112 protein-coding genes and 1 pseudogene (2 of these 113 running past the window's edge) are annotated in these 110,589 nt (G+C 64.3%); 44 read left to right on the forward strand and 69 right to left on the reverse strand.

What is annotated here, in order from left to right; translation table 11 throughout:
• The 9 genes from BTN82_RS13640 to BTN82_RS13680 form a co-directional block, all read left to right on the forward strand.
• On the forward strand, positions 1–1,176 hold the 3' portion of the coding sequence (locus tag BTN82_RS13640; protein WP_075119637.1) for an MBL fold metallo-hydrolase. The gene continues 213 nt to the left of window position 1, outside the view; only the last 1,176 of its 1,389 coding nucleotides appear in the window; the start codon falls outside the window, past its left edge; it ends in the stop codon at positions 1,174–1,176.
• Positions 1,173–1,958 (forward strand): hypothetical protein, encoded by a 786-nt coding sequence (locus BTN82_RS13645; RefSeq protein WP_075119638.1) that lies wholly within the window; start codon positions 1,173–1,175, stop codon positions 1,956–1,958. Before BTN82_RS13640 ends, BTN82_RS13645 begins: the two co-directional genes overlap by 4 nt.
• Positions 1,955–4,771, forward strand: coding sequence for an ABC transporter ATP-binding protein (locus BTN82_RS13650; protein WP_075119639.1), 2,817 nt, complete (start codon positions 1,955–1,957; stop codon positions 4,769–4,771). The genes BTN82_RS13645 and BTN82_RS13650 overlap by 4 nt, the downstream gene beginning before the upstream one ends.
• Positions 4,772–4,794: 23 nt before the next feature.
• On the forward strand, positions 4,795–5,589 hold the full coding sequence (locus BTN82_RS13655; RefSeq protein WP_075119640.1) for a hypothetical protein: 795 nt from the start codon (positions 4,795–4,797) through the stop codon (positions 5,587–5,589).
• Positions 5,586–6,146, forward strand: a complete 561-nt coding sequence (locus tag BTN82_RS13660; RefSeq protein ID WP_075119641.1) for a hypothetical protein — start codon at positions 5,586–5,588, stop codon at positions 6,144–6,146. The genes BTN82_RS13655 and BTN82_RS13660 overlap by 4 nt, the downstream gene beginning before the upstream one ends.
• A gap of 61 nt (positions 6,147–6,207) precedes the next feature.
• Positions 6,208–6,819 carry a class I SAM-dependent methyltransferase gene (locus BTN82_RS13665; RefSeq protein WP_075119642.1) on the forward strand — a complete coding sequence of 204 codons (612 nt, stop codon included), beginning with the start codon at positions 6,208–6,210 and terminating at the stop codon, positions 6,817–6,819.
• Positions 6,820–6,870: 51 nt separating this feature from the next.
• Positions 6,871–7,317, forward strand: coding sequence for a hypothetical protein (locus tag BTN82_RS13670; protein WP_075119643.1), 447 nt, complete (start codon positions 6,871–6,873; stop codon positions 7,315–7,317).
• 64 nt (positions 7,318–7,381) lie between these two features.
• On the forward strand, positions 7,382–7,957 hold the full coding sequence (locus BTN82_RS13675; RefSeq protein ID WP_075119644.1) for a c-type cytochrome: 576 nt from the start codon (positions 7,382–7,384) through the stop codon (positions 7,955–7,957).
• Positions 7,948–9,252 (forward strand): FAD-dependent oxidoreductase, encoded by a 1,305-nt coding sequence (locus BTN82_RS13680; protein ID WP_081375466.1) that lies wholly within the window; start codon positions 7,948–7,950, stop codon positions 9,250–9,252. The genes BTN82_RS13675 and BTN82_RS13680 overlap by 10 nt, the downstream gene beginning before the upstream one ends.
• Here the strand turns inward: BTN82_RS13680 and BTN82_RS13685 are convergent.
• The 7 genes from BTN82_RS13685 to BTN82_RS13715 all read right to left on the reverse strand — a co-directional run bounded on the left by BTN82_RS13685 (position 9,249) and on the right by BTN82_RS13715 (position 15,055).
• Positions 9,249–9,686: a YqaA family protein gene (locus tag BTN82_RS13685; RefSeq protein WP_075119646.1), complete on the reverse strand. Its 438-nt coding sequence runs from the start codon at positions 9,684–9,686 to the stop codon at positions 9,249–9,251. The genes BTN82_RS13680 and BTN82_RS13685 overlap by 4 nt on opposite strands.
• Positions 9,683–10,132: a DUF411 domain-containing protein gene (locus BTN82_RS13690; RefSeq protein ID WP_075119647.1), complete on the reverse strand. Its 450-nt coding sequence runs from the start codon at positions 10,130–10,132 to the stop codon at positions 9,683–9,685. Before BTN82_RS13690 ends, BTN82_RS13685 begins: the two co-directional genes overlap by 4 nt.
• Positions 10,133–10,361: 229 nt before the next feature.
• Positions 10,362–11,276 (reverse strand): copper homeostasis membrane protein CopD, encoded by a 915-nt coding sequence (gene copD / locus BTN82_RS13695; RefSeq protein ID WP_075119648.1) that lies wholly within the window; start codon positions 11,274–11,276, stop codon positions 10,362–10,364.
• A 3-nt stretch (positions 11,277–11,279) separates the two neighbouring features.
• Positions 11,280–11,663: a copper homeostasis periplasmic binding protein CopC gene (gene copC, locus BTN82_RS13700; RefSeq protein ID WP_075119649.1), complete on the reverse strand. Its 384-nt coding sequence runs from the start codon at positions 11,661–11,663 to the stop codon at positions 11,280–11,282.
• 56 nt (positions 11,664–11,719) lie between these two features.
• Positions 11,720–12,643: a copper resistance protein B gene (locus tag BTN82_RS13705; RefSeq protein ID WP_075119650.1), complete on the reverse strand. Its 924-nt coding sequence runs from the start codon at positions 12,641–12,643 to the stop codon at positions 11,720–11,722.
• Positions 12,640–14,466, reverse strand: coding sequence for a copper resistance system multicopper oxidase (locus tag BTN82_RS13710; RefSeq protein ID WP_075119651.1), 1,827 nt, complete (start codon positions 14,464–14,466; stop codon positions 12,640–12,642). Before BTN82_RS13710 ends, BTN82_RS13705 begins: the two co-directional genes overlap by 4 nt.
• A gap of 133 nt (positions 14,467–14,599) precedes the next feature.
• The gene (locus BTN82_RS13715; RefSeq protein WP_075119652.1) at positions 14,600–15,055 is read right to left on the reverse strand and encodes an SRPBCC family protein; all 456 of its coding nucleotides are present in this window, start codon (positions 15,053–15,055) and stop codon (positions 14,600–14,602) included.
• A gap of 509 nt (positions 15,056–15,564) precedes the next feature.
• Here BTN82_RS13715 and BTN82_RS13720 point away from each other — a divergent pair.
• Positions 15,565–16,095, forward strand: coding sequence for a hypothetical protein (locus BTN82_RS13720; protein ID WP_075119653.1), 531 nt, complete (start codon positions 15,565–15,567; stop codon positions 16,093–16,095).
• A gap of 59 nt (positions 16,096–16,154) precedes the next feature.
• On the opposite strand, the gene BTN82_RS13725 is transcribed toward BTN82_RS13720, so the two are convergent.
• On the reverse strand, positions 16,155–17,150 hold the full coding sequence (locus BTN82_RS13725) for an aldo/keto reductase (RefSeq protein ID WP_075119654.1): 996 nt from the start codon (positions 17,148–17,150) through the stop codon (positions 16,155–16,157).
• A gap of 119 nt (positions 17,151–17,269) precedes the next feature.
• Between BTN82_RS13725 and BTN82_RS13730 the strand changes: the two genes are divergently transcribed.
• A complete protein-coding gene (locus tag BTN82_RS13730; protein ID WP_075119655.1) occupies positions 17,270–18,187 on the forward strand; it encodes a LysR family transcriptional regulator in 918 nt (305 codons plus the stop codon).
• A 364-nt stretch (positions 18,188–18,551) separates the two neighbouring features.
• Here BTN82_RS13730 and BTN82_RS31540 read toward each other — a convergent pair whose 3' ends face one another.
• Positions 18,552–18,680: a hypothetical protein gene (locus BTN82_RS31540; RefSeq protein ID WP_261792967.1), complete on the reverse strand. Its 129-nt coding sequence runs from the start codon at positions 18,678–18,680 to the stop codon at positions 18,552–18,554.
• Between the two features lie 168 nt (positions 18,681–18,848).
• On the opposite strand from BTN82_RS31540, the gene BTN82_RS13735 reads away from it, so the two are divergent.
• Complete coding sequence (locus tag BTN82_RS13735) at positions 18,849–19,037, forward strand: hypothetical protein (RefSeq protein ID WP_075119656.1); 189 nt, start codon at positions 18,849–18,851, stop codon at positions 19,035–19,037.
• Between the two features lie 19 nt (positions 19,038–19,056).
• Here BTN82_RS13735 and BTN82_RS13740 read toward each other — a convergent pair whose 3' ends face one another.
• Complete coding sequence (locus tag BTN82_RS13740; RefSeq protein ID WP_075119657.1) at positions 19,057–19,437, reverse strand: fe2+ zn2+ uptake regulation protein; 381 nt, start codon at positions 19,435–19,437, stop codon at positions 19,057–19,059.
• A gap of 300 nt (positions 19,438–19,737) precedes the next feature.
• Here BTN82_RS13740 and BTN82_RS13745 point away from each other — a divergent pair, with 300 nt between their 5' ends.
• Complete coding sequence (locus tag BTN82_RS13745) at positions 19,738–22,113, forward strand: acylase (protein WP_075119658.1); 2,376 nt, start codon at positions 19,738–19,740, stop codon at positions 22,111–22,113.
• Between the two features lie 52 nt (positions 22,114–22,165).
• On the opposite strand, the gene BTN82_RS13750 is transcribed toward BTN82_RS13745, so the two are convergent.
• Positions 22,166–23,167 (reverse strand): FecR family protein, encoded by a 1,002-nt coding sequence (locus BTN82_RS13750; RefSeq protein WP_075119659.1) that lies wholly within the window; start codon positions 23,165–23,167, stop codon positions 22,166–22,168.
• A gap of 152 nt (positions 23,168–23,319) precedes the next feature.
• On the opposite strand from BTN82_RS13750, the gene BTN82_RS13755 reads away from it, so the two are divergent.
• Together BTN82_RS13755 and BTN82_RS13760 are read left to right on the forward strand one after the other, a co-directional pair.
• Positions 23,320–23,589 (forward strand): PepSY domain-containing protein, encoded by a 270-nt coding sequence (locus tag BTN82_RS13755; RefSeq protein ID WP_075119660.1) that lies wholly within the window; start codon positions 23,320–23,322, stop codon positions 23,587–23,589.
• 227 nt (positions 23,590–23,816) lie between these two features.
• On the forward strand, positions 23,817–24,854 hold the full coding sequence (locus BTN82_RS13760; protein ID WP_075119661.1) for an Ldh family oxidoreductase: 1,038 nt from the start codon (positions 23,817–23,819) through the stop codon (positions 24,852–24,854).
• Between the two features lie 86 nt (positions 24,855–24,940).
• Here BTN82_RS13760 and BTN82_RS13765 read toward each other — a convergent pair whose 3' ends face one another.
• Complete coding sequence (locus BTN82_RS13765; RefSeq protein WP_075119662.1) at positions 24,941–25,261, reverse strand: YqjD family protein; 321 nt, start codon at positions 25,259–25,261, stop codon at positions 24,941–24,943.
• Positions 25,262–25,417: 156 nt separating this feature from the next.
• On the opposite strand from BTN82_RS13765, the gene BTN82_RS13770 reads away from it, so the two are divergent.
• Positions 25,418–25,672: a hypothetical protein gene (locus BTN82_RS13770; protein ID WP_075119663.1), complete on the forward strand. Its 255-nt coding sequence runs from the start codon at positions 25,418–25,420 to the stop codon at positions 25,670–25,672.
• On the opposite strand, the gene BTN82_RS13775 is transcribed toward BTN82_RS13770, so the two are convergent.
• Positions 25,644–26,579: a LysR family transcriptional regulator gene (locus BTN82_RS13775; protein WP_075119664.1), complete on the reverse strand. Its 936-nt coding sequence runs from the start codon at positions 26,577–26,579 to the stop codon at positions 25,644–25,646. The two genes, BTN82_RS13770 and BTN82_RS13775, sit on opposite strands and share 29 nt — an antisense overlap.
• A gap of 85 nt (positions 26,580–26,664) precedes the next feature.
• On the opposite strand from BTN82_RS13775, the gene BTN82_RS13780 reads away from it, so the two are divergent.
• Positions 26,665–27,585, forward strand: coding sequence for a carbon-nitrogen hydrolase family protein (locus tag BTN82_RS13780; RefSeq protein WP_075119665.1), 921 nt, complete (start codon positions 26,665–26,667; stop codon positions 27,583–27,585).
• Here BTN82_RS13780 and BTN82_RS13785 read toward each other — a convergent pair.
• The 4 genes from BTN82_RS13785 to BTN82_RS13795 all read right to left on the reverse strand — a co-directional run bounded on the left by BTN82_RS13785 (position 27,578) and on the right by BTN82_RS13795 (position 30,595).
• Positions 27,578–28,123: a GNAT family N-acetyltransferase gene (locus BTN82_RS13785; RefSeq protein ID WP_075119666.1), complete on the reverse strand. Its 546-nt coding sequence runs from the start codon at positions 28,121–28,123 to the stop codon at positions 27,578–27,580. The genes BTN82_RS13780 and BTN82_RS13785 overlap by 8 nt on opposite strands.
• A gap of 28 nt (positions 28,124–28,151) precedes the next feature.
• Positions 28,152–28,280 carry a hypothetical protein gene (locus tag BTN82_RS31545; protein WP_261792969.1) on the reverse strand — a complete coding sequence of 43 codons (129 nt, stop codon included), beginning with the start codon at positions 28,278–28,280 and terminating at the stop codon, positions 28,152–28,154.
• A gap of 30 nt (positions 28,281–28,310) precedes the next feature.
• On the reverse strand, positions 28,311–29,564 hold the full coding sequence (locus tag BTN82_RS13790) for a ferric reductase-like transmembrane domain-containing protein (RefSeq protein WP_075119667.1): 1,254 nt from the start codon (positions 29,562–29,564) through the stop codon (positions 28,311–28,313).
• Positions 29,565–29,698: 134 nt separating this feature from the next.
• Positions 29,699–30,595: a LysR family transcriptional regulator gene (locus BTN82_RS13795; protein ID WP_075119668.1), complete on the reverse strand. Its 897-nt coding sequence runs from the start codon at positions 30,593–30,595 to the stop codon at positions 29,699–29,701.
• 201 nt (positions 30,596–30,796) lie between these two features.
• On the opposite strand from BTN82_RS13795, the gene glsB reads away from it, so the two are divergent.
• On the forward strand, positions 30,797–31,705 hold the full coding sequence (gene glsB, locus BTN82_RS13800) for a glutaminase B (protein ID WP_075119669.1): 909 nt from the start codon (positions 30,797–30,799) through the stop codon (positions 31,703–31,705).
• Between the two features lie 131 nt (positions 31,706–31,836).
• On the opposite strand, the gene BTN82_RS13805 is transcribed toward glsB, so the two are convergent.
• From BTN82_RS13805 to BTN82_RS13815, 3 genes are all read right to left on the reverse strand, one after another.
• Positions 31,837–32,310, reverse strand: a complete 474-nt coding sequence (locus BTN82_RS13805; protein ID WP_075119670.1) for an LEA type 2 family protein — start codon at positions 32,308–32,310, stop codon at positions 31,837–31,839.
• A gap of 158 nt (positions 32,311–32,468) precedes the next feature.
• A complete protein-coding gene (locus tag BTN82_RS13810) occupies positions 32,469–33,902 on the reverse strand; it encodes a nucleobase:cation symporter-2 family protein (protein ID WP_075119671.1) in 1,434 nt (477 codons plus the stop codon).
• 686 nt (positions 33,903–34,588) lie between these two features.
• Positions 34,589–35,491: a LysR family transcriptional regulator gene (locus BTN82_RS13815; RefSeq protein WP_075119672.1), complete on the reverse strand. Its 903-nt coding sequence runs from the start codon at positions 35,489–35,491 to the stop codon at positions 34,589–34,591.
• Between the two features lie 102 nt (positions 35,492–35,593).
• On the opposite strand from BTN82_RS13815, the gene BTN82_RS13820 reads away from it, so the two are divergent.
• The 8 genes from BTN82_RS13820 to chrA all read left to right on the forward strand — a co-directional run bounded on the left by BTN82_RS13820 (position 35,594) and on the right by chrA (position 42,688).
• The gene (locus BTN82_RS13820; protein WP_075119673.1) at positions 35,594–36,688 is read left to right on the forward strand and encodes an extracellular solute-binding protein; all 1,095 of its coding nucleotides are present in this window, start codon (positions 35,594–35,596) and stop codon (positions 36,686–36,688) included.
• A 10-nt stretch (positions 36,689–36,698) separates the two neighbouring features.
• Complete coding sequence (gene speB / locus BTN82_RS13825) at positions 36,699–37,658, forward strand: agmatinase (RefSeq protein ID WP_075119674.1); 960 nt, start codon at positions 36,699–36,701, stop codon at positions 37,656–37,658.
• A 220-nt stretch (positions 37,659–37,878) separates the two neighbouring features.
• Positions 37,879–38,595, forward strand: a complete 717-nt coding sequence (locus BTN82_RS13830; protein ID WP_075119675.1) for a helix-turn-helix transcriptional regulator — start codon at positions 37,879–37,881, stop codon at positions 38,593–38,595.
• A gap of 54 nt (positions 38,596–38,649) precedes the next feature.
• Positions 38,650–38,991: a nuclear transport factor 2 family protein gene (locus BTN82_RS13835; RefSeq protein ID WP_075119676.1), complete on the forward strand. Its 342-nt coding sequence runs from the start codon at positions 38,650–38,652 to the stop codon at positions 38,989–38,991.
• A gap of 174 nt (positions 38,992–39,165) precedes the next feature.
• Complete coding sequence (gene zapE, locus BTN82_RS13840) at positions 39,166–40,278, forward strand: cell division protein ZapE (RefSeq protein WP_075119677.1); 1,113 nt, start codon at positions 39,166–39,168, stop codon at positions 40,276–40,278.
• Positions 40,279–40,311: 33 nt separating this feature from the next.
• Positions 40,312–40,899, forward strand: coding sequence for a DinB family protein (locus BTN82_RS13845; protein ID WP_075119678.1), 588 nt, complete (start codon positions 40,312–40,314; stop codon positions 40,897–40,899).
• Between the two features lie 91 nt (positions 40,900–40,990).
• Complete coding sequence (locus tag BTN82_RS13850; protein WP_075119679.1) at positions 40,991–41,482, forward strand: GNAT family N-acetyltransferase; 492 nt, start codon at positions 40,991–40,993, stop codon at positions 41,480–41,482.
• 15 nt (positions 41,483–41,497) lie between these two features.
• Positions 41,498–42,688: a chromate efflux transporter gene (gene chrA, locus BTN82_RS13855; protein ID WP_075119680.1), complete on the forward strand. Its 1,191-nt coding sequence runs from the start codon at positions 41,498–41,500 to the stop codon at positions 42,686–42,688.
• Positions 42,689–42,699: 11 nt separating this feature from the next.
• Here the strand turns inward: chrA and BTN82_RS13860 are convergent, their stop codons facing one another.
• The 7 genes from BTN82_RS13860 to BTN82_RS31340 form a co-directional block, all read right to left on the reverse strand.
• Positions 42,700–44,118 (reverse strand): heavy metal sensor histidine kinase, encoded by a 1,419-nt coding sequence (locus tag BTN82_RS13860; protein ID WP_075119681.1) that lies wholly within the window; start codon positions 44,116–44,118, stop codon positions 42,700–42,702.
• Positions 44,115–44,789 carry a heavy metal response regulator transcription factor gene (locus tag BTN82_RS13865; RefSeq protein ID WP_075119682.1) on the reverse strand — a complete coding sequence of 225 codons (675 nt, stop codon included), beginning with the start codon at positions 44,787–44,789 and terminating at the stop codon, positions 44,115–44,117. The genes BTN82_RS13860 and BTN82_RS13865 overlap by 4 nt, the downstream gene beginning before the upstream one ends.
• Positions 44,790–45,345: 556 nt before the next feature.
• The gene (locus BTN82_RS13870) at positions 45,346–45,567 is read right to left on the reverse strand and encodes a hypothetical protein (RefSeq protein ID WP_075119683.1); all 222 of its coding nucleotides are present in this window, start codon (positions 45,565–45,567) and stop codon (positions 45,346–45,348) included.
• A 202-nt stretch (positions 45,568–45,769) separates the two neighbouring features.
• Positions 45,770–46,198: a hypothetical protein gene (locus tag BTN82_RS13875; protein ID WP_075119684.1), complete on the reverse strand. Its 429-nt coding sequence runs from the start codon at positions 46,196–46,198 to the stop codon at positions 45,770–45,772.
• Positions 46,199–46,388: 190 nt separating this feature from the next.
• Entirely contained in the window at positions 46,389–48,635 is a 2,247-nt protein-coding gene (locus BTN82_RS13880; protein ID WP_075119685.1) for a TonB-dependent siderophore receptor, read from the reverse strand.
• A 173-nt stretch (positions 48,636–48,808) separates the two neighbouring features.
• Positions 48,809–50,560 carry a phosphoethanolamine transferase CptA gene (locus BTN82_RS13885; protein ID WP_075119686.1) on the reverse strand — a complete coding sequence of 584 codons (1,752 nt, stop codon included), beginning with the start codon at positions 50,558–50,560 and terminating at the stop codon, positions 48,809–48,811.
• A 283-nt stretch (positions 50,561–50,843) separates the two neighbouring features.
• Positions 50,844–51,017 (reverse strand): DUF6026 family protein, encoded by a 174-nt coding sequence (locus tag BTN82_RS31340; RefSeq protein ID WP_186828392.1) that lies wholly within the window; start codon positions 51,015–51,017, stop codon positions 50,844–50,846.
• A gap of 235 nt (positions 51,018–51,252) precedes the next feature.
• On the opposite strand from BTN82_RS31340, the gene gnd reads away from it, so the two are divergent.
• Genes gnd through BTN82_RS13900 form a run of 3 tightly spaced genes read left to right on the forward strand, consistent with a single transcriptional unit; the run spans position 51,253 to position 54,592 of the window.
• On the forward strand, positions 51,253–52,257 hold the full coding sequence (gene gnd / locus BTN82_RS13890) for a phosphogluconate dehydrogenase (NAD(+)-dependent, decarboxylating) (RefSeq protein WP_261792974.1): 1,005 nt from the start codon (positions 51,253–51,255) through the stop codon (positions 52,255–52,257).
• Positions 52,254–53,774 carry a glucose-6-phosphate dehydrogenase gene (gene zwf / locus BTN82_RS13895; protein ID WP_075119688.1) on the forward strand — a complete coding sequence of 507 codons (1,521 nt, stop codon included), beginning with the start codon at positions 52,254–52,256 and terminating at the stop codon, positions 53,772–53,774. Before gnd ends, zwf begins: the two co-directional genes overlap by 4 nt.
• Positions 53,756–54,592 (forward strand): HAD family hydrolase, encoded by an 837-nt coding sequence (locus BTN82_RS13900; RefSeq protein ID WP_410002808.1) that lies wholly within the window; start codon positions 53,756–53,758, stop codon positions 54,590–54,592. The genes zwf and BTN82_RS13900 overlap by 19 nt, the downstream gene beginning before the upstream one ends.
• Before the next feature lie 113 nt (positions 54,593–54,705).
• Here BTN82_RS13900 and nhaB read toward each other — a convergent pair whose 3' ends face one another.
• From nhaB to paaF, 16 genes are all read right to left on the reverse strand, one after another.
• Positions 54,706–56,208 (reverse strand): sodium/proton antiporter NhaB, encoded by a 1,503-nt coding sequence (gene nhaB, locus BTN82_RS13905; RefSeq protein WP_075119690.1) that lies wholly within the window; start codon positions 56,206–56,208, stop codon positions 54,706–54,708.
• A 329-nt stretch (positions 56,209–56,537) separates the two neighbouring features.
• Positions 56,538–58,592 carry a phenylacetic acid degradation bifunctional protein PaaZ gene (gene paaZ / locus BTN82_RS13910; RefSeq protein ID WP_075119691.1) on the reverse strand — a complete coding sequence of 685 codons (2,055 nt, stop codon included), beginning with the start codon at positions 58,590–58,592 and terminating at the stop codon, positions 56,538–56,540.
• Positions 58,593–58,649: 57 nt separating this feature from the next.
• The gene (locus BTN82_RS13915) at positions 58,650–59,903 is read right to left on the reverse strand and encodes an OprD family porin (protein WP_075119692.1); all 1,254 of its coding nucleotides are present in this window, start codon (positions 59,901–59,903) and stop codon (positions 58,650–58,652) included.
• A gap of 33 nt (positions 59,904–59,936) precedes the next feature.
• Complete coding sequence (locus BTN82_RS13920; protein ID WP_075119693.1) at positions 59,937–61,583, reverse strand: cation acetate symporter; 1,647 nt, start codon at positions 61,581–61,583, stop codon at positions 59,937–59,939.
• Entirely contained in the window at positions 61,580–61,888 is a 309-nt protein-coding gene (locus BTN82_RS13925) for a DUF485 domain-containing protein (protein ID WP_075119694.1), read from the reverse strand. Before BTN82_RS13925 ends, BTN82_RS13920 begins: the two co-directional genes overlap by 4 nt.
• 164 nt (positions 61,889–62,052) lie before the next feature.
• A complete protein-coding gene (paaE, locus tag BTN82_RS13930; protein ID WP_075119695.1) occupies positions 62,053–63,129 on the reverse strand; it encodes a 1,2-phenylacetyl-CoA epoxidase subunit PaaE in 1,077 nt (358 codons plus the stop codon).
• Between the two features lie 24 nt (positions 63,130–63,153).
• On the reverse strand, positions 63,154–63,687 hold the full coding sequence (paaD, locus tag BTN82_RS13935) for a 1,2-phenylacetyl-CoA epoxidase subunit PaaD (RefSeq protein ID WP_075119696.1): 534 nt from the start codon (positions 63,685–63,687) through the stop codon (positions 63,154–63,156).
• Positions 63,674–64,435 (reverse strand): 1,2-phenylacetyl-CoA epoxidase subunit PaaC, encoded by a 762-nt coding sequence (paaC, locus tag BTN82_RS13940; RefSeq protein WP_075119697.1) that lies wholly within the window; start codon positions 64,433–64,435, stop codon positions 63,674–63,676. Before paaC ends, paaD begins: the two co-directional genes overlap by 14 nt.
• Positions 64,436–64,443: 8 nt before the next feature.
• The gene (paaB, locus tag BTN82_RS13945; RefSeq protein WP_007926505.1) at positions 64,444–64,725 is read right to left on the reverse strand and encodes a 1,2-phenylacetyl-CoA epoxidase subunit PaaB; all 282 of its coding nucleotides are present in this window, start codon (positions 64,723–64,725) and stop codon (positions 64,444–64,446) included.
• Between the two features lie 66 nt (positions 64,726–64,791).
• Positions 64,792–65,781 (reverse strand): 1,2-phenylacetyl-CoA epoxidase subunit PaaA, encoded by a 990-nt coding sequence (gene paaA, locus BTN82_RS13950; RefSeq protein WP_075119698.1) that lies wholly within the window; start codon positions 65,779–65,781, stop codon positions 64,792–64,794.
• Positions 65,782–65,958: 177 nt separating this feature from the next.
• Positions 65,959–67,281: a phenylacetate--CoA ligase PaaK gene (paaK, locus tag BTN82_RS13955; RefSeq protein ID WP_075119699.1), complete on the reverse strand. Its 1,323-nt coding sequence runs from the start codon at positions 67,279–67,281 to the stop codon at positions 65,959–65,961.
• A 246-nt stretch (positions 67,282–67,527) separates the two neighbouring features.
• Entirely contained in the window at positions 67,528–68,733 is a 1,206-nt protein-coding gene (gene pcaF, locus BTN82_RS13960; protein WP_075119700.1) for a 3-oxoadipyl-CoA thiolase, read from the reverse strand.
• Positions 68,726–69,175, reverse strand: a complete 450-nt coding sequence (gene paaI / locus BTN82_RS13965; RefSeq protein WP_075119701.1) for a hydroxyphenylacetyl-CoA thioesterase PaaI — start codon at positions 69,173–69,175, stop codon at positions 68,726–68,728. The genes pcaF and paaI overlap by 8 nt, the downstream gene beginning before the upstream one ends.
• Positions 69,168–70,685, reverse strand: coding sequence for a 3-hydroxyacyl-CoA dehydrogenase PaaH (gene paaH, locus BTN82_RS13970; RefSeq protein WP_075119702.1), 1,518 nt, complete (start codon positions 70,683–70,685; stop codon positions 69,168–69,170). The genes paaI and paaH overlap by 8 nt, the downstream gene beginning before the upstream one ends.
• 2 nt (positions 70,686–70,687) lie before the next feature.
• Positions 70,688–71,479: a 2-(1,2-epoxy-1,2-dihydrophenyl)acetyl-CoA isomerase PaaG gene (gene paaG, locus BTN82_RS13975; protein ID WP_075119703.1), complete on the reverse strand. Its 792-nt coding sequence runs from the start codon at positions 71,477–71,479 to the stop codon at positions 70,688–70,690.
• Between the two features lie 50 nt (positions 71,480–71,529).
• On the reverse strand, positions 71,530–72,303 hold the full coding sequence (gene paaF, locus BTN82_RS13980) for a 2,3-dehydroadipyl-CoA hydratase PaaF (RefSeq protein ID WP_075119704.1): 774 nt from the start codon (positions 72,301–72,303) through the stop codon (positions 71,530–71,532).
• A gap of 366 nt (positions 72,304–72,669) precedes the next feature.
• Between paaF and paaY the strand changes: the two genes are divergently transcribed.
• Together paaY and paaX are read left to right on the forward strand one after the other, a co-directional pair.
• Entirely contained in the window at positions 72,670–73,266 is a 597-nt protein-coding gene (gene paaY, locus BTN82_RS13985; RefSeq protein WP_075119705.1) for a phenylacetic acid degradation protein PaaY, read from the forward strand.
• Between the two features lie 84 nt (positions 73,267–73,350).
• Positions 73,351–74,274, forward strand: a complete 924-nt coding sequence (gene paaX, locus BTN82_RS13990) for a phenylacetic acid degradation operon negative regulatory protein PaaX (protein ID WP_075119706.1) — start codon at positions 73,351–73,353, stop codon at positions 74,272–74,274.
• A gap of 249 nt (positions 74,275–74,523) precedes the next feature.
• On the opposite strand, the gene BTN82_RS13995 is transcribed toward paaX, so the two are convergent.
• Positions 74,524–74,790 (reverse strand): hypothetical protein, encoded by a 267-nt coding sequence (locus BTN82_RS13995; RefSeq protein ID WP_075119707.1) that lies wholly within the window; start codon positions 74,788–74,790, stop codon positions 74,524–74,526.
• Between the two features lie 353 nt (positions 74,791–75,143).
• Here BTN82_RS13995 and BTN82_RS14000 point away from each other — a divergent pair, with 353 nt between their 5' ends.
• Positions 75,144–76,469, forward strand: coding sequence for a sigma-54 dependent transcriptional regulator (locus BTN82_RS14000; protein WP_075119708.1), 1,326 nt, complete (start codon positions 75,144–75,146; stop codon positions 76,467–76,469).
• 61 nt (positions 76,470–76,530) lie between these two features.
• On the opposite strand, the gene BTN82_RS14005 is transcribed toward BTN82_RS14000, so the two are convergent.
• The 9 genes from BTN82_RS14005 to BTN82_RS14045 form a co-directional block, all read right to left on the reverse strand.
• Complete coding sequence (locus tag BTN82_RS14005; protein ID WP_075119877.1) at positions 76,531–77,829, reverse strand: transporter; 1,299 nt, start codon at positions 77,827–77,829, stop codon at positions 76,531–76,533.
• 51 nt (positions 77,830–77,880) lie between these two features.
• Positions 77,881–78,627: a hypothetical protein gene (locus BTN82_RS14010; RefSeq protein ID WP_075119709.1), complete on the reverse strand. Its 747-nt coding sequence runs from the start codon at positions 78,625–78,627 to the stop codon at positions 77,881–77,883.
• A 42-nt stretch (positions 78,628–78,669) separates the two neighbouring features.
• The gene (locus BTN82_RS14015) at positions 78,670–79,350 is read right to left on the reverse strand and encodes a C39 family peptidase (protein WP_075119710.1); all 681 of its coding nucleotides are present in this window, start codon (positions 79,348–79,350) and stop codon (positions 78,670–78,672) included.
• A gap of 63 nt (positions 79,351–79,413) precedes the next feature.
• Complete coding sequence (locus BTN82_RS14020; protein WP_075119711.1) at positions 79,414–80,445, reverse strand: heme utilization protein; 1,032 nt, start codon at positions 80,443–80,445, stop codon at positions 79,414–79,416.
• Between the two features lie 62 nt (positions 80,446–80,507).
• Positions 80,508–81,086 carry an adhesin gene (locus tag BTN82_RS14025; protein WP_075119712.1) on the reverse strand — a complete coding sequence of 193 codons (579 nt, stop codon included), beginning with the start codon at positions 81,084–81,086 and terminating at the stop codon, positions 80,508–80,510.
• 1 nt (position 81,087) lies between these two features.
• Complete coding sequence (locus BTN82_RS14030; RefSeq protein ID WP_075119713.1) at positions 81,088–81,540, reverse strand: hypothetical protein; 453 nt, start codon at positions 81,538–81,540, stop codon at positions 81,088–81,090.
• Positions 81,541–81,892: 352 nt separating this feature from the next.
• On the reverse strand, positions 81,893–82,417 hold the full coding sequence (locus BTN82_RS14035; protein ID WP_075119714.1) for an AAA family ATPase: 525 nt from the start codon (positions 82,415–82,417) through the stop codon (positions 81,893–81,895).
• On the reverse strand, positions 82,414–82,980 hold the full coding sequence (gene pnuC, locus BTN82_RS14040; RefSeq protein WP_075119715.1) for a nicotinamide riboside transporter PnuC: 567 nt from the start codon (positions 82,978–82,980) through the stop codon (positions 82,414–82,416). The genes BTN82_RS14035 and pnuC overlap by 4 nt, the downstream gene beginning before the upstream one ends.
• Positions 82,981–83,085: 105 nt before the next feature.
• Positions 83,086–84,720, reverse strand: coding sequence for a methyl-accepting chemotaxis protein (locus BTN82_RS14045; protein WP_075119716.1), 1,635 nt, complete (start codon positions 84,718–84,720; stop codon positions 83,086–83,088).
• Between the two features lie 283 nt (positions 84,721–85,003).
• Between BTN82_RS14045 and BTN82_RS14050 the strand changes: the two genes are divergently transcribed.
• Positions 85,004–85,834 (forward strand): undecaprenyl-diphosphate phosphatase, encoded by an 831-nt coding sequence (locus BTN82_RS14050; RefSeq protein ID WP_075119878.1) that lies wholly within the window; start codon positions 85,004–85,006, stop codon positions 85,832–85,834.
• Complete coding sequence (locus tag BTN82_RS14055; protein WP_075119717.1) at positions 85,834–86,253, forward strand: DUF1294 domain-containing protein; 420 nt, start codon at positions 85,834–85,836, stop codon at positions 86,251–86,253. Before BTN82_RS14050 ends, BTN82_RS14055 begins: the two co-directional genes overlap by 1 nt.
• A 15-nt stretch (positions 86,254–86,268) precedes the next feature.
• Here BTN82_RS14055 and BTN82_RS14060 read toward each other — a convergent pair whose 3' ends face one another.
• Both BTN82_RS14060 and BTN82_RS14065 read right to left on the reverse strand, forming a co-directional pair.
• Positions 86,269–86,613: an MmcQ/YjbR family DNA-binding protein gene (locus BTN82_RS14060; RefSeq protein WP_075119718.1), complete on the reverse strand. Its 345-nt coding sequence runs from the start codon at positions 86,611–86,613 to the stop codon at positions 86,269–86,271.
• 23 nt (positions 86,614–86,636) lie between these two features.
• A complete protein-coding gene (locus tag BTN82_RS14065) occupies positions 86,637–87,545 on the reverse strand; it encodes a LysR substrate-binding domain-containing protein (protein ID WP_075119719.1) in 909 nt (302 codons plus the stop codon).
• Between the two features lie 127 nt (positions 87,546–87,672).
• Between BTN82_RS14065 and BTN82_RS14070 the strand changes: the two genes are divergently transcribed.
• Positions 87,673–88,284: an FMN-dependent NADH-azoreductase gene (locus BTN82_RS14070; protein ID WP_075119720.1), complete on the forward strand. Its 612-nt coding sequence runs from the start codon at positions 87,673–87,675 to the stop codon at positions 88,282–88,284.
• 228 nt (positions 88,285–88,512) lie between these two features.
• Complete coding sequence (locus tag BTN82_RS14075; RefSeq protein WP_075119721.1) at positions 88,513–89,550, forward strand: alpha/beta hydrolase family protein; 1,038 nt, start codon at positions 88,513–88,515, stop codon at positions 89,548–89,550.
• Position 89,551: 1 nt separating this feature from the next.
• Here the strand turns inward: BTN82_RS14075 and BTN82_RS14080 are convergent, their stop codons facing one another.
• The 3 genes from BTN82_RS14080 to BTN82_RS14090 form a co-directional block, all read right to left on the reverse strand.
• Positions 89,552–90,739, reverse strand: a complete 1,188-nt coding sequence (locus BTN82_RS14080; protein WP_075119722.1) for an MFS transporter — start codon at positions 90,737–90,739, stop codon at positions 89,552–89,554.
• A gap of 251 nt (positions 90,740–90,990) precedes the next feature.
• Complete coding sequence (locus BTN82_RS14085; protein WP_075119723.1) at positions 90,991–92,577, reverse strand: ABC-F family ATPase; 1,587 nt, start codon at positions 92,575–92,577, stop codon at positions 90,991–90,993.
• 286 nt (positions 92,578–92,863) lie between these two features.
• Positions 92,864–93,751 (reverse strand): LysR family transcriptional regulator, encoded by an 888-nt coding sequence (locus BTN82_RS14090; protein ID WP_075119724.1) that lies wholly within the window; start codon positions 93,749–93,751, stop codon positions 92,864–92,866.
• Between the two features lie 95 nt (positions 93,752–93,846).
• Here BTN82_RS14090 and BTN82_RS14095 point away from each other — a divergent pair, with 95 nt between their 5' ends.
• The 4 genes from BTN82_RS14095 to BTN82_RS14110 all read left to right on the forward strand — a co-directional run bounded on the left by BTN82_RS14095 (position 93,847) and on the right by BTN82_RS14110 (position 97,876).
• Positions 93,847–94,821 carry an NAD-dependent epimerase/dehydratase family protein gene (locus BTN82_RS14095; protein ID WP_075119725.1) on the forward strand — a complete coding sequence of 325 codons (975 nt, stop codon included), beginning with the start codon at positions 93,847–93,849 and terminating at the stop codon, positions 94,819–94,821.
• A 290-nt stretch (positions 94,822–95,111) separates the two neighbouring features.
• Positions 95,112–96,011 carry a lipid A hydroxylase LpxO gene (lpxO, locus tag BTN82_RS14100; RefSeq protein ID WP_075119726.1) on the forward strand — a complete coding sequence of 300 codons (900 nt, stop codon included), beginning with the start codon at positions 95,112–95,114 and terminating at the stop codon, positions 96,009–96,011.
• Positions 96,012–96,292: 281 nt separating this feature from the next.
• On the forward strand, positions 96,293–96,658 hold the full coding sequence (locus tag BTN82_RS14105) for a hypothetical protein (protein WP_075119727.1): 366 nt from the start codon (positions 96,293–96,295) through the stop codon (positions 96,656–96,658).
• A gap of 66 nt (positions 96,659–96,724) precedes the next feature.
• The gene (locus BTN82_RS14110) at positions 96,725–97,876 is read left to right on the forward strand and encodes a PQQ-dependent sugar dehydrogenase (protein WP_075119728.1); all 1,152 of its coding nucleotides are present in this window, start codon (positions 96,725–96,727) and stop codon (positions 97,874–97,876) included.
• A gap of 105 nt (positions 97,877–97,981) precedes the next feature.
• On the opposite strand, the gene BTN82_RS14115 is transcribed toward BTN82_RS14110, so the two are convergent.
• A complete protein-coding gene (locus BTN82_RS14115) occupies positions 97,982–99,085 on the reverse strand; it encodes a GNAT family N-acetyltransferase/peptidase C39 family protein (RefSeq protein WP_075119729.1) in 1,104 nt (367 codons plus the stop codon).
• 92 nt (positions 99,086–99,177) lie between these two features.
• Here BTN82_RS14115 and BTN82_RS14120 point away from each other — a divergent pair, with 92 nt between their 5' ends.
• Both BTN82_RS14120 and BTN82_RS14125 read left to right on the forward strand, forming a co-directional pair.
• Positions 99,178–100,764, forward strand: a complete 1,587-nt coding sequence (locus BTN82_RS14120) for a RimK family protein (RefSeq protein ID WP_075119730.1) — start codon at positions 99,178–99,180, stop codon at positions 100,762–100,764.
• Positions 100,765–100,771: 7 nt separating this feature from the next.
• Positions 100,772–101,710, forward strand: a complete 939-nt coding sequence (locus tag BTN82_RS14125) for a magnesium transporter CorA family protein (RefSeq protein ID WP_075119731.1) — start codon at positions 100,772–100,774, stop codon at positions 101,708–101,710.
• A 4-nt stretch (positions 101,711–101,714) separates the two neighbouring features.
• Here BTN82_RS14125 and map read toward each other — a convergent pair whose 3' ends face one another.
• From map to BTN82_RS14140, 3 genes are all read right to left on the reverse strand, one after another.
• On the reverse strand, positions 101,715–102,479 hold the full coding sequence (gene map, locus BTN82_RS14130) for a type I methionyl aminopeptidase (RefSeq protein ID WP_075119732.1): 765 nt from the start codon (positions 102,477–102,479) through the stop codon (positions 101,715–101,717).
• The gene (locus BTN82_RS14135) at positions 102,476–102,679 is read right to left on the reverse strand and encodes a ParD-like family protein (RefSeq protein ID WP_075119733.1); all 204 of its coding nucleotides are present in this window, start codon (positions 102,677–102,679) and stop codon (positions 102,476–102,478) included. The genes map and BTN82_RS14135 overlap by 4 nt, the downstream gene beginning before the upstream one ends.
• Before the next feature lie 80 nt (positions 102,680–102,759).
• Positions 102,760–103,095: a DUF2834 domain-containing protein gene (locus BTN82_RS14140; protein ID WP_075119734.1), complete on the reverse strand. Its 336-nt coding sequence runs from the start codon at positions 103,093–103,095 to the stop codon at positions 102,760–102,762.
• Between the two features lie 270 nt (positions 103,096–103,365).
• On the opposite strand from BTN82_RS14140, the pseudogene ilvA reads away from it, so the two are divergent.
• Positions 103,366–104,373 (forward strand): annotated as a pseudogene (ilvA, locus tag BTN82_RS14145) (threonine ammonia-lyase, biosynthetic); the annotation flags it as partial.
• Between the two features lie 382 nt (positions 104,374–104,755).
• Here ilvA and eco read toward each other — a convergent pair.
• The gene (gene eco / locus BTN82_RS14150) at positions 104,756–105,238 is read right to left on the reverse strand and encodes a serine protease inhibitor ecotin (RefSeq protein WP_075119736.1); all 483 of its coding nucleotides are present in this window, start codon (positions 105,236–105,238) and stop codon (positions 104,756–104,758) included.
• Positions 105,239–105,883: 645 nt separating this feature from the next.
• Between eco and BTN82_RS14155 the strand changes: the two genes are divergently transcribed.
• On the forward strand, positions 105,884–106,153 hold the full coding sequence (locus tag BTN82_RS14155) for a DUF1652 domain-containing protein (RefSeq protein ID WP_075119737.1): 270 nt from the start codon (positions 105,884–105,886) through the stop codon (positions 106,151–106,153).
• Positions 106,154–106,213: 60 nt separating this feature from the next.
• Here BTN82_RS14155 and BTN82_RS14160 read toward each other — a convergent pair whose 3' ends face one another.
• The 6 genes from BTN82_RS14160 to BTN82_RS14185 form a co-directional block, all read right to left on the reverse strand.
• Positions 106,214–106,474 (reverse strand): DUF2790 domain-containing protein, encoded by a 261-nt coding sequence (locus tag BTN82_RS14160; protein ID WP_075119738.1) that lies wholly within the window; start codon positions 106,472–106,474, stop codon positions 106,214–106,216.
• A gap of 293 nt (positions 106,475–106,767) precedes the next feature.
• A complete protein-coding gene (locus BTN82_RS14165) occupies positions 106,768–108,321 on the reverse strand; it encodes a phospholipase effector Tle1 domain-containing protein (protein WP_075119739.1) in 1,554 nt (517 codons plus the stop codon).
• A 245-nt stretch (positions 108,322–108,566) separates the two neighbouring features.
• Complete coding sequence (locus BTN82_RS14170) at positions 108,567–109,067, reverse strand: DUF3304 domain-containing protein (RefSeq protein WP_081375473.1); 501 nt, start codon at positions 109,065–109,067, stop codon at positions 108,567–108,569.
• 106 nt (positions 109,068–109,173) lie between these two features.
• Positions 109,174–109,665: a DUF3304 domain-containing protein gene (locus tag BTN82_RS14175; RefSeq protein WP_075119741.1), complete on the reverse strand. Its 492-nt coding sequence runs from the start codon at positions 109,663–109,665 to the stop codon at positions 109,174–109,176.
• 114 nt (positions 109,666–109,779) lie between these two features.
• The gene (locus tag BTN82_RS14180) at positions 109,780–110,286 is read right to left on the reverse strand and encodes a DUF3304 domain-containing protein (RefSeq protein ID WP_075119742.1); all 507 of its coding nucleotides are present in this window, start codon (positions 110,284–110,286) and stop codon (positions 109,780–109,782) included.
• Between the two features lie 91 nt (positions 110,287–110,377).
• A protein-coding gene (locus BTN82_RS14185; protein ID WP_075119743.1) for a DUF3304 domain-containing protein crosses the window boundary here: on the reverse strand, positions 110,378–110,589 show its 3' portion. It continues 268 nt past the right edge of the window; 212 of the gene's 480 nt are visible here — the last part of the coding sequence; its start codon lies beyond the right edge, outside the window; it ends in the stop codon at positions 110,378–110,380.

The following is a 110,589-nucleotide window of genomic DNA, read 5'->3' on the forward strand; positions in this document are numbered from 1 at the left end:
CTGCGCCAGCTGTCGTCGGACTATGGGCATCTGCTCAAACACCAGGTGGTGTACGTCCCGGAACTGTTTCCGGGGGCGGCCGAAGCCATTGTCCGTGCCTGCGGTTACCAAGTGCGCCGGATCGATACCCAGGCCGAGTTCACCATCGGCTCGCTGAGCCTGCGTTTCTATATGCCGCGCACCGACGTGCTGTTCTGGGACAGCCGGGTGGCCTCGCTGCATGTCGAGCGACAGAGGGGCGAGGCGTTGTTCATCCAGTCCGATACACGCATCGCCGATGCCTATTTTGCCGACGTCAACAGCGGGGCCGTCACCTGGCCGCAAGTCATGGTGATGACCAACAATTTCCAGGGCAGCGGGGCGCAAGGGCCGATTGGCCTGGACAATCTGTTGCCGGTGCCCGACCAGCGTTATACGCGGGTGCCCGGTTTGCGCCTGCTGGACGAGATCGTGCACAAACCGATGCGCCGGCTGAATCAGGTGCCGACGCTGATTCTCGCGGGCAATGGTTATCGCGACCCCTTCGGCAAGATGCACCAGCCCTGGTCGAACCTTGAACTGGCAGAGATCTGCAGCGAATTGTCATTGCTGCGCACGGTGCACTCGCTGGCGCCTGGCGAAAGCTTCGACGTGGCGACCGCACAGCCCGGCGAACCGGCGGGCTGGATCAGCACGTCCTGCGAGGTCGACACGCGCCCGGCGCAAGGGCAGGGCCGCCGGACGTCGCTCGATACACAGCAGATCAAGGCCTACCTCGATGAAATGGCCAGGACCTGGCTGATCACCCGCTACGGCCAGGTACTGATGACCCAGGGCGAGTACCTGGGCCGCCCCGTAGGGCCGTGCCGCGTGGCGTTGCAATTGACCCGCGAAGACGGGGCCAGCCAGCAGTGGTTGCTGGACGTGTCCAGGGTCGAGTTCGTCGAAGTCCCGGACGAAGGCGTGGGGGCGATCAAGCGTTATCCCTATGGCATTCGTGTCGAGCATGGGGATTTCTGCCGGCTGCTGCTCGGCGAGCTGCAAATCTGGGAGCTGCTCAACCTGTCGGCGTCGCAATGGTATGTCTGCGATCGCTATGACAGTCCGCTGGCGTTCTGGCTCGAGTACTACAACGAGCAGGTGGACTATGGGCGCGCCCTGCACAGTTATGAACGTTCCCTGGCGATTGCGCCATGACCGGACGGGCAGCCTTTGAACATGTACATCTGGAGCTTCTCAGCGATGCCCAGGTGCAGCTTCGGCGACAGGCGCTTGCGCAAGTGCTGGGCGAGCGCTACCAGATTCTGCAGGTGCTGGGCCAGTCGGTGAAATCCCTGGTTTGCGCAGGCCGGTGCGCAGTTTCCGGCAAGCAGGTGGTGATCAAGCGATATTTCGACGAGGCCGCCTATGCCGCCGAAGTCAGTGGCTACCTGCTGTTCCGTTCGGGGCCGGTCGCTACTGTGCAGTATCAGGATGCGCAGCATCAGGTGCTGGTGCTGGAGCATCTCCAGGGTCGTTTGCCCATCCCGGCCGACCTGCCTGATGTGATCGCGGCCTACGCCGCGATGCATGCCGTGGCGCTGGCGAACATCCAGTTGGCCGTGGGCCATCGCAGTACGCCTGATTTCCTTGATCCTTGCCTGTCGTCCCTCTGCCGTTTCCCTTCATTCGACTTGCAGGGCATCAGCGTCGGCGATGGCAAGCCGGAGCATCTGCTCGTCACTGCGGATGGTGTGCGCATCATCGATCTGGAGACCCATTCGCTGCGGCGCAGCGTGTGGTTCGACATTCTGTCCCTGAGCCGTTTCATGGACGCGGGCATGGACTTTTCCTGGCATCTGGGGAAATGGCTGGCGCACTACTGCGCGTGCCGGGGCATCCCCGTCCACTATTACGACCTGCAGAAAATCCGTGACTGCCTGCAGCGTGTACGGGCCCTGGAGCCCGGCAAGGTGTATTGCGAGGAGACCATGCCGTGAAGTGGATGTACTGTTTTACCCCGGCATTGCGCTATCGGACGGCTGCTCGTGGCGAAGAACGAGCTTTTGCCGACGGCTTTTTCGGCCTGGCCTTCAGTCTGTCGCCCTGGGCGGTCGGAGCCTATGTGCTGGTGTCGTTGTTGCAGTACAGCGTGCCGTTGTTGTTCATTTATAAGCTCGGCACCCTGGTCGCGGCCCCGGGCAGTGCCGAGGTTTCCCTGGCGGATATCGCTCTCCTGGCCTTTCTCGCGATCAGCGGATTCTTGCTGGTGGTGAGCGAGCTCAACCTGGAGCGCTACCTCTCCTTGAGGCTGTGCCGCGAGTTCGAGCGCCTGTTGGCGCGCAAGATGCAGCACCGGGTAGAGGTATCGCTGCTGGAGCGCGTGGTCTCGCGGGATTTCAGCGTGATTCTCGATGGTATCGGTGCCAGCGTGAATCTGTTGGCGATTCCGGTTTTCCTGCTGCTTTCGGTCCTGCTGGCGTTACTGGCCTTTGGCACGGCGGGGCTCTGGGCCGTTGCGGTGATTGGCGCATTCCTGCCGCTTTCCTATCTGCTGTCCAGGCTCTCGGACCGCAATTACGAACGGATCATGGAGGCCGCGGCGCGGCGCATCGAACAATGTTCGGTTTGGCTGCGCGAGGGGCCGTGGCTCAAACAGTTCGCTGACCAGGCGGCTTTGCAAGGCATCGAGCGGACGCTGGCTGGAGAGCGTTTCCTGCGCAACCTGGATACGTTGTTGCGGGGCGCTGACAGCTATATCGTCGGTTTCGGCCGCTTGATTCCCTTTGTCTTGCTGGGGTTGCTAGGCACTTCGGAATCGGCCATGGCCTGGGATGGGGCGATTTTCTGGCTGAGCATCCCGCTGTTGGCGGCGGTGCTCGCGCTGCCTCGCTCGTATGTGAGTTACAAGGCCGTAGGCCGTTCTCTGGAAGCGCTCAATGGCGTGTATCAGAGCTCCTGCGGGCATCCGGCGGGGCAATCGGTCGCTGTGGATCAGGAGCGCGCTGTGATCGAGTTCGATATCGACTGGCCAATCTGGCCCGCGGCGCTGGTCGAGCTGATTCCTGGCTTGCCGGACACTTCGCGTGAAGAACTGCAGGCGTTGTTGGGCGCATTCCGGCTGATACCCGAGCTGGGGCAAGATCCGCAACAAGTGTTGCAACTGCCCATCGAGCTGGACGCAAGCAATATTTCCGCCGGCCAGCGCTTGCGCTTGCAACTGCTGCGTGGGGTATTTCTGGCTCGTGCCCAGGACAAGACGCTGAGCATCGACCATGACTTCTCGGCGCTGGATGCCGCAGCCGCGCTGGCGGTGAAAGAAGCCTTGGGACGTTTGTCCTGGGTGAGCTTCAGCTCGGCGGCCGCTAGGGCGATAGAGCAGCGAGAGGGCGCGCCGGCGGTGCTTGGCGAGGGGGCGAGCGCCATGACGAAAGACGGTGCCACGGTCCAGGCCCGCTTCAGCCTTGGCGAACTGTCCAGCTATTGCTGGTGGGGCGTGCTGATGATGTTGGTGCCGGCGTTGATGATGAGTTACTCGGCCAACCTGACGTTGCCCGAAGCAGGGTTCTCCCCCTGGCAGGTCCTGTTATATGCCCTGTGCGGAGTAGGGGCGGGAATCGTCGCCGGGTTGTGTATCGAGAGTCTGTTACGCCGTCGGTTTTCCCGGTTGTTCATCGAAGGGTTGCGGGATATCCGGATTACCCGCCTGGTCGATGGGTTGCAGGTGGCTTCTCGCGATATCACCACGACATTCGAGCGGATCGCCTGGTACACCCATGACATCGCCTGGATCATCGCGTTGTTGCTGTGCAATGGCGTGGCCTTGTGGATGGGCTTCGGCGCGTTCGGTATTGCCGTGGCGCTGCTGTTCAGCGGCGTGCTTGCGGTGTTGTACCGGCTTTCGATCAACGAGCTGTACCGGACCCGGGTGGAAAGCGTCAAGGGCTTTGACTCCCTGTTGCGCTCGGCCCATGTGGCGTTCTCCATTTCCCGTGCTGGCGGCGCCGGTTTCGAAGGCTTGGGAGACTGGCTGGCGCTTACCCAGCGCGGCGCGATAGCCGACGGCCTGAAGCATTTTTATACCAGCCGCCTGCGCAGCGTGATCACTCGTACCGTCACGGCGGCCAGTTGTACCTTGCTCAGCGATCTGGTGATCGTCCTGGTGGTCTTGTTGGGCAGCCTCTACCGCACCAGCGATTCGGCGTTTGTCCTGGCGGTCACGGCCTTGCTGCTGGTGCGCTCCGATCTGGCGAATGTGTTTTTGGCTATCACCGGTTTCAAGTCGCAGTCGGTGTCGGTGGAACGCCTGCAACTTTTTGCCCGGCGCAAAAGTACGGTAGCCGTTGCGCTCGCCGGGCAAAGCCTGCAGATCGCGCCCTTTGTCGCCCAGCGTGCCTACCGAGGCCTGAGCCTGGAGCGGGGCCGGTTGTATTCGCTGTCGGGGCACTCCGGTTCCGGCAAGAGCGAGTACCTCAAAGGCGTGGCCGGCATCACCGACGTGGCCACCGAGGATACCGGCGCGCAGCAGGCCAAGGCGCCGATTCGCTATTACCTCGATGGCAACACCCTGGCGCTGCTCGCCGGCGAGCCGCAGGCCAGCGACTGGCTGCAACGCTGGCTGAACGATTTACCGGGCGACAGCCATCATCTGCTGTTGCTGGATGAGCCGTTCAGCGCGTTGCGCGCCGAGCAATTGGCCGAGCGGGTGCAAGCGTTGCACCACTATGTCGAGCGTTCGGGCAATACCCTGGTACTGGTGGATCATCGTTGCCGGCTGGAGCATGACATCGAACTCGGCGAGCTGGCGTGCTGATGGCCCGATGCAAGGAAGTACTCATGGATGAGCCGATCCTGTACCTGGGCGACCGGGGTTTTCTCAAGCGTTACGCCAGCCCCTATTCAGCGCAGCAGGTCGAAGAGATCGCGCGCGGGGTGCTGGCCAGCTCCGGGCTGGGCCTGGCCAGCGGCGACTGGCCCACGGCCAGGGCTGTCAGCAGCGCCCTGGGCGATGGGCCGCGAGCACGGCATCTCTATCATTCGCGATTTCTGCTGCGGGTGACCGAGCGGGCAACGGGGCAGGCCGTCGGTGTCCGGCAGATCCAGGCCAACCCGGCGTTCTACTACGATGCCCCCGGCTATGACTTCGCCGTCGATGTGCAGCAGATCGCCGAAGATATCCAGATCATCCGCTGCTGCCAGCCCGGTCGGGTGACCCTGGGGGGCGACTGGCTGGATATCCTGCTCGCGCAACGTGAATACGCCTTGCTTGATGTGATCCTGCGGCAGATGGAAGCGGCCATCCCGGCGGCCTCGCGGATTCTCCTGGGGTTTCACCTCAGTGCCGGCTTCTTGCAACTGCTCAGAGAGCGCTCGTTCAGCGGCGCCGCGGTGCCGGTCAACCTGCTGAACATGCAATGCACCACATACAGTGACTACCTGCGCCGAATCCAGGCCCATTCCCGGCTTTATGCCGTGCATTGCCTGGCGGGTGGCGATATCCCCCTGGAGCCCGCGCTGGACTATGCCTTCCACCACATCCAGGTGGACGCTTGTATCGTCGGCGCCACCCAGCCACGGCACATCGAGGCCCTGGCGGCCTGTGAGGCCGGTTTCAGGAGTTCGACCCGATGAACGTGATTCTCATGCGCCGTGCCCGGCACCTCGACGAAGGCTTGTTGCAGAGCCATCTGCAGACATTGCAACGGGCCCACGGCGACTTGCTGTTGCTGTCCGGCCGATCCGCCTGTTATGCCCCGGTCTTGGCGTTGGCCGCCAGCCTGGACATCCAGGCCCTGGTCCTCGAGCAGGAGTTCTACGATCCACAGCAGGTCTATGGCACACGCAAGATGGACTGGCTGTTCGATCCCTATGCTTCCCGTGATGGCAGCCCGAGCCTCAACACCCTCTACCACGCCTTCGCCATTGAGCTGGAGGCCATTCTCAGCCGTCACCCCGAGAGGACGCTGCTGATCTATCTCGACCAGTTACTGCTGGAAATCGCCCATGGCGTGCTCGCCGGGCTGCCCTTGCAGGCGTTGCAGGGTTTCTCGCTGTACCTCGAGGAACTGAGTATCGCGATCCTCGCCAGGGTTCCGTTCAAGGGCGGGTTCCAGACGTTGCTGCTGAAGTCGAATGTCACGCCGGCGCAGGCGTTCGTCGGCAGGCCCGGATTGAAACTAGTGAGGTGACGCCACAACCCTGTCGGCGTGACTGCCGCACCTACCCTGAGTGAAGAGAAAAGGAGTGCTCATGGACCCGCAACGCAAGGACTATCTGGCGACAGAAGCGGTTTACACCGACGAATCGCTACGCATCGGCGGCGAGTACGTCATGCATGAATGGGAACGGCCGTTGATCCGCAAGATGGTCGAGGACCTCAAGCTTACGCACGACGACCAGCTGCTGGAAATCGGCTTCGGCATGGGGATCTCGGCCAGCATCCTGCAGGCGTTCGGCCCTGCGTCCCACACCATTGTCGAGCCTCACCCGCAGGTGCTTGCCCAGGCCGAGCGCTGGAAAGGGGCGCGGGCGAACATTCAACTGCACCCCGGCTACTGGCAGCAGCTGACTGGCGACGCGCGTTATTCGGCGATCTTCTTCGATCCGTTCGCCGACGACATGGCGGCGGTCGACGACGAGAACCTCGAGTTCCTGAAGTTCGCCGCGCAGTCGTTGCTTGTCGAGGGCGGGCGCCTGGCGCTGTTCTGCATCCGTCCGTTGCTGCCGCTGGAGTACCAGCGCGTGATGTTCGAACACTATCGCCGGGTGGAAATCAGCTCGGTGCCGGTGGCCCCACGGGACACCGCCGACCCGACGGCGGATCTTGACGGACGAATGATTTCCGTCGTGTTGCACAAATAAGAAAAGCGTCAACTAAAAAAATAATCCATCAGCAACATAACGGTGATAGCGATGAACAACCTGACAGCGCGTCTGGGCCTGGTCGGCCTCCTGTGGTTTTCCGGCAACCAGGCATGGGCCCAGGCTCCGGCAACCGCGGCCGAGAGCACCGACAGCAAGGCCATGACCATCATCTTCGAGCCGCCCAAGGGCGAGGAAGAGGCATTCCTGAAGACCTTCGTCACCTCCCAGGCCGCCTATATGCAGGCGTATGCCGGCAAATCGAAGGAAGGGGTCAAGGTGATCAACCTGATTCCTACCGAACTTGGCGAGCCGCTGATCCACCTGATGATCTATCGCGATCCGGCGGCCTTCGAGCGGGCCAAGCAGATATTCGCCTCGCGCGAGGCCATGAGCGGCTACATCGACGGTCATGTGAAAGCCTATGGCGGCTATCACATTCCCAAGGAGTACCTGCGCCACACCAAGGTGTACATGAGCAACGTACTCTCCGAGTAATCGATGGATGAACCGGCCGCCGCATGCGGGGCGGCCGATACAAGGTACAGAGAGAGTCCAGGCTATGCGCGTGGTTATCGGGCCGTTGTTGATCGGCCTATTTTTTGCGGTTCCCAGTCTGCAAGCCGGCAGTCTAGGCGAGCCTTTCATGTTGAGTAACGGTTGCATCAATTGCCACGGTTTCGAGGGGCAGCGCACGCCGGGGGCGATTCCTTCGCTGTCCGGACAGTCGCAGGCCTACTTGTACAAGACGCTGCTGGCCTATCGCGACGGCACGCTCAAGGGCACCATCATGAACCGGGCGATGGAGGGCTACGACGACCAGACGCTGAAGCAGTTCGCCGCGTATTACAGTCGCCTGCCCAAAGGCGCGCTGGAGCCTGGCTCGTCCCGGGCGCACAAGCAGGGTGAGCGACTGTACGCGCAGCACTGCTCCAGCTGTCACGAACAGCAGGCGGATACGCCGTATATCAAAGGACAGAACGCAGGGTATATGCAGGGAGTACTGACAGATATGGCCACGGGCCAACGAGCGATGCCGCAGGACATGGCCAGCGCGATGTCTGCGCTGAAGGGCGAGGACTTGCAGCATCTGCTGGCCTACCTGCAGGGTTGCGCGCAGGAGGCGGCATGCCAATGAACCTTCAACGCCGGCGCCTGCTCAAGTGGCTGGCCACCGGCATCGGCGCGTCCTCGATCCAGGCTCTGGCCAGGCCGGCGGGGCCGGTGAAGGCCCGTTCCTATCGCGTGGTGGTGATCGGCGGCGGTTTCGCCGGGGCGACCTTCGCCCGTACCCTCAGGCGCCTGGATGCCAACGTCGGCATCACCCTGGTCGAGCCCAACCGGCAGTATCACTGCTGTCCGCTGGGGGTCGAATACCTGGTGGGCAAACGTGACGAAAAGACCCTGGTCTTCGGCTATGAACAGTTGCGTGCCGAAGGCATCGACGTGGTGTATCAGCGGGCGCAGTCGATCGATGCCAAGCGCAAGCAGGTCAGGCTCGCCGACGGCACCGCGCTCGGTTACGACCGCTGCGTGGTGGCCACGGGCATCGGCTACAAGTACGACAGCATCGCCGGTTACAGCGAAGCGGTGGCCGGTCGCGTCCCCCATGCCTGGGGCGGCGGCGAGCAGTTGCGTCTGCTCCGGCAGCAGTTGGAGGCCATGCCCAATGGCGGCAATGTGCTGATCTCGGTCCCGGTGGACGATTACCGCTGTCCGCCCGGGCCTTACGAGCGGGCCAGCCTGATTGCCGATTATCTTCAGACCCACAAGCCTGATTCGCGGGTGATCGTCCTCGACGCCAAGCCGCGTTTCGCCAAGCAGGCGCAGTTCGAGCAGGCCTGGAAGCGTTTCTACGGGTATGGCACTGAGCGGGCCACGATTCAGTGGATCGGCGCCTTGCAGGGCGGCACCGTGCACGGTTTCGACGAAGCCCGGGGGCAGTTGCTGACCGAGGGCGGTCCGGTCAGCGGCCAGGTGATCAATATCATCGCACCCCAGCAGGCCGACGACTTTTCCCGGCGCAACGGTCTGGCCGCCGAACACGGCTGGTGCCCGGTCAACACCCAGACCCTGGAGTCCCTGCAGGTGCCGGACGTGCATGTGATCGGCGACGCGGCCTATGCCGAGAAACTGCCGAAGTCGGCCTTTGCCGCGACCTGCCAGGCCAGGGTCTGTGCCTTGGCCATCCATAGCCAGATGCACGGCCTGGCGCTGCTCAAGCCGCAATACATGAATGTCTGCTACAGCCTGTGCGGCGACGACTACGGCATTTCGGTACTGCTGCACTACCAGCATGAGGCGGCCAGCAATGTCATCGAGATCCAGACCCTGCGGGTTACGCCGCTTGATGCCAGCGACGAGGATCACCGTCGTGAAGCGCTATCGGCCTACAGCATGTTCGATAGCCTGGTCAAAGAGGCCTTCGGTTAGACGGCCCAGCCGAGCGTCACCCAGGCCAGCACGGCGTAGCGTGCGCCCTTGGCCAGGGTGACGATCAGCAGGAAGCGTTTCAGCGGTTCGCCCATGACCCCGGCCACCAGGGTCAGCGGGTCGCCGACGATCGGCAGCCAGCTGAACAGCAGCGACCAGTGGCCGTAGCGTTGGTAATGGGCGCGGGCTTTTTCCAGGTGGCGCGGGCCGACGGGGAACCAGCGTCGGTCCTTGTAGTGCTCCAGGCGCTGGCCCAGCCACCAGTTCACCAGGGAGCCGAGGACGTTGCCGAGGGTGGCCACGGCCAGCAGCAAGCCAACCGGGTACTGGCCGTTGAGCAGCAACCCCACCAGCACGGCTTCCGATTGCAGCGGCAGCAGGGTGGCGGCGCCGAAGGCCGCCAGGAACAGGCCGAGGCAGGCGGTGAAGATCAATGGGCCGGGTAGTCCGCGACCACCACGTCCTTGCCTTCCCGGGTCAGGCCGATGACCTGGTAGGCGTCGGCGGGCATGCCGTCCATTTCCATGCCGGGCGAGCCCATGGGCATGCCGGGGGCGGCGACGCCGAGCAGGTCGTCGCGTTTGCTCAGGGCCAGCACCTGCTCCGCCGGGACGTGGCCCTCGACGAATTTGCCGTCGATCACCGCGGTGTGGCAGGACGCCAGGCGCGGTGCCACGCCCAGGCGTTGCTTGACCTCGCTCATGTTGCTTTCAACGTGGTCGTTGACCTTGAAGCCGTTGGCTTGCAGGTGCTCGATCCATTTCTTGCAGCAACCGCAGCTGGCGTCGCGGTGCACGTCGATGGGGATCAGGTCGGCGGCCTGGGCCAAGGAGCCGACGAGCAGGGTAGACAGGGCTGCCAGGCGCAGAAAGTTGTGCATGCTGAGTCTCTTGGTTTTCAGGGGCGCCACGTGGGCGCGGGTCGAGGTAGAAAGGGTGGGGTATTTTGCGGCTTTTTTCGAGCGCGGCGCGGTGCTTGTGTTTCAGCGTTATACCAAGGGCTTGGGTTGGCCTTGTACCGCGTCATCGTTTATCACGAGCAAGCTCGCTCCTACAGAGGAATGCGTGTCCTTGCAGGAGCGAGCTTGCTCGCGATCCAGGCGCCGCGGTTCACTGCGTAAACGGGCTGAGGATCCCGAGCGCCGCCACCAGCGCCAGGATCAGCAGGGCCGTCGCCAGTTCCAGGACCATGCTGCGGCGCAGGGCCGCCAGGGCCGCCCCGGGCGAGTTGTCGCGCAGGCCCTGTTCCAGTTGCGGCACCAGGTGGAAGCGATTGAGCGCGGCGAACACCAGCATCAGGGCGAACACCGCGACCTTCAGGCCCAGCAGCAGGCCGTAGGCGCTGGCGCTCAAGGGCGCGAGGTCCGGGCCGATGATCAGCAGGTAGTTGAGCACCCCGCTGACGCTCAAGACGATCACGATCAGCGTCCCCTGGTTGGCAAACCCTTGCAGCGCGGCGAGCAGGCCGCGTACCCGCTGCTGGCTGGCCACCGCGTTGCGGCGCAGCAGCAGGGCAAAACCGGCCAGGGCCCCGACCCAGGCGCCGGCGGCCCAGAGGTGCAGGATGTCGCTGCCCAGGTGCAGATAGCGCCGGCCGCCTTCGTCCATCGCCCCGTGCCCGGTCCAGGCGAGGGTCGCGAGGGCCGTTGCCGTGCACAGGGTCACGCCGTAGCGGGCCAATCGCCGCCCGCCGCCGGTGGCGGCCAGCAACAGGCCGGCGAGCAGCAAGGCCCCCAGGCGCAGCAGCCAGCTCTGGCCGACAGCCGTTTCTTGCAGCAGCACCGGCAGCAAGGCCGGGTCCAGCTCGGCCAGGCTCGCCGCGCCGCTCATCGACAGCGCCAGTTGCAGCAGCGCGGCGCCCGACAGCAGCACGCCGAGCGTCAGGCCCAGCGCCAAGGGCCGGCGAAAATGCCCGTGCGGCGGTTCGCCGCGCAGCCCGTACAGGCCGAACAGCGCCAGGCCGAACAGCAGCATCAGGTCCAGGTACAGGGCAAAACGCAGGGCGACAGTGAGGAGTTCGCCCATGGTTCAGTTGACGTCGAAGGTCAGGCTGCCGGTGATTGGATGGGTGTCGGCGGACACCGCGCGCCATTCGACCTTGTAGCTGCCGGCGGAGAGCGGGGCGGCGGGGGTGACGACCATGCTTTTCGGGTCGGCGCCGCCGGCCACACTGGCCTTGACCGGCATCGGCGCGTGTTGCATCCCGGGCATGCCGGTCATCAGCAGCCGGGCCCCGGAAAACTGCGTGGTGAGGCTTTCCGAGAAGTGCAGTTCGATCTTCGCCGGGGCCGCGCCCCTGGCGCCTTCGGCCGGGGTCGAGGCGAGCAGTTTCGGGTGCGCCTGGGCGAGGCCGGCGAGGGACAGCCCGGCGCCGAACGTAACGGCCAGGGCGAGGTGCTTGAGGTAGGACATGCAAGGCTCCAGGCGGCATCGGCCGCGTTGTTTTCTAGTCGTGAGGTGATGGGGGTTCAAAACCACATGCGTACGCCGAGCACCAGCCGGGCTTCGCTGCGGTCTTCGCCTTCTTCCCGGGCGTAATCCGCGGTCTTGCCGTAGCTGCGGTTCCAGGTCACGCCCAGGTAGGGCGCGAACTGGCGGTGCAATTCGTAACGCAGGCGCAGGCCGACTTCCGACTCCGAGAGCCCGGCGCCGGTTGCCCGCTGCGGGTCGTTCCTGCCGTACAGGTTGACCTCCGCGGTGGGCTGCAGGATGAGGCGGTTGGTCAGCAGGATGTCGTAGTCGGCCTTGAGCCGCAGGGCGCTCTGGCCGCCTTCGCCGAGGTAGGCGGTGACCTGGCTTTCAAAGTTGTACAGGGCCATGCCTTGCAGCCCGAGGGCGGCCCAGGTCTGCGGCGCGCCGGGCTTGAAGTCCTGGCGCACGCCGCTGACCACGTCCCACCAGGGGCCGATGGCATGCCCCCAGAGCGCTTCGACTTCGGCGCTTTCGGTACGGCCGTTGGTACGTTCGCCTTCGGTGCGTAGCCACAGCCGGTCAATGTCGCCGCCGATCCAGCCGTTCATGTCCCAGGCCAGGGCGCTGCCGTCGTCGGCGTCCTGGTATTCCAGGCGATCGACCAGCCAGAAACCGTTGATGGCCTTGTCGTGCACGCCATGGCCGGCCACGGGCGGGAAGGCCGCCCGGCGGTCGGCGTCGGTGAGCACCGGGATCGGTGTGCGGCTGCGGGTCGGCGCGGCGGATTGCATGGTTTGCAGCGGTGCGCCGTCCATGCCGGTCATCGGGCCGGGTTCCATGCCGGGCATGGCCTGGCCTTGCATCGCGGGCATCGCCGAATGCCCCATCTGCGAATGGTCCATGGCTTCGGCGGCCTGCACTGTGCCGGCGCCCAGGCCGAGCAGGGCGGCGAACAGGGTCAAGGGGGTCTTGGGCATCATGCGGCGCTCCCGGCTTCGTCCACTCGTACTTCGCGAAACATGCCCATCTCCATGTGGAACAGCAGGTGGCAGTGGTAGGCCCAGCGCCCGAGGGCGTCGGCGGTGACCCGGTAGCTGCGCTTGCTGCCCGGCGGCATGTCGATGGTGTGCTTGCGCACCAGGAAGCGTCCCTGTTCGTCTTCCAGGTCGCTCCACATGCCGTGCAGGTGGATGGGGTGGGTCATCATGGTGTCGTTGACCAGGGTGATGCGCACCCGCTCGCCGTAGGTCAGGCGCAGGGGCGCGGCGTCACTGAACTTGATGCCGTCGAACGACCAGGCGAATTTCTCCATGTGCCCGGTCAGGTGCAGCTCGATGGTGCGGCTCGGTTCGCGGCCGTCGGGGTCGTCGAAGGTGCTGCGCAGGTCGGCGTAGGTCAGCACCCGGCGCCCGTTGTTGCGCAGGCCGATGCCCGGGTCGGCGAGTTTCGGCGTCGGGCTCATGGTCTGCATGTCCACCAGCGGGTTGCCGTCTTCCGAGGCCGGGTGGCTCTGCATGGCGCCGGACATGCCGCCAGAATCCATGCCCGCCATACCGGCCATGGTGCTGTGGTCCATGCCTGTCATGCCGGTCATGTCGCCGTGGTCCATGCCCTGCATCTGGCTATGATCCATGCCGGCCATGGTGCCGTGATCCATGCCGGGCATGGCGCCCATGCTGCCGTGATCCATGCCCATGTCGGCCATGCTGATCAGCGGCCGCGGGTCCAGCGGCGGGACCTCTGCGCTCAGTCCCGGGCGCTGGCTCAGGGTGCCGCGGGCATAGCCGCTGCGGTCCATGGCCTGGGCGAACAGGGTGTAGGCCTCCTGCGTGCCGGGCTCGACCAGCACGTCGTAGGTTTCCGCCACGGCGATGCGCAATTCGTCGACGCTGACCGGTTGCACGTATTGGCCGTCGGCGGCGACCACGGTCATTTTCAGGCCGGGGATGCGCAGGTCGAAGTAGCTCATGGCCGAGCCGTTGATCAGGCGCAGGCGCAGCGTCTCGCCGGGCTTGAACAGCCCGGTCCAGTTGCCGCCCGGGCTCTGGCCGTTGATCAGGTAGGTGTAGGTATGGCCGCTGACGTCCGCCAGGTCCGTGGGGCTCATGTTCATCTGCGCCCACATCTTGCGGTCGGCGAGCGTGGCGGCCCAGCCGTCGCGACTGACGTCCTCGATAAAGTCGCCCACGGTGCGTTTGTGGAAGTTGTAGTAGCCGGACTGTTTTTTCAGGATGTGCATCAGGCGTTCCGGGGCCTCGTCGCTCCAGTCGCTGAGCATCACCACGTAGTCGCGGTCGTACTGGAAGGGCTCCGGCTCGCGGGCGTCGATCACCAGTGGGCCGTAGACCCCGGCCTGTTCCTGCAACCCCGAGTGGCTGTGGTACCAGTAGGTGCCGTTCTGCTGGACCTTGAAGCGGTATTCGTACAGGCCGCCGGGGGCGATGCCGTGGAAACTCAGGCCCGGTACGCCGTCCATGTTGGCCGGCAGGATCAGGCCGTGCCAGTGGATCGAGGTGTCCTGCGTCAGGCGGTTGCGCACCCGCAGGGTCACGGTGTCGCCTTCGCGCCAGCGCAGCAACGGGCCGGGCAGGCCGCCGTTGATGGTCATCGCGGTGCGTGGCGCGCCGCTGTAATTGACCTGGGATTCGCCGATGAACAGGTCGAACTGCTGGCCGCTGAGGGCCGGCAGTTGGCCGTCATTGCTCCGCGCCCAGAGCGGCTGTTGCCACAGCCCGGTGCCGGCCAGTACGCCACCGGCGGCCAGGCCCTTGATAAAACTGCGTCGTGTGGGTTTTACGTGCATGCCCCAAGGCTCCCTCGATCCTGGTAGGTCAGGTAGGAGGCGACCTTAAGGGGCGCGGCCTGTCAGAAAACTGAGGCCGACATTACAGATTTGTCAGCCACCGGCCGCGCCAGGCGCAGGAGCCGGTAGCGTCTCAGTGGGCGCCGTCTTCCAGGATGCGCTTGAGGTTGGCCAGGGCCTGCGCGGAAGATTGCTCCATGCGCGAGCGCAGGCCACTCAGGTTGAGATCGGTGGAGTAATACAGGGTGCGCTTGAACAGGGTGCCTTCGCCGTTTTTGCTCAGCTGATAGTGGATCGAGCCGTCCACCGGCGCGGAGCTGAACACGGTCTTGAACTCCTTGGGAAACACCGCCACCAGCACCCGGTAGCTCATCTGGATCTGCAGGCCGAGCAGGTCGATGGTTTCACTGAAACGATGCCCCGCGGGCAACGAGCCTGCCAGGCCGGTGTCGGCGTGCAGGGAAGAGGGGTGCCATTCGCGCCAGCGGTCGGGTTGCGTCACGTAGTAGTAGACCGTGTCGATCGGCGCGTCGATGTAGAGCTCGTGGCTGATGAGCTCGTCCATCAGGGGCTGCTGACGTTGTCCCATGAGGCACCTCCTTGTGGTCGGAATCACCAATATAGTTGCCCGCGCGCCGACCATGGGGGCTGCGCATGACCGTCCGGCGGACATCGAGGCGACTTGGGCCGACGCCTCTGCGTGAGGCGAGAGGGCAGGGTCGGTTTTTCAGACGGGGCGTTTTGTCGATTGTCGGCTGCGCAAGATCCGCCCGCCATGGGTGGTAACTGCAAATTCAACTAGCTGTTTGGGGGGTGCGCGCGATCATTAGTTGCCGTTTAGTTACCGCTCAATGAAGAGTCAAATAATGGTTTGAGTCAGAAGAATCGCGGGCTCCAGGTGTATGTGTCTGAAATGTACAAAAATTGTAAAAATAAGAAATATTTGTTGGTGCACAGCTCTGGTGCATCGATACTCCCGACCATCGTTTTCCGTTAATCAGGCTTTCCTAATGCCTTTTGCCTGAACTAACGCCAGCCGCTTACGGGGCGCAAGTTCGGAAACAAGGCGCTGGAAAGTTCGTTCATAGGAGTCTTTATATGGCAATCGGATATGTCGGCGGCTGGACCAGCAAGGCCGGTCTGCTGGTGCAAGACACCGGCGCCCGGGGCAAGCCAGTCAGCCAGAGCACCAAGGTCAAGCAGATGCTGGCCCTGGTCGGCCAGAACCCACTGGCGCTGAACGTGATCAAGATGGACGAAATGAAGCTGCACAAGCAGATCAAGGGTTTCGATCCGGAGAACGTCACCGCCAAGCAATTGGGCAACATGAGCACCTTCCTCAAGGACCGCGGCCTGATCACCGACGTGACGGCTATGACCCTGCTCAACGCCGGCGACAAGTTCGACCGCTTCGGCGTGCAGAAGGACCCCGAGGCCCCGTTCAATGCCCTGGAGTACTTCGCGATCCAGCTGGACACCATCCAGAACAACAACCTCAAGGGCAACAAGTACGCCAACTACTTGATCCCCGAGTACAAGAAAGCCATCTACGTGCTGCAGAACCTGCAAAACTATGGCAAGGGCAACGGCACCACGGTGACCGACAAGAATCGCTCCGCCAAGGCGTGAGACAAACAAAAAGGCCCTCGACCGAACAGCCGGTCGAGGGCCTTTTTTGTGCCTGGCTTTTAGCGGTCGAGCAGGGCCATTACCGCTTGCGGGTAACGCTCGCCGGCCGTGGCGTCGGGGCTGAAGATGCCGTCCAGCGCCTGCAATTCGCCGGCATCCAGGCGCACGTGCAGCGCGGCGACGTTTTCTTCCAGGTATTTGCGCTGCTTGGTGCCCGGGATCGGGATCAGGTAGTCGCCCTGCGCCAGCACCCAGGCCAGGGCCAGTTGCCCGGCGGTGATGCCCTTGGTGGCGGCCAGTTGCTTGACCTGTTCCACCAGCAGCAGGTTCTTCGTGAAGTTCTCGCCCTGGAAGCGCGGGCTGAAACGCCGATAGTCGTCGGCGGCGAAATCGTCCGGGCTTTTCAGCGCGCCGGTGAGAAAGCCGCGCCCGAGCGGGCTGTAGGGCACGAAGGCGATGCCCAGGCGTTTGCAGGCCGCCAGGCAGCCGTTGTCCTCCTGGTCGCGGCTCCACAGCGAATACTCGCTTTGCAGGGCGCTGATCGGATGCACCTTGTGGGCGCGCTCCAGGGTCGCCGCCGAGGCTTCGCTGAGCCCCAGGTAGCGCACCTTGCCGGCCCGCACCAGCTCGGCCATGGCGCCGATGGTTTCCTCGATGGCCACGTCCGGGTCGATACGGTGTTGGTAATACAGGTCCAGGGTCTCGACGCCCAGGCGTTGCAGGCTGCCGTCGATGGCCTGGCGAATGTACTCGGGCCGGCCGTTGACCCCGCGCGCCGCCGGGTTGGCCGGGTCGCGGACGATGCCGAACTTGCTGGCCAGGAACACCTGTTCGCGCTTGCCGCGTATCGCCTGGCCGATCAGCGTTTCGTTGCTGTGCGGCCCATACATGTCGGCAGTGTCCAGTAGGTTGATCCCCAGTTCCAGGGCGCGATGCAGGGTCGCGGTGGCTTCGCGGGTATCGCTGCCGGTGGTGTAGAAGTCGGTCATGCCCATGCAGCCGAGGCCGATGGCGGAAACCTGTGGGCCGTTCTTGCCCAGTTGACGGGTATGCATAGGAGAGGCTCCGGTGGGGGAAGTGGCGGCCATTGTTCTCCTCGACAAAAACAAGATAAACCGGCTAAAAGCGCTATCACTATTCGTATTTTCCAAATAATCCGCGACAGGCCAAGTCAATGGACCGTTTCAACGCCATGCGTGTGTTCACCCGGATCGTCGATCTGGGCGGTTTCGCCAAGGCCGCCGACAGCCTGCAGATGCCCCGGGCCTCGGTGACGGTGCTGGTCAAGCAGTTGGAGGCGCACTTGGGCGTGCAACTGCTGTTGCGCACCACTCGCCAGGTCACGCCGACCCTCGACGGCGCCGCCTATTACCAGCGTTGCGTGCGCCTGCTGGCGGACCTCGAGGAAACCGAAGCGGTGTTTTCCGCCACCCGCCATAACCCCCGCGGCACCTTGCGCATCGACATGCCGGCGGGCATCGGGCGCCTGGTGGTGATCCCGGCGTTGCCGACGTTCTCCGCGCGCTATCCCTTGATCGAGCTGGAAATCGGCCTCAACGACCGGCCGGTGGATCTGATCCGCGAAGGGGTGGATTGCGTGTTGCGCGGCGGCCTGGCCCTCGACGACACGCTGGTGGCCCGGCCGTTGCTGCTGATGGAGCAGGTGACCTGTGCCAGCCCGGGGTATCTGCGCGAGCGCGGCGTGCCGCAGAACCTCGAGGATCTGGCCGGGCATCAGGTGATCGAGTATTTCTCCAGCGTCAGCGGCAAGCGTTATGGCCTGGAGTTCGAGGTAGAGGGCCAGGTGTTGATGCCGTCGTTGCCCAAGCAGGTATCAGTCAACAGCGCCGACGGCTACCTGGCCGCCTGCGAGGCGGGCTACGGGCTGGTGCAGACGCCTTACTACCACGTCGCCCGGCAGTTGGCCGAGGGTCGCTTGAGCGAGGTGCTCAGGCACATGCCGGCGCCCAGGTTGCCGCTGACGGCGCTGTACCCGCCGCACCGGCACCTGTCGACACGATTGCGGGTGTTCGTCGACTGGTTGGTGGAACTGTTTGCCCAGCCGGGAATTCACAACACCCGGCTCGATTGAGCGCGCCGTGCCTGGCGAAATGCGCCCGCTACGCGGTCGTGCGCAGCCTGCGGCAGCGGCTACAGGAACCGCGCCGCTGGCGTAGCCGCTGCCGAGCCCGCGAGGCTGCGTACGGCAACGCAGTTGCCGCCAAACCAGAGCCCGCGATTCGCCTGATAGAAATGCGCCCGCTACGCGGTCGTGCGCAGCCTGCGGCAGCGGCTACAGGGACCGCGCTGCTGGCGTAGCCGCTGCCGAGCCCGCGAGGCTGCGTACGGCAACGCAGTGGCCGCCAAGCCTGGGCTCGCGGTGTTTCAGGTACGCGCACAACAAAACGCCCGCTAGCGAGCGGGCGTCGGGGATACCGGGGCTGCAGAGGAGGTAGTCAACGATGGTAGTAGCCGGGGCCGCCGTCGTAATGGCGGTGATGCCAGCCGTCGTGAGGGAAAATGATGCAACCGGACAGGGTCAGCATGGCCAGCAGTGGAATCAGCAGCGTGATTCGACGGAACATTGCACAGTCCTCAAAGGCTTTCGGGGTTGAAACCGTCGCCATGCAGCGAAAACTGTGCGACGGCTGTAACATGAGACCCCGTTCGCCTGCGCCTATCCCCGAATCTCGGTAGGCGCTTGGCATCTGCCTCGATACAAACCGGATACATTTCAGGTTCAGGAACCGCTAATGACTCAGAAGCAACGCTTGATCTATTCGATTGTGATTTCCCTGGTGGTACTGGGAATCATGCTTGGCCTTTCTTACCTGCAGAACGCCGGGATGATTAGCGAGAAAATGTTCCAGTACATCGCTATCGGCGTGGCGGTGACCGTGGTCGTGATCAACGGCGTGATGCGGCGCAAGGTCAAGCCCTGAGAGACACCCGTCGATGGCCTCAGCCGCGGCCGTCGAGTATGGCTTCGGCCTGCTGATGCAGGCTGAAGCTCTTGTCCGCATTGAGGGTGATCACACCTTCGCTGCACAGCCGCTTCAACACCTCGCGCACGCTGAGGAACGACAGCGGAATATCCAGCTCCAGCAGATGGCTGTGAATCCCGCGAACCCCCAGGGCGCGCTGGCTTTCGGCTGCCTGTAGCAAGGCATCGATGACTTTCAGGCGAATCAGGCTGGTGCGCAGGCCGAAGCTCTTGAGCAGGTGCCTGATGCGGTCGTTGCGGTTGCGTTCGGCGTGCTTGCCGAAGACACCGGCGCCGGCGTTCAGGGAAGACGCAGGTTGCGTGGTGTGGCCATCCGTTGGCAGTTGCGGGTCGTACATGCAAAAACTCCTTTTCAGAGCCTGATCAGGAAAGTGACGGGTGCTCTCTAGTAACTAGACGAACGAGCGGCATAAATCATGAGCAATTGAATGTAGAAAATTTGTGAGCAGCCTGTGATTGCCAGGTTGACGGCCGATTCGGGCGCCGGCGGCGTTAAATTTTTTCTCGTGGTTTCGTCTGTAAGGGCAGGCGGGCTCCGGCCGATGTCGGGCCGCGCCGTCCTTTCCAGGCTGGAGCCCGTGTCCTGTGTCGCATGCCGCGCCAGCCCGGGCTCTGCGTTTTTTCGATCAGGAGTCGGCGTGATTATTTCCAGGCAGTTACCCAGGTTTTCCCTTGCGGGTTCGTTTCTGGGGCTGAGCCTTGCGGGGCTCGTTATGGGTTGGAGCCTGGCGGCCCAGGCGCGCGAGGCGCAGGCCGGCGAGGCGAGCGCCGATATTCGCCGCACCGGCTTTGGCGTGCCGCATATCCGTGCCGCCGATGAGCGCGGGTTGGGGTATGGCATCGGCTATGCCTACGCCCAGGACAACCTGTGCCTGCTGGCCAACGAAGTGCTGACGGTCAATGGCGAGCGCTCGAAGTATTTCGGCCCGCAGCAACAGACCCTCGAACAACGGGACAACCTGGCCAGCGACCTGTTCTTCACCTGGCTGAACACGCCCCAGGCGGTGTTCGGTTTCTGGCAGGCGCAGACGCCGCAGGTGCGGCAACTGATCGAAGGTTATGTCGCCGGCTACAACCGCGCGCTGGGCGAGCGCCAGGCCCAGGGTCTGCCCGAGCAGTGCCAGGGCGATTGGGTACGGCCGTTGACGGCCCTGGACCTGGTCAAGTTGACGCGTCGGCTGCTGGTCGAAGGCGGCGTCGGCCAATTCGCCGAAGCCCTGGCGGCCGCCACGCCTCCGGCGGCCACGGCGCGTATCGAGCCCTCGGCGCAGGCCTTCGCCCGGGCGGACGCCCGCGGCCAGCGCTTTGCCCTGGACCGCGGCAGCAACGCCGTGGCCGTGGGCCGCGAACGCTCCTCCAACGGCCGCGGCATGTTGCTGGCCAACCCGCATTTCCCCTGGGTGGGCGGCATGCGCTTCTACCAGATGCACCTGACCATTCCCGGCAAGCTGGATGTCATGGGCGCTGCGTTGCCCGGCCTGCCGATGATCAACATCGGCTTCAGCCAGCACCTGGCCTGGACCCACACGGTCGACACCTCCAAGCACTTCACCCTGTATCGCCTGCAACTGGACCCGAAGGACGCCACCCGTTACCTGCTCGACGGCCAATCCCTACCGCTGCAGAAGCAGACGCTCAACGTGACGGTGAAGGGCGAGGACGGCCAGCTCGCAACGGTCAGCCACAGTGTCTACAGCTCGACCTTCGGCCCCGTGGTGCAATGGCCCGGCAAGCTCGACTGGGACAACCGCTACGCCTATAGCCTGCGCGACGCCAACCTGGAGAACGACCGCGTCCTGCAACAGTGGTACGCGATGAACCAGGCCCGCAACCTCAAGGAGCTGCAAGCCTCGGTGCATCAGCTGCAGGGCATTCCCTGGGTCAATACCCTGGCGGTGGATGACCAGGGGCAGGCCCTGTACATGAACCAGTCGGTGGTACCCAACGTCAGCGCGCAGAAACTCGCGTTGTGCAGTGACCCACGGATCGGCACGCAGTTGATCATTCTTGACGGCTCCCGCAGTGCCTGCGCCTGGGACATCGACCCGGCCGCGGCGCAAAAGGGCATCTACCCGGCCAGCCAACTGCCGCAACTGTTGCGTAGCGACTACGTGCAGAACTCCAACGATTCGGCCTGGATGGTCAACCCGGCGGCGCCGCTGCAAGGGTTCTCGCCGCTGATCAGCCAGCAGGACCTGCCGCTGGGGCAGCGTGCGCGGTTTGCCTTGAACCGTCTGGTCGGCAGCGGCCAGGGCGCGCCGCTGAGTGTCGCCGACCTCAAGCACATGGTGATGGACGATCAGGTGTACCAGGCCGGGCAGGTGATGCCGGACCTGTTGCAATTCTGCGCCGCCGACCTTGGCAGCGATGCGCAGGCCCTGGGGCCGCTGTGTGCCAGCCTCAAGGCCTGGGACCGCAGCGCCAACCTGCAGAGCGGCCTGGGCCTGGTGCATTTCCAGAACGTCATGGAGCAGTTGGAGGCGGTCGACGATCGCTGGCGCGTGCCTTTCGACGCGCGCGACCCGCAGCACACGCCGCGCGGCCTGGCGCTGGACCGGCCGGCCGTGGCCAAGGCGCTGCGCGAGGCGATGCTGGCGTCGGTGCAACAGGTGGCCGAGTCGGGCCTGAAGGCCGACAGCCGTTGGGGCGATATCCAGGTGGTCAGCAGCGGCGGCCAGCAAACGCCGATCCACGGCGGCCCGGCCAGCCTCGGGGTGTACAACGCGATCCAGAGCGTGCCGACGGCCGACGGCAAGCGTGAGGTGGTCAGCGGTACCAGCTACCTGCAAGTGGTCACCTTCGACGACCAGGGGCCACATGCCCAGGGCCTGCTGGCGTTCTCCCTGTCCAGCGACCCGGCGTCGCCGCACTCGCGGGACCAGACCGAGGCGTTCTCGAAGAAGCAGTGGAGTGCGTTGCCGTTCACCGAACAACAGATCCAGGCGGACCCGCAGTACCGCTTGCAGGTCATTCGGGAAAGGGATGTTCGGCTGAGCAAGGTGGCGGCTCAGTAAGCGCGTTCAACCTGGCGTCAAACGAAGGCCGCACCCGCGAGGGTAGCGGCCTTCAGCTTTTCGGCGGGTTGCCCGGCAGCGAGTTGATCACCGGGTTGCCGTCCTGGTTGCGGGTCAGGTAGACCGGCAACACCTTCGGCAGCGACGTCACCAGGCTCTTGACCGCGGTGATGTCGTAGATGCCGCCGACCCGAATATTGCCGGTGGCGCTGTCGGCCAGCATCACCGGGGTGCTGAGGTAGCGGTTGATCAGCGGCAGGGCTTCGCCGAGCGCCAGGTTGTCCAGCACCAGCTTGCCCTGGCGCCAGGCCAGCGAGCTATCGCCGGGGTAGGTCTGGCTGATCTGCGGCTGATAGTCGCCGCGGCGGTAACGCGCCTGCATGCCCGGATCGAGACGGAAACCGCCGTCGGGGCGGCTGCTGTCGCTGTTCACCAGTACCGAGCCTTCGAGCAGGGTGACCCGTACCTGGTCCTCGTACATCCAGACGTTGAACTGGGTCCCGGTAACGCGGACCTGGCCGCTGCCGGCCTTGACCACGAAGGGGTGGGCGCTGTCGTGGCTGACCTTGAAGAAGGCTTCGCCTTTTTTCAGGGTGGCCCGGCGCTGGTCCTTGTAGTTGCTGTAGGTCAGCTCGCTGCCCAGGTTGAGCTCGACCTGGCTGCCGTCGGCCAGGGTCACTTGGCGCACGCTGCCCTCGGCCTGGAAGCGTTCATAGGAGGAGGGCAGCCAGCCCAGGCTCCAGCCGCTGTAGGCGGCCAGCGGCAGGGCCAGGACGCTGATCGCCGCGGCCATGCCATAGGTGCGCCAGGCGCTGCGTGGCGCTGGTAGGGGCAGGACAGTAGCGGCCTGCGGACGTGGCAGGTGATCGGCGACGTCCCAGATTTCCTGCATCGCTTCGTATTCGAAGGCGTGCAGCGGGTGGGCATCGCGCCATTGCTCGAAGGCCTCGCGCTCGGCGGGCGTACAGTCCGCGGCATGCAAGCGCATGCACCATTGCGCGGCGGCATCGGTGATAGCGTCGTATTCGGTTTCCGTGAGGTGCTGTTCGCTCATTGACTCTTCCTGGTTTCGCGCATTCTACCCTTCGCAACCGGGCTTGTAGAACAACCGTCATGGCTAATGCATATCAAAGTGGAACTTATTTTTCCGCGCCGGCCCTAAAAACAGGACTTTGCCCAATCAGTATCCATACATGGAGTGAAAAAATGATCAAAAACACACTGGCCGCAGTCATTGCCACCGCCACCTTGCTCAGCGCCGGCGCGGCGCTGGCTGATCGCCCGGGAGCGGGCTGGGTGACTATCGAGAAAGCCATCGAGACCGCCAAGACCAAGGCCGGCTACATCGAGGTCTACAAGATCGAAGCCGACAACGACGGCTATTGGGAAGGCGAAGGCCGCAAGTCCGACGGCGTGGTCTACGAGTTCCGCATCGACGGCGCCTCGGGCAACGTCATACGCGACCAGAAAGACTGATTGTCCTCCGGACGCCGGTTCCTTGCCGGCGTCCATCTCGCCGCGTTGCCGTTACGTCCTGCATTTTTCTCCAGGCATTCTTCGCGAGCGTTTCCCGGCATCGTCCGGGCCCGGCTCCGGTCGAGGTTGACAGGGCGCGCGCAAAGCGTTGTTTAATCGTCGGGCGCACTCACCGACGTGCCCCTCATACGCTGTAGCCCACTCCAATAATTAATCCGGAGCTTCAGATGTCTGTATCGCCCCTGGCTGTTGCAACGCCCGCCGAACACCTGTCGCTCGAGGCGCTGGTGAGGCTGTTGGAAACGATTTTCCTGCGCCATGGCACCAGCGCCGACGTCGCGCACTGCCTGGCGCGCAACTGTGCCAGCGCCGAACGCGACGGCGCCCACAGCCATGGTGTATTCCGCATTCCCGGATACGTCTCGACCCTCAAGAGCGGTTGGGTCGACGGCCAGGCCGTGCCGCTGATCGAGGATGTGGCCCCGGCCTTTGTCCGGGTCGATGCCGGCAACGGTTTCGCCCAGCCGGCACTGGCGGCGGCGCGTGGGTTGCTGGTGGAAAAAGCCCGCCACGCCGGGATCGCCATCCTGGCCATCCGCAATTCCCATCACTTCGCTGCGCTGTGGCCGGACGTCGAGCCGTTCGCCGAGGAGGGGCTGGTGGCCTTGAGCGTGGTCAACAGCATGACCTGCGTGGTGCCCCACGGCGCCGACCGTCCGCTGTTCGGCACCAACCCGATCGCCTTCGCCGCGCCCCAGGCCGGCGGCAACCCGATTGTCTTCGACCTGGCCACCAGCGCCATCGCCCACGGCGACGTACAGATCGCCGCGCGCAAGGGCGAGCGCCTGCCGCCGGGCATGGGCGTGGACGGCCTCGGCCAGCCCACCGACGACCCGAAAGCCATCCTCGAAGGCGGCGCGCTGTTGCCGTTTGGCGGGCACAAGGGCTCGGCGCTGTCGATGATGGTCGAGCTGCTGGCGGCGGCGCTGACCGGGGGCAACTTCTCGTTCGAGTTCGACTGGTCCAACCACCCGGGGGCCAAGACTCCGTGGACCGGCCAGTTGCTGATCGTCATCGATCCGAGCAAGGGCGCCGGGCAGAGTTTCGCCGAGCGCAGCCAGGAGCTGATCCGGCAGATGCACGGGGTGGGGCTCAAGCGTTTGCCGGGGGACCGGCGCCATCTCCAGCGGGAGAAATCGTTGCGCGAGGGAATCGCCTTGCCGGCGGCCGAGCTGCAGCAGTTGCGGGAACTGGCGGGGTTGTAGGAGCCCCGGGCCCTGAATGCACGGACCAGGCGAGCGGGGCGCTGGCCTGGTCCGGTGGTTCGTTCAGGGGCGGGCGCGGGCGACGCTTACGAGCGACGGCCCAGCAACAGGCCGACCACCAGGCCGAAGCCGGCGGAAATCGCCACGGTCTGCCACGGATGGCCGCCGATGTATTGCTCGGTGGCGTCCACCACCGGCTTGCTGCGTTCGCGCACGCTGGACACCGAATCCAGTGCCTGCTTGAGTTTCAATCCGACCTGCTGGCGCAGCGTCTCGCCTTCCTCGCCGACCAGCGACGCGCTGTTTTTCAGCAGTTTTTCCGATTCTTCGATCAGCGCCTGCAGGTCGCTGAATGCCTGGTCCTTGATTTGTTCGTCAACCGCTTGCGCGGCAGTTTTACGAGCCATTGAGTTACTCCTTGCGGGTCAGTGATGCGATGAACAATGGAGTCGCGGGGGCGGCGAAAAGTTGCAGCTATTTTTCCGCCCGAGCCTGATGCCGGACGCAAAACCCCAACCGTCACAGTGTAAGATGTCGGCTATTTTACGCAGCAGGAAATTCCCATGAGCTTCAATCTGGCCAACAAGACCCTCGCCGAACGCGCGGAGATCGAAGATGAAAAGTCCCGCCTGTTCGATCTGTGGCAGAGCAACCTGGGCAAGGCCAAGGGCGAAGCCGCGCGGTTGTTCGGCGAGCGCGCCAAGCGCAAGGGCCGATGGGCCGAATGGGTGCGCTCGGAGCTGGACGGCATGTCGCCGCCGGAATACGCCAACATGGTGCGCAGCGAAGTCAATCGCCTGATGGCGGCGAACAAGTAACCGCGAAACTCTCGACAATCGCCTCGCGTACTTTCAGCACCACCGGATCGATCTGCGCGCTGGTGCGCCAGCCCAGCTCGATCGGGTAGCGCGGCAGGTCCAGCGGGCAGGGCAGCAACGCCAGCCCGCTCAACGCGGCAATGCTGCGCGCGGCATGCGCCGGAATGGTCGCCACCGCCTCGCTGCCCTTGAGCAGATGGGGCAACGCGGCAAAATGCGTGGTCGAGGCGCAGACCTGGCGGCTCAGACCCAGCGCTGCCAGAGCCTCGTCGGTAATCCCGATAAACCCTTGCGACGACACCAGCACATGCTCGCGGGCGACGAACTCGTCGAGGCCGATGGCCTGTTGCCCGGGCTTCAGGCTTGCCGGGTCCGCCAGGCACAGGTAGCTGCCTTCCCCCAACACCTGGCGGCTGAGCAGGCGCTCAGCGAACCCGCCGGCGCTGATGGCCAGGTCGATGCTGCGCTGCAACAGCGCCTCGCCGACGATCTGGCTGTGGCTCTGGCGAAAGATCAAGCGCAGCTTCGGCGCGCGCCGGGCCACAGCCTCGATCAGCTGTCGGCCATGGGCGATCTCGAAATCGTCCGACAGCCCGATCGCCACCGAGCGGCCCTGATACTGGCTGGCGTGGGGGTCGACCATGGCCAGGCTCTGCCGGCATTTGTCCAGGGCTTCGCTGACCACCGGCTTGAGCTGGTTGGCCCGCAGCGTCGGCGCCAGGCCACGGCCGGTGCGCACGAACAGCTGGTCGCCGTAGAGCTCGCGCAGGCGCCGCAGCGCCGCACTCATGGCCGATTGGGTGACGCCCAGGCGCAGGGCGGCGCGGCTGGCGCTGGACTCGTCGTGCAGCGCCTCGAAGGCCTTGAGCAGGTTGAGATCGACCTGGGCGATATTCATCTGGTTCATATCATTCAGTATCAGGGTGGGCTTTTCGCATGATCGGCGAGGGCCGGACAATGGGCAACACTTCATCACCCCAGGAGTTTTCCCGATGCCCAAGTCCGTTGTCGCCGCGTTGCAGATCGGCTCCCTGCCAGAGGGCAAGGCCGCCACCCTGGAACAGATCCTGTCCTATGAAACCGCCATCCTCGAGGCTGGCGCGCAGTTGGTGGTGATGCCCGAAGCCTTGCTCGGCGGTTACCCCAAGGGCGAGGGTTTCGGCACCCAGCTGGGCTATCGCCTGCCGGAAGGCCGCGACGCCTTCGCCCGCTATTTCGCCAATGCCGTCGAGGTGCCGGGCGCGGAAACCGAGGCCCTGGCCGGCCTTGCGGCGCGCACCGGAGCCAACCTGGTGCTGGGGGTGATCGAGCGCGCCGGCAGCACCCTGTATTGCACGGCGCTGTATTTCGACCCGCAGCACGGCCTGGTGGGCAAGCACCGCAAGCTGATGCCCACCGGCACCGAGCGGCTGATCTGGGGCAAGGGCGACGGCTCGACCCTGCCGGTGCTGGACACTCAGGTCGGCCGCGTCGGCGCGGTGATCTGCTGGGAAAACATGATGCCGCTGCTGCGCACCGCGATGTACGCCAAGGGTGTCGAGGTCTGGTGCGCGCCGACCGTGGACGAGCGCGAGATGTGGCAGGTCAGCATGCGCCACATCGCCCACGAAGGCCGCTGCTTTGTGGTCAGCGCCTGCCAGGTGCAGGCGTCGCCCCAGGCCCTGGGGCTGGAAATTGCCAACTGGCCCGCCGAGCGCCCGCTGATTGCCGGCGGCAGCGTGATTGTCGGGCCCATGGGCGAGGTGCTGGCCGGCCCGCTGGTGGGCCGCGCCGGCCTGCTGACGGCGCGGATCGACACCGCCGAACTGGTGCGGGCGCGTTACGACTACGACGTGGTCGGCCACTACGCGCGGCCGGATGTGTTCGAGTTGACGGTGGACGAGCGGGCCAAGGCCGGCGTGCGCTTTATCTGAGGCGGCGCCATTGCTCGCGGGTGATTTCCCAGAGATCCCGCGGCAGGCGGCCGCTGACGAAGTCGTCCTCGTCGCTGCCGACCCGGCGCATGCCGCTGCGTTCGGAAATCCGCCGCGAGCCGAGGTTCGGCGCGGCCTTGGGCACCCGCAACACCTCGCGCCCCAGCTCCTCGAACCAGTACTCGGTCACCACCGCGCTGGCTTCGCTCATGTAGCCCTGGCCTTGCCAGGTCGGGCCCAGCCAGAAGCCGCGGTTGTTGTCGGTTTCGTCCATCAGGCTGACGACGCCGATCAACTGTCCGGGGGCGCTTTTCAGGCGGATCGACCAGTGCCATTCCTCGCCGCGGGCGATGGCCGGCAGGGCAAGGTCGTGCAGATAGCTCAGGGCGCCGTCGGCCGGATAGGGCCAAGGCACTCGGGCGTTGAGGTAGCGCACCACATCCCAGTGCGGGAACTGCTGCTGGATGGCCTCGGCGTCGGCCAGCTCCAGCGGGCGCAGGATCAGCCGTTCGGTGTACAGGGTGGGGGTCGGTTGCATGGCCGGCGTACGTTCCTTGTGAGGGTGGTCAGGGGCAGCCCAGCACCAGGCGCTCGCTGAGAAAGTCGACGAACACTCGCAGCTTCGGCGGCCGATGTCGACTGCCGGGCCAGAGCACCGGGAACGGGCGGCGCTGGTGGTGCGGCTGATGCTGCACGAACAGCGCCGCGGCTGAACGGCTCGGGTTTCAGCGAAACTCGAACAACTCGTAGTGCAGGTTGCGCTCGGGAATCGCGCAGTCGCGCATCGACGCCTTGACCCGCTCCAGCAGGCCCTTGGGGCCACAGAAGCTGATCTGGACCTGCCGCGGGTCGGTGTCGCCGGCGAGCCGTTTCAGGGTGTCGCCCAGGCGTTCGGCGCCGTCCGTGTGGCCGATGAAATCCACCCCGCGTTCCTCGGCCAGGCCCTGCAGGGTGGACACGCTGGGGAACGCCCGCGACGGGTTACAGCAGTACACCAGGCTCGCCTTGTCGAACTGTCCGGCGGCGGCATCCTGCAACCAGGCGATAAAGGGCGAGATGCCCACGCCGCCGCCGATCCAGATTTCCCGTCCGGCTTGCAGCGGGCGCTGGAAGCGGCCATAGGGCGCGTAGACGTTGGCGCGCATGCCGACCTTGACCTGCTGGCGCAGCCGTTGCGTGTAGTCGCCCAGCGCGCGGATCACGAACTCGATGCGCCCGTCGCCGGCGTGGGCGCAGGCGATGGTGAACGGGTGCGGCTCGCGCAAGCCTTTTTCCTGCAGGGCGAGAAAGGCGAATTGCCCGGCCTGGAAGGCAAAGCCGCGATGCAGCGGGGTCAGCTCCAGGTGCAGGGCGTGCTTTTCCAGGCGCACCGCGCTGATCCGGTATTCGCCGGCCCGCGCCAGCCACGGGTAGAGCAGCAGCTTGTACAGGGCGCCGAGCAGGCCCAGGCCGCAGAGCAGGGTCAGCCAGATCCCCGAGGGCGTCTTGAGGGCTATCGGCGACTTGAAGCTCAGCCAGTGCAGGATGACGATCGCGAACAGCGGCCCGGACAGCTTGTGCCACCAGCGCCACTGGCCGTAGGGAATGTTGCGGTTCAGCGCCAGCAGCACGATCAGGCCGAGGGCGAGGTAACTCAGTTGCCGCACCATGCGCGTCCAGTACTTGGAAAGCTCGAGGATCGGCACGCTGTTCCAGCTGTCCAGGTTGGCCTTGAACACCAGGTGATAGCTGGCGCCGACCAGGGCCCAGATGCCCAGCCACTTGTGGGTCTCGTAGACCCGGTCGAGGCCGCCGAACAGCCGCTCGACCCAGCGCCAACGGCTGGCCAGCAGGCAGGACAGGGCCATGCAGGCCAGCGCGCTGGCGCCGAGGATCAGGCTCAGGGTGGCGGACGTCAGCCAGGTAACGCTGGGGATTTCCAGAAGTACGGTGAGGGTGGTGACCAGCAGGATGCCGAGCACCGGGTAGCGGGGTTTCACAGCGGGGACGCCTCCGGGTGGGCTGGCGCCGGCGTCGACGCTCAGAGTAGGTGGAGGGCGGCGCAACGGGGCGCGGCCTGGCGGCATTTTATCGGCCGCGCGGCGCCCCCGGACTGATCTGTATCAGCGCCTGCTCAGTAGGCGGGCAAGGGATGTTGGCGCAGCCAGTCCTGGGCGAAATCCAGGTAGGCGCGGACGATGTTCGAGGGCGGCTGGCGGTCCGGGTACAGCAGGTGCAGCTGCTGCTCCGGCATCGGCAGCCAGGGCAGCAGGGTTCGCAGGCGCCCATCGCGCAAGGCTTCGGCAGCGAGAAAGGCGGGGAGCTCGGTGACCACTTTGGCGGTCACGGCCAACTGGCGCAGGTGCAGGTAGTCGTTGGCGGCGAACAGCGGCTCGGGGCTGAAGGACTGCTCGCCCAGTTGCCAGCGTTCCCGGGCATAGGGATGGCGCGACCAGACGGCGCAGGGAAAGCCGCGCAGGTCGTCCGGCGTCTGCGGGGTGCCCAGGCGCTCCAGCAGCAACGGGCTGGCGACCAGCAGGTGGCGGTAGGTGGCGAGCAGGCGGGCCGGGCGGCCGTCGTCGAGCGGCGGTCCGGCGCGCAACGCCACGTCGACGCCGTCTTGCGCCAGGTCGCCCTCCGGTTCGTTGCCCCGTTCGCTGGTATAGACCGCCACCTGGACTTCGGGGTAACGCCGCTGGAAGGCGGCCAGCAGTTTCCACCAGCTCTCGAACGCCGCGGGCACGGACACACTCAGGCGGCCCTGCAAGCGCAATCGATCATTTCTGACAGCATGTTCGCCCTCGGCCAGGGCTTCGATACCGCGGCTGGCATGTTCGTAGAGCTGGCTGCCGGCGGCGGTCAGCCGGGGGCCGCGGGCGGAGCGTTCCAGCAGTTGCACGTCGAGGCTGCGTTCAAGTTCGCGAATGCCTCGGCGAATGGTGGCCAGGGGTAGTTGCAGCAGGTTGGCGGCAGACGAAATGCTGCCGCACTGGACCACGCTGACAAACATCCTGGCGGCGTTGAGATCCATGAGCGCTCCCAGTCGAAGATAGGGGAAAGCCTATCAGCTGCGGATCTTTGCGATCAAAAATGCGCGGCGCCCGGGGCATTTTTATCGCGGTTTCCGGCCGCGTCCGGCGGATCGCTGCGATCACTGTGTTCTCGACCCGCCGGGGTGCGTCTAGCAGCGATAGCTTCGCGGCGGTGCGGGGCAGAATGTGCGAGTCTGAACATGCAAGCGTTGTTGAACGAGATCCTCGACGAAGTCCGTCCCTTGATGGGCCAGGGCAAAGTGGCCAGCTACATCCCGGCCCTGGCCGATGTGCCGGCCAACCAGCTGGGGATTGCCGTCTACGGCAACGACGGCCAGGTATTCAGCGCCGGTGACGCCGATACGCCGTTCTCGGTGCAGAGCATTTCCAAGGTCTTCAGCCTGGTGCAGGCCATCGAACATTCCGGCGAGGCGATCTGGCAGCGCCTGGGCCACGAACCTTCCGGGCAACCCTTCAACTCCCTGGTGCAGCTGGAATTCGAACGCGGTCGCCCGCGCAACCCGTTCATCAACGCCGGAGCGCTGGTGATCTGCGATATCAACCAGTCGCGGTTCGCCGCGCCGGCGCTGTCGATGCGCGATTTCGTGCGGCGCCTGTCCGGCAATCGGCAGGTGCTGGTGGACGGCCGCGTCGCCGAGTCGGAGTACCAGCACCGCGCGCGCAACGCGGCGATGGCCTACCTGATGCAGTCCTTCGGCAATTTCCACAACGACGTCGAAGCGGTGTTGCGCAGCTACTTCAGCCACTGCGCGCTGCGCATGAGCTGCGTCGACCTGGCGCGGGCGTTCTGCTTCCTGGCCAACGACGGCTTCTGCAAGCACAGCGGCGAACAGATCCTCACCGCGCGCCAGACCCAGCAAGTCAACTCGATCATGGCCACCAGCGGGCTGTACGACGAGGCCGGCAATTTCGCCTACCGCGTCGGCCTGCCGGGCAAGAGCGGCGTGGGCGGCGGCATCGTCGCGGTGGTGCCGGGGCAGTTCACGGTGTGCGTGTGGTCGCCGGAATTGAACGCCGCCGGCAACTCGCTGGTGGGCATGGCCGCCCTGGAGCTGCTGAGCCAACGGATCGGCTGGTCGGTGTTCTAGGTGTTGCGACGGGGGCGAGTGCTACGCACTCGTGCGCAGCCTGCGGCAGCGGCTACAGGGCGGCGCGGTCGACGGTAGCCGCTGGCGAAGCCTGCGTACGAACGCGCAGCGTTCGCCAGCGATCTTGAGGCCTACCAGATGACGTTTGCGCTCTTCGGCAGGCTCAGCTGGCCCTTGTCGACAAAACGCTGGGTGCCGAACAGGCCGCCGGCGAGCTTGCCGCGCAGCACATAAGGCAGGTTGTCGAGGCTCTGGGTCTGGCCCAGGCCCAGGGTCTGGCGCAGCACGGAGAAAGCCGAGACGCTGACCGGCACCACCAGCACGCCCTCGGAGAAACGCCCGATGCTGCCGCTCTGGTCGCTGACCCCGGAGGCCAGCGGCCGGCCGTTGACCTCCAGGTCCAGGGCCACTCCGTTGTAGTCGATCGCGGTTTCGTTGGGGTTCTGCAGGCGCAGCTTGATGGCGAAACGCACTTCCAGGTCCTGGCTGGGCAACGGCTCGATGCCCACCACATTGATGGTCAGCGGGTCGCGCTGGGGAAACAGGGCGCAGGCGCTCAGGCTGAGCAACAGCAGGGAAAGGGCGAGGGTGAGAAGTCTGCGCATCGAGGTTCGTCTCTGCAAAAAGAAGGCCGTGCGAATCTAGCGCGACCTGGCCGCCGCCACAAATCGGCGCAACCCTCCAGCCTCACTCGGACGTGTAGGAGCGAGCTTGCTCGCGATGAACGATAACGCGGTCCATCGCGAGCAATGACGACATGGAGTCAAGCCTTGGCGCTGACGTCCGGGTCCTGCATGACCTTGAGGGTCGCCGCTTCCGGGTCGAATTCGTCTTCTTCCAGCTCGATGAATTCTTCCGGCAGGAATATGTTCAGCAGGATCGCGCACAGGGCGCCGACAGTGATCGGCGACTCGAAGATGTTGTGCAGCGCCTTGGGCAGTTCGCGCAACACTTCCGGCACCGCCGCCACGCCCAGGCCCATGCCGAGGGAAATGGCCACGATCAGCACGTTGCGTCGGTGCAGCCCGGCCTCGGCGAGGATCTTGATCCCGGCCACGGCCACGGTGCCGAACATGATCAGGGTGGCGCCGCCGAGCACCGGCTTGGGCATCAGTTGCAGCACCGCGCCGATCACCGGGAACAGCCCCAGCAGCACCAGCAGGCCGGCGATGAAGTACGCCACGTAGCGGCTGGCCACGCCGGTCAGCTGGATCACCCCGTTGTTCTGGGCGAAGGTGACCATCGGCAGGCTGTTGAACACCGCGGCCACCGCCGAGTTGAAACCGTCGGCCAGCAGGCCCGACTTGATGCGCTTGATGTACAGCGGGCCCTTGACCGGCTGCTGGGAAATCATCGAGTTGGCAGTCAGGTCGCCGGCCGCTTCCAACGGCGAGATCAGGAAAATCACCGCCAGCGGAATGAAGGCGATCAGGTCGAAGGAGAAGCCGTACTTGAACGGCACCGGCACGCTGACCAGCGGCACGTCCGGCATCGCCGCGAGGTCGACCCGCCCCAGCAGCCAGGCGACGACGAAGCCCAGGGTCAGGCCGATGACGATCGAGCCCAGGCGCAGCATCGGGTGGCTGAAACGGTTGAGGACGACAATGGTCAGCAGCACCAGCGCGGCTAGCCCCAGGTTGCTGGCGGCGCCCAGGTCCGGGGCGCCGAAGCCGCCGGCCATGTCGGTGACCGCCACCTTGATCAGCGACAGGCCCATCAGGGTGATGATGGTGCCGGTGACCACCGGGGTGATCAGCTTGCGCAGCTTGCCGATGAACTGGCTGAGGAACATCTCGATAAAGGCCGCGCAGAAGCAGATGCCGAAGATGGTCGAGAGGATGTCTTCGTTGCTGCCGCCGCGGCCCTTGACCATCAGGCCGGCGCTGAGCAGCACACTGATAAAGGAAAAACTGGTGCCCTGCACGCACAACAGCCCGGAGCCGATCGGCCCCAGGCGCCGGGCCTGGACGAAGGTGCCCAGGCCCGAGACGAACAGCGCCATGCTGATCAGGTAGGGCGTTTCATCTTGCAGGCCGAGCACGCCGCCGAAGATCAGGGTCGGGGAGATGATGCCGACGAAACTCGCCAGCACGTGTTGCAGCGCGGCGAAGATCGCCGCGCTGAAGTGCGGGCGGTCCTCCAGGCCGTAGATCAGGTCGGACTTGTAACGCGGCGTGGAGCGATCAGGTGCGGTCATGGGAAAAAGCCTGCCAATGACGTGTCGATAGGGCATGAAACACGTGGAAAAAAAGGGGCGCGACACGGGGTGGCATAGGGCGCAAGGCAACCTCTGCGGACCCGGTCGGAAAAATGGAGGCGCAGGATGCCAGAAAGGTGGCCGGGCCAGAAGGGCTGACGGGCTCGCGGAGGAAAACTTCGACAAATTATTGATCGGGCCTGTGCGACGTCCCGGGCCTGCCAGGAAACGCCCGGCGCCTGCTGCGCAGTCATACGCAGCCTGCGGCAGCGGCTACAGGGATTGCGTTGTCCGTGTAGCCGCTGTCGAGCCCGCGAGGCTGCGTACGGCAACGCAGTGGCCGCAAAACCTGGATGTGCGGTCTGCCTGGAACAGCGCGGAGCCTGATTTAGCGCCTGCTGCGCAGTCGTGCGCAGCCTGCGGCAGCGGCTACAGGGATTGCGTTGTCCGTGTAGCCGCTGCCGAGCCTGCGAGGCTGCGTACGGCCACGCAGTGGCCGCAAAACCTGGATGTGCGGTCTGCCTGGAACAGCGCGGTGCTTGATTTGGCGCCTGCTGCGCAGTCATACGCAGCCTGCGGCAGCGGCTACAGGGATTGCGTTGTCCGTGTAGCCGCTGTCGAGCCGGCGAGGCTGCGTACGGCAACGCAGTGGCCGCAAAACCTGAGTCCGTGATCTGCCTGGGCGGCTACAGGGCCTGCCCGAAGGCGGCCAGCAGGTCTTCCTCGAAGGCCCGCTGGGCGTCGCCGGGAACCTGGGCGCGGTGGCGGGCGAGGAAGAAGCCCACGTCGTAGCTGAGTTCTTCGGGGCGCAGGGTCTTGAGCAGGCCTCGATCTTCCCAGGCGCGGGCGAAGTGGCTGGGCAGGTAGCCGATGTGCTGGCCCGAAAGGATGAAGGTCAGGGTCGCTTCGACCTGCTGCGAGCAGGCCGAACCGGGCACGCCCCGCAAGGGTTCGTCGTTGCGCAACAGCCGGTAGCTGTGGTCGACCTTGTCGGCGTTGTGCAGGGTGTGCAGGTCCGGGTGCTCCTGGTCGAACAGCGGATGGCCGCGCCCGCAGTACAGGTGCTGGGTTTCCGTGAACAGTTGCTGGTAGTCGAAGGCATTCTGCACCTGGGAGAAATAGCCGATCGCCAGGTCCAGGCGCTGCTGCAACAGCAGGCGTTCCATTTCGCCAGTCATGGCGCTCATCAATTCGATCCGCACCGCTTCGTCGCGCTGGCGAAAGCGCCGGATCGCCTCGGCGACTTTTTGCAGCACCGCGGCGTCCAAGGCCTCGGACAAACCCAGGCGCACTTCGCCGAGCAAGCGCCCGGCAACGCCGTTGGATTGATGGCGGAACTGCTCGATGGACGCGAACAGCCCGCGCGTGGCCAGCAGCAATTGTTCGCCCTTGGGCGTCAGCCGGAACCCGCCCTTGCCACGGCTGCACAGGCGATAACCCAGGCGGGTCTCCAGCTTGGCCATCTGCTGGCTGATGCTCGACTGGCCGAGCCCCAGCTCGCCCTGGGCGGCACTGAAACCGCCGCATTCGACCACGCAGACGAACAGGCGCAGCAGGTGCAGGTCGAGGTCGTGCAATTGACCGAGCATCAAACATTACTCCGGGCGAATGTCAGGTTAATACACTTGATATTTTTCCAATGTATCGAGCGGTGCACGCTGCGGCCACACATTCCTCGCAGGTAGCCCGTCATGCGTTCGCTTTTTCGCTGGTGTATTCCCGCCGTGCTGCTGGCCACGCTGGCGCCGGCCGAAGCCGGGCAACGGGTGGTCAACCTCTACAGCTGGGCCGACTACGTACCGCCGCAGACCCTGCAGCGTTTCGAGCAGGACAGCGGCATCCAGGTGCGCTACGACACCTTCGACACCCCGGAGGTGCTGGAAACCAAGCTGCTCACCGGCGGCAGCGGCTATGACGTGGTGCTGCCGTCGTCCAGCGTGCTGGCCCGGGCCCTGGCGGCCGGGGCGCTGAAGGAGATCGACCGCGACAGCCTCAAGGGCTACGCCAACCTCGACCCCGACCTGCTGCGCAAGCTGGCCGCGGTCGATCCCGGCAACCGCTTCGCCGTGCCTTACACCTGGGGCACCCTGGGCCTGGGGCTCAACCTCGAAGCGGTGCGCCAGCGCTTGCCGCAGGTGCCGCTGAACAGCCTCGACCTGCTGTTCAAGCCCGAATACGCCAGCCGCCTCAAGGACTGCGGGATCGCTATCCTCGATTCGCCGCAAGAGGTGATTGGCCTGGCCCTGCATTACCTCGGCAAGGACCCCTACAGCAGCGACCCCGGCGAGCTGGCCGCGGCGCAAGCCTTGCTCCGGCAGTTGCAACCCTCGGTGCTGTACGTCGCCAGCGGCCGGCAGATCAACGACCTGGCCAATGGCAGCGTGTGCCTGGCGCTGACCTACAACGGCGATGCCAGCCTCGCCGCCGACCAGGCGCGCAAGGCCGGCAAGCCGTTTACCGTGGCCTATCGCATCCCCCGCGAAGGCACCCTGGTGTGGCAGGACAACCTGGCCATCCCCAAGGACGCGCCGCACCCGGAAGAGGCCCGGGCGTTCATCGAATTCCTGCTGCGCCCGGAGTCGGTGGCGCCGTTGACCAACAGCCTGTTTTTCGCCACGGCCAACCAGGCGGCTACGCCCCTGGTGGACGCAGCCGTGCGCAACGACCCGGATCTTTACCCGCCCGCCGAGGTTCGCGAGCGGCTGTACGCCGATCGCAGCATGAGCCTCAAGGACATGCGCCAGCGCACCCGCCTCTGGAGCAGTTTCCGTAGCCGCCAACCCTAAGGACGATCCCATGGATATCGCCAACCGCAACGACCAGGCCATCACCCGCGACAGCCTGTACGGCACCGCCGCCGAAAGCACCTACGCCGGCATCACCAGTTTTATGCGCCGGCGCTACAGCCGCGACCTGCGCGGCGTGGACGTGGCGGTCAGCGGCGTGCCGTTCGACACTGCCACCAGCAACCGCCCCGGCGCGCGTTTCGGCCCGCGGGGGATTCGCGCGGCGTCCAGCGGCATTGCCTGGGAACGCCATTGGCCATGGACCTTCGACCCGTTCGACCATTTGGCGGTGGTCGACTACGGCGATTGCGCCTTCGATTCCGGGGTGCCGCAGTCGGTGCCGGAAAGCATCGAGGCCCATGCCGAGCGCATCCTCGCCAGCGGCAGCGCGATGCTGACCTTCGGCGGCGACCACTTCATCACCTATCCGCTGCTCAAGGCCCATGCCCGCCAGCACGGGCCGCTGGCGCTGATCCACTTCGACGCCCACAGCGACACCTGGCCGGACGAGGAGGGCAAGCGCATCGACCACGGCACCATGTTCTGGCACGCGGCCCGGGAAGGGCTGGTGGACCCGGCGTGCTCGGTGCAGATCGGCCTGCGCACCACCAACGACGACCACCAGGGCTTTGCGGTGCTGGACGCGCGCCAGGTGCATCGGCGCGGCTGCGAGGCGATCGTCGAGGCGATCCGCCAGCGGGTCGGCGACCAGCCGGTGTACCTGACGTTCGACATCGACTGCCTCGACCCGGCCTTCGCCCCGGGTACCGGCACCCCGGTGTGCGGCGGCCTGAGCACGGTGCAGGCGCTGGAGATCCTCGGCGGCCTGCGCGGCATCAACCTGGTGGGCATGGACGTGGTGGAAGTCGCCCCGGCCTACGACAGCGCGGAAATCACTTCGCTGGCGGCGGCCACCCTGGCGATGGAAATGCTCTGCCTGTATGCGGCGCGGCATAAGGTCGATCTGTAGAGCGCCTGGGCGTTGCACCCACCCTGTAGGAGCAGCTGGTCGACGTGCGATGGCTCGCGATGGCGGCCTGGAGAACGCCGTTGGCCTCGAGGGCTTTATCGCTAGCGCTGGCTCCTACAGAGGTTGCGTCGCCCTCTCGCAGCGCGATGCAGACTGCTGACAGTTCCTGACAGGGGGCTCTGCTAAGCTGCGCCGATCTTTCCCTGCCGAGCCTGCCGCCGTGTCGCGCACCACGCGTTTATTGACCTTGTTACAAGTGTTGCGCGGCAAGCGCTGCCCGGTGACCGCCGCGACCCTGGCGGCGGAGCTGGAAGTTTCCGAGCGCACCCTGTACCGCGACATCGCCGAGCTGACCGCCCTGGGCGCGCCGATCCATGGCGAGGCCGGGATCGGTTATGTGCTGCGCAGCGGCCTGTTCCTGCCGCCGCTGATGCTCAGCGCCGACGAAGCCGAGGCCATCGTGCTCGGCCTGCGTTATGTCGACCAGCGCGGCGACGAGGTGCTTGGCAAGGCCGCCGCCGATGCCCTGGCGAAGATCGCCGCGGTGCTGGCGCCGGCGGCCCGCGAGGCGCTGCATAACCCGACCGTGCTGCCCGGCCCGCCGGCGTGCGGTTATCCGGAAAACCGGGTGCCGCTGAGCGTGTGGCGCCAGGCTATCCGCGAGCAGGCCAAGCTGCATATCGACTACGCCGACGTGAACCAGACCCCGAGCCAGCGCCTGGTCTGGCCGCTGGCCCTGGGCTTCATGAACGAGGCACGGGTGATCGTCGCCTGGTGCGAGTTGCGCGGCGATTTCCGCACCTTCCGCACCGACCGGATCAGTGCCGCGAGCGAGCAGGGCGAGCGTTATCCGGGGCGCCGCAGCGACCTGTTGCGCAGTTGGCGCCAGCGCATGCAACTGGACGATGCCGGGCGCTTCACTCCTGACAAGAACTGACGCGACGGCGTTTTAGCATGGCGGCAGAACCGATCAACAAGGAGTTGCCGCACCATGTCCAGCCCAACCCAATTCCTCGCGCCGGCGATCATCGCTTACCTGGCGGCCGCCAATGGCCGGGACAGTTCCAGCGTCGCCAGTTTCTTCGCCGCTGACGCCCAGGTGTTCGACGAAGGCCAGCACCAGGCGGGCGCCCAGGCCATCGCCCGATGGATGGACGACACCGGCCGCCGTTACCAGCCACGGCTGGAGGTGCTCAAGGTCCAGCAGCGCACCGGCAAGGTGCTGGTGGACAACCTGATCTCCGGCAGCTTCCCCGGCAGCCCGCTGGAATTGCGCTACGTGTTCCGCCTCGACGAACAGGGCAAGATCACCCGCCTGGATATCTCGCTGTAACCAACGCCAGAGCGCAGGCCAGGTTTTGCGGCCACTGCGCAGCCTCGCGGGCTCGGCAGCGGCTACACGGGCGACGCGCTTCCTGTAGCCGCTGCCGCCTGCTGCGCACGACTGCGCAGCAGGCGCCAGGGCCGCGTGGCATACTGCGGGCCTCTTTGCGGATGGGTGGATTCCATGCCTTTCGATTCTCCCCTCAGCGCTTATCAGCACGCTCTCCAGGAACGCGGCTTTGTCGCCGATGCCGCCCAGGAACGGGCGATGCAGGCGCTGCAGCAGTGCCATGCCGCCTTGCACGCCGGGCGGCGCCCGATCCAGGGGGTCTACCTCTGGGGGCCGGTAGGGCGCGGCAAGACCTGGCTGATGGACCAGTTCTACCAAAGCCTCGACGTGCCGGCGCGGCGTCAGCATTTCCACCATTTCATGGGCTGGGTCCATCAGCGTTCGTTCCAGCTGACCGGCACCGCCGACCCGTTGCAGGCCCTGGCCTGGGAACTCGCCGAAGAGGTGCGGGTGCTGTGTTTCGACGAGCTGTTCGTCAACGACATCGGCGACGCGATCATTCTTGGGCGGCTGTTCCAGGTGATGTTCGAGGAGGGCGTGGTGATGGTCTGCACCTCCAACCAGCCGCCGCAACAGCTGTATGCCGACGGCTTCAACCGCGAGCGTTTCCTGCCGGCGATCAGCGCGATCGAGGAGCATATGCAGGTGGTGGCGGTGGACGGCGATCAAGACCATCGCCTGCACCCGGGGGCCGCGACCCAGCGTTACTGGGTCACCCCGGCCGGCCAGCCCAGTGCCCTGGGCCCGGTCTTCGAGCGGTTGGCGGCGGGGCAGGCAGTGTCCAGCGCGGTGTTGCCGGTGGGCTATCGCGACGTCAAGGTGATCAAGGCCAGCGAACAGGTGCTCTGGTGCCGTTTCGCCGACCTGTGCGAGCAGCCGTTCGCCGCGATGGATTTCATGGCGCTGTGCGACCGTTTCAAGGCGATCCTGCTCGGCGAGGTGCCGGAACTCAGCGCCCAGCAGCGTCCGGGACGCATTGCCCGGGGTACCGAGGACGGGGCCGAGCGGGTGGCGGCCGGCGACCGCGAGCTGCCGCAATTGTCGGTGCACGACGACAGCGTGCGGCGCTTCATCGCCCTGGTCGACGAGTGTTACGACCGCAAGGTGCCGCTGTACCTCGAAGCCCGGGTGCCGATGGAGGCCTTGTACACCGAGGGCTACCTGGAGTTTCCATTCCGCCGTACCCTCAGCCGTCTAAGGGAGATGCAGCTGCAGCGTTTCGGCTGACGACGCCCGCCGACCTGAACGGGAGACCTGACCGTGAACCAGCCCCTGTCCCATCATCTGCTGACCATGGCCTACCAGAACGCCTGGGCCAACCATCGCCTGGGCAAGGCCTGGGAAGTGTTGAGCCCGAGCGAGCTGGCAGCGCCGCGGGTGAGCTTCTTTCCCAGCCTGAAAGCCACCCTCAATCACATCCTTACCTGCGACTGGTTCTACCTCGACGCCCTGGAGCGCGAGCAGCGCGGCGAGCCACCGCGGGTCGATTGCTATGTGTTTTTCGACGACGAGCAACCCTTCACCGAGGCCGTCGACCTGCGTCGTGAGCAGGCGCTGGCGGACCGCCGTTTGATCGCCTATTGCGAGCAACTGCGGGACGCCGACTTGCAACGCATTGTCACCATCGCCCGGGACACGCCGCAGCGCGATACCCGGCTGCGCATGCTCTCGCACTTGTTCGAGCACCAGTTGCACCACCGCGGCCAGGTCCACGCCATGCTCAGCGGCACTCGGGTGGCGCCGCCGCAGCTGGACGAATTTTTCTGCGCCGGCGAGGCGGCCCTGCGCGCCGAAGACTTCGCCGAACTGGGCTGGAGCGAGGCGCAGATCTGGGGGCGGGACGTTTAAGCCGCTACCCCCTCGTTTCGTCATGGGCCGATGTTTACAATCCTTGTTCGCGGGTGCCGTACCCGGATCAATCGAACCGTTGAGGACAGACATGGACGTTGCAGACGTATTGGTGCTTCAGGCCAGCTACACCAACCCGGTACACGCCGAGGCGATTGCCTCGGTGCTCGATCACTATGCCCGGGACCCCATGGGCGGCGGCCAGCCGCTGGACGCCGATATGCTGCAGCAACTGCCCGGCGAACTGGCCAAGCGGCCCCACGCCTTCAGCGTGCTGGCTTTCGTCGGCGGCGAGCCAGCCGGGCTGGTGAATTGCTTCGAGGGGTTTTCGACCTTTGCCGGGCGGCCGCTGGTCAATGTGCACGACGTCTCGGTGGTGGATAAATTCCGCGGCCTGGGCTTGAGCCAGAAGATGCTGCTCAAGGTCGAGGAGATCGCCCGCCAGCGCGGGTGCTGCAAGATCACCCTGGAAGTGCTGGAGGGCAACGCCGTGGCCCAGGCTTCCTACCGCAAGTTCGGTTTCGACGATGCTGGGCTCGATCCCCGCCATGGGCGGATGCTGTTCTGGAATAAAACGCTGTAAGTCTTCGGAGCCTCTATGACCTCCCGCCCCTTGAGCGCTCGCGACCGGCCCTGGACGGTGTTCCTGGTGTTCTTGCGGCTGGGGCTGAGTTCCTTCGGCGGGCCGGTGGCGCACCTGGGGTATTTTCGCACCGAGTTCGTCCAGCGCCGTGCCTGGCTGAGCGAGGCGGCCTATGCCGAATTGATTGCCCTGTGCCAGTTCCTGCCGGGGCCGGCCAGCAGCCAGGCGGGCTTCGCCCTCGGCTGGTCGCGGGCGGGGCTGGCCGGCGCGCTGGCCGCCTGGCTCGGTTTCACCTTGCCCTCGGCTTTGCTGCTGATCGCCCTGGCCATGGGCCTGAGCGGCAGCGGCGCGGGGTTGCCCGGCGGGCTGGTGCACGGCCTGAAGATCGTCGCGGTGGCGGTGGTGGCCCAGGCGCTGTGGGGCATGGCCCGGACCTTGTGCCGCGGGCCGTTGCGCACGCTGATCGCACTGGTGGCGGCGGCCTGGGTGTTGCTTTGGCCGACCAGCCTCGGCCAGGTCTGCGTCATGCTGCTGGCCGGCCTGCTGGGCGCAGGATGGCTCAGGCCGGGCCTCGATCGGCGTGAGGGCGGGCTGGTGATCGCGGTCGGCAAGCGTACGGGTTACCTGGCGCTGGCGTTGTTCGTGCTGTTGCTGGCCGGCTTGCCGCTGCTGGCGGGCTTCTGGCCGAACCTGGCGCTGAAGTTGGCCGACGGTTTTTACCGGGCCGGCGCGCTGGTGTTCGGCGGCGGCCATGTGGTGCTGCCGCTGCTGCAAAGCGAAGTGGTGGCCCCCGGCTGGCTGGGCAACGATCTGTTCCTCGCCGGGTATGCCGCCGCGCAGGCGATGCCGGGGCCCTTGTTCTCCTTCGCGGGGTTTCTCGGCGCGGCTATCGACGGCTGGGCCGGGGCGGTGTTGTGCCTGGCGATGATTTTCCTGCCGGCGATGCTGCTGATCGTCGGTGTCCTGCCGTTCTGGCAGCGTCTGCGCCAGCTGGGCCGGGTCCGGGCCGCGCTGGCGGGCGTCAACGCGGCGGTGGTCGGCCTGCTGGCGGCCGCGCTTTACAACCCGCTGTGGACCAGCAGCATCTTCGGGCCGCTGGACCTGGGGCTGGCGTTGCTGGCCCTGGCGGCGCTGATGGTCTGGCGGCTGCCGCCGTGGCTGGTGGTGATTCTCGGCGGCGCGAGCGGCCTGCTGTTGGCGGCTTGAACCTGGCGCCGTCAGGTCCGCGGCGGGTGGTTGAGGCGGGCGAACACCAGGCGGAACAGGGTAAAGCTGCCCGGCACGCTGCTGACCTCGGTGCGGCCCTGATGCAGGTTCATGATCGAACGCACGATTGCCAGCCCCAGCCCGGTTCCGCCTTCGGCCCGCGAGCGGCTGCTGTCGACCCGGTAGAAACGCTCGAACAGATGCGCCAGGTGTTGTTGCGGGATGCCGGCACCGGGGTTGCCCACCGACAGCGAGACACTGGAGCCGTGCTCTTCCACCAGGATCGAAATGCTCGCCCCCCGCGGGCTGTGGCGGATGGCATTGGACAGCAGGTTGGAGATCGCCCGCTGGATCATCAGGCGGTCGCCGTACACCCGGCCGTCGCCGGACAGGCTGATGCCCAGGTGTTTTTCTTCGGCGCTCAGGGCGAACAGCTCCGCGACCCGCTGCGCTTCTTCGCCCAACGAGACTTCCTCGAACGCCACCTGCGAGGCCGGATGGCTGACCTGGGCGAGGAACAGCATGTCGCTGACGATCCGCGTCAGGCGTTCCAGCTCCTCGGTACTCGATTCCAGCACCGCCTTGTATTCGTGGGGCGGGCGTTCCCGGGACAGGGTGACCTGGGCCTTGCCCATCAGGTTGGTGATGGGCGAGCGCAGCTCGTGGGCCAGGTCGTCGGAGAACTGCGACAGCTGCTGCACGCCGCCGTCGAGCCGGTGCAGCATGAAATTGATGCTGTGGGCCAGTTCGGCCAGCTCGCGCGGCAAGTTGTCCGGCGACAGGCGATGGGTCAGGTCCTGGGTGGTGACCTTGGCCGCCACCCGGCTGAACTGTTGCAACGGCGCCAGGCCGCGCTGCACCACCCACCAGGCGCCCATGCCGATCAGCATCAGCAGCAGCGGCAGGGCGATTACCGTGGAGCGCAGGTAGGCGCTGAGCAGCGCCTGGTCGTTGGCCCGGTCGAGGGACAACACCACCCGGACCTGCTCGCCGTTACGCAGGTTGATCAGGTTGGAAGCACTGAGCAGCCGGTTGCCGGCGGGGTCGAGCCAGTCGAGGAAGGCCGGGCTTTCCGGCTGGGTCAGCGCGGTGGGCAGCGGGTCGAGGCTGCGGTTGCCGATGTTCAGCAGCGGTTCGGCCTGGGTGTCGGGGCCGAAGATGCTCAGGTGCAGGTTGTCGTGGCCCATCACCAGGTCCAGCAGCGAGTGCGGGCGGGCGGCGATGTCGCCGGTCTTCAGGTCGCTGGTCAGGGTATGGCGGATCTGTTCGAGTTTGCTGTCCAGGCTTTTCCTCGCCAGGCTGTCCAGTTCATGGCTCAGGGCCAGGTAAGCCAGGGTCGCGAGCAACAGCACCAGGCCGGCGCCCATCAGGCTGACGGTCAGGCCCAGGCGCATCGACAGGCTGCTGGCGGTGCGGTTCGCAGCGGTCATTGGCGCACTTCCAGGACGTAACCGACACCGCGGATGGTGTGGATCAGCTTGATGTCGCTGGCGTCGTCGATCTTCGCCCGCAAGCGGCTGATGGAGACTTCCACCACGTTGGTGTCGCAGTCGAAGTTCATGTCCCAGACCAGGGAAATGATCTGGGTGCGGGTCAGCACCTCGCCCGACTGGCGCATCAGCACGTGCAGCAGGGTGAACTCCTTGGTGGTCAGGTCGATGCGCCGCGAGCCGCGGTAGGCCCGATGGCGGCGCGGGTCGAGCTCCAGGTCGGCGACCCGCAGGGTATCGGTGGTCGGCAGGTGCTCGCTGCGCCGCAGCAGGGTGCGGATGCGCGCCAGCAGCTCGGGAAACTCGAACGGCTTGACCAGGTAGTCGTCGGCGCCCAGGTCCAGCCCCTTGACCTTGTCGGCCAGGCGCCCGCGCGCCGAGAGCATCATCACCCGGGTACTGCTGTCCTTGCGCATGTCTTCCAGCACCTGCCAGCCGTCCTTTTCCGGCAAGTTGACGTCCAGGATCACCAGTTCGTAGTTTTGCTGTTCGATCAGGTAAAGGCCGTCGACACCGGTGGCGGCGCGGTCGACCACATAACCGCTTTCGGTCAGGCCCTGATGCAGATAATCGGCAGTTTTACGCTCGTCTTCGACAACCAGAATGCGCATGGAAAAGTGACCTCTTGATCATTTAAAGGATTTCAATGGCGCTGGGTATGAAGTTGTTATAAGACCAGCCGGTAAAACCCACGAAGTTACCGCGGATAATGAGTTGCAGCGGTTTGGGTGGAGGCATGCTCAAGCCTGAAGTAGCTTCAGGGTCAAGATTTAATAGGCTTGATATCAAGGGCTTGTGCCTTTTTTCGACGACCGGTAGCGAACATTTCCTCTCCTTGCAGGAGCGAGTTCGCGCGCGAAGCCTGTTGCCGATAACGCGGATGACAACGTAAACCGGGGCGTTGAAGTCCATCGATAGCGGGCTTTTTGCTACCGCTTTAATTCCAGGCGCTATTAATGTTTCTGTATGTTTCATAGTGCGGCGAAACTTATGCTAATACAGCGGGCACTGGTTATCCGGTATATGGCGTAATTGTCATTTTGGCGCCAGAAAGTTGATAGCTGGCGGATCTCCGCGGCCATAAAAAAGGCGCCCATGAACGGGCGCCTAAAGATCCTCACTGCCAAAGGAGCGTTTCTGTCAGGAGGTGTAGAGCTCAGGGGCGTTTCAGGCATCCGGTCGCGCGTTGTCGCGGGCTGGGTCCGCGGTGGGCGCCTGGGCTTTCTTGCCGTTGTCGGAGGACGCCTGTTCGGTGTCGGTGCGCGGAATCTGCTGGCTGATGGGGAAGTTGTCCCAGTATTGCTTCATGCGTTCAGCGCCGCCTTCGGCGAACGCCGCACCCGAGCTGGCTAGGAGCAGACCGGCAAGCAGGAGCGAGGAGGCTTTCATAAGTAATGTCCCATTAACAGTGATCGGTACTCGTCGCATCCCTGTCACGAGGCAGTGAGCGAAGTCTGAATCGATCTTATTAACTGGGAGTTAACGAGACGCTGAGCGCGGGATGACAATTGTGTCATCCCGCTTGGCGGCCCATGGCGGTGGGCCGGGCAGGGGCCTCAAGTGCTGGGCGAAAGGCCGGTATTCGTACTCGCTACTGACAGGTGGCGTAGTACTGCTTGCCGTTCTTGTCTTTGAACGAGTAGGCGTGACAGCTCCAGAGGCGCGTATTGGGGGCCGTGCTCTTGTAGATGTAGACCGTCAGGTGTTCCTTGTTCTTGAAGGGGTCGGTCTTGGGGTCCAGGTGCCATAACGTGTTTTTCAGGTAGAGATTGGTGTTGGCCGTGTTGTTGTAGCCGTTGGTGATCGATGCGTTCAACGAGTGCTTGAGGGCCGCCTCGATCGTGGTGTTCTCGCCATCGGTGGACTTGATCGCACGCTGCGCCGCGGTGAGGGGGTTCGGGTTCCATGTGTCGCAAGGGTCGGCGGTGCACAGGTACACCTCTGCCAGGGCATGGCTGGAAAGCGCAGCCAGGCCCAGCGTCGAGATCAGGGGGAGCAGGCAAGTTCTGAGGGTTTTCATTGGAATCCTTCCCAATCGGAATTGACAGTGACAACGACGAATGACGATCCGCCCTGGGTCTTGTACCGACAGCCTCCTGGCAGGCAAGGGCGGGAATCGTGATAGATCCTAGCCCCGCCTCGGCGATTTTCAAGGCCGCGCAGGAGGGGCCGGCACTGCGCTGCCTGCGGCAGTCTTTTGCGTACGGCGCCTAGAGCTTCCAGTCCAGGCTCAGGGTCAGGGTGCGCGGCTCGCCCCAGTAGACGCCGTTATAGAAGCCGACCCGTTCGTAGTAGCGCTTGTCGAACAGGTTGGTGACGTTGAGCGAAGCCGCCAGGTGCCGATCGAACTCGTAGCGCGACATCAGCCCCGCGACGCTGTAGGCCTGCTGGCGGATCCGCGCGTCGGCGGTGACGATCTCGCCGTTGCCGTCGCGGCCCACCGGGCGCTGGGCGCCGCGATACATGTCGCTTTGCCAATTCAGCGTGCCGCCGACGGTCAGGGCCCGCCATTGGCCCGGCAGGCGATAGGCCGTGGACAGGCGCAGCATGTTCAGCGGCTGGTCGGTATTGCTGCGTTGTTTGTCGCCGTTCAGCGCGTGGGTGTAGGTGTAGCCGGCGGTGAGGTTCCAGCCCGGCAGGACTTCGCCCGAGACCTCGGCCTCGAAGCCTTGCACCTTGCCGCCCTTGCCGTTGGACTTGTAGAACTCTTCGCCGGTGACCGGGTCCGGCGGCACCGAACTGTCCAGTTCGGCGACGTTGTCCTGCTTGCTCCAGAACACCGCGGTGGCCAGGTTCAGGCGTTCCTCCAGCAGGCTGCCCTTGAGCCCCAGTTCGTAGTTGCTGCCGACCACCGGCTCCAGGTATTTGCGACTGGCGTCGCGCTGGTTCTGAGGTTTGAAGATATCGGTGTAGCTGACATACACCGTGTATTCGGCGGTGAGGTCGTATAGCAGGCCAGCGTAGGGCGTCCACATGTCGTTGTGCTGCTGGCGGGTGTCGTCGAGGCGGGTCAGCTGGTTGTCGGCGTCGTACCGGCGGCTGCGGTTGTGCACGCTCCAGCTGCCGTAACGGCTGCCGAGCACCGCGTGCAGGTCATCGCTTAGGCTCAGGCGGGTGGCCAGGTAGCCGGCTTTCTGCCGGGTGTTGTCGCTGTCGCCGGGCAAGTTGGTCACGGTGTCGGGAAACTTGGCGATGCCGCCCATGTATTTCCAGTCGGCGATGCTGGCGTAGTCCGGCGGTGTCGGGCCGGCGGCGGTGTACGGCGACGACTCGCTGCGTTCGGCCTCGCCGTAGCCGATCATCAGTTCGTGCTCGCGGCCCAGCAGGCTGTAGGGCCCGGCCAGATTGAGATCGTACACGCGCATTTTCTGGGTGCCGATCATATGGCTGCTCCAGGCGGTCATGCCCGAACGATCGGCCTTGGGGAAGCCCTCGCCGCCGTAATAGACCTTGCCGTCGCTGTCGCTGTCGCGGCGGGTGTAGGCGGCCTTGAGGTGCCAGTCGTGGCCCAGGCGCTGGTCGAGGGTGGCGAAGGCGGTCTTGTCCTTGAGCGGCCAGGAGCTCCAGTGCGCGGCCATGTTGGTGGAGCGCGGCAGGTTGGCCTTGCCGCCCGAGGCGTTCCAGTAGGGCACGGTACCCCAGGAAGTCCCCTGGACCTGTTTGTCCTGGTAGTCGTAGCCCACGGCCAGGGTGGTGCTGTCGCTCAGGTCGGCCTCGAGAATGCCGTAGCCGACTTCGCGCTGCTGCTGGTAGTGGTCGCGAAACGACTGGCTGTCGCGATAGGCCAGCACCGTGCGCCCGCGCAGGCGGCCGTCGAACGCCAGCGGGCCGCCGACATCGACATAGCTGTAGTAGTTGTCGTAACTGCCGCCGCTGACGCCGGCCTGGGCCGCCCATTCGTGGGTCGGGCGCTTGCGCACCATGTTGACCGTGGCCGAAGGATCGCCGGCGCCGGTGGTCAGGCCGGTGGCGCCGCGGACCACTTCGATACGGTCGTAGATGATGGTGTCGGAGTCGGACTTCATGCGGTTGAAGGTGTTGAGCATGCCGTCGATCTGGAAGTTGTTGATGGAATAGCCGCGCGCCGAATAACTCACCCGGTCGGAATCCAGGTGCTGGACCACGACCCCGGTGGTCTGCCCCAGGACTTCGGACAAGGTATCGAGTTTGAAATCGTCCATCTGCTGGCGGGTCACCACCGACACCGACTGCGGGGTTTCCTTGATCGACAGGTTCAGGCGGGTGGCGGTGCTCATGCTGCCGGTGGTGTAGGACCCGGTGTTCTCGGTGGTGGCGCCCAGGCCCTGGGCGGTGACGCTGGTGGCGTCCAGTTCCAGGCTTCGCGGCGTGCTGGCGGGGCTCTGGCCGGGTTCGTTTTCGGCCAGCAGCTCGGGGCTCAAGACCGCGCCGCACAGGCCGAAGGTCAAGGTCATGGAACGGGTGAGTGGCGCAAACATCGCTGACGTCTCCTTATCGTCGAGGGAAAAAATCCGTTTGCACTGAGACGAAAAGGAGAAAGGGTATTTAGCATAAACGAGAATAATTATTATCTTCTCGATACAAAAATGCCCCATGAAGGGGCATTGAAGTCAGGTACTACGGGGGTTGGGCCAGCCCCGTAGGAAAAGGCTTATTTTTGCACCACGGTGGGCGGAGTCGGCGCCGGTGGGGCCTTGGGTTTCATCAGGCTGAAGTCGATCAGGGCCTTTTCCTGGCGCTCATAGGGGTTGCCGATCAGCAACGGACGCGGCGTGAAGCTGTCGCTGACCAGGCTCTTGCTGCGGTCCAGTTCATCGAAGCTCAGGCCGGCCATGTCGGCCCAGGTGTGGATCAGGTGCGAGCTGCTGTACGGGCGGCCAAGGTCGCCGGCGAAGTTCCAGTCGTGGCTCTCTTTCCACTTCGGCGAGGCCCAGGCCATGAACGGGATGGTGTACATCGGCGCGGTCGGCTTGCCTTCGTTGCGGCCCAGGGTGTTGTGGCCGGGGGAGTCGAACACGTCTTCGCCGTGGTCCGACAGGTACAGCAAAAAGCCGTTCGGGTCGGTCTTGGCGTAGTCCTTGATCAGGCTCGACACCACGAAGTCGTTGTACAGCACCGCGTTGTCGTAGCTGTTGTAGGTCGGCACCTGGTCGTCGCGCACACCGGCCGGCACGCCGGTACGGTCGGTGAATTTGTCGAAGCTCGGCGGGTAGCGGTACTGGTAGCTCATATGGGTGCCCAGCAGGTGCACCACGATAAACTTGCGCGGCGCGCCGTCGGCCAGGGCCTTGGAGAACGGCTCCAGCACGTCGCCGTCGTACTGGCGGGCGTTCTGGTTGCGGTTGTTGTTCAGATAGACCTGCTCGTCCGCCTGCTCGGAGAAGGTGGTGAGCATGGTGTTGCGCTTGGTCATGGTCTGCTGGTTGGTGATCCAGTAGGTCTTGTAGCCGGCCTGCTTCATCACGCTGACCAGGGATGGGGTCTTGAGGTACAGGTCGGGGTTTTCTTCGTCGGCGAAGGTCAGCACCTGCTGCAAGGCTTCGATGGTGTAGGGGCGCGGGGTGATGACGTTGTCGAAGACCGCCAGCTGGTCCTTGAGCTTGTCCAGTTCCGGGGTGGTCTGGCGCGGGTAGCCGTACAGGCTCATGCGCTGGCGGTTGGTCGACTCGCCGATCACCAGGACCAGGGTCGACGGCTGGTTGGCCTGGTTGTCCTTGAGGTTGTGCAGCGGCGGGATCTTGCTCACGTCGTCGAGCATGCCTTGCATGTTGTCCAGCTGTTCGCGGTAGCGGCGGTAGGCCACGACCATTTGCCACGGCACCGCGGGCTCGATGCGCGTCTCGAATTTCTCCAGGCCGCCGGCGAAGCTGCCGGTGCGCGCGGTCTGCTTGACCAGCGGGTAACCGATGATGGCGATCAGGATCGCCATGGCCGCCACCAGCGCCCGGCCGCGGGGCAGGTAGACCGGACGCAGGCGAGTCCAGAGGAACACGGCGAATGCGGTATGGGCGAGGAACGCCAGCACCATCCACCAGGCGAAGTACTGGGTCAGGTACTCGCCGGCTTCGGAGGGGTTGGACTCGAACATGATGAAGATGACGCTCTGCGAGAACTCCTGCTGGTAAATGAAGAAGTAACCCAGGCTGGCCATGGAACAAGCCCAGAGCACCACGCCGATGACCGCGGCCATCAGGCGTGTGCGGGCGGGGAACAGCAGCATGGGCGCCAGCCAGATCGCACTCATGATGAAGGCCTGGCGGAAGCCCGCGAAGCCCGACGTGTCGGTCAGTTGGATCAGCAGTTGGGTGATGCCGGAGAAGTACCAGAAGAACAGGAAGAGCCAGCCCAGGCCGACCCAGTCAAACCCTTTCGCGGACGTCTTGTCGCGTTTTAACACAGCCATCGAGCGCTCCAGCTTCAGTGAACATGACGCCCGCCGGAGAGTTCGATTGCCCGGCGAACGCGTGCCGCGCCCGTGGGGCGGCAAAATAGTGCGCCGGAGTATCCATAAAAAAGTGTGAAAACTTTGTGAGTTGGCACCCGCGTGTCAGATAATGCCGGCGCCGGGCGGTGGGGCCGGTAAAAATGACGGGCAAAAAGAAGCCGGCGATCCGTGAAGGATTCAGCCGGCTTCAATCGATGACCTGTTGGCGGGACCGGCCGCGACGGGCGGGTTCCTCGGCGGATCAGGCCTGCAGTTGGCTGACGCTGGCCCCTCGGGCCTGGTTTTGCAAGGCCTGGCGCAGTTGCGCGAGCTCTTGCTTCAACTGGTCGCGCTCGTTCTTGAGTTGGCGCAGTTCGTCACGACGGATGGTGACGTAGAGGGTTTGTGCAGGTCCTGCCGGTAGTACTGTGCCCATTGCTCACCTCGCAAATGGCGTGCATCAACTGTGATCCGGCCATGGGAATCGGCCTGAACCACTATCGGCGGCGATTTTGATTTCTTTTGCCGGCAAAGGGAACTTTTTTATTTTTGACGGTCGCTGTGCCTTCGAGGCGATTCGCGTCGTTATCCACTCACTGCCAGGGAAACTTAGTCCGGACGCTCTGGACTAACCCTCACTGGCCTCGTTGGGCTATAACCTTTTGACACAAATTAGCAGTAAGGAGCATCAGCACATGCAACTGGGGATTATCGGACTGGGCCGCATGGGCGGAAACATTGCGCGGCGCCTGATGCTCAATGGGCACGAAACCGTGGTCTACGACCGCAACAGCGCCTTTGTCAGCACCCTGAGCGGCGAGGGCGCCAAAGGCGTCGCCGACCTGCCGGCGCTGGTCGCGGGCCTGGAAAAACCGCGCGCGGTATGGGTCATGCTGCCGGCCGGCGCGCCGACCGAAGACACCATCGACACCCTGAGCCAGCTGCTCGAGCCGGGCGATGTGATCATCGACGGCGGCAACACCTACTATAAGGACGACATTCGCCGCGCCCACGCGCTGGCGGAGAAGGGCCTGAACTACATCGACGTCGGCACCTCCGGCGGCGTCTGGGGCCTGGAGCGCGGCTACTGCATGATGATCGGCGGCGACGCCGACGTGGTCCGTCGCCTGGACCCGCTGTTCGATGCGCTGGCCCCGGGCATGGGCGACATCCCGCGGACCAAGGACCGGGTGGCCGAAGACGATCGCGCCGAGCGCGGCTACATCCATGCCGGCCCCGCCGGTGCCGGGCACTTCGTCAAGATGATCCACAACGGCATCGAGTACGGCATGATGCAGGCCTTCGCCGAAGGCTTCGACATCCTCAAGACCAAGTCCTCGCAGAGCCTGCCGGAAGACCAGCGTTTCGACCTGAACGTCGCCGACATCGCCGAAGTCTGGCGTCGCGGCAGCGTGGTTTCGTCCTGGCTGCTGGACCTGACCGCCGACGCCCTGGCCACCGATCCGCAACTCGACGGTTTCTCCGGCGAAGTGGCCGACAGTGGCGAAGGCCGCTGGACCATCGAGGCCGCCATCGAGCAAGCGGTGCCGGTACCGGTGCTGTCCAGCTCGCTGTTCGCCCGCTTCCGTTCCCGCCAGCAGAGCACCTACGGCGACAAGATGCTGTCGGCCATGCGCTTCGGCTTCGGCGGCCATGTGGAGACTCCGAAAAAATGACCTCCACGCGAAAGAAGTCCAAGGCTCAACCCGCTCCACCGACCACACTGTTCCTGTTCGGCGCCCATGGCGACCTGGTCAAGCGCCTGCTGATGCCGGCGCTGTACAACCTCAACCGTGACGGCTTGCTGGATGACGGGCTGAAGATTGTCGGAGTCGATCACAACGCCATCAGCGATGTGGATTTCGCCAAGAAGCTCGAGGACTTCATTCGCACCGAGGCTGCCAGTAAGGTCGGCAACGGCGCGCAGGCGCTGGACCCGACGCTCTGGGCCAAGCTGGCCGACGGTATCAGCTACGTCCAGGGCGACTTCCTGGACGCCAGCACCTACGACGCGCTGGCGGCGAAGATCGCCGCCAGCGGCACCGGTAACGCGGTGTTCTACCTGGCCACCGCACCGCGCTTCTTCAGCGAAGTGGTGCAGCGCCTGGGGGCGTCGGGGTTGCTGGTGGAAGAGGAAAACGCCTTTCGCCGGGTGGTGGTCGAGAAACCTTTCGGTTCCGACCTGCACACCGCGCAAGCGCTGAACGAATGCCTGCTCAAGGTGATGAGCGAGAAGCAGATCTACCGGATCGACCATTACCTGGGCAAGGAGACGGTGCAGAACATCCTGGTCAGCCGTTTCTCCAACAGCCTGTTCGAGGCTTTCTGGAACAACCATTACATCGACCACGTGCAGATCACCGCGGCGGAAACCGTCGGTGTGGAAACCCGTGGCAGCTTTTACGAAAACACCGGCGCCCTGCGCGACATGGTGCCCAATCACCTGTTCCAGCTCCTGGCCATGGTCGCCATGGAGCCGCCGGCGGCCTTCGGCGCCGACGCGGTGCGCGGCGAAAAGGCCAAGGTGGTGGGGGCGATCCGTCCCTGGAGCACCGAAGAGGCCCTGGCCAACTCGGTGCGCGGCCAGTACGTGGCGGGCAAGGCGGGCGACAAGTCCGTGGCCGGCTACCGCGAAGAAGCCAACGTGGCGCCCGACAGCAACACCGAGACCTATGTTGCGCTCAAGGTGATGATCGACAACTGGCGCTGGGTCGGCGTGCCGTTCTACCTGCGCACCGGCAAGCGCATGAGCGTGCGCGACACCGAAATCGCCATCTGCTTCAAGCCCGCGCCGTACGCACAGTTCCGCGATACCGAGGTCGACCGCTTGCAGCCGACCTACCTGCGCATCCAGATCCAGCCGAACGAAGGCATGTGGTTCGACCTGCTGGCGAAAAAGCCCGGGCCGACCCTGGACATGGCCAATATCGAGCTGGGGTTCGCCTACAAGAACTTCTTCGAGATGCAGCCTTCTACTGGCTACGAGACGCTGATCTACGACTGCCTGACCGGCGACCAGACCCTGTTTCAGCGCGCCGACAACATCGAGAACGGCTGGCGCGCGGTGCAACCGTTCCTCGATGCCTGGAAAGAGAAGGACAAGGTCCATATCTACCGGGCCGGCGAGGACGGGCCGGCGGCCGGCGACGAGTTGCTGGCCCGCGACGGCCGCGAATGGCACAGCCTCGGATGACGGGCGCGGCGCAGCCGGCCATCCAGTTCCTGCTCAGCGACATGGACGGCACCTTGTTGCTGCCCGACCACAGCCTGAGCCCGCGCACCATTGCCGCGGTGCGGGCGCTGCGCGAGGCGGGGGTGTTCTTCAGCCTCGCCACCGGTCGGCCGCCGCGGGCCATGCTGCAGCAGATCGCCGCCCTGGGCGTCGACCTGCCGACCGCGGCGTTCAATGGCGGCACTATCGTCAACCCCGATGGCAGTTTCCTGGTGCGCCATCATCTGCCAGTCGAGGTCGCCACGCGCGCCCTGGCGCTGCTGTCGTCGCAGCCGGAGGTGGAGGTCTGGGTGTTCGCCGACGGCGAATGGCTATTGCGCGATCCGCACGGCCCGATGGTGCCGCGCGAGCAGCATGGCCTGGGTTATCCGCCGCGGGTGGTGGAGGGCTTCGAGCACTACTTGCCGCGTATCGACAAGATCGTCGCCGCCAGTGCCAACACCGGACTGTTGGTGGAGTTGGAAGCGCGCCTGTCGAGCCAGGTCGAAGGGCAGGCCCAGGTCTCCCGTTCGCAGCCGGTGTACCTGGATGTCACGGCGTTGCAGGCCAACAAGGGGCAGGCGTTGATCACCCTGGCGGCGTTTCTCGGTGTGCCGCTGGAACGTACCGCGGCGCTGGGCGACGGCGGCAACGACCCGGCGATGTTTCAGCAGGCCGGGTTGTCGATTGCCATGGGCCAGGCCGAAGAAGCGGTCAAGCGCCAGGCCGACCGGGTGACGGGCAGCAATCTCGCCGATGGCGCCGCCGACGCCATCGAGCGCTTCATCCTCCCACGCTGAAACACCTGTAGCCGCTGCCGAAGGCTGCGCAAGGCCGAAGGCCTCCAGCGATCGTCAGATCGCCACGACCCTTCGGGCCGATCGCAGCCTTCGGCAGCGGCTACAGGGCGTCTCTACAGCCAGTAGCTCACTGCGTACCAGCCCAGCACGCCCATCACCAGGGTGTAGGGCAACGCCATCCACACCATGCGCCCGTACGACAGGCGTACCAGCGGCGCGATCGCCGAGGTCAGCAGGAACAGGAACGCCGCCTGGCCGTTGGGCGTGGCCACGCTCGGCAGGTTGGTGCCGGTGTTGATGGCCACGGCCAGGGTCTCGAAGTGCTCGCGGCTCATCTGCCCGGACACGAAGGCTTGCTTCACCTCGGTGATGTAGATGGTGGCGACGAACACGTTATCGCTGATGGCCGACAACAGCCCGTTGGCGATAAACAGCATGCCCGGTTGCTGGCCCGCCGGCAGCGCCAGCACCCACTGGATCAGCGGGGTGAACAGCTGCTGGTCGTGAATCACCGCCACCACCGCGAAAAACACCACCAGCAGCGCGGTGAACGGCATCGCGTCCTTGAACGCATTGCCCAGGCGATGTTCGTCGGTGATCCCGGTGAAGGCGGTGATCAGCACGATCACCATCAGCCCGATCAGGCCGACCTCGGCGATGTGCAGCGCGAGCCCGGCGATCAGGATCAGTGCCGCCGCGCCCTGTACCAGCAACGCCGCGCGTTGCCGGTCGGTGCGTTCGGCGTTGTCTTCGGCGGCGTAGTTGGCCAGCACCGCGCGTACGTTGTCCGGCAACAGGGTGCCGTAGCCGAACCAGCGCAGTTTCTCCAGCAGCACGCAGGTCGCCAGCCCGGCCACCAGCACCGGCAGGGACACCGGCGCGACCTTGAGGAAGAAGTCGGCGAAGTGCCAGCCCATTTCATGGCCGATCAGCAGGTTCTGCGGCTCGCCGACCAGGGTGCAGACGCCGCCCAGCGCGGTGCCCACCGCGCCGTGCATCAGCAGGCTGCGCAGAAAGGAGCGGAACTGTTCGAGGTCCTGGTGATGCAGTTGCGGCAGGTGCTGGTCGTCGTTGAACTCGCTGTCCTGGCGCGGATCGTTACCGGACGCCACTCGGTGATACACCGAATAGAAGCCCACCGCGGCGCTGATGATCACCGCGGTCACCGTCAGGGCGTCGAGAAACGCCGAGAGGAAGGCCGAAAGAAAGCAGAACAGCAGGCCCAGCAGCGCCTTGGAACGCACCCCGAGCAACAGCCGGGAAAACAGGAACAGCAGCAACTCCTTCATGAAGTAGATGCCGGCCACCATGAACATCAGCAGCAGGATCACCGGAAAGTTGTGCACCAGTTCGTCGTACAGCGCCTGGGGCGTGGTCATGCCCAGCGCCACGGCCTCGAGCACCAGCAGGCCGCCGGGCATCAGCGGGTAGCACTTGAGCGCCATGGCCAGGGCGAAGATGAACTCGGCCACCAGCATCCAGCCGGCCGCCACCGGGCCGACCGTGAACAGCAGCAAGGGGTTGAGCAGCAGGAAGGCGAGGATGCTGGCTTTGTACCAGCGCGGCGAATGGCCAAGAAAGTTATGGGCGAAAGCCTGGGCCAGCGAACCGGACATTGGCTGCTCCTTGTAATGAAGAAGCGCGCAAGTTGCCGCAAGCCCCCTTGAAGATCAAGAAACTCTGAAATCTTTTGCCACAAAAAGCCGACCCGGACTTTTTTCTAGGAGCCAGCGTGCTGGCGATGAGGTCCTTGAGAGCGATGTCGTTCTTCAGGTCGTCATCGCGAGCAAGCTCGCTCCTGCAGGTTTGGGGTGTGCCGGCGAGCCGGGTACGGCAGGCTTTTTGTAGGAGCCAGCTTGCTGGCGATGAGGCCCTTGAGAGCGATGTCGTTCTTCAGGTCGTCATCGCGAGCACGCTCGCTCCTACAGGGTGGCGTGCCGGCGGGTCAGTCTTCGCGTTTGACCACCAGGGTCAGGATGTCGTAGCTGGCCACCAGTTCCCCCGACTGATTGGTGACTTCCACGTCCCAGGCCACCACGCCCTGGGGAATGCCTTGCGGGCTCTTTTTACCCTGGTCGATCTTGCGCTTGCAGGTCAGACGCGCCTGGATGGTGTCGCCGATGCCCACCGGATTGATGAAGCGCAGGGTATCCAGGCCGTAGTTGGCCAGCACCGGGCCCGGCGCGGGGGAGACGAACAGCCCGGCCGCTGCCGAAAGCACGAAGTAGCCATGGGCGATGCGTTTGCCGAATTGCGACTCCCGGGCCGCGATCTCGTCGAAGTGCATATAGAAGTGATCGCCCGACAGGCAGCCGAAGTTCACCAGGTCGGCTTCGGTCACCGTGCGCCGATGCGTCAGCAAGGATTCGCCGACCTGCAAGTCCTGGAAGAATCGGCGGAACGGGTGTACTTCGGTCTCGATGACCTTGGCGCCACGCACGTATTCGCCGGTGACTGCTGCCAGCATGGTCGGCGAGCCTTGCACCGCGGCGCGTTGCAGGTAGTGCCTCACCGCGCGCAGGCCGCCGAGTTCTTCGCCGCCGCCGGCGCGGCCCGGGCCGCCGTGCTTGAGTTGCGGCAAGGGCGAGCCATGGCCGGTGGATTCGGCGGCGCATTCGCGGTCCAGCACCAGCAGGCGCCCGTGCCAGGCGGCCGCGGCCGGGATGGCGCGGGCGGCGATCCGTGGGTCCTTGGTGACCAGGCTGGCCACCAGGCTGCCTTTGCCGCGAGCGGCGAGCGCCAGGGCGTCGTCCAGGTCCTCATAGGCCATCAGGGTGCTGACCGGGCCGAAGGCCTCGATGTCGTGGGCGCCGCCTTCGGCATGCGGGTCGCGGGCCAGCAACAGGGTCGGGGCGAAGAACGCGCCCTGGCCGACGTTCTCGCCGCGCGGCTCGAAGCCGTCCCGGGCGCCGAACAGCAGGTCGCAGCTGTGCAGCAGGCTGTCCAGGCGTTCGCCAACGTCCCGCTGCTGCTCGTGGGAGGCCAGCGCGCCCATGCGTACGCCTTCCACCGACGGATCGCCGACCACCACCTTGGCCAGCCTGTCGCGCAGGCGGCTGGCGACTGCGTCGAGGTGCCTGGCCGGGACGATGGCACGGCGGATGGCAGTGCATTTCTGCCCGGCCTTGGTGGTCATCTCCCGTGCCACCTCCTTGATGAACAGCTCGAACTCTTCGTCGTCCGGGCTCACGTCCGGGGCGAGGATCGCGCAGTTCAGCGAGTCGGCCTCGGCGTTGAACGGCACTGAATGACCAATCAGGTTCGGGTTGGCCCGCAGTCTGGCCGCGGTATCGGCCGAGCCGGTGAAGGTCAGCACGTCCTGGCCCTGCAGGCGGTCGAGCAAGTCGCCGGTGCTGCCGATGATCAGTTGCAGGCTGCCTGCCGGCAACAGGCCGGACTCGTCCATCAGGCGCACCACGGCCTCGGTCAGGTAGCTGGTGGCGGTGGCCGGCTTGACGATGCACGGCATGCCGGCGAGGAAACTCGGGGCGAACTTTTCCAGCATGCCCCAGATCGGGAAGTTGAACGCATTGATATGCACCGCCAGGCCACCGCGCGGCACCAGGATATGGCTGCCGGCGAAGCTGCCGAGCTTGCTCAACGGCAGCGCCGGGCCTTCGTGGACGATATTGCCCGAGGGCAGTTCCCGCGAACCGAGGCTGGCATAGGTGAACAGGGTGCTGTTGCCGCCCTCGATGTCGATCCAGCTGTCGGCGCGGGTGGCGCCGCTGTGGTGGGAGATCGCGTACAGCTGTTCCTTGCGCTCGCTCAGGTACAGCGCCAGTGCCTTGAGGCGTTGCGCGCGTTGTTGGAAGTCCAGGGCCATCAGCGCGGCGACGCCCTGGCGCCGGCCATGCTCGACGGCCTCGGCGAAGTCCGGGCGTTCCTCGTGGGTGCGGGCCAGTTCATGGCCGTCGATGGCGCTGCGCAGCGCCTGGGCGCCGTGTTGGCCGATCCAGCGACCGGCGATGAAGCTTTGCAGGGTAGGGGCGTGAGGCATGACGATTCCTCCGGGTGATGAGTGAGGCCGGCACGGCCAGCGACCGTGCCGGCGGGTTTACCAAAGAGCCAGGGTGTAGCCGAGAATCAGGCGGTTTTCGTCGAGGTCGGTGGTCAGGCCGTTGCCCGAACGAAAGGTCACGTTGCGCCAGCGGATGCTCAGGTCCTTGAGCGGCCCGCTCTGGATCACGTAGGTGATATCGGTGTCGCGTTCGGTTTCCCGGCCGTTGTCGACGTTGCCCGCCTTGACGTGGCGACCGTCGGTGTAGCGGGTCATGAAGCTCAGGCCGGGAACGCCCAGGGCGGCGAAGTCGTAGTCGTAGCGCAGTTGCCAGGAGTCTTCCTCGGCGCGGGTGTAGGTGTTGTAGGTCACCAGGTTGACTACATAGGGGTCGCCGCCGTTGAGGAACGGAAAGGCGCTGTCGCCGGACAACTGCTGCCAGGTGGCGCTGACTTTGTGCGGCCCCTTGATCAGGCTGAACATGCTGTTGAAGTTGCGGTTGTCGATGCGCCCGGCGCGTTCGGCGCCGTCGCCGCGGCTGTCGAAATAACGCAGGTCGCTGCGCAGGCTGAAACCGCCGCCCAGGAGTTGGGTATGCACCAGGCCGAGGTAGTGCTGGCGATAGATCTGGTCGAGCTTGCCGTAGTAGTAGCTGAGGTTCAGTTGCGGGCTGAAGGCGTAGCTGCCGCCGGCGAAGTCGAAATGATCGCTGCGGGCCGCGCCATAGCCGATGTCGTCGTTGCTCGAAGAGTCGCGCAGGTTGGCTTCGGTCAGGCGCCCGGTGTTCAGGGTCAGGCCGCTGATGTCCTGGCTGGTCAGCAGGCCGCCCTGGAAGGTCGAGCCCAGCAGGCGGGTGTCGTTGTAGGTGACGACGGGCAACAGCGGTTGCAAAGTGCCGACCTTCAAGACGCTTTTCGACAGGCGCAGCTTGGCGGTCAGGCCCAGCTCGCTGAACTCGTCCGCAGGTGTATGGCTGTTCGGGCCGAACGGCAGCAGGCCGGTGCCGCGGCGGTCCGGGCTGGAGTCGAGCTTGAGCCCCAGCTCGCCGAGGGCATCCAGGCCGACGCCCAGGGTGCCCTCGGTGTAGCCGGACTCGATCCGCGCGGTAAAGCCCTGGGCCCATTCCTCGGCCTTGGACTGCGCGGCATTGGCCTGGCGAAAGTCGCGGTTGATGTAGTGGTTGCGCATTTCGATCCGGGCCTTGCTGTCGCCGATGAAGTCGGCCAGCGCGTTGGGAGCCAGCAGGCCCAGGCTGAGCGAGGCCAGGGCCGGCAGCAGGTGTTTCGGTGAGGCGATGGAAACGGGGTTCATTGTTTTTATTCCCTGTTATCGATCGGAACGGGTTCAGTGTTTGCTGGCGCCGGAGGCGCCGATGCCGGTCATCGAGCGGATGAACTGCGCCAGATAGCGGCCGCGTTCCTGCGCGGCCCGCGGCGAGGCGTCGGTCACTGAGAACAGCCAGGCGCTGACGAACGCCAGGCTCATGGAGAACAGCGCGGGGTTGGAGTAGGGGAACAGCGCCCGTTCGTGATGCAGGACGTTGACCCAGACCGCCGGGCTCAGCACCAGCAGGACCACCGCCGAGACCAGCCCGGCCAGGCTGCCGGCCACGGCGCCGCGGGTGGTCAGGCCCTTCCAGAACATCGAAAGGAACAGCACCGGGAAATTCACCGAGGCGGCGATGGCCAGCACCAGCCCGGAGAGGAAGGCGATGTTCTGCGACTCGAACAGCAGGCCGAGAATGATCGCCAGCACGCCGATGCACAGGGTGGCGAGGCGCGACACGCGCATTTCCTCCTTCTCGCTGGCCTGGCCCTTGCGCAGCACGCAGGCATACAGGTCGTGGGACACCGCCGAAGCGCCGGACAGCGCCAACCCGGCGACCACCGCGAGGATGGTGGCGAAGGCCACCGCCGAGATGAAGCCGAGGAACAGGTTGCCGCCCACCGCCTGGGCCAGGTGCACGGCGATCATGTTGCCGCCGCCGATGATCGCGCCGCCGGCGTCGCGGAACGCCGGGTCGGTGCCGACCATGACGATCGCGCCGAAGCCGACCACGATCAGCAACAGGTAGAAGTAGCCGATGAAGCCGGTGGCATAGAACACGCTCTTGCGCGCTTCCCTGGCATCGCTGACGGTGAAGAAACGCATCAGGATATGCGGCAGGCCGGCGGTGCCGAACATCATGCCCAGGCCCAGGGAAATGGCATCGATGGGGTTCGACAGCAGGCCGCCAGGGGCCATGATCGCGTTGCCCTTGGCATGCACCGCGCTGGCCCCGGCGAACATCGCCTCGGTGCTGAAACCGAAATGCCTGAGCACCATGAAGGCCATGAAGCTGGTGCCGAACAGCAGCATCACCGCCTTGATGATCTGCACCCAGGTGGTGGCGAGCATGCCGCCGAAGGTCACGTAGAACACCATCAGCACGCCGACCAGCATCACCGCGTAGAGGTAGCTGATGCCGAACAGCAACTCGATCAGCTTGCCGGCGCCGACCATCTGCGCCACCAGGTACATCAGGGCCACGGTCAGGGTGCCGAAGGCCGAGGTGAGCCGCACCGGCGTCTGCTCTAGGCGATAGGAAACCACGTCGGCGAAGGTGTATTTGCCCAGGTTGCGCAGGCGCTCGGCGATCAGGAACAGGATGATCGGCCAGCCGGCCAGTACGCCCAGGGCATACAGCAGGCCGTCGTAGCCGTTGAGGAACATCATCGCCGAGATGCCCAGGAAGGACGCGGCGGAGATCATGTCGCCGGCGATCGCCAGGCCATTCTGCAAACCGCTCATGCCGCCACCGGCGGTATAGAAGTCGCTGGCCGAGCGGGTGCGCAGGGCGGCCCAGCGGGTGACGCCGAGGGTGAACAGGACGAACACCAGGAACATGCCGATGGCGTTCCAGTTCAAGGGGCGCGCGCTGCCTTCGGCGGCCAGGGCCAGATCGCTGGCAAACACGCAAGGCAGGGCGAACCACGCCAATAAGCGCTTCATTGGGCGCACTCCTGCTTGAGCTTGTCGTTCAGCGGGTCGATTACGTTGTTGGCGCGATAGACGTAGAACCCGGTGAGGGCGAAGGCCAGCAGCACGATCGCCACGCCCACCAGCATGCCGACCGTGGTCACCCCGCCGCTCAGCGAGCGGCCCAGGGTGCTGGGGGAGAACGCCACCAGCAGCACGAAGCCGTAGTAGATCACCAGCATGGCCAGGGTCAGGGACCAGTAGAGGTTCTGCTTGCGGCGTACCAGCTGGATGAAGTCGGGGTGTCGGTGGATCCGTTCGATGTCTTGCGGGGTCATGGGAGCGCTCTCTTGATGTTGTTTTTGTTGTGCTTGAAACGCGGTGAATTTTTTTGCTTATGTAGCCGCTGCCGCAGGCTGCGATAAGGTCCGGGGGACCTTCGGCGATCGCACAAGCGTCACGGCCGTGCCGGCCGATCGCAGCCTGCGGCAGCGGCTACAGATCAGAGTTGGTCGAAGTCCAGCACCACCTTGTCGCTGACTGGGAACGACTGGCACGACAGCACATAGCCGGCGGCCACTTCGTAGTCCTCGAGGGCGTGGTTGCTGTCCATCTCCACCTCGCCTTCGAGCACCTTGCACTTGCAGGTGGAGCACACCCCGGCGCGGCACGAGTAAGGCAGCTCGGCGCCCTGGGCGTTGCCGGCGTCGAGGATGCTCTGGCTGTTGCGCGCCAGGTCGAAGGCCAGGGCGCGTCCGTCGCTGATCACGGTGATCTGGCTGACCGCCGCATCGAGTTGCCGGGCGGCCTCGCGAGCCTCGCGCCGGTGCTGGCTGCCGGCGGCGGCGAACAGCTCGAAGTGAATGCGCTCGGCTGGCATGCCGCGCTCTTTCAGGCTGTCGCGCACGGTCTCGGTCATGGCCTGCGGACCACAGATGAAGGCGGCGTCCAGGGCCTTGACGTCGAGCCAGCGGGAAAACAGCTGGGTGCATTTGTCGCCATCGATCCGGCCGTTGTAGAGGTCGACGTCCTGCTGCTCGCGGCTGAACACAAAGATCAGGTTCAGGCGTTGCAGGTAGCGGTTCTTCAGGTCTTCCAGTTGTTCGCGAAACAGGGCGGCGGAGCTTGAACGGTTGCCGTACAGCAGGGTGACGCGGCTGTGGGGTTCGGTTTCCAGGGTGCTCTTGATGATCGAAAGGATTGGCGTGATCCCGCTGCCGGCCGCCACCGCCAGGTACTGGCCGTGGCGCGCGGGGTCGAGTTCGACATGGAAGTGCCCGGCGGGCGGCATCACGTCCAGGCAGTGCCCGGGCTTGAGGCGTTCATTGGCGAAGGCCGAGAAGCGCCCGCCGGCCACGCGCTTGACGGCGATACGCAGCTCGCCGTCATTGACCCCGGCGCAGATCGAGTAGGAGCGGCGCACTTCCTCGCCGTCCAGCTGGGTACGCATCACCAGGTGCTGGCCCTGGGTGAAGTGAAAGCTGTCTTGCAGGTGCTGTGGAATCTCGAAGGCGATGGACACCGCGTCGCGGGTTTCGCTGCGCACATCCTTGATGGTCAGGCTGTGGAATTTGCTCATGGTTGTTCTCCGACTGACGCGGCGTCAGATGCACTTGAAATAGTCGAACGGCTCCAGGCAGTCACGGCAGCGATGCAGCGCCTTGCAGGCGGTCGAGCCGAATTCGCTGAGCTGTTCGGTGTGGGCGCTGCCGCACTGCGGGCAACAAATGGCCGTGCTCTCGCCCAGCAGGCTGCGCTTGCTGGCGCTGCCCGCCGGCGGGGCGATGCCGTAGGCGTGCAGCCGTTCGCGGCCGCCGGCGGTGATCCAGTCGGTGCTCCAGGCCGGGGTCAGGCGGCGTTGCAGGCGTGGCATAGAAAAACCGGCGCGCTCCAGCGCGGCACGGATATCGCCCTCGATCACCTCGGTGGCCGGGCACCCGGAATAGGTCGGGGTGACCACCACTTGCAGGTGGCCGTCGTGCCAGTCGAGGTCCCGGACGATGCCCAGGTCCACCACGCTGACCACCGGCACCTCCGGGTCCATGACGGCCTCCAGCACCTGCCAGGCGGCCTCCAGGTCGCCTGCTTGCAGGGCGCGGGCGCCGTGGTCGCTGGCAATCAGATCACCAGGTCGCATCGGGATACGCTCGCGGCAGCGCCTGCATTTCCGCCAGCAGAATGCCCAGGTGTTCGCTGTGCAGGCCGCGGCGGGCGTCGAGGTAGAAATGGCTCGGCGCCGGCGGCAGGGGCAGGGTGGCGCTGGCGAAGACTCGCGTCACCGTGGCCTGCCAGGCGCTGGCGACCTGGGCCGCCTCGGCGATGAGGCCGGCGCGGTGCAGGCGGTTTTCGCCGTCGTCGCCGCTGATCAGCTCGACGGTGAAGCGCCAGAGCTGGGGAATGGCGTCCAGCATGCGTTGGTGGCTGTGCTCGGTGCCGTCGCCCAGGCGCTCTACCCACTCGCTGGAGCGGCGCAGATGGTAGGTGACCTCCTTCACGGCCTTGGCGGCGATCCCGGAGATGCGCTCGTCGCTGGAACGGACCAGGCCCTTGAGTACTTCCAGGTGCCAGGCGTCATAGAGAAACTGTTTGAGCAGGGTCACGGCGTAATCGCCGTTGGGCTGTTCCACCAGCAGCAGGTTGCGGTAGGCACGCTCGTCGCGTCGGAACGCCAGGTGGTCGGCATCGCGGCCGTCGTCCAGCAACTCGGCGGCGTAGTCCAGCCAGTTGCGGGCCTGGCCCACCAGGTCGAGGCCGACGTTCATCAGCGCCAGTTCTTCTTCCAGGGCCGGGGCGCGGCCGCACCACTGGCACAGGCGCTGGCCCTGGATCAGGGCGCTGTCGCCCAGGCGCAGCAGGTATTGGATCAATTCGCTTCGCGTATTCATGCTCGACCTCACATATGCCCGACTTCGGCCGGCAGCTCGTAGAAGCTGGCGTGGCGGTAGACCTTGTCGTCCGCCGGGTCGAACAGCGGGTCCTTTTCGTCGGGGGACGAGGCCACGATCAGCGCCGAGGGCACCACCCACAGGCTGACGCCCTCGCTGCGGCGGGTGTAGAGCTCGCGGGCGTTCTCGATGGCCATGGCGCTGTCGGCGGCATGCACGCTGCCGACGTGCTTGTGGTTGAGCCCGTGCTTGCTGCGCACGAAAACTTCGAAGAGGGTCCATTCAGACATCAGGGTCACTCCACATCAGGGGTTGAAGCGCTGTCGCCGTGGTCGCGGTTGGGCCGCGGCCAGGGTTCACGCGGCGTTTTTATTGGCTTTCTTGCGGGCGTGGGCGACCGCGGCTTCGCGGACCCAGGCGCCGTCCTCGATGGCTTTGCGCCGGGTGGCGACGCGTTCCTGGTTGCACGGGCCGTTGCCCTTGAGCACTTCGTAGAATTCTTCCCACTGGATTTCACCAAAGTCGTAGTGGCCGCGTTCGGCGTTCCACGCAAGGTCCGGGTCCGGGCAGGTGCAGCCCAGGAGTTCGAGTTGCGGGATGGTCTGGTCGATGAAGCGCTGGCGCAGTTCGTCGTTGCTCTGGCGCTTGATTTTCCAGGCCATGGATTGCGCGCTGTTGGGCGAGTGCTCGTCGCTGGGGCCGAACATCATCAGCGCCGGCCACCACAGGCGATCGATGGCGTCCTGGACCATGTCCTTCTGCGCCTGGTTGCCCTCGCGCATCATGGTCAGGAGGATTTCGTAGCCCTGGCGCTGGTGGAAGCTCTCTTCCTTGCAGATCCGCACCATGGCCCGGGAGTAGGGGCCGTAGGAGGTGCGTTGCAGCACCACCTGGTTGACGATCGCCGCGCCGTCCACCAGCCAGCCCACCGCGCCCATGTCGGCCCAGTTCAGCGTCGGGTAGTTGAAGATGCTCGAGTACTTGGCACGGCCGCTGTGCAGCTTGGCGATCTCCTCGTCGCGGTCGGCGCCCAGGGTTTCCATCGCGCTGTACAGGTACAGGCCGTGGCCGGCTTCGTCCTGGATCTTGGCCATCAGTTGCAGCTTGCGTTTGAGGGTCGGGGCGCGGGTCACCCAGTTGCCTTCTGGCAGCATGCCGACGATTTCCGAATGGGCATGCTGGGAAATCTGCCGGATCAGGGTTTGCCGGTAGGCATCCGGCATCCAGTTCTTGGCTTCGATCTTGATTTCCGAATCGATTTTTTCCTGGAAGGCGCGTTCCTGTTCGGACATCTCCGAGCGGGGCTTGATGCTTTTGACTCCGGTCTCTACCAGCTGTGCGTACATGTTGCGTCTCCTGCCGTGAAGGATTGCCTGGGCATGGGGAACGTTATATGTGATACAAAAATAAATATCAAACATAAAATAAGGTGTCGTATTTTGTTTTTGTATCGCTTTGCCCTCCGCGACTTTCCAATAGGCAAAAAAAAGCCCTGTCGAGGCAGGGCTGGTTAGGCTTGGCCGCTATTTGTCGCGGTGATCCAGCACGTGGCTGGCCTTTCCTTCGGAGCGCTTGAGGGAAAAGGCGGGGCGCAAAACGATACGCGAGCTGATACCGATATAAGTCTTGATGTGCCGGCTCAGTTCGCCGCAGATGGCTTTCTGCTGTTCGTCGCCCAGGTGCCGATGTTCGTTCTTGAGCTCCACATGCACCTCGACGCTGTCGAGGTTGCCGCTGCGGTACAGATGGATCTCGTAGCATTCGCAGAGCTGCCTGACCTTGAGCACCTGCTCCTCGATCTGCGTCGGAAACACGTTGACCCCGCGGATGATCAGCATGTCGTCGCTGCGCCCGGTGATCTTGTCGATCCGCCGCATGGGGCGCGCGGTGCCGGGGAGCAGGCGGGTCAGGTCGCGGGTGCGATAGCGGATCATCGGCAAGGCTTCCTTGCTCAGCGAGGTGAACACCAGCTCGCCCATCTGGCCGTCCGGCAACACCTCGCCGGTGACCGGGTCGATGATCTCGGGGTAGAAATGGTCCTCCCACAGGGTCGGTCCGTCCTTGGTTTCGGCGCATTCCATGGCGACGCCCGGCCCCATGATTTCCGAGAGCCCGTAGATATCCAGCGCGGTGATGCCCAGGCGGTGCTCGATGGCGCTGCGCAGTTCGGCGGTCCAGGGTTCGGCGCCGAAGATCCCCAGGCGCAGGGCCAGTTGTTGCGGGTCGATGCCCTGGCGCTCGATCTCGTCGGCGATGTTGAGCATGTAGGAGGGGGTGACCATGATGATGTCCGGCTGGAAATCCTTGATCAGTTGCACCTGTTTCTCGGTCTGGCCGCCGGACATCGGAATCACCGTGCAGCCCAGGCGTTCGGCGCCGTAGTGCGCGCCCAGGCCGCCGGTGAACAGGCCGTAGCCGTAGGACACATGGACCTTGTCGCCGCGCCGGCCGCCGGCGGCGCGAATCGAGCGCGCGACCACCTTGGCCCAGGTGTCGATGTCGTTCTGGGTATAACCGACCACCGTCGGCTTGCCGGTGGTGCCGCTGGAGGCATGCAGGCGCACCACGTCCTGTATGGGCACCGCGAACATGCCGTAGGGGTAGTTGTCACGCAGGTCGGACTTGCAGGTGAACGGGAACCGGGCCAGGTCGTCCAGGCTGCGGACATCGTCCGGGTGCACGCCCAGCTCGTCGAAGCGCTGGCGGTACAGCGGCACGTTCCGGTAGGCGTGGTTCAGGCTCCAGCGCAGGCGTTCCAGCTGATGCTCGCGCAGCTGGTCGACGCTGGCGGTCTCCATCGGGTCCAGCACGGGGTCGAGCACGGCTTTGGCAATTGGCATGTTCATGGATTCACTCGAATTATTGTTGTGTGTCGAGCCACCGGCGGGCGACTCCTGAGTGTCTGCGCCAAGGATACCCGTCGGGACTCCGGGCGCGGGGGTATCTGGTCTTAGGGCCTGTACGAAAAGTCGGCGAGCGACGGTCAGGCAAGGCAAAAACAGGCGAGGAAGCGGAGTGTAGGTTCCTACATGAGCATTCCGAGCCTGTTTTTAACGCAGCATGACCGAGCGTAGCCACTTGTCGTACAGGGCCTAAAGTCGTTCGATGATCAGGGCGATGCCCTGGCCGACACCGATGCACATGGTGCACAAGGCGTAGCGGCCCTGGCGCAGCTCCAGTTCGTGCAGGGCCGTGGTCACCAGGCGTGCGCCGCTCATGCCCAGCGGATGCCCGAGGGCGATCGCGCCGCCATTGGGGTTGACCCGCGGGTCGTCGTCCTCCAGGCCGAGCTCGCGCAGCACCGCCAGGCCCTGGGCGGCGAACGCCTCGTTGAGTTCGATCACTGCCATGTCCGCCAGGCTCAGGCGCGCCAGCTCCAGCACCTTGCGGGTGGCCGGCACCGGGCCGATGCCCATGATCCGTGGCTCAACCCCCGCGGTGGCCATGGCCAGCACTCGGCCGCGGGCCTTGAGGCCATAACGTTGGGCGCTCGCGGCATCGGCCAGCAACAGCGCGCAGGCCCCGTCGTTGACCCCCGAGGCGTTGCCCGCGGTGACGCTGCCGCCTTGGCGGAACGGCGTGCCGAGCTTCTGTAGCTGTTCAAGGGTGGTGTCGCCCCTTGGGTGCTCGTCGTGTTCGACCAGGGTCGGCGGGCCCTTGCGCTGGGGAATCGGCACCGCGACGATTTCCCTGGCCAGGCGTCCGCTGGCTTGCGCGGCGGCGGCTCGCTGTTGGCTGCGCAGGGCAAAGGCGTCCTGGTCGGCGCGGGAAATGCCGAACTGCGCGGCGACGTTTTCCGCGGTTTCCGGCATCGAGTCGATGCCGAAGCCTTGTTCCATCAGCGGGTTGACGAAGCGCCAACCGATGGTGGTATCGAACAGTTCGGCCTGGCGGGAAAACGCGGTCTGCGCCTTGCCCATCACCAGCGGCGCGCGGGACATCGACTCGACGCCACCGGCCAGTACCAGCCCGGCCTCGCCGCAACGCAGGGCGCGGGCGGCGCTGCCGATGGCGTCCAGGCCGGAGCCGCACAAGCGGTTGGGGGTGGTGCCGGGAACCTCCACCGGCAGCCCGGCCAGCAGCGCCGACATGCGCGCCACGTTGCGATTGTCTTCGCCGGCCTGGTTGGCGCAGCCGTAGATCACTTCGTCCACGCGGCTCCAGTCGACCTGGGGGTGGCGCTGCATCAGGGCCCGCAGCGGCACGGCGCCGAGGTCGTCGCTGCGCACGCTGCTCAGGGCGCCGCCGTAGCGGCCGATCGGGGTGCGGACGGCATCGATGATCAAGGCGTCATTCATGGGGACTCTCCTGCGCCAGCACCGGGCCGCGCACTTTGTAGGATTTGCCGTGGAACAAGGCGATCAGTACGCCTTGCTGGTTTTCGATCCGCACGTCGTAGTTGCCGGTACGACCGCTGCGGCTCTGCTCGACGCAATCGGCGGTCAGGGTGTCGCCCAGGCGTGCCGGGGCGATGTAGTCGATGCTGCAACCGAGGGCCACCGTGGCTTCGTCGTAGCTGTTGCAGGCGAAGGCGAAGGCCGAATCGGCCAGGGCGAACAGGAAGCCGCCATGGCAGGTACCGTGGCCCTGCAACATGTCTTCGCGCACGCTCATGCCCAGCCGGGCGGCCCCCGGCGCCACCGAAAGCAGGCACATGCCCAGTGCCTGGCTGGCGTTGTCGCGGTTGAACAGGTCCTGCGCGCAGGCGCGGGCCAGGCTCATGGCAGGATGATCAAGCATGCAGGTTCCTCCCTTCGGTGACCCGGCGACGCAGGAGCAGGGAAGGCCGGTAGCGTTCTTCGCCGTAGGCCGCCTGCAGGTTCTCCAGGACCTGGAGCACGTAAGGCAGGCCGATGCGATCGGCCCAGCCCAGGGGGCCTTCGGGGTAATTGACTCCGGCGCGCATGGCCAGGTCGATGTCCGTCGCCGAGGCGATGTCTTGCAACAGCGCGTCGCTGGCTTCGTTGGCGAGCATCGCCACGGTGCGCAGGACCAACAGCGCCGGGCTGTCGTCCAGCCGGCTGACCTTGAGCCCGGCGCGCTGCAACAGCGCCACCGCCTGGTCGAGCGCTTGCGGGCTGATGGCGGCGCAGCAACTGATGGCCACCCGGCCGGCCGTGGCGTAGTCGTGCGCCAGATCCAGCAGGACCAGGTTGTCCAGGCCTTCGTCGCGGGCGCGCTGGCTGGCCAGGCGCCCGTCGCTGAGCGCCAGCACCGCGTCGCCGACCCGCAGCAGGCCGCTGCCGTCGCGCTCGACCAGGCGCACGCCGGAAGCGCGCAGGCGTTGCAGCAAGCCGCGGGCCGCGCCAAGGTCGCCCTCTACCACACAGTGCTCGACGTTTTGCGCGCTGCGCAGTTCGACCGGCGCCGGACGTTCCGCGCCCTGGGCGTAGGCATAGAAACCCTGGCCGCTCTTGCGTCCGAAATGCCCGGCATCGACCAGTTCCTGCTGGATCAGCGACGGCTGAAAACGCCTGTCGCCGTAATAGGCGGCGAACACCGAGCAGGTCACGGCGTAGTTGACGTCATGCCCGATCAGGTCCGTCAGCTCGAAGGCGCCCATGGCAAACCCGCCGGCCTCGCGCAACAGGGCATCGAGGGTGGCGCAATCGCCGGCACCTTCCTGCAGCAGGCGCAGGCTCTCGGCATAAAACGGCCGGGCCACGCGGTTGACGATGAAGCCCGGGGTGGAGCGGGCGTGCACCGGCTGCTTGCCCCAGTTTTTCGCGGTGTCGTACAGGCATTGCGCCAGGCGTCGGTCGCTGGCCAGCCCCGAGACGACCTCGACCAGGGCCATGACCGGCGCGGGGTTGAAGAAGTGCAGGCCCAGCAGGCGCTCGGGGCGCCTCAGGCCGGCGGCGATACGGGTAATCGACAGCGAGGAGGTATTGCTGGCCAGGATGCAACTGTCGCGACACAGGTTTTCCAGCTGGCGAAACAGCGCGCGCTTGACGTCGAGGTCCTCGACCACGGCTTCGACGACCAGCTCGCTGTCGGCCAGTTGCTCGATCGAGTCGGCCGCGTGCAACCGGGCCAGGGTCGCGGTGCGCAGCTCGGGAGCGAGCTTGCCGGCCTGCACGCGCTTGTCGAGCTGTCGGCCGATGCTGTCGATGGCTTGTGCCGCGGCCCCGGGGCGATTGTCCAGCAGCCATACCGGGTGGCCGGCCTGGGCCGCGACCTGGGCGATGCCGGCCCCCATCGAACCGGCGCCGACCACCGCGATGCGCGCCTGGGCGTTGAGTGCACTCATGTTCAGCGTCCCTTGAAAGTCGGTGTGCGTTTCTCGATGAAGGCGCTGACGCCTTCGCGGTAGTCCTCGCTGCGCCCGGCCAGGCGTTGCAGGTCTTTTTCCAGTTCCAGTTGCTCGTCGAAGCTGTTGTTCAGGCTGGCGTTGAGGCTGCGCTTGATCAGCGCCAGGCCGTAGGTGGGCTGGCTGGCCAGGTGGCGGGCGAGCGCCAGGGCTTCGTCGCGCAACTCGGCATCCTCGACGCAGCGATAGATCAGCCCCCATTGCTCGGCCTGCTCGGCCGTCAGGCGATTGCCCAGCAGGGCCAGGGCCTTGGCCCGCGCCATGCCGACCAGGCGCGGCAAGGTCCAGGTGCCGCCGGAGTCGGGGATCAGGCCGATCTTGCAGAACGCCTGGATGAAGCTTGCCGAGCGGGCAGCCAGGACCAGGTCGCAGGCCAGGGGGATGTTGGCCCCGGCGCCGGCCGCCACGCCGTTCACGGCGCAGATCACCGGCAGCGGCAGGTCGCGCAATTGGCGGATCAATGGGTTGTAGAAGCGTTCGATGGAGTCGCCCAGGTCCGGCGCTTCGGCGCCCGGGGCCACGTTACGGTCGCTCAGGTCCTGGCCGGCACAAAAGCCGCGGCCCTCGCCGGTCAGCAGCAACACGCGGGCTTCGGGGTTGGCGCGCAATTGCTTGAGCGCCTCGCGAACCTCGCCATGCATCTGCGCGTTGAAGCTGTTGAGTTGCTCGGGGCGGTTCAGGCTGAGGAGGGCGACGCCTGCCTCGACGGAAAACAGAATGTGTTCGAAGTTCATGGTTCTGGCGCTCTGTGCAAGGTCGTTGGAGTCGTGGGCCGGCCGCCGGCCTAGTGGCCGGTGAAATGTGGCGGGCGTTTTTCCCGGAAGGCACGGATGCCTTCTTCGCGGTCGCGGGTGCCCGCCAGAACCGTGAAGGCGTGACGCTCGAAACGCAGGCCGCCGGCGAGGTCGCAGTCTTGCGCCCGCAGCAGCGCCTCCTTGGCCAGGCGCAGGGCCAGCGGCGCCTTGCCGGCGATCAGCCGGGCCAGTCGCAGGGCCCGCTCGAGGGTGAACTCCGGCTGGGTCACCTCGCTGACCAGGCCGGCGCGCAAGGCATGGCGGGCATCGATCGATTCGCCGCCGAGGACCATCTGCATGGCCAGGGATTTGCCCACGGCCCGCAACAGGCGCTGGGTGCCGCCGGCGCCTGGCATGATCCCGAGGTTGATTTCCGGCTGGCCGAAGCGGGCGTCTTCGCCGGCGATGAGAATGTCGGCGTGCATGGCCAGCTCGCAGCCGCCACCCAGGGCGAAGCCATTGACCGCGGCAATCAGCGGCTTGGCGAAGGCGGTGATCTGTTGCCAGGAAGCCTGGCGCGGATCGTTGAGGATGCCGGTGAGATCACGCTCGGCCATTTCATTGATGTCGGCGCCGGCGGCGAACGCCTTGCGACTGCCGGTCAACACCACGACCCGGGTCTCGGCGTCGGCCTGGGCGGCATTCAAGGCCGCCGACAGCTCGCCGAGCAGTTCGGTGGTCAGGGCGTTCAGGGCGGCGGGGCGTTGCAGGGTAATCAGTAAAACGCCGCCATCGAGGTGTTCGACAGCAAGGGTTCGAGGCATGGCGGGTGCCCTCTGGGTGCACGCTCGGCGCCAGGGCCGGCTTGTTATTGGATCGGCTGGGGAGCCGGTTTTCGCCGAGTATATCTCCAATGCGATACATAAATGCAATATCAAAATATTATTAATGTGTCCTATTGTGAGCGCCTGTTTATCGCTTCACCGAGGGCCGTGCCTGCTGAATAGCCGCTTGAAAGCTAGAGGACATTGACTATAAGCCAGTATGAACAAGGGTTTTCGGCAAAGAACAGGACGGCTGGCAAGCGATACGGTTTTTGCGCTTTAGTGGTGGGTCATGATGTGATACAAAAATAGAAAGCCAGTGCATCGCTTTGCGCCGGTGTACGTACTCTCTACAAGGAATGCCTCATGACCTGCTACAGCCTCGACGGCCTGACCCCGGTGGTTCATCCCAGTGCTTATGTGCACCCGTCCGCGGTGCTGATCGGCGACGTGATAGTCGGCGCGTATTGCTATATCGGCCCACTGGCCAGCCTGCGTGGCGATTTCGGGCGGATCGTGCTGGAGGAGGGGGCCAACGTGCAGGACACCTGTGTGATGCACGGTTTTCCCGACAGCGACACGGTGGTCGAGCGTAACGGCCACATCGGCCATGGTGCGGTATTGCACGGCTGCCGGATCGGCGCCGACGCGCTGGTGGGCATGAACGCGGTGGTCATGGACAACGCCCATATCGCTGCCCGTTCCTTCGTTTCCGCGGCGGCGTTCGTCAAGGCTGGTTTCGAGTGCGCGGAGCAGTCGCTGGTCATGGGCGCCCCGGCCACTGTCAAACGTTCGTTGAGCGATGAAGAAGTGCACTGGAAGCAGGCCGGCACCCGGGAATACCAGCAATTGGCCAGGCGCTGCCTGGAGCAGATGCGTGCCTGCGAGCCGCTCGCGGAGCCCGAAGCCGATCGGCGGCGAATCAGCGACAGCGGCTTGCGTGCGAAAAAATCCGCTCAGTGACCGGCCAGGCGTCTCGGTCGCGCTGTCCAGATCACTCGATACCGTTGAAACCCGGTATATTTCTTTCTTTTTTCCGGTACGTCCATGTCGTCCCTAGCCCCGTTGAATCACCTCATCAGCCGTTTCCAGGAGCAGACGCCGATTCGGGCCAGCTCGCTGATCATTACCCTGTATGGCGATGCCATCGAGCCCCATGGCGGCACCGTGTGGCTGGGCAGCCTGATCCAGTTGCTCGAACCCATCGGGATCAACGAGCGCCTGATCCGCACGTCGATCTTTCGCCTGACCAAGGAAGGCTGGCTGACCGCCGAGAAAGTCGGGCGCCGTAGCTACTACAGCCTGACCGGCACCGGGCGCCGGCGTTTCGACAAGGCGTTCAAACGCGTCTACAACGCCAGTGTCCCGGCTTGGGACGGTTCCTGGTGCCTGGTCATGCTGTCGCAGTTGGGCCTGGACAAGCGCAAGCAGGTGCGCGAAGAGCTGGAGTGGCAAGGCTTCGGCGCGATTTCGCCGCTGGTGTTGGCGTGTCCGCGCAGCGATCGGGCGGATGTCAGTGCCACGCTGCAGGACCTCGGTGCCCAGGAAGACACCATTGTGTTCGAGACCACCGCACAGGATGTGCTGGCCTCCAAGGCACTGCGCCTGCAGGTGCGCGAAAGCTGGAACATCGACGAGCTGGCGGCCCATTACAGCGAGTTCATCCAGCTGTTCCGGCCGCTCTGGCAGGTGCTTCGCGAACAGGAGCAACTGCAGCCGGCCGATTGTTTCCTGGCGCGCCTGCTGTTGATTCACGAGTACCGCAAGCTGCTGCTGCGCGATCCACAGCTTCCGGACGAGTTGCTCCCCGGCGATTGGGAAGGCCGGGCGGCGCGGCAGTTGTGTCGCAATATCTATCGCCTGATCTATGCCAAGGCCGAGGAATGGCTCAACGACGCCCTGGAAAACGCCGACGGTCCGTTGCCGGATGTGGGCGAAAGTTTCTACCGGCGCTTTGGCGGCTTGAAGTAGAAGTTTCCATGGGGGACGGCGGTTGTGTCGGCCGGGATTGTGCGCAGGCACTAAAAGGCCATGTCAGAGGCAGACTAAGGCGCTAATAAAAGTGGCTGTAAGCGGAGTTGGAATCGGTGCCTGGAACAGGCGGGCGAGGGAATAAGCCAGGCAGTTGAAGTTGCACTTCTGCGAACTGGCCAGGGTTGTTCTATATCAACTGCGACAAAATAACGCAGATCGCCCGAAAGCGATCTGCGTGAGCAATTCTTATTCCGGCATGGTCCAGGATTGCAGTGCGTAACCTTCCTCGCTCAGTTCGGCGCGGGCCTGTTTCAGCAGGTCTTCGAGTTGCGACGGATCGGAGTAGGCGCTGCTTGGAATCTGTTTGCGGCCAATGCGGGTATTGGTGCGGTCGATGACGGTCAGGCTCAGTTCGCCGTTACCGTCTTGTGGGGCCCAGGCGACGCATTGGAACGGCTGGAATGCGCGGTCGGCGATCAAAAGTGCTTCGTTGATACGGAGCGGGGCGTTCATGGGGTCTTCTCTCTAATGTGCCCAATCAAATGATGTGCCGTCGGTTGGGCTTACCGTTCGGCTGGTTACTTGTACTGATGTCTCGAACCCGGGATCAGGTCACATAGAAAGACCGGAATTTACAACTTTTGTTCACATCCGCGATTCAGAGCCTTCTTTTGAAAGCGCAATGAAAGATTCGGGGCGAGGAAGTAAGGCGGCTTTTTGGATCCATGTAGCAGTTAGTCCAATTGGTGATGGGCGCTATAAACAATCGATACAAGACCCTGTCAAGTTCTTGCTAATGTTACAGCCAGGTTCGCCAAACTACTGTTTCTAATAACTTTTCCTCTATTTGGCGCCAAGGAACAGTCATGCTTGACGCGACCGCCCAACGCCGCCTTCTCGTGGTCGACCCCTGCGACGATTGCCATCGCCTGTTGCCCGGATTGCGCACGGTGGGCTGGGACGTCGACAGCTGCGACCTGGAGTCGGCCGTCGAGCACAGTTGCGATGTCGGCCTGTTGCGCTTGCAGCCTTACCACCTGGAGCGGCCGGAGGCGGTCAAGGAACTGATCAGCCGCAGCGGCACCGAGTGGATCGCGGTGCTCAGCCCGGATGTGCTGCGTTTGCAGAATGTCGGGGATTTCGTTTGCGAGTGGTTCTTCGATTTCCATACCCTGCCGTTCGATGTCTCGCGGGTCCAGGTGACCCTGGGTCGGGCCTTCGGCATGGCCCGCCTGCGCGGCCAGGGGCATATCCATATCGACCAGCCCGAGCACGAGTTGCTGGGCGACAGCCGGCCGATCCGCGATTTGCGCAAACTCTTGAGCAAGCTGGCGCCCACTGAGTCGCCGGTGTTGATCCGCGGCGAAAGCGGCACGGGCAAGGAGCTGGTGGCCAGGACCCTGCACCGCCAGTCGCAGCGCCACAGCAAACCCTTTGTGGCGATCAATTGCGGGGCGATCCCCGAGCACCTGATCCAGTCCGAGCTGTTCGGCCATGAAAAGGGTGCCTTTACCGGCGCCCACCAGCGCAAGGTCGGGCGTATCGAGGCGGCCCACGGCGGCACATTGTTTCTCGACGAGATCGGCGATCTGCCCCTGGAGCTGCAGGCCAACCTGTTGCGTTTCCTCCAGGAAAAACACATCGAGCGGGTAGGCGGCAGCCAGCCGATTCCGGTGGATGTGCGGGTGCTGGCGGCGACCCACGTCGACCTCGAAGCGGCGATCGACAAGGGCCGTTTTCGCGAGGATCTGTATTACCGGCTGAACGTGTTGCAGGTGATCACCGCGCCGTTACGCGAGCGGCACGGCGACATCGGCATGCTGGCCAGCCATTTTTCCCATTTCTACAGCCAGGAAACCGGGCGTCGGCCGCGCAGTTTCAGTGAGGACGCGCTGGTGGCCATGGGCAAGCACGATTGGCCGGGCAATGTCCGCGAGCTGGCCAACCGGGTACGGCGCGGCCTGGTGCTGGCCGAAGGACGGCAGATCGAGGCCCGCGACCTGGGGTTGCTCAGCCCGCAAGCGAGCATCGCGCCCATGGGCACGCTGGAGGATTACAAGCATCGGGCCGAACGCCAGGCCTTGTGCGACGTGTTGAATCGGCACAGCGACAACCTGAGCGTCGCAGCCAGGGTGCTGGGGGTGTCGCGCCCGACCTTTTACCGGTTGCTGCACAAGCATCAGATCCGCTAGGGCGGTGCAATGAAAAGGCCCGCTGCGAGGGATCGCAGCGGGCCTTTTTTTGCCTTTGTGGTTAGAAGTAGTAGGGGAATTTCAGGCTGAAGGTGAAGTCTGGCGCATCGTCCGTCAGACCGATGGACAGGTTGGGCACGATGGTCAGGTTGTCGGTGGCTGCCAGGGTCATGCCGACGTTGAAGTAACCGGCGTTGGCGTCGCTGGATACCACCGATTGCCAGTCGCCGCCGTCTTCCTTGAGCTTGCTCTTGCGTTGGACCAGGTCCGACACCGAGAACGACATACTCATCTTCTCGTTCAGGGCGAAGGCGACGCCCATGCCGATCTGGAAGCTGTCGCCCAGCTTGACCTTGCCCGGGGTCTTCTGGTTGACCGTGGAGCTGATGTCGTCGAACGACTCTTCCAGGTTGTGGGTGTAGGAGAGGGTGCCGAACAACACCGCCGGGTCGTAGGTCTTGACCAGCGAGATACCGGGGGTGATCGACCAGACGCCGTTACCGGTCGGCAGGTCATCCGGGACGAACAGGTTGGTGTTGTCCTGGACCTGGCGCAGCTTGATACCGAACGGGTCTTTGCCGGTCGGCGCCTTGACGCGCAAGGACACCACCGCATCCGGGCTGTTGACCGATTCGTCGAGGAACTTGTAGGCAACGCCGAAGTTCACGTCGCCAATGGTCGGGTCGTTGGACACGCTTTTTTCGCTGGTGACCCCCGCCGCGCCGTTCTGCGCGCCGCCGGACTGATAGGTCGATTCGCGGTAGATCACCGGCACGTTGACGTCGAACTGCCAGCGGTTGTTCAGGTTGTAGCGGCCGGTGAGGTCGAGGGTCCAGTTGTCGGCCTTGATCCGGTCCAGGTTGATGTTGCCGAGGAAGATCGAGTCCAGCGCCAGGAAGCCATTGAGGATCAACTGCCGGGTGTCGTAGCGGGAGTAGGTCAGGCCGGTTTCGACACTGAACTTGCCGCCGCCGAAGAAGCCGCTGGCTTCGTCGTACAGGTTGGACACACTCTGCGCCGGTTCCGAATCGTCCTTGAGCGACTGTCCGTAGGAACTGCCGCCAGCGGGCGTTGCGCCCTGGGTGGTGGCCCCGGCCCCCGCCACCTGCTGGTTGCCGCGCATGTCGGCCGGCGACTTGGCCAGGCGTTTGGGCGGCGGCGACGCCGGTTGATCCTCAACCTGGCGCACCCGTTGCTCCAATACCGCCAACGCCTTCTGCTGCACTTCGTAACGTTGCTTGAGTTCCAGTAATTCCTGTTTCAGGGCCTCGACATCAGCATTCGGGGCTGCTTGCAATAGCGCCGCCGGGAACAGCGTGCTCAAACATACAACCGCGCGCAATGAAACTGATCGATACATGAAATAAGCCATCCCTTCTTATAAAGCCCAATGATCGAGAATCAGCGTAGTTCAATATCCCAAATTGCGAAGACCCTTGAGTTGGGTCAGATTGCAGTCCAGAGCGCCGACACTCGGCCCGTTGTTATTGAGAATGACGTTCAGTTGGGTCAGATTGTTGACCAGGTTGCTGTTGCCCATCAGGCGGGTGTTCTGCAGCAGTCCGCCCTGGGCCACTTGTTGCAGCGCCGCGCCCTGGTTGTTGCTGGCCTGGATGGCCAGCTGGATGCCGCCGCCGGTGGCGGAGACCGCCACGCTGCCCGCGGCGTTGCTGCCGGTGATGGTCTGCCCGCTCATCAGCAGTTGGCCCTGGGCCGGCACCAGCGCCGGCGCCTGGTTGGCTTCTTTGACGTCGATGGCGACGTTGTTGTAGGCGGTGTTGCCGTCGCCCGCCGCGCGTACGCTCTGGGTCACCCCCTGGGTGGTGGCCAGGCCTGCGCCGCCGATCACGTTGCCGGTGCCCTGGGTCGGCGTCGACCCGTTGCCGGTTTCCTTGATCGTGGAGACATAGAATTCTGGTTTGATCGTGGCTTGCTGGATCTGCATGGCGGTAGTGGCGCCGATCAGGTCGCCCGAGGCATTGCGCCAGGTACTGCTCATGACGATGCCGAAACTGATGATCCGCCCCGGCATGACGTAGCGACCGCGGAGCTCGGAGAGTTCCTGGTCCTTGATTTCTATAGGCTTGAACCCTGCATTGGCATACGCAGGAACACTTGCTAACAGGCAGGCGGCGGCCAGCCAGTAAGAGGTTTTCATCTGCTGCTCCCGGAGCTTCCTGCCCCTTTTTCCTTGGCGACCCTAGAAGAAGTCGCTCTGAATGAAGCCGAAGTCCATCAGTTCCGCGTCTTTGACCGGGTTGAAGGTATCCAGCTTGTTCTTCGCGGTCAGCGGGTTGGGCGGGTCGAGCAAGGCGTTGGCCTTGTCGTAGCCGGGGCCGATGATGGCGAAGACGATACCGTTCCAGCCTTTGACGAAGTCTTCGTGGGAGTAGCGTTTGTGGCCCAGGACAGGGTCGCCGATGTAGACCCAGTCTTTCTGTGCCCGCTGCATGACCACGAAGTGCTTGTAGCCACGAATGTCCATCAGTACCACCACCGGAATGGTCACCGCCTCGAGCTTTTCGGGAGGGATCCGGTAACCCCGGGCGCGCATGCCGATGCTTTCTATGTAGCGCTTCATGTCCAGCATGGAAAAACCTTGGGTACGAACAAGGTTCTGGTCAGCGTTGGCCAGCATGCCTTTGATGATGTGCTCCTCATCGACGTCGAGCCAGTAGGCTTGGCGCAGCACCGTCGCCAGCGCGGCGGCGCCGCAGCTGAAGTCGGTCTTCTGTTCGACCAGGTCGGCGAATTTGCGCTCGCGCACGCTTTGTACCTGTTTGAACACCAGGTTGCCGCCAGGCAGCGCGGCGACCGGCATCTGGGCGGCTTGAGCCAGGCCAGTCAGGCAAAGCAGGAGGGAGAGGGTAGCAACTCGCATGATCGATACGCCTTGTGGGACTGTGGAAAAGCCCCGTTTCCGGGGCTTTCGTCACGATCGTGATTACATGCAGGCTTTGCAGCCGGCAGCGATGGACAGCGAGTTGCTTTGTTGGTTGCCGACACCTGCCGAGACGTTGGCGCCGCCGTTGCCGGAGAAGCCGTTCATCGAGTTGGTCATCGACGCGTTGTTCACCACTGGGTTTTTCCAGCCGTCTTTGGTCAGCACTTGCTGAGTCCAGTAGCCAGCCAGTTCAACCGAGCCTTGTTCCTTGAAGGTGAACTTCTGATCGTCATTGCCATGACCGCCGCCACGGTTGTCGTTGCCATGGCCGCCGCCATGGTGATCGTCGTCGCCTTCGATCTTGCCGGAGCCGGTGCCTTTGTAGCTGCCCTTGGCGTAGAAGGTGCCTACGAGAGTGTCTTTTTTGTAGGTACGCACACCTTTGTTTTCCACGACCAGGCCAGTGGAGCTTTGGTTGGCCGCGGCTGCCGCAGTGGCTACGCGTCCGCCGGATACGGCGATTGCCAGGTTGTTTTTCTGTTGGTTGAAGTCGCCGGCAGTGACGTTGATGCCGATGTTGCCGGAGCCGTTGTTCCCTGCGTTGTTCAACGTAGCGTTGTTCAGCGTAGAAGAGTTTTTCACATAGTTGGCGGTGTTCACCTGGGTAGCGCTGGAAGCGGCTACTGCAGTGCCGAAGATGAAGCTTTCATCGGCGGTGGCCAGGGCGGCGGCGTTGTCTTGTTGGTTGCCGTCGCCGGCAGCCACGTTGGCGCCCATGTTGCCGTTGGAGTTGTTCAGCGAGTTGTCGGCCTTGGCGTTGTTGTTGGTGCCTTGGTTGGTGACAACGTTGCCAGCGCTTTCTTGCACATCGATGACGGCGGCCCCGGCGCCGGCAGTGATTTGCAGGAGGGTGTTGAGGTCTGGACCGCGTGGGTCGTGACCGCCGTTGTGACCACCATTGTGGCCGCCGTTATGGCCACCGTTGTGACCGCCGTTATGACCACCGCGGTCGTCGTTGCCTGCTTGTGCAGCGATTGCCATGACTGCGGCGAGCGCAAAGACCAGTGGTTTGAGAGCCATTGTAGGTTTCATGGTGTATCTCCGTGCTTATTAGTTGGTTAAGTGTTGGTACTTTCTAATCGCACTGCTGCGGGTCAGTCTGCGACCCGTATGCTCAGGGTGTTAGCCATTCGGTTCCCCACCCCGGCACTCTGGTTCACCTGAATCACCCCCCGGCTGCCGGTGAAGGCCTGGTCGCTGGTAACGACCTGGCGGCTGCCTTTAGAAGCGTCAGTTGCTCCTGAGCCTGGTAACAGCGCCACGTTCTGTTGGGACAGGACGCTGTCATCAATGCTTTGCGGCTGGGCACTGATGCTCACCCGCATTGCGTTGACCATTTGGTTGTTGGCGCCGGCCCCCTGGTTCACGCCCAGGACTCCATTGCCGTTACTGAAAGCGTTGCCGCCGATGCTGCTGCTGGCGTCGATCGCGCTGCTGGCCGGCGTCCCGAGTTTCTGCCGGACCACGGTGGTGGCATGGGCATCGGTGCCGATGGCGATAGCGCGGGTGTTGGTCTGTTGCTGCTGGTCGCCGGCCGCCTGGTTGACGTTGAAGTTGCCGTTGTAGCGGGCGCCGGAGTTCTGAATGGTGGCGGTGTCCACCGCCTGGATGCCTGGGTCGGCCATCACCGAAGTGCAGCCAAACAGTGCAAGCAATACGAGCGTACGATTCATTTTATTGACCTCCGGCCAGTCGGCCCAAAGGAGCCAGGCCGGAACTCAGGGAGCGGTTGATGGAGCCGGAGATCGCGCCGCCGCTGCCGCCGCCGTGACCGGCGCTCATGCCGGCCATGCCGTTGGGGTTGGTGACGACGTTCAGGCCTGGCAGGTTCGAGCCGTTGGGCATGACGTTGCGGCTGATCGTGGAACCGCTGCTGACCCCGGCAAAATCGCCGTCGCTCAATTCGGTGTTGTTGGTCATCTGGGTGACCCGGGCCGATGGGTTGGCGTTGACGGTGGTCGGGTAGGGGTCCGGATGCATCGGAGGGCGGCCGACGGCATGGGGCTGGACGTCGCGGTCAAGCACGATTCTGCCGTCGCCAGCCGCCTGGACCGGGAGGCTGAGCATCGAGCTGACGGCACATCCGATCAGCAGGAGGCGGGTCAAACCTGAATTGAAATTCCCCACGGCGGCATTCCTTCTTCTGTGCGCTGGCCCTAGTCAGCGTTGCGAGGGAGAGAGCAGAAGCCGTGCCGCTTTTTGATTGTCCAATGGATTCAAGGGGTTAGTCGTTCAAGGGGCGGTTCACGGCCCAGCGTTGTTTCAACGCTGAGACACCCAGGGGCCGGCGGCACCGGGTTTTGCCGAGGCGAGGCTCTGGAACGGGCGCTGGCGCGGGGGTGTATCAACGGTTTAACAGGTCGCAGCGAGCGCGGAAAAGCCCCGTGATTTGGCGCTTTTGCAGGGGGGCGGGTGTTTCAGGAATGGACACTTGGGCACGCGGCGCTGGCGAAAAAGCGCGCTGGGCCAGGGGGCTCGATCAGCCGGCCAGCAACCTCTCGACGAGCTCGAACGCCCGCTGGCGGCGGGTCTCCCAGTCGCCGCGGATGACCTCGAAGGGCTGTTGGTGGCGCGCCAGCCAGTCGCTGGTCGCCCTGAAGAACGCCAGGCGTTCGCTCAGTTCGGGCTGGCAGCGCTGGCCGTCGTCGCTCCAGCCGACGTCTTCCGGCGAGAGCAGCAGGTGCAGGTCGTAGCGGCGCGCCAGCAGCTCATGCTCCAGCCAGTCCGGGCACGCGCCGAACAGGGTCTGGCTCCAGAGCAGGTTGCTCAACAGGTGAGTGTCGAGAATCAGCAGCGGTGGCTGTTGAGCCCGGGCCTGGTCTTCCCAGGCCAATTGGCCGCGGGCAATCTGCGGGATATCCGCCAGGCAGGTATCGCGCAGGTTCTGCTCGATAAAGTAGCGCACGTATTCGCCGACCTGGATGCCACCGAAGCGCGCCTGCAAATGGCCGCTGAGCCAGCTCTTGCCGCTGGACTCGGGGCCGGTCAAGACCACGACCTTCATGCCGGGCGCAGCGCCGGGTCGGCCCGCCAGGCGCGCCAGCCTTGCACGGCCAGCAAGGTGAACAGGCCGTACAGCGCGGCCGTCAGGTAGAGGTCCTTGTAGATGAACAGGCCGACGAAAATCACGTCGACGACGATCCACAGCGGCCAGCATTGCACGCGTTTCTGCGCCATCCACCCTTGCGCTACCAGGCTGAAAGCGGTGAGCGCGGCATCCAGCCAGGGTTGCGCGGCGTCGGTCCAGTGGGCCATGGCGGCGCCGAGCAGCAGGCTGCCGATAGCGCCGAGGCCCAGGCCGAACAGCATCGAACGGGGTGCCAACAGGCTGACCGGGCGGCCCTGATGGCTGGCGCCACCGCGGGTCCATTGCCACCAGCCATAGAGTTGCAGGGCGGCGTAGACCACTTGCAGCAACATGTCCGAATACAGCTTCACCTCGAAGAAGATCCAGCTGTAGAGCAGCACCATGACCAGGCCGATCGGCCAGCACCAGGGGTTCTGCCTGACTGTCAGCCAGACGGCGATCACGCCGAGTGCAGCGGCGAACAGTTCAAGCGCGGACATGAAAACTACCAGGAAGGAGGAGGGGGGCGGATTGTAACCAGAAGTCGCGTTGCGCGTCAGTGAAGGCCGGCAATCGTGGCGGGGCGAACCCCGCCACGCGCGGTGTCAGACCCGGAACTGACGCAGCAGGCCGTTGAGTTGCTCGCTCAATTCCTTGAGGTGCCGGCTGGCGGCGCTGGACTGCTCGGCCGCGAGGGCCGTGCTGTGGGACAGGCCGGCGGCCTGGGTCACGTTCTGGTTGATGTCTTCGACCACATGGGCCTGTTGCAGGGTGGCGCTGGCGATGGAGGCGTTCAACCCGTTGAGGTTACGCAGGGCCTGGCCGATGGCGTTCAGGCTTTCTCCGGCCAGCCCGGCCTGTTCGATGGTTTGCTGCGACGCGCGGCTGCTGTCGCCGATGACCTTGACCGCGGCTTCCGAATGGCCTTGCAGCCGCTCGATCATCGCCTGGATCTCGGCGGTGGATTTCTGCGTGCGCTGGGCCAGCAGGCGCACTTCGTCGGCCACCACGGCGAACCCGCGGCCCTGCTCGCCGGCGCGGGCGGCTTCGATCGCCGCATTGAGCGCCAGCAGGTTGGTCTGCTCGGCGATCGAGTGAATCACCTCCAGCACGCTACCAATCTGGGTGCTTTCCTGGGCCAGGGTGCGAATCACCTCCACCGCCTGGTCGATCGTGCCCGAGAGCCGGTCGATCTGTTGCAGGCTGCCGTCGATATTGACCTGGCCCTGTTGGGCCTGGGCTTCGGCATCGCGCATTTCGCTGGCTGCGTGCTCGGCGTTTTTCGCCACGTCCTGCACGCCGTAGGTCACCTCGTTGATCGCGGTGGCCACCAGCTCCATCTGCTGCGACTGCTGCTGGCTGCGTTCCTGGGCCTGGCTGGCGTTGTTGCCCAGGTCGGCGGAGGACTGCGCCAGGGCCGAGGCCGACACCTGCAACTGGCTGACGACAAGGCGCAGCTTGGCGGTGAAACCATTGAAGTGCCGGGCCAGCTCGGTGACTTCGTCCTGGCCGTGGGTGTCCAGGGCTCGGGTCAGGTCGCTTTCGCCGCTGGCGATGTTGGCCATGGCGTGCACGGTTTCCTGCAACGGACGGACGATGCTGCGGGCGATCAGCAGCACCAGCAGGGCCATGATCAGGGCAATGGCGATGCCGACGACCGAGGCTTTGAGCAACTGGCTGCGGAACTCGACCTGCACGTCGTCGATGTACACCCCGGAGCCGATGATCCAGCCCCAGGGCTCGAACAGCTGGACATAGGAGGTCTTCTGCACCGGTTCGCTGGCACCGGGTTTCGGCCAGCGATAGTTGACCATGCCGGCGCCCTTGGCCTTGGCGATGGCGACCATCTCGTTGAACACGGCAAAACCGTCCGGGTCGCGGATCGCCGCGAGGTTCTGGCCGTCGAGCTTGGGGTTGGCCGGGTGCATGACCATGACCGGCGTCAGGTCGTTGATCCAGAAATAGTCGTTCTGGTCGTAGCGCAGGCCGCGGATGGCGCTCAGCGCCTGCTTCTGCGCGGTGGCCCGGTCCAGGGTGCCGGCGCTTTCCAGACCATGGAAGTAGGCCAGCACGCCGTTGGCGGTCTGTACCACGTGCTGGGTTTTCTGCGCCTTGGCGTGGTACAGGTCGTCATGGATCTGCTTGAGCATCAGCATGCCCAGCGTCAGCAGCATGAGGACCGCGACAATCAGGATGAGCCACAGCCGGCGGCTGATCGAGACTCTACGTAAGCTGTTCATGAATCTGTCACTCCCGATTGTTTTTCTTGTGATGGAACGCCCTGTACATCAACCGTCTCGCTCCTTGCATTCAGGCCTCTGCGATTCTCTCAACGCGACAGCGTTTATCGAACATGTCTGCTAGGATTTCGGCCTCATTGCGAAAAACCTGAATCCGCTGATTTTTCACGGAATTTTCAGGGGCGATGAGGATCCTATTGCGGCCGCGAATCCGCGACGCACGCGTCAGTGAACATTGAAGAAAAACTAAGAGGCATGCCACGGCATGACCTTCGGGGGATTGATGGAACTTTGGACCGCCGTACAGGCATTGATTTTAGGCATCGTAGAAGGGCTGACGGAGTTTCTGCCCATCAGCAGCACCGGTCACCAGATCATTGTCGCCGACTTGCTCAACTTTGGCGGCGAGCGCGCGATGGCGTTCAACATCATCATCCAGTTGGGCGCCATTCTCGCCGTGGTCTGGGAATTTCGCCGCAAGATCCTCGACGTGGTCACCGGCTTGCCGACCCAGCGCAACGCCCAGCGTTTCACCATCAACCTGCTGATCGCGTTCCTGCCCGCCGTGGTGCTGGGGGTGATCTTCGCCGACTTGATCCATGAGTACCTGTTCAACCCGATCACCGTTGCCGCGGCACTGGTGGTGGGCGGCGTGATCATGCTCTGGGCCGAACGGCGCCAGCACGAAGTGCACGCCAATACGGTGGACGAGATCACCTGGAAAGACGCCTTGAAGGTCGGTTTCGCCCAGTGCCTGGCGATGATTCCCGGAACGTCGCGCTCGGGCTCGACCATCATCGGCGGCCTGCTGTTCGGTTTGTCGCGCAAGACCGCCACCGAGTTCTCGTTCTTCCTGGCCATGCCGACCATGGTCGGCGCCGCGGTCTACTCGGGCTACAAGTACCGCCACCTGTTCCAGCCGGACGACCTGCCAGTCTTCGCCATTGGTTTCATCACCTCGTTCATCTTCGCGATGATCGCGGTCAGGGGCCTGCTCAAGTTCATCGCCAACCACAGCTACGCGGCGTTTGCCTGGTATCGGATCGTCTTCGGCCTGGTGATCCTCGCGACCTGGCAGTTCGGCTGGGTCGACTGGACCTCGGTCCACGGCTGATGGACGGGCGCAACCAGAACCGCCCCGGCCAAGGGGCGCGGATCCAGCAGCCACGGCTCAAGGTCGCGGTGTTCGTGCTGCTTTGTGCCTTGCCGCTGGGCGGCTCGCTGGTGCTGGGCGTGAAGGGGATTTCCTGGGTGCCGCTGCTGGCTTACGGCGCGGTCAGCGTGCTGGCGTTTTTCCTCTACTGGAGCGACAAGCGCAAGGCCCGCAGCGACAGCTGGCGGACCCCGGAAAACGTCCTGCACGCCGTGGAACTGGCCGGCGGCTGGCCAGGCGCCTTGCTGGCGCAGCAGGCTTTTCGCCACAAGACCCGCAAGGTTTCCTACCAGTTGGTGTTCTGGCTGATCGTGCTGCTGCACCAGGTGTTCTGGATCGACCGGCTGTTTCTCGACGCCAGCCTGTTCGCGCTGTTCTAGGGCGCGACGTCCGCGTCAGAGCAGCAGGCCGACCTGCACGCGCTTGGGCAGTTTGCCGACCACCAGTTGGTGCGAGCGCTGCAACAACGCTTGCAGCTCGGCGGCGCCCAGCGGGTAGGGCACCTGCATGATGATCCAGTGCGCCCGCGCCAGGTACGGCGCCGGCGCGATGCCGGGCCGGTCGACATGGCCGAGGAACAGCTCCTTGTCGACCTTGAACGCCAGGGATTCGCCCCGCAGCCCCTGCAGGGCGAACATCTTGTTGCCGGCCACGGAAAACACCCGCATACCGCCCCATTTGTAGTCTTCGCGCGCCCCCGGCAAGCCCAGGCAGAAGTGCGCGACATCCGTTTCGGTCATGGTCTTTGCTTTTACCGCCGTGCTCATAACGTGCGCTCCCCACAGCCTTTGAAGGCTTCGCTCACATGCTCGATCCAGGCCCGTACCGCCGGCAATACCCCACGCCGATGAGGGTAGACCGCTTGCAGCCAGCCGCCCGGTAGCGACCATTCGGGCAGCAGTTGCACCAACTGGCCGTTTTGCAGCTCCGTTTCGCAATACATCATCGGCAGGATGGTACAGCCCAGGCCGGCGAGGGCGCAGGTACGGCGCACGCCAAAGTCGTCGATGCCCAGGCGCGCTTCCAACGTCAGGTCGCATTTGTTGCCCTGGGCATCGAGCATGCGCAAGTGCACCAGGCGGTCGGCTTCCAGCGCGCCGAGCACTGGCACCTGGCTCAGGTCCTCGGGGCTGTGGACCGGCCATTCCCGGGCGAACGCCGGGCTGGCCACCATCACGGTCCGCGCCTGGCGCAGGCGCCGGGTCACCAGCAGCGGGTCTTCGTCACCGTGCTCGCGGACGCGCAAGGCGACGTCGATGCCTTCGGCGATCACATCGACCCGGCGGTTCATCAATTGCAGGTCCAGCTGTACCTGGGGGAACTGCTCGAGGAACGAGCTGACCACGTTCGGCAACATGTCCTGGGCCAGGCCGACTGGGCAGGACACCCGCAGCCGCCCGCGCGGTTCGCTGGACATGCTGGCCACCGCTTCGTCGGCCATTTCCGCCTCCAGCAGCATGGCCTGGCAATGCCGCAGGTAACGTTCGCCGACCGCGGTCAGCTTCAATTGCCGGGTGGTGCGTTGCAGTAGGCGGGTGTGGAGCCGTTCTTCCAGTTCGGCAATACGCCGCGACAAGCGGGATTTGGGAACCCCCAGCAAGCGTCCGGCGGCGGCGAAACCACCGGCTTCCACTACCTTGGCGAAATAATAAAGATCGTTGAGGTCTTGCATATCTGACTCGACTGTCCTGCTGATGGGACAAACTATCGCATTTGTGCCGACTAATCGACTATTGGTTTCGCCTGTAGGATTGTCCACAATCGATCGCCCCGCGCGATCCTCACTTGGAGCATCCCCAATGAAACTGCTGCATATCGATTCGAGCATCCTGGGCGACAACTCGGCTTCCCGTCAGTTGAGCGAAAGCGTGGTCAAGGCCTGGAAAAACGCCGACGCCAGCGTCGAAGTGACCTACCGCGACCTGGCCAGCGACGCCATCAGCCATTTCAGTTCCGCCACCCTGGTCGCCGCCGGTACCCCGGCCGAGGTGCGTAACGCCGCCCAGCAACACGAAGCCGAGCTGAGCGCTTCGACCCTCGCCGAATTCATCGCCGCGGACGCCGTGGTGATCGCCGCACCGATGTACAACTTCACCATCCCGACCCAACTCAAGGCCTGGATCGACCGCATTGCCGTCGCCGGCCAGACCTTCCGCTACACCGAAGCCGGCCCTGAAGGCCTGTGCGGCGGCAAGAAAGTCGTGGTGGTCTCCACCGCCGGCGGCCTGCATGCCGGCCAGGCCACTGGTGTGGCCCACGAGGACTACCTGAAAGTGCTGTTCGGCTTCCTGGGTGTTACCGATATCGAGTTCGTCCGCGCCCACGGCCTGGCGTACGGTGACGAAGTGCGCAACAAAGCCATGAGCGACGCCCAGGCACAGATCAGCGGGCCGCTTTTCGCCGCTGCGTAAGGCTTGTGTAAAAGTCGCTTACAGCCCAGGCAAGGCCCTCTAAACTCTGTATTGCGCTGCCCACCAGGCCGCGCGGTACGGAGTTTTTCGTGTGCGTGCCTTATGGGTTCTGGCCCGGGTTATGCAGTTGATTTGCAGGGCCGGTTGCTGCTTCGGCCTCACCCAGGCTGATCTCGGGCCAGCGCAATGGCGGATCGGCGTTTTCAGAAGGTAGAAGGTGGTGCATCCATGACGCGTCTTTGGGCAATGTCACTGATCTGTCTGCTCGGCAGCCCGATTATCGTGCACGCCGCGCCGGCGCTTCATCCGCTCTGGAGCGTGGGTTTTCACGAGATGAGCTTTCTCGATCCGCTGGACCAGCAACCGATGCACGCCATTGCGTTCTACCCCTCCACCGGTATTGAACACACCAGCAAGCTGGAGGGTTATCAGATCGCCGCGTCCCGCGACGCCAAGGTCGCCATCGGCCGTTTCCCGCTGCTGATGCTGTCCCACGGTAACACTGGCACGCCGCTGGCCCTGCACGACCTGGCCACCTCGCTGGCGCGCAAGGGTTTTGTGGTGGTCGCGGTGATCCATCCCGGCGACAACTACAAGGACCACAGCCGCCTGGGCACCCTGAGCAATCTTTACGGGCGCCCGATCCAGATTTCCGAAGCCATCACCGCGACCCTGGCCGACCCGATGCTGTCGCCTTTCGTCAATGCCGGGCAGGTTGGGGTCATCGGCTATTCCGCGGGCGGCGAAACGGCGCTGATCCTCTCCGGGGCGACGCCAGACCTGGACCGCCTGCGCCGTTACTGCCAGGAACGTCCGGACGATCACGACGCGTGCAATACCCAGGGCGAACTGATCGTCGATCGCGAAGACTTGCAGCCGGTCGCCGATCCGCGCGTCCGGGCCTTGCTGCTGATGGCGCCGCTGAGCCTGAAGTTCGGGCGCCAGACCCTGTCGGGCGTGCATGTGCCGGTGCTGCTCTACAGCGGCGACGTCGACAAGCTGGTGGCCCTGGACAAGAACGCCGCGGCCCTGGCACGCAAGCTGCCGGTCGCGCCGGACTTCAAGCTGCTGGCCGGGGCCGGGCATTTCGTGTTCATGGCGCCGTGCAGCGAGGAGCAACTGCTGGCCATGCCGGCGCTGTGCACCGATGCCGACGGCGTCGACCGCGAGGACATCCATCGCAGCCTGATTGCCGAGGCCGGCCGGTTCTTCGCCCAGGCCCTGGGCAAGCCGAGCCGTGCCGGGATGCAGACGGCGGATCAGTGATTCAGCCGGCGGCCCGGCGCTTGAGCAGCAGGGTCAGGCCCAGGGCGCTGACCGACAGCAGGGCCGCGCAGAAGAAAATCCACGAATAGCCCAGGTTCAAGGCCACCGCGCCCATGAGCGGGCCGGCAATCGCCAGCGCCAGGTCGAAAAACACCGCGTAGGCGCTCAAGCCGGCCCCGCGGCTGGTGCTTGGCACTTGCTTGATCGCTTCCACGCCCAGTGCCGGGTACACCAGCGACAGGCCGAAACCGGTGAGCCCCGCGCCGATCAAGGCGTACGCCGTGGAGGGCGCCAGCCACAGCAGGACCAGGCCCAGGGTCTCGATGCTCATGCAGGCGATGGCCGCCCGATAGCCGCCGAAGCGGTTGATGCTGGAGATGAACAGCAGGCGCGAAAGGATGAAACACAGGCCGAACACCGTCAGGCAATACGCTGCGCCGGTCCAGCCGCGGCTGAGGTAGAACAGGGTGATGAAGGTGGTCAGGGTGCCGTAGCCGATGGACGCCAGGCTCAGGCCGGCGCCGTACGGCGCGATCCGCCCGAACACCGCCCAGAACGGCAGGCGCTCGCCGCGGATCACCGGGACCGAAGGCTTGTCGCGGATCAGCAGCAGCGCCAGGGCGGCCAGCACCGACAGGGCCGGGCCCAGGCTCTGGAAGCCGTAGTCGGCGACCATCACCACCCCCAGCGGCGCGCCGATGGCGATCGCCCCGTAGGAGGCAATGCCGTTCCAGGAGATCGAACGCGCGGTGTGCTCGGCCCCGACCTGGCCCATGCACCAACTGATGGTGCCCACGCCGATCAGGCCCTGAGCCACGCCCAGCAGCAGGCGCCCGAGCAACAGGATGCCCAGGCTGAGCAGCGGCCAGGCTTGCAGCAGGGTGGACGCCAGGGTCAGCAGCCCGCTGAGGAAAATCCCCGCCAGGCCATAGACGATCGCGCGTTTGGTGCCGACGTTGTCCGACATGCGCCCGGCCATGGGCCGGCTGAGGAGGGTGGCCAGGTACTGCGAGCCGATGGTCAGCCCGGCCACCACCGCGCTGAAACCCAGTTGTTCATGGACATAGCCCGGCAGCACGGCGATCGGCAGGCCGATGCAGAGAAACGCGATAAAGGTATAGAAGACGATGGAAACGATCTGCAGGGTGATCGCCATGGAGCTGGGGGCGGGCTTGTGTTGCACGGACATGGGGGCTCGTTCGCGGGCGGGCGGTTGGAGAGCCGTCATCATGGCGTGAGGTGGCGATAAAAGGAAGCAGGCTAACGATTTCTTTATGGAGCTGTGTTGGTGGCGGATGGGAGGGCGCTATCGCGAGCAAGCTCGCTCCTACAAAGAGCCGTGCGTACTCCTGTAGGAGCGAGCTTGCTCGCGATGCTCTTAAAGCAAAAAAGCCCCGTCGCAAGGACGGGGCTTTTGGCACGGCAAGCAGCTGATGTTCCTTAGAACACCACGCCCTGGCTGCGCAGGTAATCGTCGTAGGTGCCGCTGAAGTCGGTCACGCCGCTTGGGCTCAACTCGATGATGCGGGTGGCCAGGGACGATACGAACTCACGGTCGTGGCTGACGAAGATCAGCGTGCCCGGGTAGTTCTCCAGCGCCAGGTTCAACGCTTCGATGGATTCCATGTCCAGGTGGTTGGTCGGTTCGTCCATGATCAGGACGTTGGGCTTTTGCAGGATCAGCTTGCCGAACAGCATGCGGCCTTGCTCACCACCGGAAATCACCTTGACCGACTTGAGAATCTCGTCGTTGGAGAACAGCATGCGGCCCAGGGTGCCGCGGATCATCTGTTCGCCCTGGGTCCACTGGCCCATCCAGTCGAACAGGCTGACATCGTCTTCGAAGTCGTGGGCGTGGTCCTGGGCGTAGTAGCCCAGCTCAGCGCTTTCAGTCCACTTCACCGAGCCGGCGTCCGGGGTCAGTTCGCCGACCAGGGTGCGCAGCAGGGTGGTCTTGCCGATACCGTTCGGGCCGATGATCGCCACGCGCTCGCCGGCTTCGACCGTGAAGCTGAAGTTCTTGAACAGGGTCTTGCCGTCGAAGCCCTTGGACATGTGCTCGAGGGTCACGGCCTGGCGGTGCAGTTTCTTGGTCTGCTCGAAGCGGATGAACGGGCTGACGCGGCTCGACGGCTTGACCTCGGCCAGCTGGATCTTGTCTATCTGCTTGGCGCGGGACGTGGCCTGCTTGGCTTTCGAGGCGTTGGCCGAGAAACGGCTGACGAAGGTCTGCAGCTCGGCGATCTGGGCTTTCTTCTTGGCGTTGTCCGACAGCAGTTGCTCACGGGACTGGGTCGCCGCGGTCATGTACTCGTCGTAGTTGCCCGGGAACAGGCGCAGCTCGCCGTAGTCCAGGTCGGCCATGTGGGTGCAGACACTATTAAGGAAGTGCCGGTCGTGGGAAATGATGATCATGGTGCTGTTACGCGCCGTCAGGATCGTTTCCAGCCAGCGGATGGTATTGATATCCAGGTGGTTGGTCGGTTCGTCGAGCAGCAGCACTTCCGGATCGGAGAACAGCGCCTGGGCCAGCAGGACCCGCAGTTTCCAGCCGGGAGCCACTTCGGTCATCGGGCCGAAATGCTGTTCCAGGGGAATGCCCAGGCCCAACAGCAGCTCGCCGGCGCGGGATTCGGCGGTGTAGCCGTCCATTTCGGCGAATTCGGTTTCCAGCTCGGCGACGGCCATGCCGTCGGCTTCGGTCATTTCCGGCAGCGAGTAGATGCGGTCGCGCTCGGCCTTGACCTTCCACAGCTCTTCGTGACCCATGATCACGGTGTCGATCACGGTGAATTCTTCGTAGGCGAACTGGTCCTGGCGCAATTTACCCAGGCGCACGTTCGGCTCCAGCATGACCTGGCCGGCGGACGGCTCGAGGTCGTCGCCGAGGATTTTCATGAAGGTCGACTTGCCGCAGCCGTTGGCGCCGATCAGGCCGTAGCGGTTCCCGTTGTTGAACTTGACCGAAACGTTCTCGAATAGCGGCTTGGCGCCGAACTGCATCGTGATGTTAGCTGTGGAAATCAATTACTTACCTATCAATGATTTAGAGCTGCAATGGTTTAGAACTGACATGAACCGGCCGACTGGCCGGAACACCGCGAGGCATCTCTCCTGGGCGGGTCCGGGTCGGTTCTTGGCTGAGCCAGCGGGCATAGGTCGACAGCAGCCTTGAGGCCCTGGGCCAGGTTGCCGAGCAAGAAATGCGGGGTTCATGTTGGAATTTGGCGCGCATTGTCGCATATGTGCGCCGGCAGTTACATGACAGCCACCCAGGGAATTTCAGCCGACCGGCAAAAATACCGGGGCGGGCTCAGGCGACGTAATGCAGCAGGCCCTGGACCAGGGCATCGAAGGTCACGCGACAGCGCGGGCTGTTGCGCAGGTCCTCGTGCATGGTCACCCAGGTATCCAGCGACAAGCTCAAGGAGTCGCCCAGCACCCGTTGCAACCCGGGTTCGCGCCTGGCCAGCCCCACCTGGCAGATCCCCAGGCCGGCCCCGGCGCGGATCAGCGCCAGTTGCGCCAGGTCGCTGTCGGTGTGCAACGCGAACAACCGACGCTCGAACCCCGGCAGGGACTTGCTGGCGTGGCGGACGAACGCGCTGGGCCGGTCGTAGCCGATGACGCTGTGCTGCTTGAGATCGTCGAGGGTGTGGGGAATGCCCTGGCGCCGCAGGTAATCCGGGTGCCCGTGCAGCCCGAGCTCGATCGGACCGATTCGCCGGGCCAGCAGCTGTTCCTGGCTCGGGCGCAGCATGCGTACGGCGATGTCGGCCTCCAGTTGCAACAGATCGACCACTTTGCTGGTCAGCACCAGCTCGACCTTCAATGCCGGATAGTCCTGGCGCAGGCGGGCGAGGATCGGTGGCAACACCTCGACCCCGATCACCTCGCTGGCCGACACCCGGACCACGCCCCGCGCCTCCAGGCCGTGGGCGGAAGCCGCGCGTTCCAGGGACGCTGCGGTGCTGTCCATGGTTTCGGCGAAGGTGCGCAGGGTCAGGGCCATCTCCGTGGGCAGCAACCCCAGTTGCGAACGGGTGAACAGGGTTACGCCCAGGGCCTTTTCCAGGGCATCGATGTGCCGCCCCACCGTGGGTTGCGTAATGCCGAGCAGGCGCGCCGCCGCCGACAGCGATCCTTCCTGCAAAACCCCGAGGAAGGATCGATAGAGTTCCCAGCCAATGTCTGATGCCATACATAAATGTATAGCGGCTGGCTTCTGTTCGGCAATTCCTCTATAGCCCGGCGACGCGCAGAGTGCAGTTCATCATTCGCACGTGGGAGTCGTAGATGGATCGGCACAACAAGGTACTGGTATTGGGCGCCACCGGCGGTATCGGCGGCGAAGTCGCGCGGCAGTTGCGCGACGCCGGCTGGCAGGTCAACGCCTTATGGCGCGGCGCCGCTCGCGACCGCGAGGAACGGGACGGCATGACCTGGATCAGGGGCGACGCGCTGTGCCGCGAGGATGTGCTCGCCGCGGCGCAGGGCTGCTCGGTGATCGTGCATGGGGTCAACCCGTCGGGGTATCGGCAATGGGACCGCCAGGTCCTGCCGATGCTCGACAACAGCATTGCCGCTGCGCAGCAACAGGGCGCCACCCTCCTGTTGCCCGGCACGGTCTATAACTACGGCCCGGATGCCTTTATGGAGCCTGACGAGGACGCGCCGCAGAACCCGCTGACCCGCAAGGGCGCGATTCGCGTCGAGCTGGAGTTGCGCCTGCTCGAGGCCTCGCGCCAGGGCGCGCGGGTATTGATCGTGCGTTGCGGCGACTTCTTCGGCCCGGGCGCCGGCAATAACTGGTTTTCCCAGGGCCTGGTCAAGCCGGCGAAGCCAGTCAGGAGCCTGAGCTATCCGGGCGCACCGGGCATTGGCCACCAGTGGGCGTACCTGCCGGACGTGGCCCGGACCATGCTGGCCTTGTTGGAGCGACGTGACGAGCTCGAGGATTTTTGCCGCGTGCACATGGCCGGGCACTGGGACGACGACGGCCGGCAGATGAGCCGGGCGATCCAGAACGTGGTGCTGCGCCGCAGTGGGCGGCATCCGGTGGTACGGGCGTTTCCCTGGTGGTTGTTGACGCTGGCGGCGCCGCTGGTCACGACATTCCGCGAAATGCAGGAGATGCGCTACCTGTGGCGTACGCCGCTGCGCTTGCATAACGCCCGGCTGTTGCAGTGGCTCGCCCAGGAACCGCACACGCCTCTGGAACAGGCGGTGGAGACGACCCTCGACGCCCTGGGCTGTTTCGACTCGCTCTGAGCGGCGCGAGGTTTCCCTGAATGAGCCGGCGACAGGCACACAGCGGTCTGCGCCCGGCAATGCGACTTATGTCGCGGCCAGGGCCGCGGACACATTTTCACAAATCGGAGTTAACCTTTGGTTACAAACTGTGGCTAAAATGCCCACCAGTTGCCACTTGCCATCACTGGCATGGGCTCAAGGATGGGCCATCAGGACCTCTTATCGCTTTCGGACGCTGCACATGACCCTCTCGGCCCACAAGGCCTGCATGGGCGCAGTATGTTCTCTTCTGACATGTGACGATTTCCGTGAAACTCATCATTGCCGCTGTTTACATCCTGTCCATCGCGTATGTGCACCTGCGGGGGCGTGTACGCCATAAACTGGGCCGCCAGCTGAGTGATCACTCGACCTTCCTGGCCCCGGTCAATTGCTTCCTTTACCTGTTCTCGAAGATCCCCAACCGCCCGTACCTCGACCCGGCCGACTTTCCCGACCTGAGCCCGTTGCAGGCCCATTGGGAAGAAATCCGCGCCGAGGGCCAGAGCCTGCTCAAGGCGGGGGAGATCAAGCGTTCCGAGCAGTACGACGATGTCGGTTTCAACTCGTTCTTCAAGAGCGGCTGGAAACGCTTCTACCTGAAGTGGTACGGCGAAAGCCATCCATCGGCGATGAAGCTGTGCCCACGCACCACCGAGCTGGTACAGAGTATCGGTTCGATCAAGGCGGCGATGTTCGCCGAATTGCCGCCGGGCTCGAAACTGGTGCGCCATCGCGACCCCTACGCCGGTTCCTACCGTTACCACCTGGGCCTGGAAACGCCTAACAGCGCCGGTTGCTACATCAATGTCGACGGCGAGAACTATCACTGGCGCGACGGCGAAGCGGTGATGTTCGACGAGACCTACATTCATTACGCGGAAAACACCACCGAGCAGAACCGCATCATCCTGTTCTGCGACGTGGAGCGGCCGATGAAGTACCGCTGGGCTGCGGGGTTCAACCGTTGGTTCAGCCGCACCGTGATGGCCGCCGCCGGCGCGCCGAACGATGCCGGCGACCGCACCGGCGGCCTGAACCGCGCCTTCGCCAAGCTGTACAAGATCCGCTTGCGCGGTAAAGAGCTGAAAAAGCGCAACCGCACGCGGTACTACCTGGAAAAGTGGGCGATCTTCGCCGCGCTGTTGCTGCTGTTCATCTTTATCTGAGCATGTTTCACGGGCCGCCTCGTTCTTCTAGGGGCGAGGCGGCCTGCGATGCTCTCGCAAGGCTTTCCACTTGCCCCCTCTGTGCGGCAATCCGCATCGCTTTTCCCCATCTCCTCGCGTCCCACGTGCCCGCGCAACGCATTGCCCCTGGCTGGCCGACGTGCCCGGCCGGGTCGATAATTTGTGTTACATGTCTGACGGATTATTTAATTAACAAGGCCGAACCCGAGACGTAGCCTGGACTCGAAAGCGATAACCCGTCGCCACCCAAGGGGGCCGTCATGAACCATCTGCTTCGTACGCTTGCCGCGCTCGCCCTGGTCGGCTGGGCCGGCAGCCCGGCGTTCGCCGCGCCCCGGGCGCCGCTCGCGGACCCAAGCCCGAGCGCCATGCTGCTGGCGCAGAACCTGCCGGGCAGCAACAACAATCCCTACAACAGCCCGATCCGCCGGGCCAACCCCAACAGCATGCAGGGCACCCAGCCCAGCGCGCCGCCGGTACGCGGGCCGACCACGGTGCCGGTGCCGCGGCCGCCGACCCTGGAGAACGGCGGCATCGGCAACGGTTATCCGCGCACCGGCGCGCAACCACCGCGAATCATCGACCCGAGTGTCAAGACCGCTCCCCGCGACCCACAGCAGCGATAGACGCTGACCGCCCCAGGTCGATGCCGGCCTGGGCGGAACCCTTTTTATCGACAGAAGGAATCGTGCATGTTGCGTAAAACCCTCCTGGCCAGTGTCTGCGCCAGTCTTTTGCTCGGCAGCACGCTCCCCGCGCTAGCCGCCACCAGCCAACAGTTCCCGAGCGAGCAGGGCACTCTTGATGTGACCCCGGTGGCCGAGGGCCTGGATCACCCCTGGGCCTTGGCGTTCCTTCCGGACCGCCAGGGCATCCTGGTCACCGAACGTCCCGGCAACCTGCGGCTGGTGGACGCCGACGGCAAGCTCTCGGTGCCGCTGGGCGGCGTGCCGCAGGTCTGGGCCAAAGGGCAGGGCGGCTTGCTGGACGTGGCCTTGTCACCGGACTTCAAGCAGGACCGCCTGGTCTACCTGTCTTATGCCGAAGGCGGCGGAGAGGGCGGTACGGCGGGGACCGCCGTTGGGCGCGGACGATTGTCCGAGGACTTGAAGACTCTCAAGGACTTCCAGGTGATTTTCCGCCAGGCGCCCAAACTGTCGACGGGCAACCATTTTGGCTCGCGCCTGGTGTTCGATCGCGCCGGTTATCTGTTCGTCACCCTGGGGGAAAACAACGACCGCCCGACCGCCCAGGACCTGGACAAGCTGCAAGGCAAGATCGTGCGGCTGTTCCCCGATGGCCGGGTTCCGGACGACAACCCCTTTGTCGGCCAGCCAGGCGTGCGCCCGGAGATCTGGTCCTACGGCCACCGCAACCCCCAGGGCGCGGCGTTCAACCCCTGGAGCGGCACCCTGTGGGATAACGAGCACGGACCCAAGGGCGGCGACGAGATCAACCTGATCGAGCGCGGCAAGAATTATGGCTGGCCCCTGGCGACCCACGGCATCAACTATTCCGGCCAGCCGATTCCCGAAGCCCAGGGCAAGACCGCCCCGGGCACTGTGGCGCCGCGGCATGTCTGGGAGCAATCGCCGGGTATCAGCGGCATGGCGTTCTACGACAGCGATCGCTTCAAGCCCTGGCAGCACAACCTGTTCATCGGCGCCCTGGCGTCCCAGGAACTGATCCGCTTGCAGTTCGATGGCGACAAGGTCGGCCACGAAGAGCGCCTACTGGGCCAGCTCAAGGCGCGGATCCGCGACGTGCGCCAGGGGCCGGACGGCTATCTGTATGTGTTGACCGACGAAGACAAAGGCACGCTGTACAAGGTCGGCCTGGAATAACCGCACCTCTCTTGCAGGAGCGAAGCTTGCTCGCGAAAGATCGTCAACGATGACGCCGTCGCCAGATGAAGCGCCGCTGTGCGGCTATCGCGAGCAAGCTCGCTCCTACAAGGGGTGGGGATGGTAGAGAATCACCGCGGCCTGCAACTTGCCGCTGCCGAAGCGGCACATCTTGGCGAACTCGCCGTGGCTGACCGGCAGGTGCTGGCAATCCATCGCCTGACGGTGCTGGCTGTGGTCCACATCGGGGTCGTGCAGGTAGACGAACTCCTCGTCGCAGTCGGTGACCATGACCCAGTGCGGGGCCTTGGAGCGGGTCAGGCGGTAGCTGCTGATCAGCACCAGCGGCTGGCCGCCGTCGGCCAATAGCGCCGGCAGGTCCAGGGGGCCGCCCAGCACCTGCAAGACCTCGCTGGCATCGAGCTCGGCGCAGAACTCTTCGTGCACCAGGCGCATGACGTCTTTTTTATGCTCGTCGCGTACCCCGCCCAGAAACAGCGGGCCCTGGGTATTGACCTGCAACCTGACCCTGAAGCCCCGGCGCCATGCGGCCAACGCCAGGCCCTGGGGGCTGCAGCCGCCGTGGCCGGAGGTCATGAACACGGTGGTCGCCTCACGCCAGATCTGCAGCTCCTCGCGCCTTTGCAGGGCGCGCGCAGGTTGCAACGCGCCCATGGCCATCAACAGGCAAGCCGGGCCGCAGGTGAAGTCGGTGGTCTGCGGGTAATAGGGCACGCGGATCGGGCGGGTCTCGCGGTGCTGCACGATGCGCTTTTCCAGGCGCAGGGCATCGGCCCGGTCTTCGTAGTACTGCTGCAGAACGGCGAAGCGCCGATAGCCGTGGCGTTCGTAGAGGGCAATGGCGCGCGGGTTGTCGGTTCGCACCTCGAGCCGCAGGTATGCGCAGTCGTGTTCCCGCGCGCAGCTTTCGATCCGCTCCAGCAGGCGTTTGCCCAGGCCCAGCCCGCGGGCCTCGACGGCGGTGGCGATGGAATACAGGCGAGCCAGGGATGTGCCGCGGTGGAACAGCACCAGGGCATAACCCAGCAATTGCGCGGTCTGCTCGGCGACGATCAATTGCCCATGGGCGCGGCTGATCATCCACTGGAAACTGCGCACCGTCAGGCGATCGCTGGTGAAACATTGCTGTTCCAGCCGGAGCAGGGCCGGCAAGTCTTCGGGGGTGGCACTGCGCAAGACAAGGTCCATATAACCGCCGTAAAAGTTGCGTAATGAAACGAGACTTTGAAAAAAGTTCGTGCTTAATAGAAACGGTCTAGTTCTTAAGCGGGTCGAACTCTATGTCAGCGGTACAAGGTCATTGGCGTGAAGTATCCAAGCAAAGTTTGCCGGCGGCAATAACGCCCGTTACTTATTTTCCAGCCCCTGGTGAAACGTCCAGCCAGTTGCTGATTATTGTCGAGCGCAAGGAAGATTGGGCTTCCTATTTCCCCAGCGAAGACATCGTCAGCGCTCAGGAATACCTTGAGCAGGGCCGGGAAAACCCGCCCGGCAAGCGGGTCCAGGTGATCAACCTGTGTCGCAGCTACAAGTACCTGGGCCACGGTTACTACTGTTCGCTGCTGGCTGAAGCGCGCGGGCACAAGGTGATTCCCTCGGTACGCACCATCAGCGAACTGACCCGCAAGTCGCTCTACGGGCTGGCCCTGGACGACCTGGATAAAACCCTGGAAAAGTCCCTGGACAATCATCTTTATCGCGATACCGAAGGTTTTACCCTGACGCTGTATTTTGGACAAACCCATATAGAGCCGTTGCAGGAGTTTGCTCGCCAGTTGTTTGAAGTTTTTCCCTGCCCGATATTACTGGTGGACTTCAAACGAACTAACGGCTGGCATATCGAAGGCGTGAAGTCCGGTGCGCTGCATAAGTTGCGCGAAGACCAGGAAGATCAATTCGCCCACTCCCTGGACAACTTCAGCCGCAAGATCTGGCGCATGCCGCGCTCGAAAAGACTGGCCCGCTACGACCTGGCGATCCTGCACGACCCGCAGGAAGCCTTGCCGCCTTCCAATGCCCGGGCGCTGGAGAACTTTGTCCGGGTCGGCAAGGGCCTGGGCATCGACGTCGAACTGATCGAGAAGAAGGATTACCCGCGAATCGCCGAGTACGACGCCTTGCTGATCCGCGAGACCACCAGCGTCGACAACCACACCTATCGCTTCGCCAAGAAAGCCGAGAGCGAAGGCCTGGTGGTGATGGACGATCCGGCGTCGATCCTGCGCTGTACCAACAAGGTCTACCTGAGCGATCTGCTGCACAGCCATCAGCTGGGCATGCCCGCCACCGAGATTCTCTACAAGGAGCGACCGCAGGACTTCGAGCGGGTCGGCGAGCGCCTGGGGTTCCCGCTGGTGCTGAAGATTCCCGACGGCTGCTTCTCCCGCGGGGTGATCAAGGTCGAGAGCCAGCAGGCGCTGCTCGAAGCCACCGCCGAGTTGTTCGAGCATTCGGTGTTGCTGCTGGCCCAGGAGTTTTTCTACACCGAGTACGACTGGCGCATCGGTGTGCTCAATCGCAAGCCGATCTTCGCCTGCCAGTACTTCATGTCCAGGGGCCATTGGCAGATCTACAACCACAAGGCCAAGGGCCAGGACATCAACGGCGAATGCCGCACCCTGGCGATCCACGAAGCGCCGCGGGCGGTGGTGGAGCTGGCGGTGAAGACCGCCAACCTGATCGGCGACGGCCTGTACGGCGTGGACTTGAAGCAGTCCGGCGACAAGGTGGTGGTGATCGAGGTCAACGACAACCCGAACCTCGACGCCGGCATCGAAGACGCCTACCTGCAGGACGACCTGTATTCCCTGGTGCTGGAGGAGCTCGTCCGCCGCCTGGAGCTCAAGCGCCGCGGACAGGCCTGGTGAGCGGACGATGATCAACCGCTACCGACTGACCCAGGGCCGCTTGCTGGCGGTCGAGCAACTGGACGCCGAGGTGATGCTGTTCAGCAACCCGGACCCGGCCGAGCGCGACCTGCTGCGCACCGGCTTCAAGCTCGACGAGCATGCCCTGGCCTCGGCACTGGACCCCGACGAGGTGTCGCGCATCGAGTTTCATCCGGACAACCTGTTCCTGATCTGGAAACGCCCGGAAAACTACTCCGGCGGCGGCAGCCTGTCGTTCGAGGTGTCGTCCTGCGGCCTGCTGTTTTCTCCCCAGCGGTTGCTGGTGATTGCCCACGACGACACGCCACTCAACGGCCTGGGCACGCGCCAGGCCCTGCATAGCCCCCTGGATGTGCTGCTGGACCTGTTGTCGAGCAACATCCATCACTACCTGGGGCACCTGAAAGTGATCAAGCTGGTCGCCCGCGAGTTGCAGCAGAAATTCAACGAGTCGATGGAAAACCGCCACCTGATCCAGATGTTCAACCTCAGCGAAAGCCTGATCTATTACATCAACGCCCTGCACAGCAACGGCGCGGTGCTGACCCGGCTGCGCAACCACGCCGAGAAGGAGCGTTTCAGCGTCGAGGCCATCGGCCTGATCGACGACCTGATCATCGAGAACAACCAGTGCTACAAGCAGGCGGAAATCTATTCGACGGTGTTTTCCGGGCTGATCGACGCGCGCGGCAACCTGATGAACAACAACATGAACAGCCTGCTGCGCAAACTCACCCTGATCAACGTGGTATTCCTGCCGCTGAACCTGATCGCCAGCATCGGCGGCATGTCCGAGTTCAGCATGATGACCGCCGGCACCCCGTGGTGGGTCGCCTATCCGCTGTTCCTGGCGGCCATGTTGCTGGGGGCCGGGGGGATGGTGCTGGGGCTCAGGCGCCTGGCCGGCAGCGGCAAGTGCGCCTGAGGCGTCAGGCCGGTTGCAGGGTCAGCACCTCGAAGCCGTCGCGGGTCACCGCCACCGTGTGCTCCCACTGCGCCGACAGGCGATTGTCGCGGGTCACCACGGTCCAGCCGTCCTTGAGGTCGCGCACCCGGGGGCTGCCCTGGTTGATCATCGGCTCGATGGTGAACACCATGCCTTCGCGCAGCTCCAAGCCGGTGCCGGGGCGGCCGAAATGCAGGATCTGCGGCTCTTCGTGCATCTGCCGGCCGATGCCGTGGCCGCAATACTCGCGCACCACGCTGTAGCCCCGGGTTTCGGCGTGTTTCTGGATGGCGTGGCCGATATCCCCCAGCCGGGCGCCGGGGCGGACCACCTTGATGCCTTCCCACATCGCCTCGAAGGTGGTGTTCACCAGGTGTTGGGCCTTGGGGTTGACCGTGCCGATCAGGTACATCTTGCTGGCGTCGGCGATAAAGCCGTTTTTTTCCAGGGTGATGTCGATGTTGACGATATCGCCGTCCTTGAGCACCGCCTGTTCATGGGGCATGCCGTGGCACACCACCTCGTTGATCGAGGTATTGATCGAGTAGGGGTAGTTGTACTGGCCCTTGCTCGCCGGGCGCGCGCCCAGGTCGTGGCGGATAAACCGCTCGACCGCGGTGTCCAGTTCCATCGTGGAAAGGCCGGGCGCGACCAGCTCGTCGAGGAAGGTGAACACCGTCGCCAGCAGGCGCCCCGATTCGCGCATCAGCGCCAGTTGTTGCGGGGTCTTGATCAGGGCCTGGGTCATTCGCTGCGGCCCCTGATCAAATCGGTCTTGTTCAACAGCAGCTTGTTGATCAGGTCGTTGTAGGCCAGGTGCGGGTTGAGCTCGGCCAACAGGCCGATCTTGATCCAGAACTCGGCCTGGGCGTTGATGGAGCGATCCATGGCGTCGCTGGCGACGCGGATCTGTTCATGCAATTGCTCTGAAATCTTGACGATGCCCACAGGGTCGATGCTCCAGTAAATATACGAAGCATATACGTTTCATATATTCATGGGCAATCGCGATCACCCGTTCGCCGGGCTCAGGCCTGCTGGCCGGCAGGGCTGGCGGAGCGCCGCTGGCGAAGCCCGCGAACCACCAGATAGAACAGCGGGCCGATGGAAACGAACACCGCCGTCAGCAGCAGATAAGGCAGTACCGACCAGGCCGATTGGCCGCGGGACCTGGCGTCGCGGTAGATCCAGATGCCGGCCAGGGTGGCCAGCAGGTACAGGTCGATCACCACTTGGGCAGTATCGGGACGGGACATCAGGCTGATGCCGAAATCGATCAGCGATTGTTCCGCCTGGAGCATCACGGCGCCGGTGTAGCCGGCAAAGGCGATCAGGGCGATCAACGGCAAGGCGACAGACTTCATGCGTTCCTTCCTTGGTTTCATGAGGGGGGCTGGGGCTTGGATGAGCGGGGAGATTAGCAGGCAATGGTTCCGCGAAAGAATGAGCCGTTGACTTGCCAACTGTGGGCCGGTTAATTTCCTGGCCATGACTTTTTCCGCATTGCGTTCCCAGCCAAGCATTATTACCGCCATTCCTGATTGGCGGGCTTGCTGACGACTGCACCCAACCCGCCCTAGAGGCGGGTTTTTTCTTTCTGTCTCCGGGGCCTTCAACACAGCCAGGAGAGCCTTATGAACCATCCCGCCGAACCCGCCGCGCCACTGGAATTGCTCGAGCGCTACGTGAAAAAGATCCTCGCGGCGCCGGTCTACGCCCTGGCGGTGCGTACGCCGTTGCAGCCGGCCCCGGCCTTGTCGGCGGCCCTGGGCAACCAGGTGCTGCTCAAGCGCGAGGATTTGCAGCCGACCTTTTCCTTCAAGATCCGCGGCGCCTACAACAAGCTGGCGCAACTGAGCGACGAGCAGAAACGCCGCGGGGTGATCACCGCTTCCGCCGGCAATCACGCTCAGGGCGTGGCCTTGGCGGCGCGCGAACTGGGGATCGAGGCGACCATCGTCATGCCCGATACCACGCCGCAGTTGAAGGTGCAGGGCGTCAGCAGTCGCGGCGCCCAGGCGGTGCTGCACGGCGAAAGTTTTCCCTTCGCCCTGGCCCATGCCCTGCAACTGGCCGAGCGCAGCGGCCAGACCTTCGTCTCGCCCTTCGACGACCCCGAGGTGATCGCCGGGCAGGGCACGGTGGGCATGGAGATCCTGCGCCAGCACCCCGGGCGCCTGGACGCGATCTTCGTGCCCGTGGGCGGCGGCGGGCTGATCGCCGGCATCGCCGCCTACGTGAAATACCTGCGGCCGGAGATACGCATCGTCGGCGTCGAGTCCCAGCACTCCAACTGCCTGCAGCAGGCGCTGCAGGCCGGGGAACGGGTGGTGCTGCCCAGCGTCGGCACCTTCGCCGACGGGGTCGCCGTGGCGCAGGTCGGCGCTCACTGTTTCGAGTTGTGCCGCGTGCTGGTGGACGAGGTGCTCACCGTCAGCAACGACGAACTCTGCTGCGCGATGAAGGACATCTACGACGACACCCGTTCCATCACGGAGCCCTCGGGAGCGCTGGCGGTGGCGGGGATCAAGCAATACGTGGCGCGCCACGGCGCGCGGGGCGAAACCCTGGTGGCCATCGACTCCGGGGCCAACATCAATTTCGATCGCCTGGGGCAGGTGGCCGAGCGCGCGGCGTTGGGGGTGACAGCGCCGGCGTAAAGTTAACGGGTGCCCTGTAGCCGCTGGCGAAGCCTGCGCACGAGCGCGAAGCGCTCGCCAACCGAAGCACTGCTGCACCGCGTTACCTGGCCTGGCGACTACTGCGTCGGAGTACCGCGCAAACCGATCGCAGCCTGCGGCAGCGGCTACAGGTAATCGGGTACAACCGGGGTATCGAGGCACTCCGCAGTCGATGTAGCCGCTGCCGAGCCTGCGAGGCTGCGTACGGTCGCGCAGCGGCCGCAACACCTGAATCCATGATTTGCCTGGAGCCATGCGTTGCCTGCCTTGGCGAGCGCTGCGCGCTCGTGCGCAGCCTGCGGCAGCGGCTACATCACCTGCGATGCAGCCGCCGCGGTCTGGATTACTCCGCGCGCGCCTTCTCGACCTTGTCCGAGGCGGACCACAGGCGGTAGCGCACTTCGATGTCCTTGGGCGCGTAGATCACGATCGGCAGCTTGCTGTTGTAACGCAGCACGAAACCGTCGCCGACCACCGGCACGAAGGCCTGCTTGCTGGTGCCGCCGGGGCAGGCCATCAGGGTGCTCATCGGCCCGCTGACCTTGTCCAGGCGGTAGTAGGAGTAACCCCAGCCTTCCAGGTTCTTCTCTTCCAGGGTGCCGCCCAGGCGCTGGCGGTTGCAGTCGACGGCCAGGGGCTTGCCGGCGAGGATTTCAACCTTGAAGTCCTCTTCGTTGGCCTGCTTCGGCAGATGGATCACCTGGCGCACAAAACCTTCGTCGGCCTTGGGGTAGGGCGCCACGTCTTCGAGCTTGGCCGCGTGGCTCAGGGTGGACGCCGCGCTCAACAGCACAGCGATGGCGGTGGATACAGGAAAAAAGCGCATAAGGCCTCCTTGCAGGTTGATCGACGGCGCCCTCCACCGGGAGAGCGCCGTTCGCTGAAAATGCCCGGCAGTTTGACCGGGTAACGCCGGCTCATGCAAACCGCGGCGACTGCGCTTCCGGCAAATTGCCGGGCGACCGGCGGTAAATCCGGCAATTTGCCCGATGCCATTCGTCGCCGGCACCTGCCAAGCCCAGGGTTTACTGCCGGTGACGAGCGCCGGGCAAACGGCACGCTTAATGCTCCAGCCTCTAACGGCGGGCATCGCTATCGACATAGCACGCAAGGTAGCTTGCATCAGTGCAAGGCGCTGGAAGCGATGTGAAAAAAGTCCGCTACTCAGAGCGAAAAAGAATTTAGCGCTCGCACCAATACGGCCTAGTCTAGGGTCTGTACGAGAAGTCGGCGAGCGAAGGTCAGGCAAGGCAAAAACAGGCGAGGAAGCGGAGTTTAGGGGCCTAAATGAGCATTCCGAGCCTGTTTTTAACGCAGCATGGCCGAGCGCAGCCACTTTTCGTACAGACCCTAGGGATTGGCCTTCTCTCCGGGGGAGGCCAGTCACACCGCAAGCCGTGTTCGGGCAAGGAATCCCGAAGCGATATTTTGCCAGCAGCCCATGGCTGCCGCCCCAATGGAGAGAACTGCGATGTTTTTATCTGCCCTGGAACTACGCAACATCATTGAAAGCAGCTTCCTGCCCAAACGCTGCCAGTGCACCCTGAGCCCCGACCTGCACATGACCGTGAAAGTCTTTGGCGACCATCAAACCGACCGTGTCGAGCTGGTGGTCACCGGTATCGATGCCGCAAGCCTCAACGGCTGCCGGGAAATCAACGACCTGATCGCCGAACTGCGCTACGACTTGGCGAACCAGCCGGGAAACCAGGCGCTCACCCTGAAATCCAGGGCTCACTGAGCGGCCGCTGGGCAAGCCTGCGGCGCGAGCCAGGCCCGCGCCGTCGAACAGGCCAGTCGTTCAGTTCTGAAAGCTGCAGGCGTCCGACATCTTGCGATAGCTGATGGCTTCGAGCTTGCCCGCCTTGTCGATAAAGGTCATGTCCGCGGTGATCACCTTGCACTCCGAAGTCGCAGGCTCGGTCATCGACACCACCTTGGCCACATTCAGCGGCATGCCGTAGTGATACGGCACTGGCTGCACCTGGGCCGTGTCCGCCTGGGCCACACCCACGGCCCCGGCAAACGCCAGGGCCCCGACCAGCAAAATACGCATATTCATAAGAGTTCTCCGATCAGTCTGCCCGGCGTAGAACCACGTCGAGCGTGCCGCGGAGGGCGACAGAGGGTTCTGCGCTGCGCGGTCTCGTACAGTGTTGGGCGGGGGGATTAATCGGGGATTAAATAGGGAGCTAATGATTTGCCGCGAAGGGCGATGACTCAGTACCGGGCAATGCTCCTCGGGCAGCATCCCAATGGTTGTTCACCCACAAGTGGGTGGGCAAGGGCAGGGGATCGCCCCCTGCCTGACCGAAGCTCAACGCCTTGGTCGATTTCGGGCCGCAATCAAGGTTGCTACGACTTTTCTTCCTCTTCCAGCAGGTCGATCCCGCGGATATCGAAGTAGCATTGCCCGCTCACCGACTTCACCGAGCGCTGCGCCAGGGACTGGACCAACTGGTCATGAATGAAGTGGCCGAACAACAGGCTGACTTCCGGCGGCAACGGCGACAGCTGTTCCTTGAACCATTCTTCTTCCAGCAGCACCTGCCACACTTGCATCTGCTGCGGCGTGCCGGCGGCCCTGTAGCCGTCCCGCGTGCGGCCGCTGCGCATGCTGCGCGCCTCGTTGTCCACCTCTTCCAGCCAGCCCAGTTCGGCCCGCAGCGCTTCACGCTCGGCGTTCAGCTCCTGGGTGCGCTTCAGGCGGGCCTGCTTTTTTTCCTGGGTTTCCACCGGGCGGCCGAGCAGGCCGGCGCTGTTCCCCGCGGCGTACTGGCTGGCGTTCAGGCGGTCTTGCTCTTCGCCGATTTCCCGCAGGCGCTGCACATACGGTCGGAAGATCAGCGCCAGCCAGCGGATATACAGGCGCATATGGCCGAGAAAGGGCGCTTTGTCCCCCAGGTTGAGGTTTTTCAGTTGCGCGATGCTGGACTTGGCGGCCGACTGATAATGCTTGACCAGGCCGATGGCGGTCTTGCCGTTGATATGGTCGTTGAAGGTGAACAAATTGCTGAGTTTTCGACCTTGCAATGGCAGGTCTTCTATATGCGGAAAGGGTGCTCCAGCCTGGAATGCGGCGCGATACATGCGATGCAAACTGACCAGGGCCAGCTCGGCACTGGGTTTTTGCTCGCCGGCTAGCAGGCTGCCGCCAATATCTTCGCTGACTCCGGGCATCAGTTCTTCGCGCCACTTGGCGTTGCCTTTGCCGAGCAGGCTGGCCCGTCGGTAAAAGCGCCGCTCGTGGGCCGCGACCAGATGCAGCGCCTGCTTGACCTGCTTGGGCAGCACGTTGGCGTCTCCCAGCACGTTACTGGTGGGCACGGGGATGTAGTCGTCGATCAGCGGTATATCGCTACGGCTGCGGTCCACCGCGTCGAACAGGCCGGCGAACAGCACCACCACCTGGGCGCCCTGGTACTCCACTTTCTCGCCATCGATCAGGCAGCGATCCAGCAGGCGATACAGAAAACCCCGGGCCAGCGTAGCGCCGTAGTCGAAGCCGTATACGGTCAGTTCGATGCGCTTCAGGGGCGGGCCGCTCAAGGCCTTGACTTCATCGATGTCCTTGTTAAGGCGATCGATCGCACCGTCAATACGAACATTGGCTCCGGTCTTGGCGATCTCGGCCATGGCGGGGTTGTCGCGCAGGGGCGGTATGACTTCAGCCGCTGCGTCAAGCGCCGCGCTCTTCAGTACTTTAAAGACTCTAAGGGGGGCGCGGGCCAGGTCCTTCAGGTCGTGTTTCATGCGCTCCCACCAGTCACGACCTTCCAGCACATCCTTGACGATCTTTTTCCCTTCGTCCTTTGCCACATCCTTGGGCACATCGGCTGCCTTGCTGCCAACGATATCCATGCTGGCATTGGCAGTGGTGGACAGGTCTGCGAGGTACTCGGCGCCCATTCCAGAGAGATATGCCCGCCGATAGTTATAGGAGTCCTTATCTTTTTCGGTATGGGGATGAGCCATATACATCTTGCCCACATTACTAACACGGCCTGTTTGCAGGTCTTTCAGCAAGTGGCGCCCAAAGCCGTCGAAGAAAAAACCGATTCGCAAGGTTCGCTCACAGGTGGTGACGTGAGAGTTATTAAATGGCCCTACACAACGGGCGTTGGCGGCGGCTGCCAGATCAGAATTACGGGAACTCATTTGGACTTACGCTCCTGATCCTTGGTGTAGAACTCTTTCAGTTCTTCCTTGAGCGGGCTGGTGTGTTTGTCACTCCATGCCACACGAACCTGGTCTCCAGGCAGGAAATGTACATGCAAGGTATCGTCGGTTCGCTTTCGGGGCGGGTTAGGGAGTTCGAGTGAGAGGTTTTGCTCTTCGAGACCCTGTTTAATTTGTTCTGGTGTTACGTCTAATATCCAATCCACCTTCAGCATCTGCCCCTCGATGCGCCAACAACAGGTCAGTCCCCCGCCACCATTTGCAGCAGCGTTCCCCCCCCAGTTGTCATTGACGAAGTAGCTGAAGATGGGACGTTCCGTATGGTTATGAACATAGAGCGCTGCACCTGCTAGACGGTTGGACTGCCATATGAAATAGGTAGCAACCAGTACCCCCAGAACCAACAGGTTGATGAGGGTTTTCTGCAGTCCAGACAAGGACTTCCAGCGATTTCTGAGTGATTGAATTGATGTCACAACAAACTCCTTGTCGGTCCGAACCTGTTTCCGCATACGGTCGTGTTCTTTTGCCCAGGTTGGGCAGTTCGCATCGTTTTAATGGTTGATGCTGAAAGTCGCTGACTCATTGAGCTTTGGTTTCCTGATCCTTGGTAGCAGGCACCGCAGGCACTTCCTTGAGGTTTTCATAAGGAGTATCCAGATTGGAGCTCCAAGCCACACGCACTTGGTTCCCAGGAAAGAAGTGCACATGTAGATAACGGTCGCCGCGTTGGCGAGGAGGATTAGGGAGTTCGATCGATAGGGTCTCTTCCCGAGCCCCCTGTTCATATTGGGTACGGGTCATACTTTTGATCCAGTCCACCTTCAAGACCTTACCCTCAATACGCCAACAACAGGTCATACCTCCGTTACCTCCCCAGTTGTCATTGACGAAATAACTGAAGATGGGGCGATCCGTGTGGTTGTGGCCATAGAGCATGGCTCCTGGCGTACGGCTGTACTGCCAAATGAAATAGGCAGCTAGCAGCCCCCCAACAACCAACAAGTTGATCAAGGCCTTTTGCAGCCCAGACAAGGATTTCCAGCGATTTCTGAGCGCTTGAATCGAGGTCACAACAACTCCTTGTCGGTCCGAACCTGTTTCCGCATACGGTCCTATTCTTTTGCCCGGGGTGCACTTTCGTTATCGAACCCGGGGTGTTTACCAGTCTTTCAATAGCTGACGCGCTCATCGGGATTGAGCTTCCCGATCCTTGGTAGCCTGCACTGTCGGTGCTTCCTTGAGGTTCTCATAGGGCGTATCCAGGTTGGCACTCCAGGCCAGGCGAACCTGATCGCCAGGAAAGAAGTGCACATGCAAGTACCGGTCACTGGGTTGGCGGGGAGGGTTAGGGATTTCGATTGAAAGGGTTTCTTGTTTAATCCCCTGGCGCGCCTGTGCGCCAGTACGGCTTTTAATCCAGTCCACCTTCAGCGTCTTGCCCTCGATGCGCCAGCAGCAGGTTGCTCCGCCTCCACCATTTGCTGTGGCATTGCCGCCCCAATTGTCATTAACGAAGTAGCTGAAGATAGGGCGATCAGTTTGGTTATGTACATACAGCATCGCCCCCGGCATACGGCTGTATTGCCAGATGAAATAGGCTGCGACAGGCAATCCCCAACCCAGCAATTTCAGAAAGATTTTCTGCGAGCCGGTTAACGACCGCCAGCGGTCTCCGAGCGATTGAAACGCCATCACGTCGAGCCTCTGTTCAGGCGACCTGCAAGCCCTTCAATCAACGGCGCCATCAGCCGAAAGTCCCCTGACGGGGCGAAACTGCGGACACTCATTCGGACCTGCGCTCCTGATCCCCAACATAGGACGCGCTCAGTTCTTCCTTGAGCGGGCTGGTGTGTTTATCGCTCCAGGCCATGCGTACCTGATTTCCGGGCAGGAAATGAACATGCAGGGTATCGTCGGTGCGCCTTCGAGGTGGGTTAGGAATCTCGATTGAAAGTGTTTCCTCTTTTAGCCCCTGTCCGATTTGCACTTGGGTGA

The sequence above is a fragment of the Pseudomonas chlororaphis genome, assembly GCF_001921865.1.
GTDB classification, from domain to species: domain Bacteria; phylum Pseudomonadota; class Gammaproteobacteria; order Pseudomonadales; family Pseudomonadaceae; genus Aquipseudomonas; species Aquipseudomonas chlororaphis_D.

Excerpts from the sequence above, each read along its gene's own strand:
- BTN82_RS13645 (WP_075119638.1), top strand. The coding sequence starts at position 1,173 with ATGACCGGACGGGCAGCCTTTGAACATGTACATCTGGAGCTTCTCAGC.
- BTN82_RS13655 (WP_075119640.1), top strand. The coding sequence starts at position 4,795 with ATGGATGAGCCGATCCTGTACCTGGGCGACCGGGGTTTTCTCAAGCGT.
- BTN82_RS13660 (WP_075119641.1), top strand. The coding sequence starts at position 5,586 with ATGAACGTGATTCTCATGCGCCGTGCCCGGCACCTCGACGAAGGCTTG.
- BTN82_RS13665 (WP_075119642.1), top strand. The coding sequence starts at position 6,208 with ATGGACCCGCAACGCAAGGACTATCTGGCGACAGAAGCGGTTTACACC.
- BTN82_RS13670 (WP_075119643.1), top strand. The coding sequence starts at position 6,871 with ATGAACAACCTGACAGCGCGTCTGGGCCTGGTCGGCCTCCTGTGGTTT.
- BTN82_RS13675 (WP_075119644.1), top strand. The coding sequence starts at position 7,382 with ATGCGCGTGGTTATCGGGCCGTTGTTGATCGGCCTATTTTTTGCGGTT.
- BTN82_RS13680 (WP_081375466.1), top strand. The coding sequence starts at position 7,948 with ATGCCAATGAACCTTCAACGCCGGCGCCTGCTCAAGTGGCTGGCCACC.
- BTN82_RS13690 (WP_075119647.1), bottom strand. The coding sequence starts at position 10,132 with ATGCACAACTTTCTGCGCCTGGCAGCCCTGTCTACCCTGCTCGTCGGC.
- copD (WP_075119648.1), bottom strand. The coding sequence starts at position 11,276 with ATGGGCGAACTCCTCACTGTCGCCCTGCGTTTTGCCCTGTACCTGGAC.
- copC (WP_075119649.1), bottom strand. The coding sequence starts at position 11,663 with ATGTCCTACCTCAAGCACCTCGCCCTGGCCGTTACGTTCGGCGCCGGG.
- BTN82_RS13705 (WP_075119650.1), bottom strand. The coding sequence starts at position 12,643 with ATGATGCCCAAGACCCCCTTGACCCTGTTCGCCGCCCTGCTCGGCCTG.
- BTN82_RS13710 (WP_075119651.1), bottom strand. The coding sequence starts at position 14,466 with ATGCACGTAAAACCCACACGACGCAGTTTTATCAAGGGCCTGGCCGCC.
- BTN82_RS13715 (WP_075119652.1), bottom strand. The coding sequence starts at position 15,055 with ATGGGACAACGTCAGCAGCCCCTGATGGACGAGCTCATCAGCCACGAG.
- BTN82_RS13720 (WP_075119653.1), top strand. The coding sequence starts at position 15,565 with ATGGCAATCGGATATGTCGGCGGCTGGACCAGCAAGGCCGGTCTGCTG.
- BTN82_RS13725 (WP_075119654.1), bottom strand. The coding sequence starts at position 17,150 with ATGCATACCCGTCAACTGGGCAAGAACGGCCCACAGGTTTCCGCCATC.
- BTN82_RS13730 (WP_075119655.1), top strand. The coding sequence starts at position 17,270 with ATGGACCGTTTCAACGCCATGCGTGTGTTCACCCGGATCGTCGATCTG.
- BTN82_RS31540 (WP_261792967.1), bottom strand. The coding sequence starts at position 18,680 with ATGTTCCGTCGAATCACGCTGCTGATTCCACTGCTGGCCATGCTGACC.
- BTN82_RS13735 (WP_075119656.1), top strand. The coding sequence starts at position 18,849 with ATGACTCAGAAGCAACGCTTGATCTATTCGATTGTGATTTCCCTGGTG.
- BTN82_RS13740 (WP_075119657.1), bottom strand. The coding sequence starts at position 19,437 with ATGTACGACCCGCAACTGCCAACGGATGGCCACACCACGCAACCTGCG.
- BTN82_RS13750 (WP_075119659.1), bottom strand. The coding sequence starts at position 23,167 with ATGAGCGAACAGCACCTCACGGAAACCGAATACGACGCTATCACCGAT.
- BTN82_RS13755 (WP_075119660.1), top strand. The coding sequence starts at position 23,320 with ATGATCAAAAACACACTGGCCGCAGTCATTGCCACCGCCACCTTGCTC.
- BTN82_RS13760 (WP_075119661.1), top strand. The coding sequence starts at position 23,817 with ATGTCTGTATCGCCCCTGGCTGTTGCAACGCCCGCCGAACACCTGTCG.
- BTN82_RS13765 (WP_075119662.1), bottom strand. The coding sequence starts at position 25,261 with ATGGCTCGTAAAACTGCCGCGCAAGCGGTTGACGAACAAATCAAGGAC.
- BTN82_RS13770 (WP_075119663.1), top strand. The coding sequence starts at position 25,418 with ATGAGCTTCAATCTGGCCAACAAGACCCTCGCCGAACGCGCGGAGATC.
- BTN82_RS13775 (WP_075119664.1), bottom strand. The coding sequence starts at position 26,579 with ATGAACCAGATGAATATCGCCCAGGTCGATCTCAACCTGCTCAAGGCC.
- BTN82_RS13780 (WP_075119665.1), top strand. The coding sequence starts at position 26,665 with ATGCCCAAGTCCGTTGTCGCCGCGTTGCAGATCGGCTCCCTGCCAGAG.
- BTN82_RS13785 (WP_075119666.1), bottom strand. The coding sequence starts at position 28,123 with ATGCAACCGACCCCCACCCTGTACACCGAACGGCTGATCCTGCGCCCG.
- BTN82_RS13795 (WP_075119668.1), bottom strand. The coding sequence starts at position 30,595 with ATGGATCTCAACGCCGCCAGGATGTTTGTCAGCGTGGTCCAGTGCGGC.
- glsB (WP_075119669.1), top strand. The coding sequence starts at position 30,797 with ATGCAAGCGTTGTTGAACGAGATCCTCGACGAAGTCCGTCCCTTGATG.
- BTN82_RS13805 (WP_075119670.1), bottom strand. The coding sequence starts at position 32,310 with ATGCGCAGACTTCTCACCCTCGCCCTTTCCCTGCTGTTGCTCAGCCTG.
- BTN82_RS13810 (WP_075119671.1), bottom strand. The coding sequence starts at position 33,902 with ATGACCGCACCTGATCGCTCCACGCCGCGTTACAAGTCCGACCTGATC.
- BTN82_RS13815 (WP_075119672.1), bottom strand. The coding sequence starts at position 35,491 with ATGCTCGGTCAATTGCACGACCTCGACCTGCACCTGCTGCGCCTGTTC.
- BTN82_RS13820 (WP_075119673.1), top strand. The coding sequence starts at position 35,594 with ATGCGTTCGCTTTTTCGCTGGTGTATTCCCGCCGTGCTGCTGGCCACG.
- speB (WP_075119674.1), top strand. The coding sequence starts at position 36,699 with ATGGATATCGCCAACCGCAACGACCAGGCCATCACCCGCGACAGCCTG.
- BTN82_RS13835 (WP_075119676.1), top strand. The coding sequence starts at position 38,650 with ATGTCCAGCCCAACCCAATTCCTCGCGCCGGCGATCATCGCTTACCTG.
- zapE (WP_075119677.1), top strand. The coding sequence starts at position 39,166 with ATGCCTTTCGATTCTCCCCTCAGCGCTTATCAGCACGCTCTCCAGGAA.
- BTN82_RS13850 (WP_075119679.1), top strand. The coding sequence starts at position 40,991 with ATGGACGTTGCAGACGTATTGGTGCTTCAGGCCAGCTACACCAACCCG.
- chrA (WP_075119680.1), top strand. The coding sequence starts at position 41,498 with ATGACCTCCCGCCCCTTGAGCGCTCGCGACCGGCCCTGGACGGTGTTC.
- BTN82_RS13860 (WP_075119681.1), bottom strand. The coding sequence starts at position 44,118 with ATGACCGCTGCGAACCGCACCGCCAGCAGCCTGTCGATGCGCCTGGGC.
- BTN82_RS13865 (WP_075119682.1), bottom strand. The coding sequence starts at position 44,789 with ATGCGCATTCTGGTTGTCGAAGACGAGCGTAAAACTGCCGATTATCTG.
- BTN82_RS13870 (WP_075119683.1), bottom strand. The coding sequence starts at position 45,567 with ATGAAAGCCTCCTCGCTCCTGCTTGCCGGTCTGCTCCTAGCCAGCTCG.
- BTN82_RS13875 (WP_075119684.1), bottom strand. The coding sequence starts at position 46,198 with ATGAAAACCCTCAGAACTTGCCTGCTCCCCCTGATCTCGACGCTGGGC.
- BTN82_RS13880 (WP_075119685.1), bottom strand. The coding sequence starts at position 48,635 with ATGTTTGCGCCACTCACCCGTTCCATGACCTTGACCTTCGGCCTGTGC.
- BTN82_RS13885 (WP_075119686.1), bottom strand. The coding sequence starts at position 50,560 with ATGGCTGTGTTAAAACGCGACAAGACGTCCGCGAAAGGGTTTGACTGG.
- BTN82_RS31340 (WP_186828392.1), bottom strand. The coding sequence starts at position 51,017 with ATGGGCACAGTACTACCGGCAGGACCTGCACAAACCCTCTACGTCACC.
- zwf (WP_075119688.1), top strand. The coding sequence starts at position 52,254 with ATGACCTCCACGCGAAAGAAGTCCAAGGCTCAACCCGCTCCACCGACC.
- BTN82_RS13900 (WP_410002808.1), top strand. The coding sequence starts at position 53,756 with ATGGCACAGCCTCGGATGACGGGCGCGGCGCAGCCGGCCATCCAGTTC.
- nhaB (WP_075119690.1), bottom strand. The coding sequence starts at position 56,208 with ATGTCCGGTTCGCTGGCCCAGGCTTTCGCCCATAACTTTCTTGGCCAT.
- paaZ (WP_075119691.1), bottom strand. The coding sequence starts at position 58,592 with ATGCCTCACGCCCCTACCCTGCAAAGCTTCATCGCCGGTCGCTGGATC.
- BTN82_RS13915 (WP_075119692.1), bottom strand. The coding sequence starts at position 59,903 with ATGAACCCCGTTTCCATCGCCTCACCGAAACACCTGCTGCCGGCCCTG.
- BTN82_RS13920 (WP_075119693.1), bottom strand. The coding sequence starts at position 61,583 with ATGAAGCGCTTATTGGCGTGGTTCGCCCTGCCTTGCGTGTTTGCCAGC.
- BTN82_RS13925 (WP_075119694.1), bottom strand. The coding sequence starts at position 61,888 with ATGACCCCGCAAGACATCGAACGGATCCACCGACACCCCGACTTCATC.
- paaE (WP_075119695.1), bottom strand. The coding sequence starts at position 63,129 with ATGAGCAAATTCCACAGCCTGACCATCAAGGATGTGCGCAGCGAAACC.
- paaD (WP_075119696.1), bottom strand. The coding sequence starts at position 63,687 with ATGCGACCTGGTGATCTGATTGCCAGCGACCACGGCGCCCGCGCCCTG.
- paaC (WP_075119697.1), bottom strand. The coding sequence starts at position 64,435 with ATGAATACGCGAAGCGAATTGATCCAATACCTGCTGCGCCTGGGCGAC.
- paaB (WP_007926505.1), bottom strand. The coding sequence starts at position 64,725 with ATGTCTGAATGGACCCTCTTCGAAGTTTTCGTGCGCAGCAAGCACGGG.
- paaA (WP_075119698.1), bottom strand. The coding sequence starts at position 65,781 with ATGTACGCACAGCTGGTAGAGACCGGAGTCAAAAGCATCAAGCCCCGC.
- paaK (WP_075119699.1), bottom strand. The coding sequence starts at position 67,281 with ATGAACATGCCAATTGCCAAAGCCGTGCTCGACCCCGTGCTGGACCCG.
- pcaF (WP_075119700.1), bottom strand. The coding sequence starts at position 68,733 with ATGAATGACGCCTTGATCATCGATGCCGTCCGCACCCCGATCGGCCGC.
- paaI (WP_075119701.1), bottom strand. The coding sequence starts at position 69,175 with ATGCTTGATCATCCTGCCATGAGCCTGGCCCGCGCCTGCGCGCAGGAC.
- paaH (WP_075119702.1), bottom strand. The coding sequence starts at position 70,685 with ATGAGTGCACTCAACGCCCAGGCGCGCATCGCGGTGGTCGGCGCCGGT.
- paaG (WP_075119703.1), bottom strand. The coding sequence starts at position 71,479 with ATGAACTTCGAACACATTCTGTTTTCCGTCGAGGCAGGCGTCGCCCTC.
- paaF (WP_075119704.1), bottom strand. The coding sequence starts at position 72,303 with ATGCCTCGAACCCTTGCTGTCGAACACCTCGATGGCGGCGTTTTACTG.
- paaY (WP_075119705.1), top strand. The coding sequence starts at position 72,670 with ATGACCTGCTACAGCCTCGACGGCCTGACCCCGGTGGTTCATCCCAGT.
- paaX (WP_075119706.1), top strand. The coding sequence starts at position 73,351 with ATGTCGTCCCTAGCCCCGTTGAATCACCTCATCAGCCGTTTCCAGGAG.
- BTN82_RS13995 (WP_075119707.1), bottom strand. The coding sequence starts at position 74,790 with ATGAACGCCCCGCTCCGTATCAACGAAGCACTTTTGATCGCCGACCGC.
- BTN82_RS14000 (WP_075119708.1), top strand. The coding sequence starts at position 75,144 with ATGCTTGACGCGACCGCCCAACGCCGCCTTCTCGTGGTCGACCCCTGC.
- BTN82_RS14005 (WP_075119877.1), bottom strand. The coding sequence starts at position 77,829 with ATGTATCGATCAGTTTCATTGCGCGCGGTTGTATGTTTGAGCACGCTG.
- BTN82_RS14010 (WP_075119709.1), bottom strand. The coding sequence starts at position 78,627 with ATGAAAACCTCTTACTGGCTGGCCGCCGCCTGCCTGTTAGCAAGTGTT.
- BTN82_RS14015 (WP_075119710.1), bottom strand. The coding sequence starts at position 79,350 with ATGCGAGTTGCTACCCTCTCCCTCCTGCTTTGCCTGACTGGCCTGGCT.
- BTN82_RS14020 (WP_075119711.1), bottom strand. The coding sequence starts at position 80,445 with ATGAAACCTACAATGGCTCTCAAACCACTGGTCTTTGCGCTCGCCGCA.
- BTN82_RS14025 (WP_075119712.1), bottom strand. The coding sequence starts at position 81,086 with ATGAATCGTACGCTCGTATTGCTTGCACTGTTTGGCTGCACTTCGGTG.
- BTN82_RS14035 (WP_075119714.1), bottom strand. The coding sequence starts at position 82,417 with ATGAAGGTCGTGGTCTTGACCGGCCCCGAGTCCAGCGGCAAGAGCTGG.
- pnuC (WP_075119715.1), bottom strand. The coding sequence starts at position 82,980 with ATGTCCGCGCTTGAACTGTTCGCCGCTGCACTCGGCGTGATCGCCGTC.
- BTN82_RS14045 (WP_075119716.1), bottom strand. The coding sequence starts at position 84,720 with ATGAACAGCTTACGTAGAGTCTCGATCAGCCGCCGGCTGTGGCTCATC.
- BTN82_RS14050 (WP_075119878.1), top strand. The coding sequence starts at position 85,004 with ATGGAACTTTGGACCGCCGTACAGGCATTGATTTTAGGCATCGTAGAA.
- BTN82_RS14055 (WP_075119717.1), top strand. The coding sequence starts at position 85,834 with ATGGACGGGCGCAACCAGAACCGCCCCGGCCAAGGGGCGCGGATCCAG.
- BTN82_RS14060 (WP_075119718.1), bottom strand. The coding sequence starts at position 86,613 with ATGACCGAAACGGATGTCGCGCACTTCTGCCTGGGCTTGCCGGGGGCG.
- BTN82_RS14065 (WP_075119719.1), bottom strand. The coding sequence starts at position 87,545 with ATGCAAGACCTCAACGATCTTTATTATTTCGCCAAGGTAGTGGAAGCC.
- BTN82_RS14070 (WP_075119720.1), top strand. The coding sequence starts at position 87,673 with ATGAAACTGCTGCATATCGATTCGAGCATCCTGGGCGACAACTCGGCT.
- BTN82_RS14075 (WP_075119721.1), top strand. The coding sequence starts at position 88,513 with ATGACGCGTCTTTGGGCAATGTCACTGATCTGTCTGCTCGGCAGCCCG.
- BTN82_RS14080 (WP_075119722.1), bottom strand. The coding sequence starts at position 90,739 with ATGTCCGTGCAACACAAGCCCGCCCCCAGCTCCATGGCGATCACCCTG.
- BTN82_RS14090 (WP_075119724.1), bottom strand. The coding sequence starts at position 93,751 with ATGGCATCAGACATTGGCTGGGAACTCTATCGATCCTTCCTCGGGGTT.
- BTN82_RS14095 (WP_075119725.1), top strand. The coding sequence starts at position 93,847 with ATGGATCGGCACAACAAGGTACTGGTATTGGGCGCCACCGGCGGTATC.
- BTN82_RS14105 (WP_075119727.1), top strand. The coding sequence starts at position 96,293 with ATGAACCATCTGCTTCGTACGCTTGCCGCGCTCGCCCTGGTCGGCTGG.
- BTN82_RS14110 (WP_075119728.1), top strand. The coding sequence starts at position 96,725 with ATGTTGCGTAAAACCCTCCTGGCCAGTGTCTGCGCCAGTCTTTTGCTC.
- BTN82_RS14115 (WP_075119729.1), bottom strand. The coding sequence starts at position 99,085 with ATGGACCTTGTCTTGCGCAGTGCCACCCCCGAAGACTTGCCGGCCCTG.
- BTN82_RS14120 (WP_075119730.1), top strand. The coding sequence starts at position 99,178 with ATGTCAGCGGTACAAGGTCATTGGCGTGAAGTATCCAAGCAAAGTTTG.
- BTN82_RS14125 (WP_075119731.1), top strand. The coding sequence starts at position 100,772 with ATGATCAACCGCTACCGACTGACCCAGGGCCGCTTGCTGGCGGTCGAG.
- map (WP_075119732.1), bottom strand. The coding sequence starts at position 102,479 with ATGACCCAGGCCCTGATCAAGACCCCGCAACAACTGGCGCTGATGCGC.
- BTN82_RS14140 (WP_075119734.1), bottom strand. The coding sequence starts at position 103,095 with ATGAAGTCTGTCGCCTTGCCGTTGATCGCCCTGATCGCCTTTGCCGGC.
- eco (WP_075119736.1), bottom strand. The coding sequence starts at position 105,238 with ATGCGCTTTTTTCCTGTATCCACCGCCATCGCTGTGCTGTTGAGCGCG.
- BTN82_RS14155 (WP_075119737.1), top strand. The coding sequence starts at position 105,884 with ATGTTTTTATCTGCCCTGGAACTACGCAACATCATTGAAAGCAGCTTC.
- BTN82_RS14160 (WP_075119738.1), bottom strand. The coding sequence starts at position 106,474 with ATGAATATGCGTATTTTGCTGGTCGGGGCCCTGGCGTTTGCCGGGGCC.
- BTN82_RS14165 (WP_075119739.1), bottom strand. The coding sequence starts at position 108,321 with ATGGGCGCCGAGTACCTCGCAGACCTGTCCACCACTGCCAATGCCAGC.
- BTN82_RS14180 (WP_075119742.1), bottom strand. The coding sequence starts at position 110,286 with ATGGCGTTTCAATCGCTCGGAGACCGCTGGCGGTCGTTAACCGGCTCG.